The 111,865-nt window shown below is 68.2% G+C and carries 99 protein-coding genes and 10 pseudogenes; 51 read left to right on the top strand and 58 right to left on the bottom strand.

The window, feature by feature from the left end; translation table 11 throughout:
- From tap to ACFVYS_RS26665, 3 genes are all read right to left on the bottom strand, one after another.
- The coding region (gene tap, locus ACFVYS_RS26655; protein WP_389505918.1) for a telomere-associated protein Tap at positions 1-2,132 on the bottom strand (2,132 nt) is incomplete at its 3' end.
- Between the two features lie 138 nt (positions 2,133-2,270).
- A complete protein-coding gene (locus tag ACFVYS_RS26660; RefSeq protein ID WP_389505920.1) occupies positions 2,271-2,525 on the bottom strand; it encodes a hypothetical protein in 255 nt (84 codons plus the stop codon).
- 23 nt (positions 2,526-2,548) lie between these two features.
- Complete coding sequence (locus tag ACFVYS_RS26665; RefSeq protein ID WP_389505922.1) at positions 2,549-2,863, bottom strand: hypothetical protein; 315 nt, start codon at positions 2,861-2,863, stop codon at positions 2,549-2,551.
- Positions 2,864-2,907: 44 nt separating this feature from the next.
- On the opposite strand from ACFVYS_RS26665, the gene ACFVYS_RS26670 reads away from it, so the two are divergent.
- Positions 2,908-3,315: a hypothetical protein gene (locus ACFVYS_RS26670; protein ID WP_389505924.1), complete on the top strand. Its 408-nt coding sequence runs from the start codon at positions 2,908-2,910 to the stop codon at positions 3,313-3,315.
- Positions 3,316-3,444: 129 nt separating this feature from the next.
- Here the strand turns inward: ACFVYS_RS26670 and ACFVYS_RS26675 are convergent, their stop codons facing one another.
- Complete coding sequence (locus ACFVYS_RS26675) at positions 3,445-3,846, bottom strand: DUF6009 family protein (RefSeq protein WP_389505926.1); 402 nt, start codon at positions 3,844-3,846, stop codon at positions 3,445-3,447.
- A gap of 395 nt (positions 3,847-4,241) precedes the next feature.
- Positions 4,242-4,622, bottom strand: coding sequence for a hypothetical protein (locus ACFVYS_RS26680; RefSeq protein WP_389505928.1), 381 nt, complete (start codon positions 4,620-4,622; stop codon positions 4,242-4,244).
- Positions 4,623-4,765: 143 nt separating this feature from the next.
- Between ACFVYS_RS26680 and ACFVYS_RS26685 the strand changes: the two genes are divergently transcribed.
- The 6 genes from ACFVYS_RS26685 (at position 4,766) to ACFVYS_RS26710 (ending at position 9,983) form a co-directional block, all read left to right on the top strand.
- Positions 4,766-5,671 (top strand): NADP-dependent oxidoreductase, encoded by a 906-nt coding sequence (locus ACFVYS_RS26685; RefSeq protein ID WP_389505930.1) that lies wholly within the window; start codon positions 4,766-4,768, stop codon positions 5,669-5,671.
- Positions 5,672-5,735: 64 nt separating this feature from the next.
- Positions 5,736-6,797 (top strand): alkene reductase, encoded by a 1,062-nt coding sequence (locus ACFVYS_RS26690; protein WP_389505932.1) that lies wholly within the window; start codon positions 5,736-5,738, stop codon positions 6,795-6,797.
- A gap of 7 nt (positions 6,798-6,804) precedes the next feature.
- Positions 6,805-7,284, top strand: coding sequence for a MarR family winged helix-turn-helix transcriptional regulator (locus tag ACFVYS_RS26695; protein WP_389505934.1), 480 nt, complete (start codon positions 6,805-6,807; stop codon positions 7,282-7,284).
- 530 nt (positions 7,285-7,814) lie between these two features.
- Complete coding sequence (locus ACFVYS_RS26700) at positions 7,815-8,723, top strand: SDR family oxidoreductase (RefSeq protein ID WP_389505936.1); 909 nt, start codon at positions 7,815-7,817, stop codon at positions 8,721-8,723.
- A 320-nt stretch (positions 8,724-9,043) separates the two neighbouring features.
- A complete protein-coding gene (locus tag ACFVYS_RS26705; RefSeq protein WP_389505938.1) occupies positions 9,044-9,529 on the top strand; it encodes an alcohol dehydrogenase catalytic domain-containing protein in 486 nt (161 codons plus the stop codon).
- Between the two features lie 64 nt (positions 9,530-9,593).
- Positions 9,594-9,983: a hypothetical protein gene (locus tag ACFVYS_RS26710; RefSeq protein ID WP_389505940.1), complete on the top strand. Its 390-nt coding sequence runs from the start codon at positions 9,594-9,596 to the stop codon at positions 9,981-9,983.
- Here the strand turns inward: ACFVYS_RS26710 and ACFVYS_RS26715 are convergent.
- Entirely contained in the window at positions 9,951-10,271 is a 321-nt protein-coding gene (locus ACFVYS_RS26715) for a hypothetical protein (RefSeq protein WP_389505942.1), read from the bottom strand. The genes ACFVYS_RS26710 and ACFVYS_RS26715 overlap by 33 nt on opposite strands.
- Positions 10,272-10,473: 202 nt before the next feature.
- Positions 10,474-11,079 (bottom strand): DUF6417 family protein, encoded by a 606-nt coding sequence (locus ACFVYS_RS26720; protein ID WP_389505944.1) that lies wholly within the window; start codon positions 11,077-11,079, stop codon positions 10,474-10,476.
- A gap of 442 nt (positions 11,080-11,521) precedes the next feature.
- Here ACFVYS_RS26720 and ACFVYS_RS26725 point away from each other — a divergent pair, with 442 nt between their 5' ends.
- Complete coding sequence (locus ACFVYS_RS26725; protein ID WP_389505946.1) at positions 11,522-11,956, top strand: HNH endonuclease family protein; 435 nt, start codon at positions 11,522-11,524, stop codon at positions 11,954-11,956.
- Positions 11,957-12,415: 459 nt separating this feature from the next.
- Here the strand turns inward: ACFVYS_RS26725 and ACFVYS_RS26730 are convergent, their stop codons facing one another.
- Positions 12,416-13,444 (bottom strand): SDR family oxidoreductase, encoded by a 1,029-nt coding sequence (locus ACFVYS_RS26730; RefSeq protein WP_389505947.1) that lies wholly within the window; start codon positions 13,442-13,444, stop codon positions 12,416-12,418.
- Between the two features lie 154 nt (positions 13,445-13,598).
- On the opposite strand from ACFVYS_RS26730, the gene ACFVYS_RS26735 reads away from it, so the two are divergent.
- Positions 13,599-14,666, top strand: a complete 1,068-nt coding sequence (locus tag ACFVYS_RS26735; RefSeq protein WP_389506105.1) for an acyltransferase domain-containing protein — start codon at positions 13,599-13,601, stop codon at positions 14,664-14,666.
- A gap of 123 nt (positions 14,667-14,789) precedes the next feature.
- On the opposite strand, the gene ACFVYS_RS26740 is transcribed toward ACFVYS_RS26735, so the two are convergent.
- From ACFVYS_RS26740 to ACFVYS_RS26750, 3 genes are all read right to left on the bottom strand, one after another.
- Complete coding sequence (locus ACFVYS_RS26740; RefSeq protein WP_389505949.1) at positions 14,790-15,032, bottom strand: hypothetical protein; 243 nt, start codon at positions 15,030-15,032, stop codon at positions 14,790-14,792.
- A 110-nt stretch (positions 15,033-15,142) separates the two neighbouring features.
- Positions 15,143-15,901, bottom strand: a complete 759-nt coding sequence (locus tag ACFVYS_RS26745; RefSeq protein WP_389505950.1) for an SDR family NAD(P)-dependent oxidoreductase — start codon at positions 15,899-15,901, stop codon at positions 15,143-15,145.
- 55 nt (positions 15,902-15,956) lie between these two features.
- Complete coding sequence (locus ACFVYS_RS26750) at positions 15,957-16,223, bottom strand: Atu4866 domain-containing protein (RefSeq protein WP_389505952.1); 267 nt, start codon at positions 16,221-16,223, stop codon at positions 15,957-15,959.
- A gap of 139 nt (positions 16,224-16,362) precedes the next feature.
- Here ACFVYS_RS26750 and ACFVYS_RS26755 point away from each other — a divergent pair, with 139 nt between their 5' ends.
- On the top strand, positions 16,363-17,214 hold the full coding sequence (locus ACFVYS_RS26755) for a helix-turn-helix transcriptional regulator (RefSeq protein ID WP_389505954.1): 852 nt from the start codon (positions 16,363-16,365) through the stop codon (positions 17,212-17,214).
- 296 nt (positions 17,215-17,510) lie between these two features.
- Here the strand turns inward: ACFVYS_RS26755 and ACFVYS_RS26760 are convergent, their stop codons facing one another.
- A complete protein-coding gene (locus ACFVYS_RS26760; RefSeq protein WP_389505956.1) occupies positions 17,511-18,425 on the bottom strand; it encodes a Ku protein in 915 nt (304 codons plus the stop codon).
- Between the two features lie 193 nt (positions 18,426-18,618).
- On the opposite strand from ACFVYS_RS26760, the gene ACFVYS_RS26765 reads away from it, so the two are divergent.
- Positions 18,619-18,792 (top strand): hypothetical protein, encoded by a 174-nt coding sequence (locus tag ACFVYS_RS26765; RefSeq protein ID WP_389505958.1) that lies wholly within the window; start codon positions 18,619-18,621, stop codon positions 18,790-18,792.
- 244 nt (positions 18,793-19,036) lie between these two features.
- On the opposite strand, the gene ACFVYS_RS26770 is transcribed toward ACFVYS_RS26765, so the two are convergent.
- Together ACFVYS_RS26770 and ACFVYS_RS26775 are read right to left on the bottom strand one after the other, a co-directional pair.
- The gene (locus ACFVYS_RS26770; protein ID WP_314223546.1) at positions 19,037-19,318 is read right to left on the bottom strand and encodes a hypothetical protein; all 282 of its coding nucleotides are present in this window, start codon (positions 19,316-19,318) and stop codon (positions 19,037-19,039) included.
- A 60-nt stretch (positions 19,319-19,378) separates the two neighbouring features.
- Positions 19,379-19,594: a hypothetical protein gene (locus ACFVYS_RS26775; RefSeq protein ID WP_389505960.1), complete on the bottom strand. Its 216-nt coding sequence runs from the start codon at positions 19,592-19,594 to the stop codon at positions 19,379-19,381.
- Positions 19,595-19,924: 330 nt separating this feature from the next.
- Here ACFVYS_RS26775 and ACFVYS_RS26780 point away from each other — a divergent pair, with 330 nt between their 5' ends.
- On the top strand, positions 19,925-23,377 hold the full coding sequence (locus tag ACFVYS_RS26780) for a DNA polymerase III subunit alpha (RefSeq protein ID WP_389505962.1): 3,453 nt from the start codon (positions 19,925-19,927) through the stop codon (positions 23,375-23,377).
- A gap of 5 nt (positions 23,378-23,382) precedes the next feature.
- Complete coding sequence (locus ACFVYS_RS26785; protein WP_389505964.1) at positions 23,383-24,393, top strand: hypothetical protein; 1,011 nt, start codon at positions 23,383-23,385, stop codon at positions 24,391-24,393.
- Here the strand turns inward: ACFVYS_RS26785 and ACFVYS_RS26790 are convergent.
- Positions 24,394-25,086: pseudogene (locus tag ACFVYS_RS26790) on the bottom strand (SOS response-associated peptidase); the annotation flags it as partial.
- Between ACFVYS_RS26790 and ACFVYS_RS26795 the strand changes: the two are divergent.
- Positions 25,075-25,358, top strand: a pseudogene (locus tag ACFVYS_RS26795) (transposase family protein); the annotation flags it as partial. The pseudogenes ACFVYS_RS26790 and ACFVYS_RS26795 sit on opposite strands and share 12 nt — an antisense overlap.
- A gap of 15 nt (positions 25,359-25,373) precedes the next feature.
- On the opposite strand, the gene ACFVYS_RS26800 reads toward ACFVYS_RS26795, so the two are convergent.
- The 6 genes and pseudogenes from ACFVYS_RS26800 to ACFVYS_RS26825 form a co-directional block, all read right to left on the bottom strand.
- A complete protein-coding gene (locus ACFVYS_RS26800) occupies positions 25,374-26,228 on the bottom strand; it encodes a hypothetical protein (RefSeq protein WP_389505966.1) in 855 nt (284 codons plus the stop codon).
- Entirely contained in the window at positions 26,215-26,571 is a 357-nt protein-coding gene (locus ACFVYS_RS26805) for a hypothetical protein (protein ID WP_389505968.1), read from the bottom strand. Before ACFVYS_RS26805 ends, ACFVYS_RS26800 begins: the two co-directional genes overlap by 14 nt.
- A 71-nt stretch (positions 26,572-26,642) precedes the next feature.
- Positions 26,643-27,656 (bottom strand): NAD(P)H-dependent glycerol-3-phosphate dehydrogenase, encoded by a 1,014-nt coding sequence (locus tag ACFVYS_RS26810; RefSeq protein ID WP_389505970.1) that lies wholly within the window; start codon positions 27,654-27,656, stop codon positions 26,643-26,645.
- Positions 27,653-28,543 (bottom strand): class I SAM-dependent methyltransferase, encoded by an 891-nt coding sequence (locus tag ACFVYS_RS26815; RefSeq protein ID WP_389505972.1) that lies wholly within the window; start codon positions 28,541-28,543, stop codon positions 27,653-27,655. Before ACFVYS_RS26815 ends, ACFVYS_RS26810 begins: the two co-directional genes overlap by 4 nt.
- A gap of 259 nt (positions 28,544-28,802) precedes the next feature.
- Positions 28,803-29,669 (bottom strand): annotated as a pseudogene (locus ACFVYS_RS26820) (YcaO-like family protein); the annotation flags it as partial.
- Positions 29,656-30,933: a TfuA-like protein gene (locus tag ACFVYS_RS26825; protein WP_389506107.1), complete on the bottom strand. Its 1,278-nt coding sequence runs from the start codon at positions 30,931-30,933 to the stop codon at positions 29,656-29,658. The pseudogene ACFVYS_RS26820 and the gene ACFVYS_RS26825, both read right to left, overlap by 14 nt.
- Positions 30,934-31,265: 332 nt before the next feature.
- On the opposite strand from ACFVYS_RS26825, the gene ACFVYS_RS26830 reads away from it, so the two are divergent.
- Together ACFVYS_RS26830 and ACFVYS_RS26835 are read left to right on the top strand one after the other, a co-directional pair.
- Complete coding sequence (locus ACFVYS_RS26830) at positions 31,266-32,582, top strand: XRE family transcriptional regulator (RefSeq protein ID WP_389505974.1); 1,317 nt, start codon at positions 31,266-31,268, stop codon at positions 32,580-32,582.
- Positions 32,583-32,770: 188 nt separating this feature from the next.
- Positions 32,771-33,556 (top strand): class I SAM-dependent methyltransferase, encoded by a 786-nt coding sequence (locus tag ACFVYS_RS26835; protein WP_389505976.1) that lies wholly within the window; start codon positions 32,771-32,773, stop codon positions 33,554-33,556.
- Positions 33,557-33,606: 50 nt separating this feature from the next.
- On the opposite strand, the gene ACFVYS_RS26840 is transcribed toward ACFVYS_RS26835, so the two are convergent.
- The 3 genes from ACFVYS_RS26840 to ACFVYS_RS26850 form a co-directional block, all read right to left on the bottom strand.
- On the bottom strand, positions 33,607-34,338 hold the full coding sequence (locus ACFVYS_RS26840; protein ID WP_389505978.1) for a prepilin peptidase: 732 nt from the start codon (positions 34,336-34,338) through the stop codon (positions 33,607-33,609).
- Positions 34,339-34,481: 143 nt separating this feature from the next.
- Positions 34,482-34,865, bottom strand: coding sequence for a toxin Doc (locus tag ACFVYS_RS26845; protein ID WP_389505980.1), 384 nt, complete (start codon positions 34,863-34,865; stop codon positions 34,482-34,484).
- A gap of 3 nt (positions 34,866-34,868) precedes the next feature.
- Complete coding sequence (locus ACFVYS_RS26850; protein WP_389505982.1) at positions 34,869-35,117, bottom strand: antitoxin MazE7; 249 nt, start codon at positions 35,115-35,117, stop codon at positions 34,869-34,871.
- Positions 35,118-35,910: 793 nt separating this feature from the next.
- On the opposite strand from ACFVYS_RS26850, the gene ACFVYS_RS26855 reads away from it, so the two are divergent.
- Entirely contained in the window at positions 35,911-37,092 is a 1,182-nt protein-coding gene (locus ACFVYS_RS26855) for a hypothetical protein (protein ID WP_389505984.1), read from the top strand.
- 19 nt (positions 37,093-37,111) lie between these two features.
- On the opposite strand, the gene ACFVYS_RS26860 is transcribed toward ACFVYS_RS26855, so the two are convergent.
- Positions 37,112-37,684, bottom strand: a complete 573-nt coding sequence (locus ACFVYS_RS26860; RefSeq protein WP_389506109.1) for a transposase — start codon at positions 37,682-37,684, stop codon at positions 37,112-37,114.
- 157 nt (positions 37,685-37,841) lie between these two features.
- Here ACFVYS_RS26860 and ACFVYS_RS26865 point away from each other — a divergent pair, with 157 nt between their 5' ends.
- Positions 37,842-38,591: a transposase family protein gene (locus ACFVYS_RS26865; RefSeq protein ID WP_389505986.1), complete on the top strand. Its 750-nt coding sequence runs from the start codon at positions 37,842-37,844 to the stop codon at positions 38,589-38,591.
- Positions 38,592-38,597: 6 nt separating this feature from the next.
- Here the strand turns inward: ACFVYS_RS26865 and ACFVYS_RS26870 are convergent, their stop codons facing one another.
- Positions 38,598-38,810: a winged helix-turn-helix domain-containing protein gene (locus ACFVYS_RS26870; RefSeq protein WP_389506111.1), complete on the bottom strand. Its 213-nt coding sequence runs from the start codon at positions 38,808-38,810 to the stop codon at positions 38,598-38,600.
- 81 nt (positions 38,811-38,891) lie between these two features.
- Positions 38,892-39,068: pseudogene (locus tag ACFVYS_RS26875) on the bottom strand (helix-turn-helix domain-containing protein); the annotation flags it as partial.
- A 182-nt stretch (positions 39,069-39,250) separates the two neighbouring features.
- Here ACFVYS_RS26875 and ACFVYS_RS26880 point away from each other — a divergent pair.
- Entirely contained in the window at positions 39,251-39,649 is a 399-nt protein-coding gene (locus ACFVYS_RS26880; RefSeq protein ID WP_389505988.1) for a hypothetical protein, read from the top strand.
- A 14-nt stretch (positions 39,650-39,663) separates the two neighbouring features.
- Here ACFVYS_RS26880 and ACFVYS_RS26885 read toward each other — a convergent pair whose 3' ends face one another.
- Positions 39,664-40,785 carry an IS630 family transposase gene (locus ACFVYS_RS26885; protein WP_389505990.1) on the bottom strand — a complete coding sequence of 374 codons (1,122 nt, stop codon included), beginning with the start codon at positions 40,783-40,785 and terminating at the stop codon, positions 39,664-39,666.
- 142 nt (positions 40,786-40,927) lie between these two features.
- Here ACFVYS_RS26885 and ACFVYS_RS26890 point away from each other — a divergent pair, with 142 nt between their 5' ends.
- Together ACFVYS_RS26890 and ACFVYS_RS26895 are read left to right on the top strand one after the other, a co-directional pair.
- A complete protein-coding gene (locus tag ACFVYS_RS26890) occupies positions 40,928-41,200 on the top strand; it encodes a hypothetical protein (protein WP_389505992.1) in 273 nt (90 codons plus the stop codon).
- 104 nt (positions 41,201-41,304) lie between these two features.
- Complete coding sequence (locus tag ACFVYS_RS26895) at positions 41,305-41,646, top strand: hypothetical protein (protein WP_389505994.1); 342 nt, start codon at positions 41,305-41,307, stop codon at positions 41,644-41,646.
- Positions 41,647-41,667: 21 nt separating this feature from the next.
- On the opposite strand, the gene ACFVYS_RS26900 is transcribed toward ACFVYS_RS26895, so the two are convergent.
- Positions 41,668-42,210, bottom strand: a complete 543-nt coding sequence (locus tag ACFVYS_RS26900) for a hypothetical protein (protein ID WP_389505996.1) — start codon at positions 42,208-42,210, stop codon at positions 41,668-41,670.
- A gap of 333 nt (positions 42,211-42,543) precedes the next feature.
- Here ACFVYS_RS26900 and ACFVYS_RS26905 point away from each other — a divergent pair, with 333 nt between their 5' ends.
- Positions 42,544-42,804 carry a hypothetical protein gene (locus ACFVYS_RS26905; RefSeq protein WP_389505998.1) on the top strand — a complete coding sequence of 87 codons (261 nt, stop codon included), beginning with the start codon at positions 42,544-42,546 and terminating at the stop codon, positions 42,802-42,804.
- 14 nt (positions 42,805-42,818) lie between these two features.
- Here ACFVYS_RS26905 and ACFVYS_RS26910 read toward each other — a convergent pair whose 3' ends face one another.
- Positions 42,819-43,007 carry a hypothetical protein gene (locus tag ACFVYS_RS26910; protein ID WP_389506000.1) on the bottom strand — a complete coding sequence of 63 codons (189 nt, stop codon included), beginning with the start codon at positions 43,005-43,007 and terminating at the stop codon, positions 42,819-42,821.
- 665 nt (positions 43,008-43,672) lie between these two features.
- On the opposite strand from ACFVYS_RS26910, the gene ACFVYS_RS26915 reads away from it, so the two are divergent.
- The 3 genes from ACFVYS_RS26915 (at position 43,673) to ACFVYS_RS26925 (ending at position 51,232) form a co-directional block, all read left to right on the top strand.
- A complete protein-coding gene (locus ACFVYS_RS26915) occupies positions 43,673-45,052 on the top strand; it encodes an IS1380 family transposase (protein WP_389506001.1) in 1,380 nt (459 codons plus the stop codon).
- Between the two features lie 550 nt (positions 45,053-45,602).
- Positions 45,603-48,968, top strand: coding sequence for a hypothetical protein (locus ACFVYS_RS26920; RefSeq protein WP_389506003.1), 3,366 nt, complete (start codon positions 45,603-45,605; stop codon positions 48,966-48,968).
- The gene (locus ACFVYS_RS26925) at positions 48,965-51,232 is read left to right on the top strand and encodes a hypothetical protein (RefSeq protein ID WP_389506005.1); all 2,268 of its coding nucleotides are present in this window, start codon (positions 48,965-48,967) and stop codon (positions 51,230-51,232) included. The genes ACFVYS_RS26920 and ACFVYS_RS26925 overlap by 4 nt, the downstream gene beginning before the upstream one ends.
- Here ACFVYS_RS26925 and ACFVYS_RS26930 read toward each other — a convergent pair.
- Positions 51,159-51,533 carry an ANTAR domain-containing protein gene (locus ACFVYS_RS26930; RefSeq protein WP_389506007.1) on the bottom strand — a complete coding sequence of 125 codons (375 nt, stop codon included), beginning with the start codon at positions 51,531-51,533 and terminating at the stop codon, positions 51,159-51,161. The genes ACFVYS_RS26925 and ACFVYS_RS26930 overlap by 74 nt on opposite strands.
- Positions 51,534-52,650: 1,117 nt before the next feature.
- A complete protein-coding gene (locus tag ACFVYS_RS26935; RefSeq protein ID WP_389506009.1) occupies positions 52,651-52,941 on the bottom strand; it encodes a hypothetical protein in 291 nt (96 codons plus the stop codon).
- Positions 52,942-53,367: 426 nt separating this feature from the next.
- Between ACFVYS_RS26935 and ACFVYS_RS26940 the strand changes: the two genes are divergently transcribed.
- From ACFVYS_RS26940 to drmB, 6 genes and pseudogenes are all read left to right on the top strand, one after another.
- A complete protein-coding gene (locus tag ACFVYS_RS26940) occupies positions 53,368-53,760 on the top strand; it encodes a hypothetical protein (protein ID WP_389506011.1) in 393 nt (130 codons plus the stop codon).
- A 190-nt stretch (positions 53,761-53,950) separates the two neighbouring features.
- A pseudogene (locus ACFVYS_RS26945) lies at positions 53,951-54,713 on the top strand (IS5 family transposase).
- A gap of 1,268 nt (positions 54,714-55,981) precedes the next feature.
- The gene (locus ACFVYS_RS26950; RefSeq protein WP_389506013.1) at positions 55,982-60,688 is read left to right on the top strand and encodes a DEAD/DEAH box helicase; all 4,707 of its coding nucleotides are present in this window, start codon (positions 55,982-55,984) and stop codon (positions 60,686-60,688) included.
- Entirely contained in the window at positions 60,667-62,592 is a 1,926-nt protein-coding gene (locus ACFVYS_RS26955) for a UvrD-helicase domain-containing protein (RefSeq protein WP_389506015.1), read from the top strand. Before ACFVYS_RS26950 ends, ACFVYS_RS26955 begins: the two co-directional genes overlap by 22 nt.
- The gene (locus ACFVYS_RS26960; RefSeq protein WP_389506017.1) at positions 62,589-65,840 is read left to right on the top strand and encodes a DNA helicase; all 3,252 of its coding nucleotides are present in this window, start codon (positions 62,589-62,591) and stop codon (positions 65,838-65,840) included. Before ACFVYS_RS26955 ends, ACFVYS_RS26960 begins: the two co-directional genes overlap by 4 nt.
- Position 65,841: 1 nt before the next feature.
- Positions 65,842-67,680 (top strand): DrmB family protein, encoded by a 1,839-nt coding sequence (drmB, locus tag ACFVYS_RS26965; RefSeq protein WP_389506019.1) that lies wholly within the window; start codon positions 65,842-65,844, stop codon positions 67,678-67,680.
- Positions 67,681-67,983: 303 nt separating this feature from the next.
- On the opposite strand, the gene ACFVYS_RS26970 is transcribed toward drmB, so the two are convergent.
- From ACFVYS_RS26970 to ACFVYS_RS26980, 3 genes are all read right to left on the bottom strand, one after another.
- Positions 67,984-70,455: a P-loop NTPase fold protein gene (locus ACFVYS_RS26970; protein WP_389506021.1), complete on the bottom strand. Its 2,472-nt coding sequence runs from the start codon at positions 70,453-70,455 to the stop codon at positions 67,984-67,986.
- Between the two features lie 7 nt (positions 70,456-70,462).
- A complete protein-coding gene (locus ACFVYS_RS26975) occupies positions 70,463-70,819 on the bottom strand; it encodes a nucleotide pyrophosphohydrolase (protein WP_389506022.1) in 357 nt (118 codons plus the stop codon).
- Between the two features lie 129 nt (positions 70,820-70,948).
- The gene (locus ACFVYS_RS26980; RefSeq protein ID WP_389506024.1) at positions 70,949-72,832 is read right to left on the bottom strand and encodes a DNA/RNA helicase domain-containing protein; all 1,884 of its coding nucleotides are present in this window, start codon (positions 72,830-72,832) and stop codon (positions 70,949-70,951) included.
- A 177-nt stretch (positions 72,833-73,009) separates the two neighbouring features.
- Between ACFVYS_RS26980 and ACFVYS_RS26985 the strand changes: the two genes are divergently transcribed.
- The gene (locus ACFVYS_RS26985) at positions 73,010-73,201 is read left to right on the top strand and encodes a hypothetical protein (protein ID WP_389506025.1); all 192 of its coding nucleotides are present in this window, start codon (positions 73,010-73,012) and stop codon (positions 73,199-73,201) included.
- 74 nt (positions 73,202-73,275) lie between these two features.
- Positions 73,276-74,280 carry a hypothetical protein gene (locus ACFVYS_RS26990; RefSeq protein ID WP_389506027.1) on the top strand — a complete coding sequence of 335 codons (1,005 nt, stop codon included), beginning with the start codon at positions 73,276-73,278 and terminating at the stop codon, positions 74,278-74,280.
- Between the two features lie 257 nt (positions 74,281-74,537).
- Here the strand turns inward: ACFVYS_RS26990 and ACFVYS_RS26995 are convergent.
- A pseudogene (locus ACFVYS_RS26995) lies at positions 74,538-74,696 on the bottom strand (transposase); the annotation flags it as partial.
- A gap of 137 nt (positions 74,697-74,833) precedes the next feature.
- Positions 74,834-75,274: a DUF6228 family protein gene (locus tag ACFVYS_RS27000; protein ID WP_389506029.1), complete on the bottom strand. Its 441-nt coding sequence runs from the start codon at positions 75,272-75,274 to the stop codon at positions 74,834-74,836.
- 71 nt (positions 75,275-75,345) lie between these two features.
- Between ACFVYS_RS27000 and ACFVYS_RS27005 the strand changes: the two are divergent.
- From ACFVYS_RS27005 to ACFVYS_RS27015, 3 genes and pseudogenes are all read left to right on the top strand, one after another.
- Positions 75,346-75,651, top strand: a pseudogene (locus ACFVYS_RS27005) (transposase); the annotation flags it as partial.
- A 2-nt stretch (positions 75,652-75,653) separates the two neighbouring features.
- The gene (locus tag ACFVYS_RS27010) at positions 75,654-76,268 is read left to right on the top strand and encodes a hypothetical protein (protein WP_389506031.1); all 615 of its coding nucleotides are present in this window, start codon (positions 75,654-75,656) and stop codon (positions 76,266-76,268) included.
- Between the two features lie 51 nt (positions 76,269-76,319).
- Positions 76,320-76,478 carry a hypothetical protein gene (locus ACFVYS_RS27015; protein ID WP_389506032.1) on the top strand — a complete coding sequence of 53 codons (159 nt, stop codon included), beginning with the start codon at positions 76,320-76,322 and terminating at the stop codon, positions 76,476-76,478.
- Between the two features lie 190 nt (positions 76,479-76,668).
- Here ACFVYS_RS27015 and ACFVYS_RS27020 read toward each other — a convergent pair whose 3' ends face one another.
- On the bottom strand, positions 76,669-77,028 hold the full coding sequence (locus tag ACFVYS_RS27020) for an NUDIX domain-containing protein (protein WP_389506034.1): 360 nt from the start codon (positions 77,026-77,028) through the stop codon (positions 76,669-76,671).
- Positions 77,029-77,092: 64 nt separating this feature from the next.
- Here ACFVYS_RS27020 and ACFVYS_RS27025 point away from each other — a divergent pair, with 64 nt between their 5' ends.
- The 6 genes and pseudogenes from ACFVYS_RS27025 (at position 77,093) to ACFVYS_RS27050 (ending at position 80,797) form a co-directional block, all read left to right on the top strand.
- A complete protein-coding gene (locus ACFVYS_RS27025; RefSeq protein ID WP_389506037.1) occupies positions 77,093-77,596 on the top strand; it encodes a hypothetical protein in 504 nt (167 codons plus the stop codon).
- Between the two features lie 774 nt (positions 77,597-78,370).
- Positions 78,371-78,931: pseudogene (locus tag ACFVYS_RS27030) on the top strand (phosphotransferase); the annotation flags it as partial.
- 37 nt (positions 78,932-78,968) lie between these two features.
- Positions 78,969-79,157 carry a hypothetical protein gene (locus ACFVYS_RS27035; RefSeq protein WP_389506117.1) on the top strand — a complete coding sequence of 63 codons (189 nt, stop codon included), beginning with the start codon at positions 78,969-78,971 and terminating at the stop codon, positions 79,155-79,157.
- On the top strand, positions 79,154-79,975 hold the full coding sequence (locus ACFVYS_RS27040; protein ID WP_389506113.1) for an ATP-binding cassette domain-containing protein: 822 nt from the start codon (positions 79,154-79,156) through the stop codon (positions 79,973-79,975). Before ACFVYS_RS27035 ends, ACFVYS_RS27040 begins: the two co-directional genes overlap by 4 nt.
- A gap of 23 nt (positions 79,976-79,998) precedes the next feature.
- Positions 79,999-80,181, top strand: coding sequence for a hypothetical protein (locus ACFVYS_RS27045; RefSeq protein ID WP_389506039.1), 183 nt, complete (start codon positions 79,999-80,001; stop codon positions 80,179-80,181).
- Positions 80,182-80,395: 214 nt separating this feature from the next.
- Entirely contained in the window at positions 80,396-80,797 is a 402-nt protein-coding gene (locus ACFVYS_RS27050) for a hypothetical protein (protein ID WP_389506041.1), read from the top strand.
- A 483-nt stretch (positions 80,798-81,280) separates the two neighbouring features.
- On the opposite strand, the gene ACFVYS_RS27055 is transcribed toward ACFVYS_RS27050, so the two are convergent.
- Complete coding sequence (locus tag ACFVYS_RS27055; RefSeq protein ID WP_389506043.1) at positions 81,281-81,700, bottom strand: hypothetical protein; 420 nt, start codon at positions 81,698-81,700, stop codon at positions 81,281-81,283.
- A gap of 524 nt (positions 81,701-82,224) precedes the next feature.
- Between ACFVYS_RS27055 and ACFVYS_RS27060 the strand changes: the two genes are divergently transcribed.
- Entirely contained in the window at positions 82,225-87,288 is a 5,064-nt protein-coding gene (locus ACFVYS_RS27060) for a hypothetical protein (RefSeq protein WP_389506045.1), read from the top strand.
- Between the two features lie 4 nt (positions 87,289-87,292).
- On the opposite strand, the gene ACFVYS_RS27065 is transcribed toward ACFVYS_RS27060, so the two are convergent.
- Positions 87,293-87,718 carry a hypothetical protein gene (locus ACFVYS_RS27065; protein WP_389506047.1) on the bottom strand — a complete coding sequence of 142 codons (426 nt, stop codon included), beginning with the start codon at positions 87,716-87,718 and terminating at the stop codon, positions 87,293-87,295.
- Between the two features lie 190 nt (positions 87,719-87,908).
- On the opposite strand from ACFVYS_RS27065, the gene ACFVYS_RS27070 reads away from it, so the two are divergent.
- The 3 genes and pseudogenes from ACFVYS_RS27070 to ACFVYS_RS27080 all read left to right on the top strand — a co-directional run.
- Entirely contained in the window at positions 87,909-89,363 is a 1,455-nt protein-coding gene (locus ACFVYS_RS27070; protein WP_389506049.1) for a hypothetical protein, read from the top strand.
- Positions 89,360-90,799, top strand: a complete 1,440-nt coding sequence (locus ACFVYS_RS27075; RefSeq protein ID WP_389506051.1) for a hypothetical protein — start codon at positions 89,360-89,362, stop codon at positions 90,797-90,799. Before ACFVYS_RS27070 ends, ACFVYS_RS27075 begins: the two co-directional genes overlap by 4 nt.
- 133 nt (positions 90,800-90,932) lie before the next feature.
- A pseudogene (locus tag ACFVYS_RS27080) lies at positions 90,933-91,317 on the top strand (transposase); the annotation flags it as partial.
- Between the two features lie 400 nt (positions 91,318-91,717).
- On the opposite strand, the gene ACFVYS_RS27085 reads toward ACFVYS_RS27080, so the two are convergent.
- From ACFVYS_RS27085 to ACFVYS_RS27115, 7 genes are all read right to left on the bottom strand, one after another.
- Positions 91,718-92,101 carry a DUF6009 family protein gene (locus ACFVYS_RS27085; RefSeq protein WP_389506053.1) on the bottom strand — a complete coding sequence of 128 codons (384 nt, stop codon included), beginning with the start codon at positions 92,099-92,101 and terminating at the stop codon, positions 91,718-91,720.
- Between the two features lie 157 nt (positions 92,102-92,258).
- A complete protein-coding gene (locus ACFVYS_RS27090; RefSeq protein WP_389506055.1) occupies positions 92,259-93,791 on the bottom strand; it encodes a phage/plasmid primase, P4 family in 1,533 nt (510 codons plus the stop codon).
- Positions 93,788-94,870 carry a bifunctional DNA primase/polymerase gene (locus ACFVYS_RS27095; RefSeq protein ID WP_389506057.1) on the bottom strand — a complete coding sequence of 361 codons (1,083 nt, stop codon included), beginning with the start codon at positions 94,868-94,870 and terminating at the stop codon, positions 93,788-93,790. Before ACFVYS_RS27095 ends, ACFVYS_RS27090 begins: the two co-directional genes overlap by 4 nt.
- Positions 94,871-95,793: 923 nt before the next feature.
- Positions 95,794-96,234 carry a hypothetical protein gene (locus ACFVYS_RS27100; protein ID WP_389506059.1) on the bottom strand — a complete coding sequence of 147 codons (441 nt, stop codon included), beginning with the start codon at positions 96,232-96,234 and terminating at the stop codon, positions 95,794-95,796.
- Between the two features lie 230 nt (positions 96,235-96,464).
- Complete coding sequence (locus tag ACFVYS_RS27105; RefSeq protein ID WP_389506061.1) at positions 96,465-96,728, bottom strand: hypothetical protein; 264 nt, start codon at positions 96,726-96,728, stop codon at positions 96,465-96,467.
- The gene (locus ACFVYS_RS27110) at positions 96,725-97,021 is read right to left on the bottom strand and encodes a DUF6247 family protein (protein WP_389506063.1); all 297 of its coding nucleotides are present in this window, start codon (positions 97,019-97,021) and stop codon (positions 96,725-96,727) included. Before ACFVYS_RS27110 ends, ACFVYS_RS27105 begins: the two co-directional genes overlap by 4 nt.
- A gap of 405 nt (positions 97,022-97,426) precedes the next feature.
- Positions 97,427-97,765 (bottom strand): hypothetical protein, encoded by a 339-nt coding sequence (locus tag ACFVYS_RS27115; protein ID WP_389506065.1) that lies wholly within the window; start codon positions 97,763-97,765, stop codon positions 97,427-97,429.
- Positions 97,766-98,746: 981 nt separating this feature from the next.
- On the opposite strand from ACFVYS_RS27115, the gene ACFVYS_RS27120 reads away from it, so the two are divergent.
- The 3 genes from ACFVYS_RS27120 to ACFVYS_RS27130 all read left to right on the top strand — a co-directional run bounded on the left by ACFVYS_RS27120 (position 98,747) and on the right by ACFVYS_RS27130 (position 100,366).
- Positions 98,747-99,679: a Ku protein gene (locus ACFVYS_RS27120; RefSeq protein ID WP_389506067.1), complete on the top strand. Its 933-nt coding sequence runs from the start codon at positions 98,747-98,749 to the stop codon at positions 99,677-99,679.
- Between the two features lie 71 nt (positions 99,680-99,750).
- Positions 99,751-100,065, top strand: coding sequence for an STAS domain-containing protein (locus tag ACFVYS_RS27125; protein ID WP_389506069.1), 315 nt, complete (start codon positions 99,751-99,753; stop codon positions 100,063-100,065).
- A 154-nt stretch (positions 100,066-100,219) separates the two neighbouring features.
- The gene (locus ACFVYS_RS27130; RefSeq protein ID WP_389506119.1) at positions 100,220-100,366 is read left to right on the top strand and encodes a hypothetical protein; all 147 of its coding nucleotides are present in this window, start codon (positions 100,220-100,222) and stop codon (positions 100,364-100,366) included.
- Here ACFVYS_RS27130 and ACFVYS_RS27135 read toward each other — a convergent pair.
- The 6 genes and pseudogenes from ACFVYS_RS27135 to ACFVYS_RS27160 form a co-directional block, all read right to left on the bottom strand.
- Positions 100,344-100,618, bottom strand: a pseudogene (locus ACFVYS_RS27135) (lamin tail domain-containing protein); the annotation flags it as partial. The gene ACFVYS_RS27130 and the pseudogene ACFVYS_RS27135 overlap by 23 nt on opposite strands.
- Before the next feature lie 427 nt (positions 100,619-101,045).
- Positions 101,046-101,330: a DUF6417 family protein gene (locus tag ACFVYS_RS27140; RefSeq protein WP_389506071.1), complete on the bottom strand. Its 285-nt coding sequence runs from the start codon at positions 101,328-101,330 to the stop codon at positions 101,046-101,048.
- Between the two features lie 24 nt (positions 101,331-101,354).
- Positions 101,355-101,630 carry a hypothetical protein gene (locus tag ACFVYS_RS27145; protein WP_389506073.1) on the bottom strand — a complete coding sequence of 92 codons (276 nt, stop codon included), beginning with the start codon at positions 101,628-101,630 and terminating at the stop codon, positions 101,355-101,357.
- A gap of 388 nt (positions 101,631-102,018) precedes the next feature.
- A complete protein-coding gene (locus ACFVYS_RS27150) occupies positions 102,019-102,537 on the bottom strand; it encodes a hypothetical protein (protein WP_389506075.1) in 519 nt (172 codons plus the stop codon).
- Between the two features lie 77 nt (positions 102,538-102,614).
- On the bottom strand, positions 102,615-103,382 hold the full coding sequence (locus ACFVYS_RS27155; protein WP_389506077.1) for a Crp/Fnr family transcriptional regulator: 768 nt from the start codon (positions 103,380-103,382) through the stop codon (positions 102,615-102,617).
- 3 nt (positions 103,383-103,385) lie between these two features.
- The gene (locus ACFVYS_RS27160) at positions 103,386-103,529 is read right to left on the bottom strand and encodes a hypothetical protein (protein ID WP_389506079.1); all 144 of its coding nucleotides are present in this window, start codon (positions 103,527-103,529) and stop codon (positions 103,386-103,388) included.
- Positions 103,530-104,817: 1,288 nt separating this feature from the next.
- Between ACFVYS_RS27160 and ACFVYS_RS27165 the strand changes: the two genes are divergently transcribed.
- Positions 104,818-105,405 carry a hypothetical protein gene (locus ACFVYS_RS27165; RefSeq protein WP_389506081.1) on the top strand — a complete coding sequence of 196 codons (588 nt, stop codon included), beginning with the start codon at positions 104,818-104,820 and terminating at the stop codon, positions 105,403-105,405.
- A gap of 185 nt (positions 105,406-105,590) precedes the next feature.
- Positions 105,591-106,082 (top strand): helix-turn-helix domain-containing protein, encoded by a 492-nt coding sequence (locus tag ACFVYS_RS27170; RefSeq protein ID WP_389506083.1) that lies wholly within the window; start codon positions 105,591-105,593, stop codon positions 106,080-106,082.
- A 278-nt stretch (positions 106,083-106,360) separates the two neighbouring features.
- Here the strand turns inward: ACFVYS_RS27170 and ACFVYS_RS27175 are convergent, their stop codons facing one another.
- From ACFVYS_RS27175 to ACFVYS_RS27195, 5 genes are all read right to left on the bottom strand, one after another.
- A complete protein-coding gene (locus ACFVYS_RS27175) occupies positions 106,361-107,284 on the bottom strand; it encodes a hypothetical protein (protein WP_362575040.1) in 924 nt (307 codons plus the stop codon).
- 286 nt (positions 107,285-107,570) lie between these two features.
- Positions 107,571-108,173 (bottom strand): hypothetical protein, encoded by a 603-nt coding sequence (locus tag ACFVYS_RS27180; RefSeq protein WP_389506085.1) that lies wholly within the window; start codon positions 108,171-108,173, stop codon positions 107,571-107,573.
- Positions 108,174-108,694: 521 nt separating this feature from the next.
- The gene (locus ACFVYS_RS27185) at positions 108,695-108,913 is read right to left on the bottom strand and encodes a hypothetical protein (protein ID WP_389506121.1); all 219 of its coding nucleotides are present in this window, start codon (positions 108,911-108,913) and stop codon (positions 108,695-108,697) included.
- 119 nt (positions 108,914-109,032) lie between these two features.
- The gene (locus tag ACFVYS_RS27190; protein WP_389506087.1) at positions 109,033-110,196 is read right to left on the bottom strand and encodes a ParB/RepB/Spo0J family partition protein; all 1,164 of its coding nucleotides are present in this window, start codon (positions 110,194-110,196) and stop codon (positions 109,033-109,035) included.
- Entirely contained in the window at positions 110,193-111,458 is a 1,266-nt protein-coding gene (locus tag ACFVYS_RS27195; RefSeq protein ID WP_389506089.1) for an AAA family ATPase, read from the bottom strand. The genes ACFVYS_RS27190 and ACFVYS_RS27195 overlap by 4 nt, the downstream gene beginning before the upstream one ends.
- Between the last annotated feature and the right edge of the window lie 407 nt (positions 111,459-111,865).

Below are 111,865 nucleotides of genomic sequence, written 5' to 3' on the forward strand. Positions count from 1 at the left end.
TACTCCCCTTCGTCCAGGACGGCGTCGCCGCCCTTGATGTGACGGGCCGGGTTGAGGCCCTGTTCCATCAGGTCGACCGCCCACAGCATCGTCTGGCCACCCTCCAGCTTCGCCAGGCCCGGCGTGGGCCCGAGGCGGAACCCGCCGGGCTGCGGCTTGCCGGACGCGGCGTAGGGAAGGAAGTCGAGCGGGCTCTCCCCCGGTGAGGGGTAGACGACGCAGTCGGACAGCACCGCGAGCGGGAACAGCCCGGTCATCTTCGCCATGTTGGAGAGCTTGCGGTGCATGTTGACCCGCGCCTTGGAGATGACGGCGGCGCGGATGTCGGGGCGCCAGGTCGGGCGCTCCAGCGCCGGCCAGCGCTCCCCCTGCTCGTAGGACTTGCCCTGGGGGCGCTCGCGCAGCTTGCCGACGCCGCCCTTCACCGTCGCCTTGATCGCGGCCAGGACGGCGGCCATCGCCGGGTCGGCCTGCTTGTGCTGCTCCATCGCTGCGAGGAACTGATGGTCGTCCAGGTCTTTGGTGACGCCGAGGTCGGCGAGGGTGTCGACGTAGGCGGTCTTGAGACGGTCGTGCCACGGGTCCAGATACGCGCCGCTCTCGCGCCGCAGGTACGCCTCGAGGGGGTGCACGTTGTAACCGAGTTCCTGGGCGTAGGCGACGCTGTGTGTCTGGTACCAGGCCGGCTCCGTCGGGCGGTTGCCGTCCGGGGTGAACGGGCTGGGCAGGCGCGGGTCCAGTTCAATGTGCGAGAGGTCGACCAGCCAGGAACCGGGGATCTTCGGATTGAAGGCGGGGGCGTGGAAGTGGTCGGGGGCGGACAGGCCGACGACCAGGCGGGCCGCGGCCGCGAGGAATGCGGTGTTCAGGTCCAGGCCGACCGCGAGCGGCAGCGTGCACTCCTCGTCGCTGAGCAGGTCGACGTCGCGCACCCACTGGTAGGCCTCCTCGTTCAGGAAGCCGCCCGTCCAGCCGGAGTTCACGACGACCGGGTGCTCCGCGGTGGCCTCGGGCGGCGCCGGGTCCACCGGATCCGTCCCCAGCGAGCCCGGATTGTGGCCGGACACCCAGTTCCCGGTCGCCCGGTCCTGCACAGCCCGCGTCGGCGGGCGCAGCGCCGTCATCAGCTCGAGCCCGGAGACGGCCGTGGATCCCCGCGGGGTGATGACCCGCTGGGCGTACACCCCGAGCACGCGGGCGATGTCGGCCGGCTCCATGTCCGCAACACCGGGCCAGGACCTCTCGTCCAAGGCGTCCCAGGACAGCACCGCCAGCTGCACGCACTGCCGATCGCGGCCCTGGGCCTTGCGGTAGATCCGCGCCCAGGGGCCGAAACCGCGCTGGGTGAGCTGCCACTTCGCCTTCGCCACCTGCTTGACGACGGGGTGGTCGGCGGGCAGGCGCAGGGAGCGGCGCTGCTCGTGGCCCTCCAGGCGCTCAGGGAGCCCGAGTTCCACGGCCGCCGCGGCGGTGAGCACGATCAGCGGGTCGGAGTCCTTGCCATTGCGGTGCAGCTTCGCCGCACCGAGGCCGGACTCCTTCAGCGTCCACTCCACCAGCTCCGGGACCGTGCGCGCGGGACAGTCGAGCACGATGCCGTCGACTCCGTAGACGGAGCCGTCGCCGTCCAGCACGGCGAGCGGACCGTGCGGGAACCGCGGGTCCAGGGCGGGTCCGGCGGTCCTCTTCGGGGCCGGGCGACGCGACGATGTCGCAGGGCGGGCGGCCGGACTCTCCGGCGCGACCGGCATAGGGGACACCTCCACCTGCGCGGTGGTCTCCGTCGCGGGCGCCGCAGGTGCGGTCGGGCTGGTGGACGTCTTGAGAGCCGTCTCTGAGTGGGGATCGGCAGCCGGGGCGGGTGCGGGAGCGGTGCCGTGCGCGGGGTTCTTCGCCGCCCAGCCGTCCAGCAGCCGCCGATACGCCGACAGACGCGGCTCCTTCGGCTCGCTCCGGCCGTTCTCCCAGTTCTTGATGCTCTGCGTCGACGTCTTCATCGCGGCCGCCAGGCGGGCCTGCGTGATGCCCGCGGCCTCACGCAGCCGCGCACGCTCCGCAGGAGGCGGAAGCTGCGGCTCCTCCTCGAGCAGCGCGTCCACCGACGCGAACAACTCTTCCTCACTGGTTGCCATACACGCCTCCTCCACCTGAACCCTAGCAGTATTTAACCCGATCATTTAACCTATCTACTTATCCCGCTCGGATGCGGCCGACTGTCTGCTCTTCTGTTTCGTCCCTCTGTCGCGCCCGGTGTCCGTCCCAGGAATGTGTCAGCAGGCCTCGTCTTTGACCGGCCGGGTCGGCGGACTGAGCGCCGTCATCAGCTCCAGTCCGGTCGCTGCGGTGGAGCCGCGCGGAGTGAAGCCCCGAGACGCGAACACTCCCAGGACACGGGCCAGATCGGCCGGCTGCAGGCTCGCCACGTCGCCCCAGGCGCGGGTGTCCAGGGCATCCCACGGCGGGACCGCCAGTTGCACGCACTGCCGTCGGCCCGCCTCGGCCGGACGGTAGATCCCCGCTTGCACGGGCGCTGGACAGGCCGCACCAGTCAGCGGCTGCGCAGTTCCTCGGACCAGTTCCGGAGCTGGTCTTCGAGGATGAGGTTGTCGCCGCGGGCCACCGTCTGGAGCAGCTGCGCGCACACGGTCGCTTCAGCGGCGAGGCCGGCCGGGCTGCCCAGGACGGGGAAGGCGTCGCGAACGCGGGCGGCGACGTCCTCCTGGAACAGCGTGTAGGCGTAGAGCGTGGCGGCGTCGCAGCCCTCCGGAGCTCGCCCCCAACCCTCCCAGTCCAGAAGCCGCAGGGGCGCCGCGGTGAGGTTTGCCCAGTGCAGGTCGGAGTGGGCGGCGGTCCAGCGGGCCACGGCCCAGGGCCGGGATGCCCACGGATTCGGGGATCGCCCGGTCCATGTACTGCTGGCGTACGGCGACGCGGTCGGGCAGCCGCACGGTGGCGCTGCTTCAAGTTGTCACTCTGTGGCTGGCGATTCTGGGCGCCGGCTACGGTGCCGTGCTGCAGGCAAAGCTGTACAGCTTGGGCGGCGCGATAGGGGCTGCGGTCGGTCTGGTTGCAGCTGACCGTAAGGCCGCTCGCGTCAGAGCGTCGGCAGGACTGGCGGCTGACGCCGTCGCCGAAGTTGAGGCACGTCTAGCTGACGCCACTGGTGTCCAGGCGCTACGCCTGTATCGGCGCGAACGCGAAAGCAATCCGCCCTCTCGACGTTTCCTGGGCCTCGATCTTGGGCGCTGGGTGGTGCATGTGAGCCTCGCGACTTGCCTTGCAGGGGCCATCTACACCTGGGTGGGGCTGGCCTGACAGGAGTACCGGGGATTTGGGCGAGGGCAGTCAGCATCGGCCGTAGGGCACAAGAAGAATTCCCCCTTACGTGCCGACCACCGCGATGAGGCTGGTCAGGACTTGGGGCATGGCGGTCGGGGCCGGGCGTTACAACGGGAGCTGTATGCCGAGCTCCTGCATGGCGAGAGAAGGCGGGCCCCCTTCTGAGCGTTCGGTCTTGTAGCCCTTGACGCGGGGTTCGAGGGTGCGCGGGTCGACGGCTTCGGCAGGGGCGCTCTTTGCGTACAGGCCGTCGGGCTCGGTGTCGCGGTCATGGGGCAGGACCCAGAAGACGCGGCGACGGAACGTGCCAGAGGCGCGGGAGGCTTTGGCGTCGGGGCCGAGGACGGCGTAGCCGACCATGCGGCCGTCGCGGTGGTAGGCGGGCTTGCCCTTGCGGGTGGGCAGCCGGTCCAGGCTCTGGCGCACGTAGTCGAGCTGGGCAACGTCTTCCAGCCATACGAGGTCGACTTCGTGGCTGGTCTCGTCCGCATCGATCAGGGAACTCATGCGCTGGCTTCCCTCTCTTCGTCCGAACTCGGTCCAACCCGATCGGCCGGCCCGTCCGGCCGGCTTGGTCGGTCTGCCGGTAGGCCGCCATCGCCCCTTCCACGTCGCCGGCCTCCTCCAGCAACCGCGCGAGCTGCCGAACTGCGCACCCCGAGTCGTCAGTCGCCGCCATTGCCCGGAGCTCGTCGAGCCGGCCGTCCCGTGCCAGGACCGCGGCCAGTTGCTCACGGTTGTTGAGCAGGCTGGTGCTGCTGGCGCGCAGCAGGGCGATCGCCTCGTCGGTACGGCCCTGGCGCTCGCGGATCGTGGCCAGGAATCGCTGCCTGTTGAGCCCACCCCTATCAGGGCAGTTGCACGTTCCGGGATCGCGTAGATCGTCGGCGCCCTGACGCCATCTACAGCGTCCATCCCGGCGTCATCGTCAGACCGCCGAGAAGGGCCACGGACTTCAGCTGTTCCTGCTGGTGGATCTCCATGACATCGCCCTGCTGGAGGTCCGCATTGCCCGGCGGGCGGACTCGGCGCGCGTCTAGGCCGGCGGCCTGCAGCAGGCGGGTCAGTACGGGAGCGGAGGTCTCCACGGTCGCCACGGCGTACGCGCCGATCGTCCACGTCACAGGCCGCCGGATGCAGCGCGGGCAGTTCACCCAGGGCGCCCGCAGCGGGTCGCGTGCCGTGCCCCGTCCCAGGCTGGTGGCGTTGATGTTGCGGTCCTCCCGGCTGGCTGCGATTCCTGTCCGTTGCAGGGCGTTGGCGGTGTTTCCGTGGTCGGCCACGCAAGAGGTCGACGCACCAGAAGCGAGCCGAGGTGGCCACCTTCACCCTTGCGTCCGCAAATACTTGGCTAGCCACACGATTGCTGCTACGTTAGTCCATGTGGCCAGCCACACTTTTGGTTGCCAAAGGGAATGGAGTCATCGTGAAAGCCATCGTTTTCGATCAGTTTGGTGGCACGGACGTGCTGCACGAGGCGGACATCGAGGTTCCGCAACCCGGTCCCGGGCAGATCCGCGTCCGCGTCAAGGCGGCCGGGCTGAACGCGCTGGACGGCAAGATCCGCGTCGGGATGATGGAGGCCGTCCGCCCGACGACTTTCCCCTCCGTCCCCGGTGCCGAGCTCGCCGGCGTGGTGGACGCCCTCGGCGAGGGCGTGCAGGACGCGCAGGTCGGCGATGAGGTGCTGGGCTGGTCGGACACCGGCTCGTACGCCGAGTACGCGCTGGCCACCACCGTGGCCCTCAAGCCCGCCGGCCTCGACTGGCAGCACGCGGTCGCGCTGCCGGTGGCGAGCGAGACGGCCGAGCGGGTCCTGAACCTGCTCGGCGTCACCGCCGGGGAGACCGTGCTGATGCACGGCGCGGCCGGAGCGGTCGGCACCCTGGCGGTCCAGCTCGCCACGGCCCGCGGAGCACGCGTCATCGCCACCGCCGGCCCCGCCAACCAGGACTACCTCACCTCGCTCGGCGCCACCGCGACCCTCTACGGCGATGGCCTGGTCGAACGGGTCCGGGCGCTCGCCCCCGACGGCGTGGACGCGGTGTTCGACCTGGCCGGGAAGGGAGCCCTGGAGGACTCCATCACCCTGCGCGGCGGCACCGAGCGCATCGTCACCATCGCCGACTTCCGCGCGCACCAGCTCGGCATCACCTTCTCCAGCGGTGGCCAGGAACGCTCGGCCGCCCGCCTCGCCGCGCTGGCCCAGGACGCCGCGACCGGCAAGCTCGTCACCACCGTCACCGCCTACCCGCTCGCCCAGGCCGCCACCGCCCAGCAGGTCAGCGACGCCGGGCACGGCCGGGGCAAGCTCGTCCTCACCCTCGACTGATCACGCCCGCCCTTCCCTCTTGTTCCGATCATCACCTGGCCATCACCGCACCGAAGGACCACTCATGCTGAACGCCCTCTGGACGCCGACCACCGTCGGCGACATCTCCCTCCCGCACCGCCTGGTCATGGCCCCCATGACCCGTGACCGCTCTACGCCTGAAGGCATACCGACCGAGCTCAACGCCGAGTACTACGCCCAGCGGGCCTCGCACGCGCTCATCATCACCGAGGGCACCCAGCCCAACGCCGACGGCCAGGGCTACCTCCTCACCCCCGGCATCCACGATGACGAGCAGATCGCCGGGTGGCGCAAGGTCACCGACGCCGTGCACGCGGCCGACGGCCGGATCGTCATCCAGCTGATGCACACCGGACGCATCTCCCACCCCGACAACACCCCTCACGGCCGTCAGCCGGTCGCCCCATCGGCGATCCAGCCGCAGGGCACGATGTTCACCGCGTCCGGGCCCCAGGAGATGCCGACGCCCCGTGCGCTGTCGACGCAGGAGGTCGTGGCGACCGTCGACGACTTCCGCCGCGCCGCAGCGGCCGCCGTCGCTGCAGGCGCCGACGGCGTGGAGATCCACGGCGCCAACGGCTACCTGGTGCACCAGTTCCTGTCCGACAACACCAACCAGCGCACCGACCGCTACGGCGGCTCCCTCGACAACCGCATCCGCTTCGCCGTCGAGGTCGCCGCTGCCGTGGCCGACGAGATCGGCGCCGACCGCACCGGCCTGCGCATCTCCCCCGGCAACCCCTACAACGACATCGCCGAGTCCGACACCGCCGAGCTGTATCCGGCGCTCCTGCGAACCCTCAGCCCGCTCGGCCTCGCCTACCTCCACATCCTCCACGCGGGCGACGAGGAGCTGCTGAGCACCCTGCGCGCGCTGTGGCCGACCACGCTGATCCTCAACCGGGCCGGCACCGACCTGCCCACCCGCGCCAAGGACGTCGACAACGGCACGGCCGACCTCGTCTCCGTCGGCGCCCTCGCGCTCGCCAACCCGGACCTGGTCGAGCGGCTACGCTCTGACGCGCCGCTGAACACCCCCGACCCGGCGACCTTCTACGGCGGCGGAGTGGCCGGCTACACCGACTACCCCACCCACACCGTCTGAGGAACCGATGCCCGCCTCCACACACCGCGCCCCCTCCACGGCCGGCGAGGGGCCGATGAGCTACGCGATCTTCCAGCTCGCCCGCGCTCACCGCGCCCGGGCCAGCGCCATGCTCCGCGAGATGGACCTGCATCCCGGACAGGAACTGCTGCTGATGCAACTCCTCGACCGGGACGGCCAGACCCAGTCCGAACTGCTCGAAAGCGTCGGGCTGGACCACTCCACCGTCTCCAAGTCCCTGCGCCGCATGCAGGACGCCGGCCTGCTCGTGCGCGAGCCGGCCGAACACGACCGGCGCGTCATGGTCGTCCACCTCACCGACAAGGGCCGTGCCATGCGCGAGCCCATCGCTGCCATGTGGCGGGCCCTGGAGGAGATCTCCGCGCGGGACCTGTCGGCGCAGCAGGCAGAGTCCTTCGTCCGCACTGCTTACGCCATCACCGACGCGATCAACAGCAGCGCCCTGCCGCAGGAAGAGTCTGAGTAACTCCCCTCGGCTTGCACCGCGGTTCCGGCCTGGAGTGCACATCGCTTCCGGCGTTCCTGTGGACTGGACAGTGCTACAGCGCACTCAGCCGCACGAAGGCCCGTGCTGAACGGAGCTAGGCGCCGCGATTGTCGGAAAAGCCCGGCGAGCCGAGCCGGCAGATGCGCCCCGCCCACCCTGGTACGTCAGGGAGAGCGGGCTGAGTGGGGCCCAAGCGTCCGGGGCAAGCGCGACCTGTCCCGGTGCAGGCAGGCCGTACTCGTCCGGGGAAAAGGCAAGACCTCTCCCACGGGGATGTCGAGCCCTTCCCCGCGGCCGGCCAGGCTGCACATCGAGGACGGCCGCATCACCCGCATCCCGTTCACCGTCGCCTCCCGCAAGTTCCTACAGCCCGGCGGTGACCCGCGCCGCGAATCCGCCCACTACAGGCCCGCCCTGAGTAACCCGGGCCGACGGCACCCACGTACGCGCCACCCCTGCCCCGCCCACCCCATCCCCCCACCACTGACCTGATGGAAAGTGAGACCCCCATGACCACCACCCTCCCCGTCCTCGTCGTCGGCGCGACCGGTTCCCTCGGCGGCAAGGTCGTCGACGAACTGCTGGGGCGCGGTAAGAACGTCCGCGCCCTGGTCCGGCCGACCACCGACGCGAGCAGGCTCGAAAAGCGGGGTGTCGAGATCGCCCGCGGCGACATGCTCGACCTCGACTCGCTCGTCGCCGCCATGAACGGCGCCGATGCCGTCATCACCACTGCTGCCGACTACACCCGCGGCGGCAAGAACGCGAACGACATCGACACCGTCGGCAACACCAACCTCGCCGAAGCCGCCCACCGCACCGGCATCCGGCGGTTCGTCCTGACCAGCATCCTCACCAGCGACCAGACGCCCCAGGTCCCGCACTTCTGGCACAAGAAGATCGCCGAGGACAAGCTCGAACAGCTCGGCGTCCCGTTCGTCGCACTGCGCCCGGGGGCATTCCTCGACCAGATCGCGACCATGGCGGGCGACCCGATCGACAAGGGCCGCCTGATCTGGATGGCCAAGGCCAACGTCCCGCTGACCTTCGTCCACACCTCCGACCTCGCGGCATACCTGGCGGCCGCCGTCGACGCTGAGGCCGCCAACAGTGAGCGCATCGACATCGGCTGGGACCGTCCGGTCAGCATGCGCGAGATGGCAGATCTGATGGGCGGCCGGGCCGGAAAGAAGATCAAGGTGTGGGCCGTCCCCTCCGTCGTCGTCCGCGCCGCAGGAGCCGTCGTCGGCCGCTTCAACCCGGTGGTCAAGGACATGGCCGCGATGTTCGGCTGGTTCGACACAGGCCGTTACGTCGCCGATCCCCGCCGCCAGGAGCAGCTGTTCGGCCCCGTACCCACGGCTGAGGAGGCCCTCGCCCGGTACACCGACGAGCTGACCAAGGCACGGCACCGCTGACCGGCTCGCGTCCCATCCCTCGCCGCCCGGCGGCCTGACCAGGGCGCCTGGGGCCTGTCCCTCCTAGTCGAACCACTCCACACCCGCTCCGGCCGAGCCGAACGGGCAACGGGGCGCATGCTCAGGGCTTCCCCAGCAGGGATGAGGGGGCCCGAAGCGCTGCGATGACGGGGCTTCACCGGGTGTCCCCCATTGACAACCAGATGTCCGCAACTGATGGAGCGATTCGCCGGATTTCGGCAGAGGATCGAGAGGTACCGCGGCGAGAAGCCACAGCGGGGCCACCCCGCAGAACCCTCCCCGACAGGTAAGGAACTGGCATGGAAAGGCGTGCAGCGTCCGCAGGCGCCGCCTCTGCGACGATGCGTGCGGTCGTCGTCACTCAGCCCGGCGGCCCGGATGCCCTTCAGGTCACCACGGTGCCGATGCCCGAGCCGCAGCCCGGATGGGTGCGCACCAAGGTGAAGGCGTTCGGCGTCAACGAGTCCGAGGTCACCACCCGAAAGGGCGAGTCAGACCCGGAGGTCACCTACCCGCGGATCCCCGGCATCGAGGCGTCGGTATGGTCGATCAGGCCGACGAGGACAGCGGGCTGCGCCCGGGGGCAGCAGGTGGCGACCATGATGGGCGGCATGGGCCGGTCCTTCGACGGCTCATACGCCCAGTACGTGACCGTCCCCGCGGGGCAGGTCATCCCGTTCGAGACCGCTCTGCCGTGGGTGGCCGCGCGCTGCCGGAGATGTTCCAGACCGCCTACGGCTCCCTCGCCACGGGCCTCGGTCTCCAGGCGGGGCAGACGCTGCTGATCCGCGGGGGCACCTCCACGTCGGGCTGAGCGCGGCCACGATCGCGAAGGACCTCGGAGCCACATTGCTGTCCACCACCCGCAGCCTGGAGAGGGCCGAGGAACTGCGGGCCGCAGGCGTCGACCACCCCCTCGCCGACCAGGTGCGCGAGCTGATGCCGGGCGGCGTCGACGCCGCCCTGGAACTGGTGGGCTGCTCGGTCCTTGCCGACACCTTCCGCACCGTCCGCCGCCACGGCACCGTCTGCTTCAAGGCACCGGCCAGATCGAACTCGACGTCCAGTTCCTGCCCGACGTCGACATCCTCTGCCCCGACTGCGAAGGCTCCCGCTACGCTCCTGAGGCCGACGCCATCCGCCGCGTGCCGCGCGAAGGCGAGGCGGTCGACGGGCTGCCCCTGCCGCAACTGCTGGCGTGCACCGTCACCCAGGCCATCGAGCACACCGGCGACCTGAACAAGGTCCGCTCCCCGCCTGCAGACTCTCGTCGACCTGGGCCTGGGCTACCTCACTCTCGGCGAGGCCACTCCCGCCCTGTCCGGCGGCGAGGCTCGGCGCCTCAAACTCGACACCGAACTCGACCGCGACCAGCACGACGCCCTGTTCGTCCTGGACGAACCCAGCGTCAGACTGCACCCGCTCGACGTCCGCGTCCTCCTGGGCGTACTGCAGCGGCTGGTCGACCACGGGGCCACCGTCGTCTTCATCGAGCACGACCTCGACATGATCGCCAACGCCGATCACGTGATCGACCTCGGCCCCGGCGGTGATGATGAGTTATCGGATGCCTTCCGGCAGCGGTCAGTCGCAGGACCAGTCCCCACGCCCCGGGCGGATCGCGGAGTGTCTGGCCGGGCGCCGAGCCGTCGGGCATCGGCCAGCGCGAGAACCTGGAGGAGCCGGGTCGCCGCCGACACGCCTCGAGCCCGCGCCGCACCCGTCACCTTCACGAGATGGCAGCCGGACTGTCCTTGCCCGGGGAGTAGAGGACTCCGTAGTCACGGCCGAAGCGGTTGGCCTCCGCCGCGGACCCGGTCAGCCGATGCAGCCAGAATCCGTATGCCGCCGACTCCATCTGCTCCTGCGTCAGATGCAGTTGCCAACGCCTCGTCCCCCGGTCGTACACGGCCGTACGGACTTGCTCGACAAGGCCTGTCGCGGGTGGTGACTTCAGCTCGCCGGCTAGGCCGACGAACACCCGCAGTGCTGTCATCTGCGAGGGCGCCAGCTCCACCAACCGCTCCCCCGGTCCCGGCCCCAGGGACATCGGAGCAGGCCGGACCCCGGCGTAGGCGAGCAGGTCGTGCCCGGTCGCCGACAAGCGGACCGCCCAGCGCACCGGACGGCCCTCCCACGCCGACAGCTCCGCCCGCGTCTCCCGGTCGGCGGTCTCCACCAGCCCCTCCCCCGCCAGAGAGCGTGCGCGTCGCTGGAACGACGGCGCCGCAGCATCCAGCACCCAGCCCTGTTCGGCCTTCTCTTGGTACGCCCACACCGCCCGGAGCGCCTCGAGCGTCCTGTCTCCCTGCACCTCGCCACCCCATACCGTCATCGACAGCGGCCGTACGGCCGACACGAGCGTGTCGCACCATCCGAAGTGCTCGAGGTGTTCGCTGTCGATCTCATGCGATCGTGTGACTTGCCCACCGCGCGGGTGAATCCTGGGCCGAACCCCCGCTACGACGCCGACATGGCCACTATGAAGATCACCAACCGTTTGTGATCTTCGAGAGGACCTGTCTCCGTGCGTCACCCCCGCACTGCCAGCGTGATGGCCGCCGCGCTGTCCGTGCTCGCCGCCCTGTTCGCCCCCACCGCTCACGCTGTCTCTCCCGCTCCGGCATACCCCGGGTGACACCGTCGCTCTCCCCGTCCGCGATGCCCTGGCCGCGCTCACCGTTCAGGACGAGAACCGCACCGGCTACGAACGCATCAAGTTCCGGCATTGGATCGACGCTGACCGTGACGGCTGTAGCACGCGCAACGAGGTCCTCTTGGAGGAAGCCGTCACGCCGCCGGACCAAGGGGCAAACTGCACGCTGAGCGGCGGCTCCTGGTACTCAAGCTACGACGACACCTCCTTCATCCAAGCCCGCGCCCTCGACATCGACCACCTCGTCCCGCTCGCCGAATCATGGGACTCCGGCGCCTCCGGATGGACGCCGGCCGAACGGCAGGCCTACGCCAACGACCTCGACGACCCCCGCGCCCTCATCGCCGTCTCCGCCAGCAGCAACCGATCCAAGGCCGACCAGGACCCGGTCACCTGGCAGCCGCCCGCAGAGGGCTACCGCTGCACGTACGCCACCGACTGGATCGCCGTGAAAATCCGCTGGGGGCTTGCCGTAGACCCTGCCGAACAGGCCGTGCTCACCGAAGTCCTCGATGGCTGCCCGGACACGGTCATCGAGGTCGTCCGAGCCCGCTGACTTCAGCAGACCGCTACCGCAGGGCCGGAGAGCTGGAGCGCGGCGGCCGCGGACGACGCTCTGGATGCGATCGACACCCTCGCCGGGGCGCTGTCCGCCCTCGGGCCGGACGTCGCGGCGGCCCTCGCGCCGGTGGCGGCCGCCACCGCCAATGCACGCCAGCCACTCGGACTTGGCGACGACGAAGGCACGGCGGCCACGTTGGAAATGCCGGGCCAGCGGCGTTCCGCACAGCGTTCCCGGCGGCGGGGACTGGGGCCCGGGTTCAAGGGGATCCGTATGGATGGCTGACCAGAAGCGCTCAAGGTCGTGGGTCGCGTGCATGGGTGCAGCCGGACAAGAGGGTTCGGGTGTGCGTTGGCGGCAGCCGCCAACGCGTCGGCGAGGACGGCCGACCCGCCGGAACGGCCTGATCCGGCCCGGCGCTCACCGACACCCCCCGGCGTGGGCGTTGGGCGCTCAGCCCACCTTGCGCCCGCGCATCGGCTCGGTGGCCTCGCCCTCACCAGCCCGCAGGCCCAGGAGGAACTCCTCCAGCACCTCCGGCGCCGTGTGCTGGGGATGCCAGCCCAGCTCGATGTGGGCACGCGTGCAGTCCATCAGAGGGAGCCTGAGGACGGCGTCGAAGAGGTGTGGGGAGGCCGGGAGGAGGCGCAGACCCCAGGCGGCGGCGATCGCCGAGCGGGCCGCCGTCCGGGGCAGGCGCACCGGGCGGGCGTCGAACATCTCGCCGAGCAGCTCCGCGTCGAGGGCCGGCTCGGCGGCCAGGTTGAAGGGGCCGCGCACCTCGGTACGCAGTGCGAGCCGGTACGCCTCGGCCGCGTCGTCGGTGTGCAGTGCCTGGACGCGCAGTCCCGGAATGTCGGGCAGGAACGGCAGCAGTTCGGGGCGGGCGACCGGGCCGGGCAGGAACCGGCCGCCGAAGATGCGTCGCTGCTCGCTCGCCGACTGCCGCTTGAACAGGAACGCCGGCCGCATCCGCACCACCCGGATCCCGGGATGGTCGCGCTCGAAGGTGTCCAGGGTCCGCTCGAGGTAGGCCTTCTCCCGGCAGTAGGCGGCGTCCGGCCAGCCGTGCGTGGGCCAGGACTCGTCCACCGCGTGGTCCTTCGGCCCCGGCGAGTACGCGCCCACCGAGGACGCGTGCACGAGGACGGGCACCCGCGCGGCGGCCACGGCCTCGAAGACCCGGATGCTGCCCAGGACGTTCGTACGCCAGGTCGCCGCCGGATCGTGTGTGGGCTGGAACGCCCAGGCCAGGTGCACGACCGCGTCCGCGTCGACGAAAGCCGCGGCGAGATCAGTCCGGTCCGAGGCCAGGTCGACGGCCGTCCACTCGGTCTTGCGCGGCGACCAGTCCGGGATCCGCCGGGCCAGACCCCGTACCGAGGCCACGTCCGGGTCCTCCGACAGAAGCCGCACCACGCTCGTGCCGACATTTCCGGTGGCCCCCGTGACGACGACCTTGCTGCCCGTTGCGCTGCTCACCGTCGGCTCCTCTCGCTGGTCCTCGCAGGGACCGGCCGAGTACCCGGCGCCGCCGGGCGCACGCGGGGCCCTCCCGGTGCGCCGGCCTGCGCGGCGAGGAGCTGTCCGGTCGATCATGTGACTTGGAGCGTCACGATCTATGATTATCGTCGTGATGACGATAAAAGGCAGTGTGAACGCGCCCGAGGTCCGGGCGGCGCTGGGTCTGGGCGGGGAACACCGTGAGTGGACGGAGGCGCTGGAGCGCACCCCCGTCGGCGCCGCTGGGGCCGAAATCCCCACAGGGCAGCAACTGGCCTTCCTGCTGGCGCAGTTGAAGGTGCCGGCCGAGGACCAGGCGGAGGTGGCCGAGGCAGCGGAGAAGGCCGCCGAGCCCGGCACGCCCTGGTTCTGGCTCCTGGGGCGCACGGTCGCGGCTCTGCGCGCCGGGATGGGCCTGGACACCCCCATGCCGCCGCGCCCCGTCCTCACCGACCACGGCCCGACCGGCCGATGGCTCACGGTGCTGGCCTGCCTTGCCGTTGTATCGGATGTCCGCGCCCTGCACGCGACGATGGAGGTGCCGGACGAGGTCTCGTGGGCGAGCCTGGGGATCCTCGGAGAGAAGGTGGCCGTGCGGCGAAGGACGCTGGAGGCGGCGGGAGCTGAGGTCGAGCCTGCCTTCCCGTTCGACGACTACGTCCTGCCGGTGTTCCAGGGCCGCCGCTACCGCCTCGACGGCCTCGACTGCCGAGCGTCGAACGTCTCTATCGAGGTAAGGCTGCCCTACGGCACCGAGCCGTTCGCGATTCCCGCCGACAGGGCCTGGGCTCACGAGATCCACCACTTCTTCTGCCGCCTCCCGCGGCGGTACGCGGACGGGGTTCGCTTCGGTTACGACGCCATCCCCTGCTACGTCGGCAGCTGGGTCAACGACCCTGCTGTGGCAGATTTCTTCCCCGAGGACCACGAGATCCGCCGCTTCACCAGCAAGTACCAGTACATCAACCACAACGGCCCCGGCCCGGCAGACAAGACGGGCCTCACTCCGGGCGACCGGGACGCACTGGAACACGCCTTTGGGCAGTCGCCTGCGGATCGCCCGACCGCCCTCTGCCTGACCCCCACCACTCCCGTGCAGCGAGCAGTCCTGGAACACCTGAAAGCCGGCAATCACTGGGCTTTGAACTACAGCGGGCAAGCCATCTGGGACTACTCGCCCTCTCCCCGCAGGACGACATGAACTGAGCGACAGTCGGGGCGGAGCTCACCGACCGCGCAGGACGCAGTGTCAGCGGCTCTCCTCTTCGGTCTCCTGGTGACCATTGGCGGGGCGCCCTGCCCAGGCCCGCCACTGGCGGGCGACTCAGGCGCTCCGGGTTAGCCGTGCGCTCGTCTTCTTCGCCGCACTCTTCTTGGCCAGCTGCTTCTTCGCGGCCGTCTTGCTGAAGGCTGTCTTTTCCTTCGGCTGGGGCAGCTCGTGGACGTCGGCGTCCTCGCCGCGGGATGCCTTCGCCTTGGACACGGACTCCTCGCGCGCGGCCCCGGTGACGAGGGCGACCTTTCCGGCGAACTCGGCGGCTTCGGTGGACGGAGTTGCAGGTGTCATGGTGCGTTCCTTGGAGGAGCTGATTACATGCGCGGTGGAAGCCGTTGACGCGCAGTCGGGGGCGTCGCCTTCACGGCGAGCCGTTGTGGATGTCACACGGGTCCGCCTGCTCAGTGCGCGGTGAGGCCGCCGTCGATCACAAGCTCCGAGCCGGTGACGAACGAGGAGTCGTCGCAGGCGAGGAAGAGGATTGCGGGGGCGATCTCGTCGGCGCGGCCGGCTCGGCGCATAGGGGTGCGTTGGATGTCCGGCTGCTGGTCGCCCTGGTCGTCCAGGAGTTCCTGGATCATCGGAGTGGCTATCACTCCGGGATGGACGGAGTTGACGCGCACTCCCTGCTGCGCGTACTCGACCGCAGCGGTCTTGCTCAACAGGCGCACCGCGCCCTTGGATGCCTGGTAAGCCGCGGCGGCGCCGCTTCCCACGAGCCCGAGGACCGACGACGTATTGATCACCGATGCGTTGCCGCTCGCGCGCAGGAGCGGCATCGCCGCCTTCATGCCGAGCCATGTGCCTTTCTGGTTCACGTCGATGACGCGGTCCCAGGCCTCCTCCCGCGTGTCCTCGATACCCGGCCAGTCCACGATGCCGGCGAGGTTCACGAGCACGTCGAGCGTTTTGAACCGGTCGCGTACGACGGTGACCACATCATCCCACTGCCGCGCCGAGGAGACGTCGAGGCGGATGGAGACGACCTCGGTGCCACCTGCCTCGATCCGGTGGGCCAGGTCCCGCAGGGGGCCTTCGGCGATATCGGTGATCACTATCCGGGCGCCTTCTCGGGCGAAGAGTTCGGCGGTTGCTGTGCCGAGGCCGCCGGTCGCGCCGGTGATCAGCGCGACTTTGCCGTCAAGCCGTTGTCCTGTCATGAAAATGGTCCTTGATACTTGTTGACGCTGACTGGGTGTCTCGGCGCGGACTCTGTCAAGGCGACTTCTGCTCCCGGTAAAGCACGAGGTGCTCGTGGTAGAGCACTCCGTCCCGGATGTCGCCCGTCGCGGTGAACCCGGTGTCGTCGATGTAGTGCAGGTGGCTGCCGGTCACCGTGTACCGGCCCGTGTACGCGTTGCGCCGCTCGCCGCGGGCTTCGTCGTAGCGGCCGTCCGGCAGCAACTGTTGACGGATATGTCCGTCTGCGGTCACCCACATCCCGACAACGTCGGCGTTGTCGTCTCCAGCGGTCCTGGCCATGGCGGCTCCTCTCCTCGGTTGGTGCGGTTCTGTCCTGCTCCACCGAGTCTGGGCAGGTCAGCGGCCATCAACCAGGACGCGTGCTGCCTGGGTGCGGCACACCCAGGCAGCCCACCGGTCCGCCGCCTAGCCTGAACACATGGGCGACAACCACCTGGGAGACTTTCTGTACGCACGCCGCGCCGGCCTGCGGCCGGAGGATGTCGGCATGGCGAGCTACGGGGCCCGCAGAGTCCCCGGACTGCGTCGCGAGGAGGTCGCCGTCCTGGCCGGAGTGAACGCCGACTACTACACCCGCCTGGAACAAGGGCGCGAGCGCCACCCTTCCCCCCAGGTACTCGAAGCGCTCACCAGCGCGCTGCGCCTCGACGCGGATGCCCGTGCGCACCTGTACCGGATGGCCGGGGCCACACCGAGCGACCGGCCTGCCGTACACGCCGCCGAGCGGGTCAGTCCCGCGCTCCGCCAGTTGATGGACGGCTACCCGAACACTCCAGCGTTCGTCATGAGCCGGACCCTGGACCTCCTCGCCGCCAATGTACTGGCCGATGCCCTCTATGCCCCGTTCGAACCGGCGGACAACCTGGCCCGCATGACCTTCATCGACCCCGCGAGTCGTAATTTCTACTCGGACTGGGGTCAGGCGGCCCAGGCGACCGTGGCCAATCTGCGCCAGGCGGCCGGCTTCGACCCGGACAACCCACGGCTCCGCGAACTCGTCAGCACTCTTACCGAGCACAGTGCGGACTTCGCCCGCCTCTGGAACTCCCATACCGTGCGCGGCAAGACTCAGGACGCCAAGCAATTCCTGCACCCGGAGGTCGGCCCCCTCACCCTCACCTACCAGGCTTTCGACGTACGCGACGCGCCCGGCCAGCAGCTCGTCATTTACCACGCCGAACCAGGCAGCCCCAGCGCCCAGGCCCTCAATCTCCTCGGCTCCATCCACGCCACCCGGCGCGAGGCCCAACCCTGGCCTCACCACTACTGAGCCGACGCACACGGAGATCGGCGGCAATGATGCCTCAACCATTGTCACCCTGGCGTGGCTGAGGTCGCAGACAAGAGTCCGGGGCCGATGCGGTCTCTCGAATTTCAGCCTGAGGAAATGACACACCTCTGAGACGGCAGCCAAGCGACGCAGCCTGAGACAGCGATAAGAACCCCAGGCCACAGCGTCGTCACCTGACAGCGAGGCTGACAACTGCGGGGAAGCAGGTCAGGCCGACGCCGGTGGCTGTTAATCCTGGCGAGGCGCCCTGCCCACACTTGCCACCGACGGGCGACTCAGGCGCTCCTGGGCCGCCGTGTGCCCGTCTTCTTCGCCGCGCTCTTCTTGGTCGGCTGCTTCCTTGCCGCGGTCTTCTTCGCAGCCGTCTTCTTTTTCGGCCTCGGCAGCTCGTGCACATCAGCGCTCTCGCCGCGGGATGCCTTTGCTTTGGACACGGATTCCTCGAGCGCGGCCATCAGGTCGAGGACGCGGCCTGGCATTTCCGGCTCGGGCATCTCGGGGAGCGGCTTTTCCTCCCGCTTGGCTTCGATGATCTTCTCCATGGCCTCGGTGTAGGTGTCCTTGAAGTCGTCGCCTTCGAGGTCGTCGCGGGACATGGACTCCATCAGGGCGAGCGCGCCCTTGATCTCCTCCTCGGACACGTCCACTGGCGGCGGGAGGAGCTCGGAGGGGTCGCGGATCTCGTCGGGCCAGTGCATGGCGTGCAGGACGATGGCGTCGCCGCGGACCCGTAGCATGCCGAGCCGCTCGCGCCCGGACCACGCGTATTTGGCGATGGCCACCTTCGACGAGCGGGCCAGCGCCTCGCGGAGCAGCTTGTAGGGCTTGGCCGCGACCTGCCCGTCGGGGGAGAGGTAGTAGCCCTCGCCGATCCGGATCGGGTCGATGTCGTCCGCGGCGACGAAGGCGTCGATCTCGATGGCCTTCGCTGTCGGCAGCGGCAGGTCGCGCAGTTCTTCGTCGCTGATGGCGACGACCTGGTCCTTGGCGTACTCGTAGCCCTTGCCGATCTCGGTGTTCGACACCTCGCGGTCCTCGAGCTCGCAGATTTTGCGGGTGCGGATCCGGCCCATGTCCTCCAGGTGGTACTGGTGGAACTGGATTGAGTGGTTCTCGGTGGCGGACTGGACGTGGATGGGGACGGTGACCAGGCCGAACGAGATGGCGCCGGACCAGATGGTTCGGGGCATGGGAGACCTCCGCAGCAGGCCCCGAGCAGTTCGAGCCTACGAGGGGTGCGCGCGGCCCGCACCAGTTGCACCCGGGCAGCCGTATGCCTCCCGTGGGGAGCCGGGAGGCGCGGCGGGCCCCGCCGCCCACGGGACGGCAGGGCCCAGCAAGGGGGATCTACCCGGGGGTGAAGCGGGATCCCACCGGCACACCATGCAGAACTTCGGACTCACCTGGACCGACACCGACGGCCTGCCCTGCGGCTCCGCCGTCGCCTATGACGAGCCCAGCGCCCAGCGGCAGAAGGCCGCGCTTGAGACGGCTGGCTGCACCGGCGTGGAGATCGTGACCGTCAAGCCCGGGGAACGCCCCGAACCGCGGCGCTAACGCAGGGGACTCAAGCGGCGCGCAGGGCGGTCAGGGGACGTAGGCGTCGCACCATGACCCTCCTCCCGGCGGCGTGCACGCCATGGCCGGACTTCGCCACAAAGACGCGGGCAGTAGACCGGGTAAGGGGCTGCGGAGCGCGCCTTCAGCGGCGCACTTCGTCTTCCCTGCTTCGTGGCAGGGTGGGACTGGTGGCGCGCTCGATCCTCTTCGCACGAGCTGCCCGTGGAGCGGATTTGCCGCTCTAGGCTGCGGCCTGCTCCGGATGCCAGGCTTTGGCCCGTACTGCAGCTTCGATGCCGAAGCGGGGCTTGTCCTGCTCCTTGGCGTGGGCGGTGACGGCGGCCTGGGCCTGCGTGGCCAGATCCCGCCAGTGCTGCCAGGCCGTCTCGTATGTCTCGGTCTGCTGCGCAGTCCACGGCGTCACCGTGGGCCGGCCATAGGTATCTCCCAGTTCCAGGACCCGGCTGTGCGCCTCGTCGGCCAGTCTCTGCATCTCCACCAGTTCTTCGAATGTGTGTGCCACGACGACGGATCCTATGTCGGCCGTGCAGGGGGTTCCGACACCTCGCCGGACGCGCATGTCCTACGGCGTGTTCTCGCGCTGCGCCGTCCACGTCCGAAGCACCCGCTCCCGAGCGCCCGTCTTCTCGATGAGGTGGACCTCGACCTTCGGGTCTTTTGTGTAGAGCCCGACCCACTCCGTGTACCGGTCCTCAGCGGGGCCTGGTAGCGCCCACTCGCCTTCTACGGCCGGCCCGTCAGCTTCGAACCTCAACCGGACGAGGTACGAAGTCGTCATCGTGCCCTTCTCTGAATGTCGCGCCAGTCTGTCGATGATCCTCCTCGCTGTCGCGCGCGACAGCGAGGAGACGTTGGGGGTGGCCTCTCCAGCCCCGACCCCTCGAGCAGTCGGACCTGATGGGTCCGTCCCCGGGACCTGCCTCCCCCGCCTACTGGCGTGTGACGCGCGGCACAGGCGGGGATTGGTCCTCACGGCGAGGCCCCAGCCCTTGGTCCTCTTCCCGGAGGGATGGCATCGATCCCTGCAATCGAACGTTTGCGCGATTAAGCGTTATGGTGGATACCTGGAGAGGTCACAGGTCAGGGAGGGGCAAGCGAAAGGCTGGAGGTGTGGGGCCGTGGATTTACTCATCTGCACGTCGCGTCCGGCTACTCCGCCCGCTACGGCGCCTCTCTTCCCGCGGCCGTGGTCCATCGGGCCGCTGAGCGTGGGATGACGACGCTCGCGCTGACCGACCGGGACACCGTCGCGGGCACCGTCCGCTTCGCCAAAGCCGCCGCGGCCGCCGGCATCCGCCCCGTCTTCGGTGTCGATATCGCCGTCGCCCCGCTGACCCCGCCGGGCCCCTCTGCCGGACGGCCACGTACACCCGCACGTGGTGGCGCCCACGTGATCGAGCCACCGCTGCGGATCACCCTGCTCGCGCAGAACGCGGCTGGGTGGGCGCGGCTGTGCCGCCTGGTGTCCGCCGCGCATGCCGAAGCCGACGGTGCGCTGCCCGTCGTTTCCTGGCCTGCTCTGCGCGCGTACGCCGACGAGGACTTGGTGGTGCTGCTCGGCCCTGCCTCTGAGCCGGTGCGGGCGCTGTCCGCGGGCCGCCCCGATGTCGCCGAGCGGCTGCTCGCGCCGTGGCGGGAGCTGGCCGGGGAGCGGCTGCGGCTGGAGGGCGTGTTTCTGGGAGGTCAGGGCACCGGTGCGGGTTCGCTGCGGCTGGCCGCGCGCACCGTGGGCTTGGCCGATCAGCTCGGGGTGCGGGTGGTGCTGACGAACGCGGTCCGTTACGCCGATCCCGCACAGCACCGGCTGGCCGATGTCCTGGACGCCGCCCGTCTGCTGCGGCCCGTCGACCGTCGATACCTGGACGGCGGCGAGCGGTGGCTGAAGGACCCGGCCGGCATGGCCGCGGTGGCCGAGCGGATCGCCCAGGCTGTGGGCGACGACCGGACCCGGGCCGGGCGGCTGCTGGCGGAGACCGAGGCCACGGGCCAGTCGTGCACGCTCACCCCGGCGGACCTGGGGCTGGGGCGGCCGCACTTTCCCGAACCGTCCGTCGTCGGCGCCACTGGCGAGCGGGGTTCGGCGATGCGGCTGCTGCGCCAGCGGTGCGAGGCCGGCATGGTCGCCCGAGGCCTGGACCGAGATGAGCGCTCGCGACGGCAGCTCGAATACGAGCTGGACGTCATCGGCCGCCTGGGCTTCGAGGGCTACTTCCTAGCCGTGGCCCAGGTGGTGGCGGACACCCGGGCGCTCGGGATCCGGGTCGCCGCGCGCGGCTCCGGCGCCGGGAGCATGGTCAACCATTCGCTGTTCGTCGCCACCGCCAATCCCCTCGAGCACCGGCTCCTCTTCGAGCGCTTCCTCAGTGAGCGTCGTACGTCGCTTCCGGACATCGACCTCGACGTGGAGTCAGAGCGGCGCCTGGAGGTGTACGACGCGATCATCGAGCGGTTCGGGAAGGAGCGGACCGCGGTCACCGGCATGCCCGAGACCTACCGGGCCCGGCACGCCCTGCGCGATACCGGGCTCGCTCTCGGCATCCCGCCGCAGGTCATCGGCGACGTCGCCAAGAGCTTCCCGCACATCCGCGCCCGCGACATCCGCTCCGCCCTGGCCGAACTGCCGGAGCTGCGGCAGCTCTCCGCGCGGGCGGAGAAGTTCGGGCAGCTGTGGGAGCTCGCCGAGGGCCTGGACGCGCTGCCGCGCGGCTACGCCATGCATCCGTGCGGGGTGATCCTGTCGAACGCCTCGCTGCTGGAGCGGCTGCCGGTGCAGCCGACGCCGGCCGGCTACGCGATGGTGCAGGCCGACAAGGAGGACGTCGAAGACCTCGGCCTGCTGAAACTCGACGTGCTCGGGGTGCGGATGCAGTCGGCGATGGCGTACGCGGTCGCCGAGATCCGCCGCACGACCGGCCGCGCGCTCGACTTGGACAATCCCGACCACGTCGACCTCAACGACCAGCGAGCCTTCGAGATGATCCGGGCATCAGACACCATCGGTCTCTTCCAGCTCGAAAGTCCCGGGCAGCAGGATCTGGTGGGCCGCCTCCAGCCCCGGCACATGCAGGACGTCGTCGCCGACATCAGCCTCTTTCGTCCGGGACCGGTGTCCGGGGGCATGCCCGCGCTCTACATCGCCGCCCGGCACGGCGCCGCCCCCAACTACCCGCACCCGGACCTGGAACCAGTACTCAACGACACCTATGGCGTCGTCATCTGGCACGAGCAGATCATCGCAATCCTCGCGAAGATGACCGGCTGCGACCGCGCCGCCGGCGACATCGCCCGCCGCGCCCTGGCCGACCCCAACCGGCTGCCGAAGGTCGAGACCTGGTTCCGCCGCACGGCCGACAAACGCGGCTACACCAAAGACGTGCTGGACGAGGTGTGGGGAATCGTCTCTTCCTTCGGCGCGTACGGCTTCTGCCGCGCACACGCGGTCGCCTTCGCCGTCCCCGCCCTGCAGTCCGCCTATCTGAAGGCGCACTTCCCGGCGTATCTGTACGCGGGACTGCTGGAGCATGATCCGGGGATGTGGCCGCGTCGGGTCATCGTCGCCGACGCCCGCCGCCACGGCGTGCCCGTGCTGCCCGTCGACGTCAACCACTCCCGCGCCCACCACAGCGTGGAGCAAACCGCACAGGGCAGGGGTGTACGCCTGGCGTTCACCACGGTCAAAGGCATCAGCGAAGCCGAGGTAGCCCGTCTGGTGGCGGGCCAGCCCTACACCGGACTTCAGGACCTGTGGCTGCGCGCCCGTCCATCGCTGCCGCTCGCGCAGCGCCTGATCCGCATCGGCGCGCTCGAGGCCCTCTCCCCCGGCCTGACCCGGCGGGACCTGCTGCTGCAGGCCACCGAACTGCACCGGCAGTCCCGCAACCGCACCACCACCGACGGGCAGCTGCCGCTGGGCGGCGAACTGCTGACTGCGGAGCCGAGCGGGCTGCCGGACATGACCAGCCGGGACAAGCTCGGCGCAGAACTAGACGCCCTCTCCATCGACGTGAGCCGGCATCTGATGGAGCACCATCACCGGCTGCTGCGTGAGCTCGGCGCGACCGACGCCGCCCGCCTGCGTCGCATGGTGCCGGGGCAGAAGGTTCTCGTCGCAGGCGTGCGGGCCTCCACGCAGACCCCGCCGATCCCGTCCGGCAAGCGCGTCATCTTCACCACGCTCGAGGACGGCTCCGGCCTGGTCGACATCGCCTTCTTCGAAGACTCCCACGAAGCCTGCGCGCACACCGTGTTCCACTCCGGCCTGCTGCTGGTGCGCGGAACCGTCGAGGCCCGCGGCCCGCGGCGCACCGTCGTTGGCGAGATGGCCTGGGATCTGGATGAGGTGGCCGCGGCCCGCCGCGACCACGGGCCCCAGGCCGCCCTCGACCTCCTCGGCCAGACCGGCCCGGCCCCCACCCCGGCCCAGCCGGCCACGCCCCAGCGCACGCTCGCCGACGGCACGGCCGGGGCTCGGCTCCACCCCTACGCCGACCTCCAGCCCGCCGGCACCCGCTCCGCCGACCTGCGGCGGCTCGGGCACCGCTCCCAGGGAAGCGCAGGGTGATCGATATGAGCGGCCGCTGCATCCTCCACCTGCGCTTCGTCCTCCCGGCCGACCCGGACCCAGAACTCCCCGAGCGCCTGCGCCGTCTGCTGGAGGACTTCACGCCCCGCGTGCAACTGATCGAACCCGACATGGCCGTCCTCGATCTGACCGGCGCACTCCCCTACTGGAAGCGTGACGCCCGCAGCGTGACGGAGCTGGTCCAGCTGCGTGCGCTCGCCTTCTTTGGCCTGCGCAGTTCGGCGGGCGTGGCACCGAACCGGATGCTCGCCGCGATGGCCTGCGCGCTCACCGGTCCCGGTCGGCGCACCGTCATTGACGACTCCCCTGAGACGATCAGCGCCTTCCTGCGTCCCCGTCCGGTCGGGGAACTGCCCGGCGTAGGCGCGAAAGCGGCGGCCACCCTCGCCGAGTACGGCCTGCACACCGTCGGCGACATCGCCGACGTCCCCCAGCTCACCCTTCAGCGCCTCCTCAGCGCCCGGGCCGGACGCGCCCTGCACGAACGCGCCCGCGGCCGCGACACCACGAGCGTCGATCCCACCCCGGCGCCGGCGAGCATCAGCACCGAGCACCGCTTCGCCCGCGACGAACTCGATCCCGCCCAGCACCGGCGGGCCCTGCTCGCTCTCGCCGACCAGCTCGGCGCCCGCCTGCGCGACTCCGGCCAGATCGCCACCGGACTGACCTGCACCGTCCGCTACGCCGACCACAGCGCCACCCGCCGCGGCCGCACCCTGACCGAAGCCACCCACCACACCGTCCTGCTGGCCCGAGCGGCGTATGGGATCTATGACTCCCTCGGGCTCCAGCGCGCCCGGGTCCGCAGCATCGCCCTGCGCGCCGACGCCCTGCGCCCTGACGAGCAGGCCACCCGGCAGCTCACCCTCGACCAGGGCGACGACAAGCCTCTCGCTCTCGAAGCCGTCGCTGACCGCGCCCGATCCCGGTACGGACACAACGTGATCTATCCAGCGGCCCTCGCGGTCCACGCTTCCGGCCGGCGAGGTTCCTAGCTAGCTGGTGGCCTCGTCGACGAGGTGCGGGTTGTTGTTGCGGACGTTGTTGACCTTGGTGGGGACGGGGCGTGCGTGGAGGTGGCCGCCTGCGGGCTGTCCGAGGAGGGCGCGCAGGTCGTGGGGATCCTGGTGGGTGGGGTCGAGCCAGGCGTCGTAGTGGTCGGGGGTGAGGGCGAGCGGCATGCGGGGGTGGACGCGGCCGACTGCGCCGGTGGCTTCGGTGGTGATGATGGTGCAGGTGACCAGCCAGGCGTCCGGGTCGTAGTCGTGGTTGACGGCTGGGTCGCGCCAGTATTCGTAGGGTCCAGCGAGGGCCATCACCTGGTCGTCTTCGGGGTGGATGAAGTAGGGCTGCTTGCGGGTCTTGCCGGTGCCGGGGTCCTTGATCTGTTCCCACTCGTAGAAGCCGTCGGCGGGCAGCAGGCAGCGGCGGCGGGTGAACGCGCGGCGGTAGGCAGGTTTCTCGTGGACGGTCTCCACCCGTGCGTTGATCATGCGGGAGCCGATCTTCACGTCCTTGGCCCACGGCGGCACCAGCCCCCAGCGCAGCGACCGCAGCTCTCGCAGAACGTCGGTGCCGTTGTCGCTGTCGCGGGGTGCTCGCTCGAGGACGGCCCACACGTTGTCGGTGGGGGCAACGTTCCAGTTCGGTGCGAGCGTTTCTTTCGGAGGCGGGTCGGAGACGTGGAAGCCTTGGCCGAGGCCGGCCTGTTTGCTACGGCGACAAGGGCTACCAGGGCGCTGGCGGCACCCTACGGGTGCCCCTCTGGGGCAAACTCCGCAACCTCCCCGTCGGCCAGCAGGCCGTCAATGTCGCCCACGTGCGCATCCGCGCCGTCGGCGAACAGGCCATGGCCACCCTGAAGAGCTGGCGCCTCCTGCAAAAACTGCGGTGCAGCACCACCCGCATCACCGGCCTCGTGCAGGCAGTCCTCACCCTTCACCTGGCCGCGTCACGCTGAGTTGAAATGCCTCAGTCAGACGGCGAAGGCGAGGTAGGTGCCGATCGTGAGCCCGGAGAAGGTGAGGAGCTGGCGGGGCTTGAGGCAGGTGAAGACGGCGTGCATGGTGATGCCGGCGACGATGGCATAGGGCGTTGTCTGCGGTATGAGCAGTGCGGGGGGCAGCGCGATCTCGGCCGTGATGACGCTGGCGGCGACCGCGCGCCACAGGCGGATGTCCCGGTCGGTGAGGTTGCCCGCGTGGCGTCGGACGAGACCTGGGACGGCGTACTGGCGCCGGTAGGGGAGCTGTTCCCGGACCTGGGTGAAGACGTGCACCCACTGGGCGAGGTAGAGGCCGCTGCGGAATTGGGGGGAACGGATTTTCTGCCAGGCGCTGTTCCAGTAGATGTCGGTGGTGATCAGCACGAGGAGGCACTGAGCCCAGGTGTTCGCCGTGCTCCGGCTGTGTTCGATGTGCAGGCCGTGGCCGAGGTTTCCGGCGAGCAGGAGGCAGGCGCCGGTCAGCAGGGTGTAGCGGACGGCGTTGGGACTCTTGAGGTAGAGGAGTTCCATGGCGGCGCCGGCCAGGACCAGCAGGAGCGCCGGACGGGTAAAGGTGCCGGAGCCCAGGGCGAGAGCGGCGGCGGTCCGGACGATCAGCGCGGGACGGTAGCCGGTGATCAGGCAGCGGGCCCTGCCCGGTCCGAAGCGCTGCTCTGCCAGATGGGAGCTGAGCGAGCCGGGGGCGAACCGGTTCCAGCCGCCCTGGCCGAAGGCGAGGGCGAACCGCAGGGTGCACGCGGTCCCGAACACGATCCGGAACCACTGGAGCCGACCGGGGTCGGTGGGGTGCTGGAAGCCGGAGGTGAGGGCGTCAAAGAACCACATGGCTGTCCCTCACCTCGACGGGCTGCTCGCCGGGCGCGGACAGGATGCGGCCGTGTCCGTCGATCCGGTCGTAGCGGCCGCTGCGGGCGAGATGGTCGATGACCGCCTGGAGTTGAGGCGGGCCGAGGATGAAGGAGCCCGGGGAGAGGTAGTCGTAGACGTTCACGGGCTCGGTGCGCCCGTCCTTGGTGGTGCCGGTGAGCGAGATGATCGTGAAGGTGGCGCGGCAGAACATCTTCCAGCGCAGCCAGCGGCCGGGCAGGCGGGTGAAGCCGGTGGCCATCCACGCGGCCAGGGCGGTGGTGACGGTGATCTGGACAGCGGACAGCACGGACACGTGCATGGCGGGAGCCTCCGAGTGGGGAGGGTGAAGGTGTGAGGGGTGGGCGTCCCCGCAGTCCGGGGCGCCGGGGGTCAGCGCTCGGGCTTGGCAGGCCGCTGCATCAGCGCGGCCGCGGCTTGGTCGAGGGTGACCTTCTCGTGCAGCAGGGCGGACATCACTTCCGTGATCGGCATCTCGACGCCGTGTACCTGGGCGAGGGCGAGGATCGCCTCGGCGGACTTGACGCCCTCGGTGGTCTGCCGGGTGGCGACTGTCGCCTGCCCGACGCTCAGGCCGTGGCCGAGGTGGGTGCCGAAGGTGCGGTTACGGGAGAGCGGGGAGGTGCAGGTGGCCACGAGGTCGCCCAGGCCGGCAAGGCCCGCGAGGGTGGCCGGGTGGGCACCCATGGCCACAGCCAGCCGGGTGGTCTCCGCCAGGCCGCGGGTGATGAGCATCGCGCCGGCGTTGTCGCCCAGTCCCCTGCCCGAGGCGATACCGACCGCCAGCGCGATGACGTTCTTCACCGCCCCGCCCAGCTCGCAGCCGATGACGTCGGTGCTGGTGTAGGGCCGGAAGTAGGAGGTGTGGCAGGCCTGCTGGAAGCGCTGGGCGGCGTTCTCGTCGGGGCAGGCGACGGTGGCCGCGGCCGGCTGGCCGGCCATGATCTCAGCGGCGAGGTTCGGGCCGGACAGCACCGCGACCCGGTCCGCGCTCACGCCGGTCACCTCGGTGATGACCTGGCTCGCCCGCAGGCCGCTGCCCAGTTCGATGCCTTTCATCAGCGACACGATCACTGTGGCGGGCCCGATGTGCGGTGCCCACGCGGCGAGGTTGGCCCGCAAGGACTGTGCGGGGATGGACAGCACCAGGTAGTCGGCGCCGTCCAGCGCGGCGGCAGGGTCGGTCGTGGCCGACAGGGAGACGGGCAGCTCCACGTCGGGGAAGTAGCCGGGGTTGCGGTGACGGGCGTTGATCCCGTCGGCGATCTCGTCCCGGCGCGCGTGCACGATGACGTCGGTGCCGGCGTCGGCCAGGACCTTGGCGACGGCGGTGCCCCAGGACCCGGCCGACAACACCGCCGCGCGGGCGATACGGTGCTGGCTCAACTCGGGGTCCTCTCGCTGGACGCGGGCCCGTCACCGGGGCGGCGGGCGAGCCCGCACATCGTATCGGCCCCACCGGCCCCGGCCGGAACGTTCACCGTGCGGCGCAGGGTGAGCAGGACGGCGCGGCGGTCTGGCAGTGTGGGCAGCACCTGGTGCGCTTCGCGGAGCATGTTCTGCGCCGCGACCTCGCCCAGCTCGCGCCGCAGTTCGGCGGAGTGGCCGATCCACAGCCGGTAGAGGCGGTCCCACGTGGCGGGTTCGGCGGGGCGCTCGTCCACGTGTTCCACGGTGAGGCCGGCGGCGCGGGCCTGCCCCTCCCAGGCAGGGGCTATGGCCTGCCGCGAAGCCCGGGTCAGGACCAGCCGGCCACCCGGGGTCAGGACGCGGCCGAGCTCGCGCAGGGCCGCGTCCCGGTCGTGCGCGCGGCCGAGTGCGTCCACGCACACGATGCCGTGGGCGCTGGAGTCGGGCAGGCCGGTGTCTTCCAGGTCGGCGACGCGGAAGGCGGCCCGGTTGGTGCCGGTGCCGAGGAAGTCGGCGCGGCGGCCGGTGGCTTGGGTGACGGCGACCGGGGACAGGTCGAAGCCGGCGAGGCGGACGGCGAGGGCGCGGGCCAGCCACAGGCCGATGCCGCCAGTGCCGCAGCCGGCATCCACCAGGAGCCGGTCTGGGGGCATCCGCAGCCGAACGGTCATCAGCCCCAGCAGCGGCCAGTCGCAGGAGCTGGAGGCGGCGACCTCGGCCGGGTAGTCCTCTCCCATCGCCTCGGCGTACAGGCGGGAGACCAGATCGGTGTGGGTGCGGGCGGTATGGAAGGCGTCGTACTGGGCGGAGCGCCGCTCGCCGGACACGGACGGCGGCACTGCTGTGGTGACGGGGTACGTCATCTCGGCATCGACCTCCTGATACGCGAGCGGGTGCCGGGACAGACGACCTGCACGGCGTGGACCGGACAGTCCGGGCCGGACAGGTCCAGGACGGCTGGCTCGTGGCCGCTGACGCGTGCGACCTGCTGCGCCACAGTTCGGGCTTGTTCGGCGAAGCCGGCGATGGGTGGGTTGAAGCGCTCCGTCGCCTGCGGCCACGGTGTGAGTCCGGCGGGATGCGGCGCGTGGGCGGGGGGTCGCTGGGCAGGTCGTCCCGGGTTCCGGCGATGGCAGTCAGGCGGGACTGCGTGGCCTCGGTCAGGGCCCGGGTCAGCGCGATCGCCGGGTCGCTGTGACAGCCGCCGCCGGCGAAGACGACCGGATAGTCCTCCGACCACAGGTAGGCCACACACACCGGCAGCCCGTACGGTCCGGCCACCAGCGCGACCTCCAGGGCCATGCCCGCGGCCGCCAGCCGGTCGATCACCTCCCGGCCGTGCGGGTCATCGACCGTCCCGGGCGCGATGAGGGTCCGCCGCTGCCCACCTGCCTGCCCGTCCCGGTACAGCACGTCCCGCTCCACCACCTCGAACAGGGCGTGCAGCAGTGCCTCGTTCCGGCTGTTCCCGCACGCCAGGCCGGTGCTGGTGGCGCGCAGTAGGTCGGGGCTCCACTGCGGCCGCTGTACCCGGCGCCGGACGAGATCGACCGGCAGCAGCATGGTTTCGCCGCCCAGCAGACCGGTGGCGGGCGTCCACTCCCACACCATCCGGGACAGGACGCGCGCTGGGTTGGGGACGGTCAGCGGCAGCGCGGCCATGGGGCAGTGGGGGGCGACCTCGGCGGCCGGGCCGCGGGCTACGACGGGCAGCGGCTGCTCGACGTGCCACAGCTCGATCGCCTCCATCACGGCCGACAGTTTCGCCAGCAGCGCGTTGGCGCCCTTGCCCTGGGACGTGCTCAGGGTCAGTGAGGCAGGCCGGATCGCCGTCCAGACAGGCAGTCCGATGCAGTCCAGGCCGGTCAGGTCGGCCACCCGTGTGATACCGAATTCCGGCAGCTGGCCGGCCACCGCCTCCCACGTCTGTTCGGGCGGCCGGGCGCGCACGGTGCCCGGAAGCGCCACTCGCTCGTCAACGCTCACCACAGGTCATCTCCGTCCGCTCCGGCGCCTCATTCATCTCCTCCAGCAGCCCGGGCACGAGCCGCTTGGCCGCCGCGACGGCCCGCGCACCGGACTCCAGACCACGTGCGGACGCCTCCACGTCGAACTGCTGCTCAGTGCACTTCCACACGCGCAGCAGGAGCCGTCGGGTGAGGTCGTCGCGCACCGCCGCGGTCGAGAAGCCGGCCCGGGTGTGGCGGGCCCGCGCGAGAGTGTCTGCATACCGGGCGACCGCCTGGCGGTCCATCTCGGTCTCCCCTGCCAGCAGCAAGGTCACGGTTGCCTCGTCCCGCAGGTCGATCACAGGGTGGAACACGCGGTGAGCGGGCAGGTCCTCGCCGCTGGCCTGGGACAGCCGCTGCGCCAGCGGCAGAGCCGCGGCGCCGTCGGCGGGCTGGAGCGAGCGGTGCTCGAGGTAGGCCGTCCACGTCTCGTGAAACGCCGGGTCGAAGACCTGCTGGTAGACGAGGCGGTCCTCGGTAGACAGTTCCAGCCCGTCGCGACGGGTGCGGGCGAAGGCGTTGGACCAGCGCCGGAAGTACATCGTCTCCCACACCGCAGGAGTCGGCCGGACGCCAGCCTGCGCCGCCCGGCCTGCCAGTGCGCTGCGCACGGCCGCGAGGGCGTCGGCGCGCTTGAGGTCGCCGAAGTGCCGGTCGTGCTCGCGCTGTTCGGCCAGCCAGCCGGCGAACTTCGTCTCGCCCTGGCGGCGACAGACCGCTCGCACTGCGGCCGTGGTGCGCTGCGGGTAGTAGACCCTGCGCAGCCCGGCCAGCAACCCGGCAGCCCGCTCGCCGTCGAAGACTCCGGCCGAGACGGCGAGGTGGAGGACGTGCCGGAGGTTGACCACCGGCCAGCTCAACGCGTCCCACTGCCCGTCCGGGGCCTGCCCGACCGCCACCTCGTCGTCCCCGTCGATCTTCCCCGAGGCGTAGTCGGCATAGATGCTGCCGATGCCTAGCGCCCCGAACGGGGTGAGTTCAGCAGCCCGTAGCGCACCGATACTCGCCGCCCCGATCACCCGGACCCCCCGGCCCATCGCGGCCAGGATCTCCTTGTGGCGCAGCGCCGGAGCCTGGTGATACACCCCGTCGATGATCACCGCTGTGTCGCCGTCCCGGATTGCAGCATCGAACAGGTCCCCGTGCCCCACCGGCGCCCACACCCGCACGCCCGGCGCGGCCAGGAGAGGCTCGGACCGCGCCAGCGTCGGTCCGACGAACACATGAATCACTGCGACCTCCACGGTCAAGGAGGGCGCCCCTCCCCCACACCCCGCGCAACCGGCGAGGAGGGAGGGACGCCCGGGCACGAGCGGGAAGGGACTACTCCTCGTCCTCCACGTCGACGGCGACCACCACAGCCCCCGTGATCTCCGTCGTTTCCTCCGCCGACGCCGTTGCACCGGCCGTTGCGATACCGGACTTGGACTGCTCCATGGGTTCCTCCTCAGGTGGGTGACACAACGAGAATGGGCTCAACTGTTCGACTCCGTCGACCAGTTGGAGGGGGTCCCGCAGGGGTCCCGCCTTCCGCGAACGGTCACCATCCCAGTGCACTGAGTGATTGACTGAAAGGGTGGAAGACACCACCCGTCACCCGCTCGCCGCGGCGCGCATCGCGCTCGGTATGACGATGGATGACCTCGTCCGCGGCATCCGCGCCGCAGCCGCCCGGCGCGGTCTGCGCTCAGGCGCGGACGTGGCCCGGATACGCAAATGGCAGCGCGGCGTCCGGCCCAACGAGGAATCCCAGATCTACATCGCCGAAGCCCTCGGCCAACCCGCGGACATCGTCCGCGCCGACGACTGGCCGAACTGGCTGCCCCTCAGCGCCGACGGCGTCGTCCCACTCGGCCCCCACAGCTTCGTGCCCGCCCTCAGAGAGGCCCTGCGAACAGTGATGGAACGCCGCACCTTCCTGACGATCTCCGGCGCCGCCCTGTCCGCGCTGGCCGCCGACTGGGCAACAGGCCCCGCCACCGCCCTCGCGCCGGACCGCGACGGCAGGCCAATCGGCGAGGACTTCGTCGAACTCCTGGAGAACACCGCCCAGAGCCTCGCCGACCTGCCCACCGAGGAACGCCAGCACACCCCCGCACTCCTGGACGCCTGCCTGTCCACCGTGACCGACCGGCTCGCACACGGCCGCTACACCCCCACCGTCGGACTGCGCCTGCACACCCTGGCCGCCTCCCTGTCCCAGACCATCGCCTGGCACCGCTTCGACCACGGCCGCCACACCCACGCCAGCCAGTACTGGATCGCCGGCCTGCACAACGCCCACGCCGCAGGCAACCACGACATGGGCGCCGGCCTCCTGAGCGACCTCGCCTACCAAGCCGCCTGGCGAGGCGACCACACCACCGCAACCCACATCCTCGAGCACGCCCTGACCCGCGCCGACAACCCGGCCGCACGCTGCCTGCTCCAACTGCGCCTCGCCCGCACCCTCGCCGCACAGGGCGAGAAAGGCGAACCGCGGGCTGTCCTGCGCGCGCTCTCCGCCGCCGAGCAGCACCTCAATGACGCCGGTGACGACCGGCCTGCCTGGTGCGCATGGGTATCCGAAGCCGACCTCGCCGTGGACTCCGGCCAGGCCCTCCTCGATCTCGGCGACACCGGCCGCGCCCACCAGCTCATCACCGAAGGCGAACGCCTGCTGCCCGCCGCCCGGGACAAAACCCGGGGCGTGTTCCTCGCCTACCGCGCCACCAGCTACCTCGACCAGAAGGAACCCGAACCCGCCGCTGCCGCCGCCACCCAGTCGCTGCTCCTGGCCCGCCGCATCGGCGCACCCCGCTGCGTCAGCGTCATCAACGACCTCCTCCCCCGCTTCCAGCCCTACGCCCACGCACAGGGCGTTCCGGAACTCCTCCAGCTTGCATCCGCCTAAGCCTTTGCCTTGAGACCAGGAACATCGCTCACGTCCGCGGATTGAAAGACCGTCGTTGACGGACGAGATGTCGTCGTACCTGCGTCTGCGGGGTCGCTCGGTCACGATCTTGCCCACGCAGTGGGCAGGACGCCGTCTTCGCATCTGCGGGCTGTCATCGGGCCTCTTCCCACCACATGGAGAACAGCATGAGCGAGTTCGCTGACACCGCCCCCTACTACGCCACCTACCGCCCCGGCATCCCCGAGGCTGCCGTCCACCTGCTCAGCCAGACGGTAGCCAGCAAGCAGCACGCGGTCCTCCTCGACCTCGGATCGGGAACAGGACAAGTGCCCGCCGCCCTACACACCGCCTTCGCCGAGATCGACGTTGTCGAACGAGACCCCGGCATGCTCGGGGAAGCCGACAAGGCGCTGGCCGGACTGCCCGCCACAACGGTTCGCCTGCACAACAACCCGGCCGAGGACTTCACCCCGCCCTACGCCCACTGGGCAGCAGACACGGTCACCATCTGCCGAGCCTTCCACTGGATGGACCAGCCGGCCGTGCTGTCGCTGCTGGAGGGCTGCACGGTCAAGGACGCCACTATCGCCGTCATGGGGGACGGCAGCCTCTGGACCGCCCGCTCGGCATGGACGGACGCCCTGCGGTCCCTGATCCAGGAATACACCGGCAGCGAACGCAGGGCGGGCAAGGACAAGACCTACGCGACCCATGACCGCCCCTACCGGGACATCCTGATCGAGTCCGCCTTCGCCGACGTCGAGGAACACACCATCCCCGTCGAACGGCCCTGGACCCCGCAGACGGTCATCGGCTACCTGTACTCGACGTCCTTCGCCGCCCGTCCCCTGTTCGGCAACCAACTGGAGGAGTTCCAGGAGCGCGCTCTCGCCCTGCTGACCGAACACGCCGACGCGGGCGTCCTGATCGAGCACGCGCGCTTCGACGTACTGCTCGCCCGCCGCCCCTGACATCTCCGGGCGAGGCCCTGGCGGGTCCCGCCCGCCTCGTCTCATGGGGATCAACGGGTGCAGGAGCCCAGGAGCACACCGGCGAACGCCCCGGCGAGAAGAAACGGGCCGAACGGGATCCTGGTTCTCCGGCTGACCCGGCCCGTGACGACGAGGACGATGCCGTACAGAGCGCCCAGCACGTACCCGGCGAAGGTCCCGACCACGACGATCGCCCAGCCGTACCAGCCCAGGACAGCGCCCAGGACGAGGGCGAGCTTGACGTCGCCGAACCCGAAGCCCTTGCTGAGCAGGAAGAGCACGAAGTAGCAGGCGCCCAGGATGAGGGAGCCGAGCAGCGCGGAGGTCCAGCTGCCGCCGGCACTGGGCAGCATCGCGGCAACGCCGAGCAGGACGAGCGCGCCCGCAGCGAGCGGCAAGGTGAGCACGTCCGGCAGCCGGTGCGCCGTGAAGTCGACGGCGGCGAGCAGCACGCCGGCCGGGACGAGCAGCAGCCAGACCACCAGTTCGGGGCGGGCAACAGTGGCGGCGGCAAGAAGAACGCACACCACGGCCGTGGCGAAGGCGACGGCGAGGGCGCTCGGCCCGAAAGTGTCCCCCGCGGCGCAGCGAGCACGCCCCAGCCAGCCGCCGCCCGTCCCGGTGAGGGGATGGCCGGCCGGGCATGCCGACCGCCAGGGTTCCTCGGGCGGAACAGAGAACCGGTACGCAGGACGGGGTATGAGCACGCCCGCGCCACCGCCCCACAGGGCGGCAGCCGTGATGATCAGTAACGTCTCCACCGGACGGAGCCTAGGGGCTCGCCGGTGCCGAGCCAGGACCGCGCTACCGAGAAGTCAACTGCGTCGCTCCCTGCCCTGCCCCACGGACGTGGCCACGCCGGGCCGCGGCGCGAGGCACCGGGCGTACGCAGGGCCGGTCAGGGTCAGGCCTGGCGCCAGGATCGCAGCCTCTCGGCGATGCTGTACGAGTCCAGCCGCAGCTCGCGGATGTCGTAGATCAGCTCCCGCCAGAGCTCGAACTTCGTGTCCACGCGGTCTCCGCAGGCCTCTAGGTAGGCGATGGCGACGCCGTATCCATAGACCTCGTTGCGGGCCGGAAGCGGGCGCAGCAGCACGCACTCTTCCAGCATGACGGCAGCCCGCCAGAAGGCGTCGGGACCGTGCTGGTCATGCCGGGGCGGGTCAACCCGGTGGCGCTGAGCCATGCCGACAAGCACAGAGAAGTCGTTGACGGTCAGGTCGTCCCGGAGGATCTCTTCCTGGCGCTCGAGGAACCACCGGTAGTCGACGTACACGACGGGAGGCACAGGTCAGGCCGCCCGGCGGTTGCGGTGTGCGACAGACGGCAGCCCGCCGAACTCGGCATCGAAGGCGTCCATGACGCCGGGCTCGCTGATCACGCGGCGGAAAGCGGCAGTCGCCGTCTGCAAGGCCCGCTCTTGCTCCTTCTCTCCAGCCAGCTTCGCGAGGTAGGCCTTCACGGACAGACCTTCGGCAGCGGCGAGGCCCTGCAGCGTGTCCCTGGTGTTCGTATCGACCTTCACAGTGGTTTCAGCCATACCCGGAGTATCCCGCACGGTATACGCGCCGCGCTACCCACCCGCTTGCGAGCGCTACGCATCGCTTGCCCGCTGACCTCGTGGAGACCGTACGCACGCGGGATCACGCTGTTCCCGCCCCCGCGAGGATGGTCCCGTCGACCAGCAGGCAGGGGAAACGGACTGCGGGCCCCCGCAGGCGTCATAGGCGATTTGCTGGATTCGATGAATGTGCTGAGCGACCGAGGCCTGTCGCGCGAACATTGCAGGTGAAGAAGTGTGCTCTCTGCGCAAGCAGGGACGGTCCGACACCGCCCGCGCCCGAACGAGCCGCGAAGACACACTCCCCGCGGCGGGCAGGGATGGCCTCGTCCCATTCGCTCACTACAAGCGGTTCGACAACTGCTTCCCGCACCACGGAGTGCTCACCGCAGGAAGCGGGTGTCGCGGGCCCTGAGCAGAGGGCGGGGGGTGTTCTGACACCCAGACAGCCGCATCATACGGCGTAGCTCTGATTGCGCCCGCCAAATTTCCCGTCAAGTCTAATCATATGGAGAACGGGCCTGAGGTGACTGTCGAGCCTCCCGATAGTCGCGGGTTGCGTGCGGTTAGCATCGGTGGGAGACCGGTAGGCAGCGCCTGGTCGCTGAAGGGCCTGCGGCGGACTCTTCAGCACCTCGATTACCCGAACGACACGGATCTAGAAAAAGCAAAATTCATACGTTGGTGCGGGGGCGACGGCAAAACGTGGCCAGACCATACCGTCAGAAGGCGCCTCACAATCGCGCTTATGGTGGCGGGACTACTTGGATCTATGACCCTGCTCGTCGTCATCGGAATGCCGGACATGCTGGAAGGCCTGACTTTTGCGGGCCGAGTCACCGGATTCTTATTCGTGTTCGCTGGGGTGGTTCAAGGTGCGGCCGCGCCGGCTGTACTCGATCACTGGGGAAAGCGACGCGTGAGGTATTCAGGCGCCACAGTGCTGCTCGGAACGCTTATAGCCCTGGCTGCCGAAAGTCTTTTTATGCTCCTCTGGCTCCAGGAAAGGGAGTACACACCCTATCTGCTGGCATATTTCCCACTCTGGCTCTGGTCATTGTGGGCCCTCTGGCTACTTATTCTCGAAAAGACATGGATGGGAATACCGCATCCCAAAAGTTTCGCTGCCGGTATCACTACTACGGCCATCATAGCCAGCGCAAATCTGGCCTATTCCAGCATGTACCAACCCGCTTCCCAGCCACTATTGATCAGCCTGGAGGCGAAATTCGGCGAACCAACCGTGGACCCTCGGACCTCATTTATAGAAGTTCCCTTGACCCTGCGCGCGCGAAACAAGGGTAAGGTTCCGGCCTACATCATCAATGATGACTACTCTGTGTGGGGTCATGTAGTTGAGCTTTCGGACAACAGTAGCGGACTGAAAGATACGAAAAAGGCGATGGAGGAAGAAACAGATAGCGCAAGGTACGCAAGACTACCAGACTATAAAACCATAACCGCAGGTCGCTTCGTTGCGCCCGGGAGCACGCTTGATCCGGGCGCCGAGTACACCGCAGAGCGACTGATCCATATCCCCAGAGAGGCGAATTACAACTCTCTGGAGATCTATTTCTCGCTAGGTCTGATGAGGAAAGACAAGGGCAGAATCAATGATTGGGAATTTCCATACCCGCACCGCTCATGGGATAAACGAGAGGGGCGCTTCTACTGCCCTCCCCGAGACTGTGAGGAGAGTCTCATTTATCACAGTAAGGTGCGCCACAATAACAACATAGTCAACGTGACGCGTCGCCCCAGGTATGTAACCACATGGTGGTCGGTCACACCCGAGGATTCCACTACTGATTCATCTATATCCTCCTTTCACTTCCAGAGGAGAAAAGAGGCCGACGAAGAAGAGCGCGAGCGGGAAATGGACAGATACGGCTTCAGACTTTTCTACGCTGAAGCAATGACGCCTTTTGCTGCCTTGACCCAAAAGCGTAACTAGAGATCTTCAATGGCTGAGGTTACGGCGGTTGGAAGTCGAGGCCGGTCTTGGCGATGAGGCCGTCGATGAGGCTGGGTCGGTACTGCATCCGTTTGAGCCGGTTCTTCACCAGCGCGGTGAGCTGGTCGAGGCTGTGTTTGGTGAGGTTGGCCAGGGACCGTTTCAGGTGTGACCAGACGCCCTCGACCGGGTTGAACTCGGGTGCGTACGCCGGCAGTTGGTAGACAGTCAGCCATAATCGGGCGTCTATCAGCTGCCGCATGGTGTGGCTGACGTGCGTGTTCAGATTGTCCCAGACCAGGACGATCGGGCCGCCGAGCTGCTGGTGTGCGGCGTCGAGCAGGCGGGCGTAGTCGGTCTCGTTGAAGCCCTTGCGTCGGCCTTTGGCGGGGCCGCGGTCGAGGTGGATGCGGTAGATCAGCCGGGACCGGTGGCCGGACTTGGTACAGATCAGTGCGGCCATGGAGACACGTCTGGTGCCCGCGGCGGTGACCCGCACGACGGGTGTGTGGCCTCGGCGGCCCCAGGTACGGCCTTTGGGCGGCCTCAGCCCCTGGCCGGCTTCGTCCTCGAAGCAGAGCCAGGCGCCCAGGTCCGCCGCCGTCTTTTATGACAGGCCACTGAGCGTTTTCAGTGCGGCCACTGATCGAGTGACGGGGGCGGTGTGAGGTCGGGATGCGCAACGGACAGGGCTCCCGTGCCGTTGAGGGAGGTGTTCGACGTCTCAACTCCGCAGCACAGGAGCCCTGTTGGTTCCATATCCTGCCGCACTCGACCTGCCTCACGCCTTGGTCGAGTGGGTCACGATGCTCATCGTCACCCGTGAGGGTGACCGGCGGTGCAAACTCCCGCCGCACCGCCGTGCGCTGGTCGCACTCGTGTACCTGCGTCGCCATGACACCCTCGCCCGTATCGCCAGAGCCTTCGGGATATCCGTCGGCACCGCCCACGCCTACGTCACCGCGGTCACCGGTCTGCTCGCCGAGCAGGCGCCGGGCCTGTTGAAGACGCTGCGCGTGCACGACCCGGACTTCGTCCTCCTGGACGGCACGCTCGCCGAGTGCGACCGCGTCGGCGACGGCAGGGCCGACTACTCCTCGAAACACAAGCGGCACGGGGTGAACGTGCAGGTCGTCACGGACCCGGCCGGTGAGATTCTGTGGCTGTCGCCGGAGTTGCCGGGCCGGACCCACGATCTGACGGCCGCCCGCACCCACAAGATCCTCCGGATCTGCGCGCGCCAGGGTGTCCCCATCCTCGCCGACATGGCCTACATCGGTGCGGGCGACTGCGTCACCACCGCCAAGCGCCGTCCGCCTAACGGCGAACTCACCCTGACCGAGCGGACGGAGAACCGGGCCCTGTCCGTGGCCCGGGCACCTGTCGAACGAGGCATGGCACGGCTGAAGTCCTGGCAGATCTTCCGCAGATCCCGCATCAGTCCCAACCGCATAAGCGTCATCACCAAGGCCGTCCTCACCCTGGAGAAGCAACGCTGAAAACGCTCACTGCTCGTCCTTCCAGGCGGCGATCTTCGCCTCGTCGCGCTCGGTCGCCTTGCGGGAGGGGACCTGGACGCTCCAGCCGATGCGGTGCAGCAGCAGGTCCATCCCGGCCAGGGTGTACTCGACGCCGAACCGGCGGCGCACGACCTCGGCGATCCTCGCCAGAGTCCAGCACTGGTCGCTCCAGCCAGCAGCGGCAGGACCGGCGTCCAATACCACTTCCAGAACACGCAGTTGACCCGCATCGAGCTTGCAGCGGGCACCGCCAGGACCCTTGGAGACCAGTGCCTGCCGACCGTCCGCAGCCAACGCACGCCGCCACCGGTTCGCCGACATCCGAGTCACCCTGAACCGCCGGGCCACCTCCCGGTCACTGGCCCCCGCCTCGATCAGATCAGCGGCCGCCAACCGGACCCGCTCACGCCGCACCCGCTCCTCAGCGGTCAGCCCTCCGCCATCGGGATACCTCATCCCTCCGGCATAGCGCAGCCCACGACAACCGTCACGACCCCACGTAACCCGCACCCTTAAAGATCTCTAGTGCTCTGTCCGTGAAGGTTCGCCGGTTTGGGAGAGGGTGGATGGCGTGCGATGACGTCTGACGACAGGGAGCCTAGGATCTTGAGCCCGGGCACGGATGTCGGAGGGCGACGATGGAAGAACCGCGGATACGCCTCGGCAGCGCTGATGTGTGGCTGGAACTGGCTCGGACCGATGGCGACAGCTGGCAGGTCACTGCAGATTGGTGCTCGTGGCTGACAGCTGACTTCACCGCGGATCTCAGCGCTGCGGAGGTCGTGGACTTCGCGGCCCGCATGCTCTCTCACCTGCGCGCGCCGTCGAGTGGACGCTTCTCGGCGGCGGTGACTCCTGGCCGGAACAATCCGCTGAGGTTGAAGGCGGAGCCCGTCGGGGACGGTTTTGCCTTCTTCGTGCGCCTGACTCCCAACGGCGACGACGGCGTGTGTCATCTGCAGATGGAGATCGATCCGATCGCCACGTTGGAACTTCGTGAAGCATTCAGTGCGCTGCACGCGGCGCTGGTGGTCTGACCCAGAACATCTGGTCAGGCCGCCATCGTGAGAGGGCGTCCGCCCCAGCGGATGCCCTTCTCGCATCGGATGCGGGCGCGTTCCTTGCGTTCGGCGGCCAGAATGTCGCGGTGGCGGGCGTTGGCGTTGCGCCACCGCAGGTAGGCGTGCAGTGCCCGGGTCTGCACGGTGTGGTTGGGATGGTTCGAGTTGGCAATGGTGAACTGCCTGAGTGGTCCGAAATGGGCCTCGATCGGGTTCGCCCATGAGGCGTAGGTCGGGGTGAAGCACAACTCGACCTTGTTCTTCCGCGCCCAGCGGCGGATGTCGGCGCCCTTGTGGGCGGACAGATTGTCCATGATCACGTAGATCGGGGCGCCGTCCGGGCGGGCGGCGCGGATCGACTTCAGTGCGGCCAGCGTGTTCCCGGCGCCTTTCCTGCGGCAGTTGACACCCCACAAGCTGTCGTCACCGACCGAGTAGCAGCCGTGGAAATATCGGACTCCGTGGGTGCGGTGGTAGGTGGCCGGCAGCCGGTCGGGGTGTCCTTGTTCGGCCCAGCCCGAGCCCGCGGTGGGCCGGATCCCGAGCGGCCCGAACTCGTCGAAGGCGAAAACCCGGTCCGAGAAGCGGTCCAGCACCTCCTCGATGCGGTCCAGCTTGGTGTCGCGCTCGGGGTCCGGGGACTCCTTCCACGTCTTGGTGCGCTGGAAGGTGATGCCACGGCGGGCGAGCAGGCACCGTAACGCCTCGCGACCAATACGGATCACCCGGCCGTGCACTTTGCGCAGGTAGGCGACGAGTTTCCGCAGCGACCAGCGGGTGAAGGGCTGGCCGAGCTTGACCGGGCGGGTAGCGGCCGTCGCGGTGACGAAATCCTCGTCGTCACCGCTGAGTTGGCGGGGACGGCCTCCCGCCCACTGAGGGTCCAGGCAGGCCAGACCGATCTCGTTGAACCTGTGGATCACGTCCCGGACGGTGTCCTCATCGGCCTGCACCAGCTGCGCGATCACCGGGACCCGGTTCCCGCCGGCCGAGGCCAGCAGCATCATCGCCCGCCGGTAACGCACCGTGCTGGCACTGCCCCGGCGCACGATCTGCTGCAGCTTCTGCCCCTCCTGGTCGGTCAGTCTGCGCACACGGACGGGCTCGGCCACCGCGCCTCCAACGATCGGATCGGACGTCACCGCCCATCCAACCGCCACGACCACCAACCCGGCGAACCAACGCGGTCACAGCACTAGCTGCGGTAGCGGCCCACTCGTATGCATGAGTGCCTTTCGGTGAGCGATGTTCCACGTGGGCCAGGAGATCGGCTTCAACGCCGACTCCGTCAACCGCTCCGACGCGGCAACCGCAAGCACCGGTCCCAGGGGCATCACCGACAGGATCGACACCGCCGTCCGGCCACGCTGGCAGCGACGCAAGGAGGCCGCCACCGCCACCGGCATCACCATCGAAACCCGCGCTCAGTTCGGCTACAGCGCCCCCGCCAGCACCGGACGACGGACGTTTCCACCGCCTCACCGTCTACGTGCTTGGGCCGCTGCCCTGTCTGTTCGTCTCCGCTGACCGACAGCGCTGTTGCTTTGGTGGGGCCGGTCAGGGTCCGCGTCTTACGAGATTTTTGGGTTGGCGTCACGGCGCGCCTTGCTCATGTCTCTCATGATTTGACGTTGTGCTGGCTGAACGTAGATCTCGAAGCAGGCGTCATCAATGAGGGCGGCGGCATCGGCTATCTCGTCGGGCGCGAACTCAACCCCCTGGTGGATGCTCCAGTTTCCCAGCAGTCGCGCCTCATCCAGCTCGGTGACCAGGTCCGGCGCTACGCCTCTGATCTACAAGCCGGTGATCTTCTGCTTCAGGTTAGGCCCCTGCGCTCCCTTATCGGCGCAGAGCTCCTCCACTGTGGCCCGTACATCACGGCAGTGGCATCGAAGGCGACGTACACCTTGCACTTTCCGGTACACCAGCCGGAAGGATTGCCTTTCTGTTGGGAAGTTGCTGTGGCGCCATAGACTATGCATACATGCAGGTGCTCACACTGCGCACGAAGTTTTGCCGTCCGATGCCGGAGGCGGGCTCGGGATGGAGTGAGAGGCGTTCGCCGCCGTCTGCCTGACCGGCAGCTCCAAGATGTTCGTGCCCAAGGAGAAGCTGGCCGCCACCGGACTGGTGCTGCTGTTCGCCGGCGCGCGGGCCACGCGCCTCCGCCGTGGCGAGAGAGCGACGAAGTACGGACCTGCTCGGCAAGCCCCGGCCGGCGGCGACTTCAACTGATCCGCCAGGCCGACGAACAGCCGCAGCGCTGCCATCTGCGACGGCGCCAGCTCGACTAGTTGCTGTCCCGGCCCCGGCGCGCAAGGGGTGGGAGCCGGCAGGACGCCGGCGTAGGCGAGCAGGTCGTGCCCGGCTGCCGTCAGGCGCACCGCCCAGCGCACCGGCCGGCCCTCCCACGCCGACAGCTCCGCACGCGTCTCCCGTCCGGCTGTCTCCACCAGCCCCTCCTCCGCCAGAAGCCGCGCACTGCGCTGCGTCGACGGCGCCGCGACGTCCAACACCCAGCCGTGCTCGGCTTCCACCTCACACGCCCACACCGCTCTGAGGGCCTCGAGCGCCCTGTCTGCCTGCACCCCGCCACCCCCATACCTGAAATCGGCCACCCGGCCGTACGTCCGACAAGAGGCTGCCGTATCAACTGAAGGCGCTGGGGAACGAGCTACCCCCCGCAGGCGCGGGGACGACCGGGCGGTCGGGGCTGACGCTGTACCTCCGTACGCACTGCGCACCTGGCCATCGACCCCATCGACCTTGCGGACGTCATCACCGTCCCGCTCACACCCACCCACCAGCCGCCCGCCCCGGCCACCTACCGCACCCCCGCCGCCGCGCTCCTGGAGCACGCCCACCACCGCATGCAGACCGCCGGATGGTGTGCGGGAGCCCTCACCGACGACGGCGGCGCCGTCTGCCTCATCGGCGCCATCGGTGCTGAAGTCGGCGCCGACCGCGACCGCGACCTCGCCGACGACGCCTCAGCGATCCTCCTGGACGCGGTCCAGCGGAAGTTCCACGACGAATCCGTGCCCGCCTTCAACGACCGGCAGCGATGCGGCGCCGTCCCGGCCCGGATGCTGCTCGAAGCGGCCGGCCTCGCCAATGCCCGCGGCCGGTAGACCGGCCGCCAGGGTCAGCCGTCCAGCTCGATGACGAGCCGCCCATAGTCGTCGACCCGCGCCGGATACACGTACCCGCCGACCACCGCGCGGTTCACCCACACCTCGACATCCGCGTCGACATCGATGACCAGCACCCCGTCATCATCCGTGAACGCCTGCCACGTCACGCCGTCGCGGTCGATCACCGCATCGAACTCCACCGCCCATGTGACACCCCTCCGTCAACTTCCCCAGCGTGACGTACGACCCCCGCGCCGTGCCAGAGCCCGCCCAACCTTGGACGCTCCGGCTCTCGCCTGCCACCGCCCGGCCAGCGAGGACCGGACAGGGCCCCGCAGTCCGGCCCCGGCGGCGAGTGTCTCTGGGAGGTCTTCGACGCTGTCACTGGCCTGCGCCAGCATGCCCCGGCAGTCCCCGTCCCTGACCTCCGGCCAATTGTCTGACCCGCCGGGTTAGCCTCGGGCTTTCACGAACCGGGCGGTCCACGGCTTGATCACAGCTGCGAGAAGTACTCCTGACCAGCGGCATCGGGGCTTGCCGAGGGTCCGGTTGGGTGCGAGGAGAGAAGCACCCCTCAGGTGAAGCGGGCGTACCCCCTTGCCCCCGGGTACTCCCCGGTCGCCGTCGCGTGTCCGTCTATGCTCGCAGTGATGAGGTCGCCCGCACGGTAAAGAACGGGACCCGGGGTGCGGTCAGGGTCGTTTGCCTCATCACCATCGTGTGGTGGAATCCGCGTAGCCAACCTCGCGGAGTTACCCGAGCAGGTTGTCCGACGAGTGGCCCCAAGAGCAGAAAGTGCCCCTGACCAGCGAGAATGAGGATTGTCTGGGCCCTCGTTCCCGCGTCCGTCGGAGGCACTTTCCAGGTGAGTAAGCGTCTCGGGTTGTACCCGCGTGTCCGCGTCGAGGGCAGTGGCAACAGGGCCGTCTCGCAGGCCGGAGTGGTGCTGCTGGTCGAGACCGTCCGCAAGGTGGGGCTGGACACCACGATATCGGCGGCGCTGACGCCGTGGCGCAAGCCGCGGACGGTGCATGATCCGGGCAAGATCCTTCTGGATGTTGCCCTGGCCGTCGCGCTCGGCGGAGACTGCCTGGCCGACATCGGCATGCTGCGGGCCGAGCCGGCCGTGTTCGGCTCGGTGGCCTCCGATCCGACGGTCTCCCGTCTCGTCGACGCGCTCGCCGCGTCCGGTGCGAAGGCTCTTGCGGCGACCCGGGACGCACGCTCCGAAGTGCGGTCGTGGGTCTGGGAGTTGGCCGGTGGAGGCAGTCCGGCCGCCGACGGCCAGGTGATTGTGGACATCGACGGGGTGCTGGTCCTTGCGCACTCCGAGAAGCAGGACGCCACCGCGACCTGGAAAAAGACCTTCGGCCACCATCCGCTCGTCGCGTTCGTCGACCACGGCCCAGCCGGGTCCGGAGAGCCGGTGGCTGCCCTGCTGCGGCCCGGCAACGCCGGCTCCAACACCGCGAGCGATCACATCGCGACCGCCCAACTCGCCCTGGCACAACTGCCGAAACACCTGCGGCGAGGCCGGCAGACCTTGATCCGCACCGACTCCGCCGGCGGCACCCACGCCTTCCTCGACTGGCTCTCCAGGCCGGGCCGGTGGTTGTCGTATTCCGTCGGCATGACCATCACCGATGCCATCCACCAGGCCGTACTGAAGATCCCGAAGAAGGCGTGGACGCCGGCCTACGACGCGGGCGGCACCGAGCGGCCCGGCGCCTGGGTCGCGGAGATCACCGACATGCCCGACCTGAGCACCTGGCCGAAAGGGATGCGGCTGGTCGTCCGCAAGGAACGGCCGCACCCCGGCGCCCAGTTGCGCTTCACCGACCTCGACGGACTACGGCTGACCTGCTTCGCGACCAACACCAAGGGCGGCCAGCTCGCCGACCTCGAACTGCGTCACCGCCGCCGGGCCCGCTGCGAGGACCGCATCCGCAATGCCCGCGACACCGGCCTGCGCAACCTGCCCCTGCACGACACAGCCCAGAACCGGATCTGGCTGGAGATCGTCTCCCTCGCACTCGACCTCCTCGCCTGGATGCCCATGCTCGCCCTGACCGGCACCACTCGCCGCTGGGAACCCAAGAAGCTCCGCCTACAGCTGTTCTCCGCCGCCGCCCAGCTCGTCACCACCGCCCGCCGCCACTGCCTCCGCTTTACCACCCGATGGCCTTGGACCGACGAGATCACCCGGGCAATCGACCGGCTCAATGCCTTGCCGAGCCCCGGCTGACCAGCCACACCGACCACCCCAACGATCCGCACCACCACACCGGGAAAGTGGAACCCGGCGCCCACCCGACGCGACACTCGGGCCCTCAGCCTGCCCACCCTCAGCCACCGAAAGCCAAACGGTCCGCCGACTCCGTCGGCGGACCGTCAAGAAAGATCGAGGCTAACGCCCGAATCCCGTCACCGGACCGCGATGCCGCGGCTCAGCGTTTGCGAACACAGCGGCTCTGCGATACCACAGTGAGTAGGCCCCCCGTAGAGGTGTGCACCGACAGCAACGATGCAGCAGAACCGTGCCGACGGTGAACCGCGGAGCATGCCACTGCTGAGCCCGAGTCGCGGGCGCCCATCGGGTAGGCGATTCCATCCCGTAATCCGGTGGGAAACCGGTGAGGACCAAGCGTGGGATCGCCTCGCCTGCCGGACGAAGGGCCGCATCCTGACACGCTCCGATGATCCGGTGAATGTGAGGAGCCATGGTCACGACCACCACGGCACCCGAACGCAACACTCTACAGAGAGCCGCCGGAGCGCCGGCGACGCCGTTACAGGTGAACATCTCGCAGGTGCTCAGCCACGATCTGGTCACCGCGGACACGATCCCGGTCGACACCACCAGCGCATCTCCGGTGGGGGTCTTCGTCAATCCCACAGGCAGTGGCGTACTGGGCAACAACCGGACCGAGGCACTGGCCGTCGTCGCCGTCCAGGACTCGCAGACACCGCAGTTTGCGCACATCGCCGGCGACCCTTCGACGGACACCGGCTGGACGATGCGGACACCGTTCGGCGGGCTCGAAGCGGCCGAGGTCGCCGCCGGGGTCGCCTACCCGGACAGCCCGCAGGCCGCGGTCTTCGGATTTCTCTCCGACGGCGCCACGCTCCACACCAGCCGACTGCAGTCGGACGGCCTCACCTGGAGCGATCCGCAACCGGTCGGCGGCTCGTCGGTGTCCAACCTGCACACCGCCTACACGCCTGCTGGCCGTCTCGTGCTGTACGGGGCAGACCCGGACGGCAACCTGGCCACCTGCTACCAGCCCACGCCCGGCGGCACGTTCACCACGACCGTGTGCACCCTTCCCAGCAGCCTGGCCGGGGACTTCCAGCTCGTCCTGAGCGACGAGTCCAGTTGGACCCTGGTCGCCGACCTCGGTGGCGAACCCATGCTGGTGGTCGGCGTGCTGGGAGACCCCGAGGCCCGCCAGTCCTCGCTGCCTGAGTACCAGGGCACGCTGAAGCAGGTCGTGGTCGGCTTCTGGAGCGCCGCGGTCAACACCGCCGTCTTCGCCCTCGTCGACACCGACGACACCCTGAACCTGTGGGCCCAGTCCCCGTCCGTCACCGTGGTGCAGCCGCTCGCCGGACCCGCCCTGTCCACCGCCTCGGCCGTCGGGCACGTCTCCACCGACGGCACGCTGCACATCTACGTGCAGGACACCTCGCTCAACCTCTGGGTACTCCACCAAGACCCGGAGGTACCGTGGAACGACGACGGCACGCCCAACTGGTCGCCGCCCATCCCCTTGGACAACGGGATAGCCGGCGTGGCCAGTTCGGGCAGTCCCGCCGACGCACCGAGCCTGTTCGCCATCGACGCGGCCGTCGGGTCGCTGCGGCTGCACATGCAGGATCCGCAGACCCAGATGTGGCGCAGCGGCACGGTGCTGACCTCGTCCCCGAACGCCTACGAGGTCACCCGCTACCGCACCGAGGTCACCGTCATGGACGCCAACGGCGCGCCGGTGCCGCAGTACCCGGTGACCCTCGCGGCGGCGCAGGGCAGTTCGGCGTGCGAGCTGTCCTGTGGGGGCGTCACCGTAACCGTGGGCAGTGACCCGGTGGACCTGACCACCGACGCACTGGGCAAGGTCACCCTCGCCATGCTCACCACGGCCGGACTGGCCGCCCCCAGGTTGTCGCTGGCCGCCGAGGGACTCGCCGAGGCGGCCGTCGTGCAGCCCGGCTCGGGAGCGCTGACCTATCTGTCCGGGCAGGGCACGCTCAATCCGACGAATCCCGGAGGGCCGCTCCCGCAGTTCGACGCCGACGGGGCCACGCTGGCGGCGGCGCAGGTCGACGGTGCGCAACTGGCGCCGGGCGCCACTGACAGCACAGCCGGGGCCGCGGCGGCGGCCATCCGGAACACCGCCATGAGCGGTCTGGGCACCACGCCCTCCGGGGTGGCGGGATACCGGCTGCAGACCACAAGCCCGGGCGGCGGGGAGGCGGGGCCCCGGTTCACCATGCTGCACACCCCGGAGGAACTCGCCCGGGCGCTGGCCGAGGAGGGCGGCAGGCCAGGCAGTTTCTGGAACGACATCGAACGGTGGACCGGAGACGTCTGGGAGGGCATCAAGAACGGCCTGATCAAGATCGCCGACGTCGTGGTGAGCGCCATCGACCAGGTCGCCCGATTCACCCTGCAGATAGGCGAGGAGATCGCCGCGGGCATCACCCTGGCGGTGGCCGGGCTGGAACAGGCCGCGCACTTCATATCCGGCGTGTTCGCCTGGGTGGAGGCCGAGATCGACAAGGTGGTCAAGTGGCTCCGGGCACTGTTCGACTTCGGTGCCATCTGGCGCAGCAAGCTGGCGATCGAGAGCGCCATGAGTCAGATACCGTCCCTGGTGAAGCAGTTCACGGCGCACTACCAGAGCGCCGCCGACACATGGTTCGCCGAACAGAAGGAGGCGGTCGCGCAGGCGTTCGGCGCCGCCAAGGGCGCCGCGGGCCAGACGCCGTACGGCCAACTCCCTGCCTACCAGCAGCCGCCCCCGAGCACCACCACCGTCGTCGCGGGCGGAGCCACACCGGCCGACTTCTCCCAGAACGTCCATCACAACTGGCTCCAGGACAAGGTCGGGGCCCAGGCCCCTGATGACCCCGGCGTGGCCGCCTATCAGCCCGCGCAGGGCCCGTGGCAAGCCTTCGCAACGCAACTGTCGGACGCTCAGGGTGACTTCACCGGCGCGATGGCGGACCTCGCTGGCGCGCTGGAGACCCTGATCGAGCATCCGGAGCAGTTCGCCGGCCAAGGGATCGGCGACCTGCTGGCCGCGGTCGAGGGACTCGCCTTCACCGGGCTGGACCTCGCCGACGCGACGGCGGACGCCTTCGCCGGCCTCTGCGACGCCGCGATGGACGGGCTGAGCGATTTGCTCTCCCAGGAGCTGCGCTGGGGCCCGCTCAACACGCTGTGGCAGTGGATGGCCAAGGCCGCCGGGTACCCCGAGGACGGGCAGCTGACCGTCGGGGCGCTGACCGCGCTGCTCGCGGCGTTCCCCACGACCGTGCTGTACAAGCTGATCGAGGGCGTGGACACCGAACCCTTCCCGAGCGGCACCTTCTCCCCGGACGGCATCCTCGCCGGCACCGTGCCCCAGAGCTACCAGATCGCCGGGGGAATCCTCCAGGCCCTCTTCTTCCTCCCGTCCCTGGTGGCCGATCTGCTGGGACCCGACACCCCCTGGTGGCTCGGCCTGATCAGGATGACCTGGGCCGGCGCGATCTGGGCACTGTTCAACGGGCTGCCGTTCACCCAGATGTTGGAAGGCGGGGCGATCGCACTCGTCGCGCTGGTCCTCGTCATGCGGGCGGTGCCCATGGCCACGATCCAGCTGCTCCAGAAAGAGGTCGGGCCCAACGCCAGGGACATCGGTGCGGTCGTGATGACCCTGGTCGGCCTCGGGCGGCTGTGCGTCGGCGCGTACCAGATCCTCGAGGACGACCTCGACAGCGAGCAGATCGCCATCGTGGACCTCCTGCCGTTGCCCGGCATCTTCTCGTTCCTGAATTTCAGCGCCATTCGCAACAGTGCGATCGGACCGTACTGCGTGACCGCGAAATGCCTCATCGACTACGTGGGATACGTGGGCGGCGGATCACTAGAGCTCCTGGAAGCGACGGGACCATGACTCAGACGGCGAAGCGGAAAGCTGCACGGCCGCGGCAACCCGGCCCGCGGGGCGACGGCGGGCAACCCGATCTGCTGGGCTGGGACGCGGTGTGCGCCATGAACGCGGTGCAGATCTCGGCCGTGTTCCGTCAGCAGTACCTCGCGGAGGGGCCGACGAGCCCCGTACGCCCGATCCGGGTGGCGTTCCCCGACGGCGACGACCTCATGGTCGTCGACACCGTCCTTGGGCCGCCGGACTTCTCCTTCTCCGACGACGGCGACGAGCCGCAGTGCGAGTTGTCGATGTTCCTGGTGACGGGCAGGGTCCTGCGCGTCGACCCCGCCGCAGGAGTGGTGCGCAACGTTCTGCCGCTCGAACCGAGATCCTCGTGGCTGAACGGCCCCGTCACGCTCACCGGCATGCAGGGCACCGTCGACGACTCGCTCGGCCGAGTGGGGATCGACCTCGGCGCGGCCGCCTTCCAGCCCGTCATCGGTGGGATCGATCCCGAATCCGAAGTGCTCACCGCGATGAGTACCGCCCTGCAGACCTACTTCAGGACCCAGAGCACCAGCTACCCCCTCGGCGAGATCCAGAAGGGCCCGGACGGGCTGTCCGGCTGCCTGGCACCGTCCGAGTTCGACTTCGTCGTCCAGCAGAACCCCGACCTGCCCGGCGACGGCGCCGTCCTGCTGCTCATCAGGACCACTGGCAGCGGCGGAACCGTCGGCCCCCTGTCCCCCTACCCCCTTCCCGAGGGCGACACCGCTGCGCTACTGGTGTCCGGAGACCTCCTGTTCACCTCGTTGATCGCCCCCACCCTCACCCAGGAATTCAAGAACATCGGCACGACGTTCACCGCCGAGCAGCAGAGCGACGGCAGCTACCGGATCAACGGCTCGGGAGGCACCCTGGACCTGGGCGGCTTCCCGAATCCCTGGCCCGGCCAGCCCGACATCCCCTACACATCGAACGACAGCGCCGACTACGACGACGTCACCCTCCAGCCGGCAACCTTCACCCTGGTCAGCGACGGCACCGATCTCGTGTCGACCTTCACCTGCTCGTTCGAGCAGTACTTCTCCATGGCCCTGAACCCCCCGGCCCCGCCGAACGGGGACCCGGCCGAAGAGGTCGGCAAGATCGTGCCCGGATTCTCGGTCAACCACTGCGACCTCGACGGGACGGTCACGACGTCATACACCGCGAATGCCGACCCCACCACCGGCATCGTGAGCTTCGTCGGGCAGACCAAGTGCACGCTGACGCCGGACAACACGGGAAGCGGGTGGAGCAGCTTCTGGAGCGGCACCACGGACTTCCTGCCCGACGACATCCAGAGTTCCCTGGGGTCCGCCCTGCAGTCCGTCCTCCAGCAGGTGACCCTGCCCGACGTCGGCACCTTCGCCCTGCAGAACCTGCTCTTCCCCTCCGAGCAGGTCCTGCAGCTCACGGCCGTGGCCGTCCCCGGTGACCTGACCCTGACCGGCCAGGTGGAGTCCGTCCTCACCGTCAGCCCGCCCACCGTCACCCTCACCCCGACCGGGCAGCAGCAGTTCGGCGCCACCGTCGCCGGATCGACCACCGCGGTCGACTGGGAGGTCCAGCCACCGCTCGGCGCGATCGACCCGACCGGCTTGTACCAGGCACCCGACAGCGTGCAGCAGCCCGGCGTGGTGATCGTGACCGCGATCGACCAGGCGGACGGCTCTTGGGTGGGGCGCGCCATGGTGCTGCTGGCCCCGGCGCCGCCCTCATCAGACCGGATCGTCACGCCGACGGCGCTGACCCTCACCGCCGGACAGGGCTACGACTTCGTGGTCGTGGACTCCGACGGCTATCCGGTGGATGGCGTGGTCTGCACGCTCTCCCCGTCGGGCGTGGGCACCCTGGAGCAGGGCTGGGGCACCGGCCAGTGGATCTACACCGCGCCGGATTCCGTGACGCAGTCCCAGACGGTGACCATCAGCCCCGGCCCGTCCGGCGTGGCGGCGACCGTGCAGCTCGCCACCACGCCGACCGTCACGGTCACGGCGTCAAGCACGACGGTGAGCGCCGGCGACACCGTGACCCTCACCGCGGCCTCCGACGATCTCGACCGCTTCACCTGGTGCGTCTACCCCACCGGCATGGGCACGGTCGCCTTCACCGAAGGCACCACCACGGCCGTCTACACCGCACCGGCGACCGTCCAGGACGACCAGTCGGTCACCCTCCTGGCCTGGGGATCGGACAACGCGGTCGGCTGCGGTTGGTGCAGACTGACCCTAACCTCCAGCTGAGTCCGGCGCCGGCTGCAAAGCGTTCAGCCGCCCAGGGCTGCTGGCTGCGACGGGCTAGCCTCGCGCTTTCACGAAAGCGGGCTGTCCGGCAGGGTGATCGGTGCTGGGAGACCTCACGCAGCACCTCGAACCCCGTATGCGGTGGGATCCGGTGAATCGCGATGAGGACACCGATCGCCTGGTCGACCACCGCATGGGAACCGACCGCCTGCCGCAACTGAGCGATCTCCTGTTCCAGACGGGCCACCGCGGCATCACGCGTGCCGTCGGGCAGGGACCACTGGTCGCGGGAGGTTGTCATTCCGGGTCTCCATACAGGGGCGACGTTTCCAGTACGCCTGCCCCGGACCGGAACGGCAAGACACCCCCAGCGCCACGCGAAGATCCATAGGACGTGAAGAGGAACTCTTCGCCGACCATGGATGGCGAAGAGCCCGAGAGGCTGACTGCCCAACCCCTGCTCACGCGAGTCTCCCTCGCGCGGGCACTCACACCTGCCAGCCACCAGGCGGCCATCGCAAAGCGAGTGCTGATGCCGTCACGGGGATACGTACACGGCATCAGCACTACACACAGAGTGCGGCATTCACCCTTCGCGCACGAAAGAAGTCCTCCACCGAGCGTCGTCTGGATCGGCGTGACCGTGATAGATCAGCACTCAAGGCCTCGGGACCAGGCTGATCACCAACGCGGCGTACCGCGCATGGACAGCGATCACCGGGGTAGCCGGACCATCGCTGTGGGAAGGGCCGCCACGCCTGGGGAGGTCGACGCGGCCCTTCCCCATCACCCCGGACCCGCCCTGGACGCCCGCTGACTGACCCGGCCCGGCCGCGCCGCCAGTTCCAGCCGGCCGGCCTTCATGCGCCCCGACTCTGGGCGATGGACGGGTTGCGCGGAGGCGACCACCCACGCGCGCCCACCCACCGTCCCTTCCGTTGGGGTGTGCTGAGGGGGATGTCGGGATGCCGACCACGTAGAGAACGGCGTAGCAACCTGCGGATATGCAGGCGCGGGACCCCAGGTCACCTACCGCTGTCGCGGGGTTGTCGGCGGGGATATCTGCCTGGTCGGGGGCGGTGTTGTCGCACTGTGACCGTCGTCGGGTCCTGGTGGTCGGTGGTGTGGTCGGGGCCGGCTGATGCGCTCGGTCGTACGCGCGGTGGCGTATCAGGGCGGCACCAGACCGTGTGTATGGGAGTTGCTGACGATGACGAGAACGCGGGCGGTTGTGGAGGCTTGTGCCGGGGATCGGCTGGAGCAGCGGCTTGACCTTGCGGTCCGTCGTTTTGGTGTCGGGTGGGATCAGCTCGACGACGAGGAACAGGCCGTCCGCGTCGGCGACGACCAGCTCTGAGGGCAGGGTGACGTTGAGGGTCTTGAGGACCTCCGCTGGGGCGTACGAAGGCTGCTTCTCGCTAGCTGGTCTGGGTATTTTCTGGTTTCTTGTTCCGTTCAGCAGCTGCCTTTTCTCTCAATGCCACGAACTGCGATCCGGCTTCGGTCACACTCACATATTGAGAAAGGTTTTCGCCCTCAGGAGGTACGCTGCTGATTGAATGTACGCGAATGTATCCGATGTCGCGCAGATGTCGGAGCTCGCGTTCCAGCGCCGACCCCATCACGTAATTTCCGAAATTTCCGGAAGTCAATTTCTTTAGGTTTTCATACATTTGTCCGGACATGGTGTGAAGGAATAGCTTGGACACGGCGCCACCCAGCGCATCCACTTAATCCCGGCAGGTCCAGCTTCGAATGATGCACCCGACTCGATTCGCTCCTTCACCGGTTTCATAAATACAATCAGTGCCATTGTGGCGAAAATTACCCACAACCCTGTCTCGATGAGTGGCACGTAATCCTTCATCCGGCACCAATTCCTCTCTACATGATACCTTTCGATACGCCTTCCCTCACATGAATGACAACTAAACGCAATTTACCGATTTTGCCGCGCATGCCGCCAACGGTTACACAACGAAGTGGATCGGTCCTGACTTCCGTGCCCCTCGGGAGTCTGCTGACCACGCATCAGCGGGAACGTCAGCGATTGACCGGCGCGAATATCGTGGTGCCCTGCGGTGATGCCATCTGAGGGGTCACCGCGGGGAAGCCGGAACGGTGGTGAGGGTTCGATGCTGCGGGCGTTCCTCGAAGTCGACCGGGCGACCATGGGCCCCGAACGCCTCGCTGCCAAGCTCCGCGGCTACGCCCGCCTCCACCAGTACGTGCCGACTCCCGTGCGCCGCACAGCGGAGGCGGTCCAGGAGCAATGGCGGCGGCACTATCCGCTCTTCCCACGACTGCTGTTCGTCCTGGACGCCACCGGCCCCGTCGGCATCGACAGCCGGGTGCGTGCCCTGCACGCGGCCGACGTCGACCTCGCGGTAGCCCTGCTCCTGCGCGAGGTGACCGTGCTCGCCGCACCCATGACCGACCTCCTCCAGCACGGACCCGCCGCGGCTGTATGGCGCCCTATACGGGATCCCGAACGCCGGGTCGGATGGATGGACCCACAGACGCCATAGGCGGTGCGCATCAAGCGACTGCGCACCCGGGTTGGTCTACACAATGCCCCCGGCCACAGGCCCGACCACGAGGGACCGGGACCCCGAGCGTGGGGAGGCTGGCTTCTTTAGATGTCATCTCAATTGGTTGGGTAAGCTGCCGATTGTGGCAGGGATCGTTGAGCGGCTGGTGCCGGACGAGTTGTGGGAGATGTTCCAGCGGGTGGTGCCGGAGGCGCCGTCGCGACCTCAGGGCGGCGGCCGGCGCCGACACGGCGACCGCGAAGTTCTGGCCGCAATCGTCTTCGTAGCGACCTCAGGCTGCACGTGGCAGCAGCTGCCATCCGCATCGTTCGGTCCGTCAGGAGCGACGGCCCACCGACGCTTTGCCGAGTGGACGAAGGCCCGCGTGTGGGCAAAACTCCATCGCCTGGTCCTCGACGAACTCGGCTCTCGCGGCGACTTGGATTGGTCCCGCTGCGCGATCGACTCGGTGAACATGCGGGCCCTGAAAAGGGGGAGCTGACAGGCCCGAATCCTGTGGATCGGGGCAAGTACGGCTCGAAAATCCACCTGATCACCGAACGGACCGGTCTGCCCCTGTCCGTCGGAATCTCCGGGCGAACCTGCACGACAGCCAGGCCCTGATCCCCCTGGTGAAGGGCATACCGCCGATTCGCTCCCGGCGCGGACGCCGGCGGCGCAGGCCGGCCAAACTCCACGCCGACAAGGGATACGACTACGACCACCTGCGGCGATGGTTACGCGGACGCGGCATCCGGCACCGCATCGCCCGCAGAGGCATCGAGTCCTCGACTCGTCTGGGCCGCCACCGCTGGACCATAGAACGCACCATGTCCTGGCTCGCCGGATGCCGCAGACTGCACCGCCGCTACGAGCGCAAAGCCGAGCACTTCCTGGCCTTCGCCAGCATCGCCTGCACTCTCATCTGCTACCGCCGAATAACCAAATGAGATGACGTCTTACCGGACGGGGACAGGGTTTCCGTCTCCGTCCGCATACCAACTCCTCCAGGTCCAAGCCTGGCTTCGAAGACCTCGCCGCCGAACTGGCCACAGACGGCTTCGCCTTGCTGTACCGCCAGATGCTCAACCAGCGCGTAGGCCCGGTCCTCACCGCCGTCGTGGACGAGACAGTGGCCGGCGCCATCGGGCCCATCGAAATCCGGCCCGACGCCATCGCCGTCCCCCAGCTCATGCCCCAGCACGTCGGCGTCCGCAAAAAGTACCGGGCGACCCGGGCTCGGCAGACTCCTGTGGCAAGCAGCCATGCACTGGGGCCAGACCCACGGCGCCGCATACCAACTCCTCCAAACCGAAGTCGGCGGCCCATCAGACAACTTCTGCCGCGCCGAAGGCCTCACCACCCTCAGATACACTACAAAGGCACTGCTGACCAGCAGGCCGAGCGCTCACACACTCCCGGCCAGGACAAAAACAGCTCATCCCACGCCACGCACCTTGGTCGCCGACCGAGGTGCTGCGGGTCGGGGCACCCCGCAGGGGCAGGGATACCCCCCGAGGGCACCGGCCTCAGCTGTGCTGACTCGTCGTTCACGTACTCACAACATCACGAACGGCCGAATCGTCAGACCAGCGCACCTCAACAAGATCGTGTTACGAGCTATTAGTCAATCGATCAGAAAATTTCAGGTGGACTGTTTCCGAAACCCGTCACCATGTCGTCAAGGCATGCAATTCAAGGCCCCAAGAATGTTCGGCCGACCGCGGACACCTGCGATCGCAACGAACTCGAATCCGATAAAGCAAATTTTCGACCGAGCGGCAAAATTCATTCCGCCACGAGCGGGCACACCCGCACCCAAGGCGCAGGGCGCGTCACGAAATACGCATTCCGTGCATGTCGCCAGAATTCACCATCAAGACCAAATAATACTCGACCAGGCCCACTGCTGACTTTCCGTCATAATCCTTCCACTCCAGGCTGATTACCCTTCCCGCAGGGCCGCATCGGACTTCTGCAGTCGTTGTCAAGAGTCCTTGCTCGGATCGAATCGCATGGTTAGGGTGTGCTCCGAATGGAGAATCGGCCACTTCGTGGCCGATTGCACAAGCCCGGGGGGGCATCGCAGATATAGAGCCGTGTTGCGCTTTCTGGTCGCCGCGTCGACGACCGGAAACGCTTTCGAGTCGAGTCTTCCGACGGGCGATGACATCCGGTCGAAGGCTTTCTTTCCCATGCGATCGGGGTATTTTTTTTCATGTCTGATTTCGCGCCCGAGGCCAACACCGTCGTAGAGATGGTCGAGGAACTGTCTCGGCGGGTACTCAACGTCTACCGGGCCGATCCCGGCCACGTCCTGGAGCACGCGAACAACGAGCGGCGCATCACCCAGGGCGGCTACGGCGAACGTCAAATCTACGAACTCGTCCAGAACGGCGCGGACGAGAACACGGAGCGACTGTCCGAAGTCACTGGGACGATCCATGTACTTCTCACCGAGGACCACCTGTACTGCGCCAACACCGGCACACCGATGACCTCGGGCGGCGCCGACACGATCCTGCGCATGGCCGTGTCGCGGAAACGGACAGGGAAGATCGGACGCTTCGGGGTCGGTGTCAAATCGGTGCTGAGCGTGTCCGACGCCCCTCGCTTCTACAGCACGTCCGGCTCGTTCGGCTTCGACAAGGACTGGTCGGCCCGTGTCATCCGGGAAGCAGTTCCTGACCTCTCGATACTGGATCCCACCCCGGTGCTGCGGATGGCACAACCGTTGGACCTGGAAGCGGAACGGCAACGCGACAAGCGGCTCGACGAGTTGATGGAGTGGGCGTCGACGACGGTGGTGCTTCCGCTGCAGGACGGTACGAAGGACCGGCTGGGACGGGACGTCATCAACTTCCCGGCGCATTTCATGCTCTTCTCGCCCCACGTAGACCGATTGATCCTGGAGGACACCCGTACCGGCCACGAGTTGCGCCGGGAGATCACACAGGAGACACATGGCGTCGAGCACCGTGTTGTGGAGCAGCGCAACGGGTCTCCACGCAGCAGCGAGCGCTGGTTCGTCTTCAGCGTCGACCACGAGCCCAGTGAGACCGCCGCGCAGACGGCCGGGGAGCTGCACGATCGGCCTGTCGTCACCCTCTCGTGGGCGGTTCCCGACAAGGGTGTCCCGCACCGCGGAAGGCGTGGAACCTTCTGGGCCTATTTCCCGACCCACTACGACACGACGCTGACTGGGCTGCTCAATGCGCCGTGGAAGACCCCCGAGGATCGCCAGAACCTGACCAAGAGCGATTTCAACGAGGAGTTGGTGACCCGGGCTGCGGAGCTCGTGGTCGACTCGATCCCCGATCTGCACGAGCAGAAGGATCCGGGGTCCTTCCTGACCCTGCTCACCGCGCGTGGGCGGGAAGCTTCCCAGTGGGGCGACGAGATGCTCAGCCAGAAGGTGCTGCAGGCGGCCGCCCGTCGCCCCTCCCTGCCGGACCAGGACGGGGCTCTGCGACTCCCCCGGAATCTGCGGCTGCATCCGGAGAATCTCGCGCCGGCCTGGCTCGAACAGTGGGCGTCCCACCCGGGGCGCCCAAAGAACTGGTGCCACCACAGCGTGGAAGGCCGGGACCGGCGATCGAGGGCCAGGGACATCCTCGACCAGGCCGGTGTCGCCGCGTCCCCCCTGCACATCTGGCTGGAGGCACTGGTCTCGGACCGCAGTGTGCAGGGCGCCAAGGCCGCGCTGGCACTGGCTGCGTCCATCGTCGAGACCGGGAACTCGACGCAGGTGGAAGAAGCACGGAACGCGAAGATCCTGCTCACCGACGGCGGCCATTTCCGTTCCCCTTCCGCGGGCACGGTGTTTCGTCGGCACGACGGCGTGCGTCTCGTGCACGAGACGACGGTGTATCTGCACGACGCCATCGCACAGGACCGCGAGCTGGTCGACGCGTTGCGGATCCTGGGGGTGGAGGAGGCCAATGCGGCCGGACGTCTGAGGGCCGCCGTCACAGCGGGCTTCGACCGGTATCGAAACAGCGACTGGGAGGACTTCTGGACGCTGACCCGCACCGTGGAGTGCGACAAGGTGGTCGAGGTCGTCAAGGAGCGCCACCCCGCACCGCACGAGGTGCTCAAGGTGCGCACCGCCGCCGGCCAGTTCCGCTTCGTGCGCAACTGCCTCTTGGCGGGGCCCGTCGTGCCCGGGGACGGACTGCGCGACGCCGCCGTCCTGATCGACCCGGCCTTTCACGCGGCCGACACGAAGACACTCAAGGCCCTCGGGGCGGTGGATCGTCCGGTGCCCCGAATGAACCCTCGCTCGGATCCCTGGTTCAACGACTACAGCGCTGTCATGTACCACCAGTTCTGCGCGTCTCTTCCGCCCGACACTTCGCGTCCTCGGTCGTCCTCCGTGAGCCTGATGGGGCAGGACCCCGCCGGCCCCCTGCACCTCTTGGCGGAGTTGTCCGCTGAAGGGAAGGCGGCCTTCGTGCGCGAGCTGCCCGACCCCGGGCTGGTGCCCGATTGGCGATGCTCCCGAACGACGGGGCAGGGCGGCGAACTGCGCGTCGAGTCGCCGCTGACCTGGGTGCTCCGCGAGCGGGGCATGCTGGCCACCTCGCTGGGCGTGAGGCGATCGCATGGCGCGGTGAGTCCCGAACTAAACGTGGACGCAAGGCTCCTGCCCGTCGCCGAGGTCGCCGTCGCCCACGCACGTGCACTGCGACTGCCCTCCACGGTCCAGAACGTGCCCGCCGCCTTGTGGAACGAACTGGCGCTGCGCGCGGATGCGGGCACCGACATCGCATTCGTCGGAAGCGCCTACGCGTTTCTCGCAGGTTCGGGCCCCTCGGGTGACCTCGTGGACGAGGCACGCCTCTTCCGTTGCAGGGTGGGCGAGGCCTGGGCGTTGAAGCAGCGCGAGAGCATCGCCGTCACGTTCGAGCAGGACCAGTACGAGGTCCTGCTGCGTGAGCGTGTGCCGGCGCTCCTCGTCCCCGCCGAGGCCGACGCCCAACTCCTCGTCGGCCGGTTCGGATTCCGCAACCCGTCCGATCTCCTGGTGGAGGAAATCCACTGCGTGCCGCTGACGGAACCGGTGTCTCTGACGGACGTCTTTCCCCGGCTGCGTCAGGTGCTCGCTCGAGGAGCGGCCTGGAGACTGGCGCATTGTTCCGAGTTGGTCAAGATCGTCCGTGGGCCGGAGGGTAGACGGGAGCAGGCACTGACCGAGACGCTCGACGGGTACACGGTGCTGCTGTGCGGCGAGCGTGACGACGAGTCGACCCTGGAGGCCGTCGATCGGCTCCTGGGGCTGCGGCTGGGGGCCGAGGGGTGTCGAGGACTCCTGCGCCAGCAGGCGCGGGACCGGGACGACAAGAAGTTGGTGATGGTCCGCCAGGAGACCGATCCGACCAAGAAGCTGCTGCTGGCCATCGGTGAGGACCGGCTGACGGCCGAGCTGCCGCCGGGGCTGGCACTGGCCGACGCGCAGCTGCGCGGGATCCCGGTCGACGGCGTGCGAGCGGCCGAACTGCTGATCGCCGCTCACGGGGAGGACGTCCTGCGTTTCCTGGCGTCGGCGCTCGCCGACGCGGGCTTCGATGTGCCGCGGATCTGGACGAGCGGTTCGGCGGCACGACGTTTTGTGCGCGCCTACGGTTTCCCGGAGGCGTGGGCCGGTGACCCGCAGACCCCCAGCAGCCCCGAGCCGTACGAGACGGTCCCGGGCCCGCGAAAGCCGTTGAAGCTGCACCCCTACCAAGAAGCGCTCGTGAAGCGCATGTACGAGCACCTCGCCCAGGGCGAGGAGAAGCGGGCCATGCTGCAGATCCCCACCGGGTCGGGCAAGACGCGGATCGCCGCCGAGGCCGGTGTCCGCGCGCTGCGCGAGGGCTTGCTCGACGGCCCGATCCTGTGGATCTCCCAGAGCCAGGAGCTGGCCGAGCAGGCCATCGAGACCTGGGCCTACGTCTGGCAGACCGTGGGAACGGACAAGCCGCTGCGTATCACCCGCATGTGGGGTGGCATCCCGGACGCCGTCCCTGTCCTCGACGGCCCGCAGGTGGTCGTCGCCATCGACGACACGGCCGTCAAACGGCTCCCGAAGGAGGACTACGCCTGGCTGCGTGAGTGTGCCCTCGTCATCGTCGACGAGGCTCACTTCGCCGTGCCGAAGACCTACACGCAGATCCTGGACGCTCTGGGCATCGACAAGCATCGGACCTCGCGCCACCTGATCGGTCTGACGGCCACCGCCTTCCGCGGGGACAGCGACGACGAGACGGGGACGCTGGTCGCTCGTTTCGGGCACAAGCGCCTCGACTTCGGCGTGTTCGACAACGACGATGCCTACGGGCATCTGCAGGCGTTGAAGGTCCTGGCCAAGGTCGAGCACGAGGAACTCCTGGGCGGCTCCTACACGCTGACGGCCGAGCAGGTGGCGGAGACGCGCAGCACGAACGCGATGGCGCTGCCGGCCGAGGTCGTCACCCGCCTCGCCCAGGACGTCGACCGCACCCGACGGATCGTGGACAGGATCGGGGAACTGCCCGACGACTGGCCGATCCTGGTCTTCGCCACCTCGGTGGAGCACGCCCAGGTGCTTGCCGCACTGCTGCAGGATCGTGGTATCACGGCGGCCTCGATCGACGGGGGGACGCCGCCGAGCATCCGGCGGCGCCGCATCGCCGCGTTCAAGGACAAGAAGATCAGGGTCCTGACCAACTACCGGGTGCTGACGCAGGGGTTCGACGCCCCTGCCGTTCGTGCCGTCGTGGTCGCCCGCCCCACGTTCAGCCCCAACACCTACATTCAGATGATCGGCCGAGGTCTGCGCGGCGAGTTGAACGGCGGCAAGGAGTCCTGTCGGATCCTCAACGTGGCCGACAACATCGAGAACTTCGGTCGTGGACTTGCCTACACGCGCATGGAGCACCTGTGGCGCAGGGCGAGCCGGTGACCGGGTCCATGACCGACACGGTGGAACTCACCCACGCTCAGCGTCGCGTCGTCCAGGAGCCTGCGGACGGCAAGGTGCTGGTCACTGCTGGCGCCGGAACCGGTAAGACCTTCACGCTGGTCCGACGGATCGAACATCTGGTCTCGGGAGGTCTCGCGGGCGGGGACCTGCTCGTGCTGACCTTCTCGCGTGCCGCCTCGACCGAGTTGCGCGACCGTCTGCACGTGTTGGGCGGCAGGTCCCGGTACGTGCGGGTGTCGACGTTCGACGCCTGGGCTCTGAATCTGCTGCGTGAGGCCGCGCACGACGAGAACTGGCACGCCCGCTCCTTCGAGGAACGCATCCGTGCGGCCATCGAGCTCCTCGAGGACGAGAGCCGGGCCCCTCAGTCGCTCGACGAGATCCGACACGTCGTCGTCGACGAGGTCCAGGACCTGGTCGGTGATCGACGACGACTCGTGCAGGCCTTCTTGGAGGCCTACGAGTGCGGATTCACCGTGGTGGGCGATCCTGCCCAGGCCATCTACGGATTCCAGGTCAAGGACCCCGAGGAGCGGGCGGGCGAGACCGGCAGGTTCTTCTCCTGGCTGCGCGGGCGGTTCGCGGGCGAACTCGTGGAGTTCCCCCTCGAGGAGAATTTCAGGGCCGCTTCCGACGAGGCCGCCTGTGCGCGCCCCTTCGAGGCCGCGGTGCGCGCCTGCTCCACGCGTGCGCAGGCCGAGGCGGTGCACGAGCAGCTGCGCACGGAGTTGGATTCGCGACTGGAGTTCGGCGACCTGCAGGTTCCATATGTGCGCGCCTCGCTGTGCGATGCGGACATCAGCACGGCCGTACTGTGCGCCAGCAACGGGGACGCCCTGCTGATCTCACGGTGGTTGGCCGATCTGAGCATCGACCACCGCGTCCGCAGAGGTGCCGGTGATCACGCCGTGCCCGGGTGGGTGGCTCAGGTCGTTTCCCGGCTGCCCGACACCGTCTCGATCTCACAAGAGCGGTTCGTCGAAGCGTGGCAGGCTCTGGGGCAGGGGCCCGATCCCGGTCAGGGCCGCAGCGCGTGGCAGCTGCTCCTGCGGGCGGGGGGCGACCGCAACGGACGCGTCGTCGAGCCGGGGCGGCTGCGTGAAGCCGTCGCCCGCGGGAATCTGCCGGACGCTCTCGTGGCACCGCAGGAGTGCGGTCTGGTCGTCTCCACTTTCCACCGGGCCAAGGGTCTGGAGTTCGATCGGGTGCTCGTCGTCGACCCGGGGCCGTTGGACGAGCACGAGCAGGTGGACGCCGACCGCTGCGACGCCGCCCGGGCCCTGTACGTCGCGATGACCCGTGCCCGCCATGATCTGTACCGCCTCCAGCCGCCCGAGGCACATGTCACCGGTCGTCGCGGATTCCGGCTGGTCCGCAAGGTCAGGGGCATGCAGCGGTGGGGACGCTACGGCTACAAGGCGAGCCAGCGCTTGGGGCTTTCGTTGCTGGGTGGGGATGTCCATCGTGGCCATCCCGCAGGACTCGAACAGCTCGTCTGCGACCCGCGGCAGATTCAGGAGTACCTGGCGGGCAAGGTCCTCCCCGGCGACGAGGTGGTCTGGACGCGGCTGGACGACGTGCCCGCGGCCCACGAGGAGCGCACGGCCCCCGGTTACGCCCTCCTGCACGAGGAACAGATCGTCGGTGTCGCCTCCGAAGCCTTCCGCCGCGACCTCTACCGCTTCATGCAGCAACGGCATGGGCATCGGCCGACGGCCTGGCCCGGCCGCATCACCGGAACGCGGATCGACCTCGTCGAGACCGTCGCCGGCGAGGACGCCGCGGCCGCCCGCGCCGCTCTGGGCCCCTGCGGCCTCTGGCTCGCACCGCGGCCGATCGGGATCGGCCGGTTTCACTACGACCGCAAGGACGACGGCGCATGACGGACAATCACACGCAGCACTACCGGCTGCGTGAACAGTTGACCCAGCAACTGAAGTCGGACCTGCTGGGCCCCCACGGCGAGAACCGCCAGGACGTCGAGACCCTCGACGACTGGCCCGTGACCACCTACTCCACCGGGGTCCTGTTCCCCCGCGTCGTGGACCCGACGCAGCCAGAGCATCGCGAACGGGATCCGGACGCCGCGGTGCAGGACCTCGACGATGCCGACTCCACCGTGGCGGCGGACGAGACCCCCGATGCGGGCGTCGTGCTCGCCAGGGTCGCCCGCCCCTCGGCGACCGGGCTCACCTTCGCCGTCGACCCCACGCTCAGTCGTCACGTACTCGTGCATGCTTTCGCCGCCGTGTACGAGCCGGTGGACGCCGCAGGCGATGCGGCCGTGCCCGAACGTGCCGAACAACGCAGCACCCGGCAACCCGAGGTGCGCTGGCGCCGCCGTCCCCTGGAGCTCTCCGTCACGTCGGTGGATGTCCTGGACCCGCCTGACGAGGACGTAGAACTCGCCAAGGGGCTGTCCCTGCACCTGCGGGTCCGTCCTCCCCGCGGACACCGCGACACGATCTCCGTGACCGCCACCTTGATGAACACCCACACCGTGGAGCAGCAGGAGATCAAGGATCCCAAGTGCTTCTTCCAGGTGGGCCTGCAGGTCACGGTCCCGGACGCGAGCCCGGCGCTCGTCGAGCGTCCCACGGTCCGTGATCTCGACGACGAGAGCCGGCTCGCCCGGCTCCTGCATCGTCATGCCCCGACCTTCGCCGTCGGCCACGGCTGTGCCGCGGACTGGTCCTGGTCCCCTTCACCGGTCGATCGACCCGAGCGGCACACGGCGCCCGCGGGAGTGGCCTCCGTGTGGACGGAGCACGTCCCCGTGAGCGAGGTCCTCCTGTCCGACTCGAACTCCTCCGTGCCCGAGACGCTCCTGGAGATGCAGTATCTCGCCGAAGCCTCGAAGCACGAGCTGATCCGCTCTCTTCGCACGTTCGTCGCCCTGTACGGAGAGTGGATCGTGGCTCGCGCCGCGGACGCGGAGCTCCTTCGCGAGGGAATTTACGGCGATCGCGCCTACCTGCGCCTGGCGCAGGAGCAGCTGGAGCACTGCCGCACCGCGCAACAACGCATGGGCGCGGGGATCGACCTCCTGGATCGTGATCCCGATGCGTTGGAGGCGTTTCGTCTGGCCAACCGTGTCATGGCGGTGCAGCGCGGCAGAGGTCAATGGATCAAACGGGAGCGGGTCGGTGCGCCGTCGCTCGAGGGTGCGTGGAGGCCGTTCCAGCTCGGGTTCGTGCTCCTGTGTCTGAACGGCACCGTGGACGCGACCCACCCCGACCGGGCTGTCGCCGACCTTCTGTGGTTCCCCACCGGTGGCGGCAAGACGGAGGCCTACCTCGGGCTGATCGCCTTCACTGTCTTCCATCGCCGTCTGCGTCACGGAGCGGCCGGCGCCGGCGTGAGCGTGCTCATGCGATACACCCTGCGTCTGTTGACCCTGCAGCAGTTCGAACGGGCGGCCCTGTTGATCTGCGCGATGGAGCGCGTGCGTGCCGAGAAGCCGGAGCGGCTGGGGCAGGAGCAGATCTCCATCGGCATGTGGGTGGGCAAGGCCGCAACGCCCAACAGGCTCAAGGACGCCGACAAGGCGCTGAAGAAGCTGGCAGGGGGTGAGAAGCTTCAGCAGGAGAACCCCGTCCAGCTCAAGAACTGCCCCTGGTGCGGCACTCCTTTGCTGGTTCGCAACCATGTGGTCGACCCGGGCGCGAAGCGCATGGTCATCCGGTGCGACGACCGGGCGTGCGATTTCTCTGCCGGGCTGCCTGTGCACGTCGTGGACACGGAGCTCTACCGGGTGAGGCCCACACTCGTGATCGCCACCGCCGACAAGTTCGCCCGCATCGCCTGGCGTGAGGACGTGGCGGCCCTGTTCAACCGGGACGAGGGCCGGCTTGGCCAAGGCACCCCGCCACCTGAGCTCGTCATCCAGGACGAACTGCACCTGATCTCCGGCCCGCTGGGAACCCTCGCCGGTCTCTACGAAGCGGCCGTGGACATCGCGTGCGCCCGCCCGAAGATCATCGCCTCCACCGCGACGATCCGTCGCGCCCAGGACCAGGGCAAGGCGCTATTCGGCAGGGAGGTGTCGCAGTTCCCGCCGTCCGGCCTGGACGCCCGCGATTCGTGGTTCGCCGTCGAAGCACCCCCGCAGCGCAGACCTTCGCGCCTTTACGTCGGCCTTCTCGCACCCGGTCTCTCCCAGGCGACCCTCCTCATCCGCGCCTACGCGTCCCTGCTCCACAACGCCAAGCACCTCCCGTGCCCGGACGACGACGTACGGGACGCCTACTGGACGCTGCTGGGATACTTCAACAGCCTGCGTCTGCTCGGCGCTGCCGAATTGCAGGTCAACGCCGACGTCAACGAGCGGCTGCGGACACTCGCGGCTCGTGACGGAGTGGAGGCGCGCGAGGTCCTGCCGACCGAGATCACCAGCCGCGTTCCCTCCAGCGACCTTCCTTCACTGCTCGCTGCCCTCGGGCGATCCTTGGCGACCGGGTCGGCGTTGGACGTGCCGCTGGCGACCAACATCATCTCCGTCGGTGTCGACTTCGACCGCCTCGGCCTGATGGCCGTGACAGGGCAACCGCAGACCACGGCCGAATACATCCAGGCCACCAGTCGTGTCGGGCGCGGCCGCCCCGGTCTCGTCGTCACCCTGTTCAACGCGGCACGATCCAGGGACCTCTCCCACTACGAGAACTTCGTCAGCTACCACTCGGCCCTCTACCGGCAGGTCGAGTCGACCAGCGTGACGCCGTTCGCCGCCCGCGCCCGTGACAAGGCCCTGCACGCCGCGTTCCTCGGGCTCGCCCGCCTCCTGCACCCGGAGCTCCGCGACAACACGGACGCCAAGGACGTGAACGACTTCGCTTCCCAACTGGATTCGGTCCGTGCGCAGTTGGTCGAGCGCATCCGCCTCATCTCGCCTGCGGAGGCCGACCACGCAGATGCGGAGATCCGCGCCTTCGTCGACCATTGGCGTCAGCTCGTCGAGACCAACGACAAGTTGGAGTACGAGGCCGCCTTCACGTTCACGGCCAACCCCCGCCGCAGGCCGGACCTCGCCCTGCTGCGCACCCACGAGGACCACGACCTCACCAAGGCCCGTCCCACCCTGTGGAGCCTGCGCGACGTCGATGTCGAGTCCCACCTGTACCTGGAGAGCTGAAATGCCTCGCAGAAGCACCCCCGGCGCCACTCCCACCGGCGACGAGCGCAAGCGCCCCTCCGTGGGCTCCGTCCGGCGTGCCCAACAGATCACGACGTACGGCGTGGGCGGCCTGCTCGCCGTGGCCGACCAGTCCTACATCGTCAGCGGTCTGGACACCTGGGACGTCACGGGCGAACCCGACCTCCGGGACCAGCGCCTGGAACCGATGCTGCACGTCAACGGGTTCAGACGGCCGCCCGCGGCACGCGTCGCCACCGGACGTGGCGTGCGCGTGCGTCGGTTCCCCGACACCTACGCGTGCCCCCAGTGCAAGGCACTCAAAGCGTTCCGCGACCTGAGCGCGGGAGACGGCGACAACCGTTGCGCGCGATGCGCGACCCTGCTGACGCCCTCGCGCTTCATGGTGGCCTGCGAGGACGGGCACCTCGACGAGTTCCCCTACGAGGCCTGGGTCCACGCCGACCCGGACCGCAAGGACACTCACCCCCGTACGTGCTCGCAAGCCACGCGCGAGCTGACTTTGGAGACCGACGGTCGCACCGCCAGTCTCCGCAGCATCGTCATCAGCTGCAGCTGCGGACGGGAGGCCTCGATGGAGGGCGCTTTCGGCAAGACAGCACTGCGCCGCCTGGGCCTTCGCTGCCAGGGCGCCCGCCCGTGGCTGGGCCGCGACGCCACGGAGCGCGGATGCAAGCAGCCCCTGCAAACCCTCCAGCGCGGTTCCTCTGCGGCCTGGTTCGCCGACATGCGCTCGGCCCTGTCGATCCCGCCGTGGCACACAGAACTGATGGAACTCGTCGAGGCGCACCGCAGACACCTCGTCGGCAAGAGCGACGAGCGCATCGCGGAGTTCGCACAGGACGAAGGCTGGCTGACTCCCGGCGGGTATTCCGCCTCCCAGGTACTGCACACCGTCCGCACCCTCGAGAACGCAGCCCACCCCGAACTCACGGAGGACGACGAGGACAAGCTCCGATTCGCCGCCGGCGAGCCACTCCGGCAGGAGGAGTACGAGCAGCTCTCCAAAGTCACCGAGGACACCCCCGAGAACAAGCACTTCGTGTGCGAGTCCCCCGAGGAGGCGGACCGATTCGATGTCCCGGGTGTCGACCGGGTGATGCTGGTCAAGCGGCTTCGCGAGGTTCGGGTCCTCACCGGCTTCACCCGCATCCGTCCTCCGCAAGGCTCGAAGGCCGATCGTGATCGCATCGGTCGCCTGAGCAAAAGCACGGACCTCGGGTGGCTCCCGGCCGTCGACGTGGTCGGCGAAGGAGTCTTCCTCACTCTGGACCAGGGGCGACTCCGTCAGTGGGAGTCGGCCCTGCTCCGCATCGACTCCCAGCGGACCGAACTCATGCGAGCCGCGCACACGGACCTGCTCCGGGAACAGGAGTGGGAAAATCCGCGCTCACCGCTGACGTCACGCTTCGTCCTCCTCCACACCCTGGCGCACGCCCTGATCAACGAGTGGAGCCTGGACTGCGGCTACCCCGCGGCGTCCCTGAGAGAACGGCTCTACGTCGACGACGAGATGTGCGGAGTCCTCCTCTACACCGCGACCAGCGACTCTGCGGGAAGTCTGGGCGGCATCGTCGCACGAGGAGAGGTCGCGGAGCTGTCGAGGAACCTGTCGTCCGCCTTGGAACGTGCCGCCTGGTGTTCGTGCGACCCTCTGTGCATGGAGACCGACGCCAACGGTGTCGGTGGGCTCAACCTGGCTGCCTGCCACGCATGCGTCCTGCTGCCCGAAACGAGCTGCGAAATGAACAACACGTTCCTCGATCGTGCGCATCTCGTCGGAACACCCGCCAACGACTTCCCCGGCTATTTCGCCTGAGCCGGCCACCCACGGCGCGCTCCCGGGCAGACACTGCAGGCCGGGTGCGCGATGTCCCACCGGTCATGGCCTTGGCGAACTCGACGTCGGAGCGGGTCGGGCCGGCCACGGCGCACTGCCCCCGGCGGGCTCCGGGGCGCAGCAGGACGAGGACGTGCGTCGCCCGGGGGGCGCAGTGCCTGCACATGATCGGACAGTACGCGCAGGCCCGGGAAGGCCTGCGCGTACGCCACAGCCCCGGCTCAACCGCCGAGGACAGCCGCAGTCACCGAGCATGGGCGGGGGCTGTGTCACGAGGGTCGGTCAACCGGTGAGGTTGCGGGTGTAGAAGGAGAAGCGGGCCAGTTTGGGGCACCACTGTTGGTACACGGCACTATCCATGATCACGGGTCGGACGGTGGTCATCTGCTCGATCAGATCGGCTGCTTGCGCCCCTGCCGGGACATCGACAGGCAGACCGCGCAACGCTTCTGTGATCTTGCTGGTGGGGGGTGTCTCCAAAATGTGCCGGAAGACGGTGGCAGCCTGGTCCGGGCTGCCCACGAGCAGGGCCAGCAGAATCTGGACAACCTGGTGCTCGCCTGGAGTCGTTTCGGTCCCCACGAAAGCGACAAGATCGCCCGGATCGACGCCGATACGTGCCAGCCGGTAGAGGTTGACCAGCTTCTTGGCCGCCCTGGGAGTACGCGTCAGGCCGCCCATCCAGGACATGAACGCGATCTCCGTCTCCTCGAGCTGCAGTTGGACGGGCGTGTGGTCTGGGCCGCCGGCTTCCGGCGCCAGGCCGTCGGCCGGCTCCGGGCCGGGGGCGGCAGCAGCGGCAGCGACGGCCGACGGTTCTGGTGCTTCGGGCTCCTCCGCATCGGGTAGGCCCCCCGCGTCCGCGGGCTGTGCCGGGCCTTCGGGGTCGGGGGCGGTCAGCAGGGCGCGGATGAGGCGTGCGGCCTTGTCCTGGGTGGTCGGCGGGACCGCAAAGGGGATCTGGAAGATCTTGTCCAAATAGTCGAGCGGGGTGGCGGTGTCCTGCGTGTCGGCCCAACCGGGCGTGCTGTCGCGGGAGGTGAACAGTTCCTGGTAGTGGTGCTTGAGTGAGGCGAGGAGCCAGCGCGGGTCGACCGCCACGACCACGACGAACAGTGGCAGCGCGAGCATCAGGTGCACGGCGGCCAGCACCTCCACCACGCGTGCCGGGGGGCACCGGTCCAGGTCGTCGATGTACAGGACGATGCGTTCCAGGGGCGGCTGCTGCCCGGAGTGGGCGCCGGTCCATTCTGCGCGGGCCTCGCGCAGCTGCTCGTCGAGCCGGACCAGGTCGTGGTGGACCGTGCCCAGCAGTCCCCGGTAGTGCTGGTAGGTCTGAGGGGCGCTGCGTTCGGTGAGGAAGTCGGCCAGCCGGACGGCGGCATCCGCCTCGGCCAGGCGGGCGCGGGCCCCGCTGACGTTCTCGGCCAGGATGCGCTGGTGCTTCTCCAGCAGAGAGCGGAGCCTGCCGGTGAGGGACGTGTGCTGCGCGTGTGAGGCCCTCAGGGCCCGCACCATGGGCAGCGCCGGGGTGGCGAGGACGGCGACGGCGCCGAGGAGCGGGGGCAGCCAGCTCGACAACCACAGCCCGGCGGCGCAGACTCCCGCAAGGACTGCCAGCCAGGCGGCCAGGGCCAGCCAGCCGTACCGGAGGTCGCGCAGCACGAGCCGCGCGGCCGCGTACAGCAGCCGGGGTCCCTCCAGCGGGGAGCCCGCGAAAGACAGGAAGCCGGTCGGCCGGTCTAGGGCGGTGCGCGCGAGTCGGCTGTCGAGCTGCAGCTGATCGCTCTCCAGCCGTGCAAGGTGCGCGGCTCGCCGCCGGCGTTCCTCGGCGGTCGCCTCGGCGGAGGACGTCTGTGGTTCGGGGGTGGGGGCCAAGGCGCGGAAGAGGTGGTCGACCAGGCCCGACCACACCTGCTCGTCGCTGTAGTGCCAAGCGTTGAAGTGGACTTGGCGGACACCTGCGGTGAAGGCACTGCGGGCAGGGCCCTGGGCGGCGAGCGCGGCGAGCTGGTCGATCCGGCCGCTCATCTGGCGGATGAAACTTGACTTGCCGGCTCCCCATTCGCCCAGCAGTGCAACGGCCAGCGGCGGAGTGGTGACCGTGGCGGCCGCCAGCTGCGCGAGCATCTCCACGTCCGCCTCGTTGCTCAGCAGGTCCTCACCGCTGGCGGTGTCGCTGTGCACGCCCGCCAGCACCGGCGGCTGCCCGGCAGGACCGTCGCCGCCGGGGTGTGGCGGGGTGTGAGGTTCCAGCGAGAAATGCCGCTCGAGCAGGTCGGCCTCGGCGGGGTTGACGGCCTGGAAGCGCATGATGTTGCGGGTCGCCTTCCAGCCCAGCAGGTCGCGAAGTTCCTCGACAGGGGTGTCGAAATCGCGCAGGCCGGCCAACGCGTACATGTACTCCCAGGTGCCGCTGTCGGGATCGGCGCCCCACAGCCGTTCCGCGAGCTGCGGGCTGCGCCAGGTCGCGGCGATGGTGGCACCCAGATACAGGTGCTTGTCGCCGCTGAAGAAGACCCAAGATCCGGGCTCGATCTTGCGGATCTCGGGAAGATTGGCGCCGTTCTTGCCCGGCATCACCCCCCACATCGCCGCGCTGCCGCCCGGAAAGAGCCGCCGCAGGCTCTGCAGGGTCGTGGGATCCAGAAGGTCGGCGTGTTCGTCGAAGACGACCGGACGGATGATGGTGTCCTGGTAGTGCCGATCGACGGTACGGTCCGAACGCCGGGCGGGCTGCATAAAGATCCGCATGCTCCGCCTACTTCCCCAGCTTCGTGTACTTCTCGGCGCGCCCGTAGGCCAGGTCGACGGGGTAGCGGTGCCGGTTCAGCTCGATCTTCTCGGCCAGCGCCTCCTCGAGGTCGATGCCGGTGACGTCCGCCAGGCGCAGCAGGTAGGCGAAGACGTCGGCCAGCTCAAGACGCAGAGCCTGAGCCCCGTCGGGCCGCCCGGTGAGGGCGTCGGACTGTTCGGGGGTGAGCCACTGGAAAAGTTCGAGGACTTCACCGGCCTCGCCGGCGAGCGCCATGGCGAGATTTTTCGGGGTGTGGAATTGCTCCCAGTCGCGCTCGCGGGCGAACTGCGCCAGCGCATCCTGGAGATCACGGATCGTCATGCCCCATCCCTATCAGCCGCCTCGGACATCGGCCGGCCGGGGCCGTCCGGCGAACTACCGTGCGATCACTGCTCGTTGGGGCTGCTATAAATCGTCCATGCACCGGCTGGGCGCCGCCGCTGCAGCCGCTTATGCGTGGTGCGGAAAGGCCAGCGTCCGCAGGAAGTCCTGTGTGCGGTCGTCGGTCGAGTACAAGCGCGTCCCTCGGATGCCTCTGGTGGCCAGCACCCGGTAGGTGTTCAACGCGTACTGCAGGTAGCGGTGCGGTGGCAGGTCGCGCAGCAGGGCATCGTGGCTTTCCTCGGGGTGCGCGATCCACTGTTCGCCTCGGCGGACGAGGTCGCCGCCCATGATGACAGCGTTGTAGGCGTATTCCATGCCTTGGGCTGTGTAGATGCAGCCGACCTGGTCGTGGCCGCCGGTATCGGTCGCCCAAAAGGGGCGCGGGGGTACGTGGGGGTGGTCAAATGCGGGCTCGTCGGCGCGGGAGTTCCACGGGCGCTCCCAGGTGCGCCGGCCGTCCGGTCCGTCCCAGGCGATGGCTACTTCCGGCGTGAGTGGTGGGGTCGGTGGGGAGCTCCATGGCCAGCAGAAACCGGCCGTCATCCGTGCGCTGCGGCCGCCGCGGATGTGGCCGGCGATCCAGTGTTCGAGCTGCTCGGGGTCTGCTGCCACTGCCAGGTCGTAGTCGCTGCCCTCGAAGGGCGAGGCGGTGCCGTCGGGCCGGAAGAGGTGGTCGACCCACTGCTGGTAGGCGCGTGAGCCGTTGCAGCGGAACTGGCTGATCAGGTCGATGTGGGCGAAGGAGAATCCGCTGTGCTGTGCGTGGTGTCGGAGTTGGTCGAGGGTGAGGCCTTCTGTCGGACGCACGATCTGTCGCTCGTCGAGGAAGAGCACGGTGACGGCGGCCCGCTCCACAAGCTTGCCCAGGATCACGGGGAACGCGCCCTGCTGGTGATCGGGGTAGGTGCGGGCGCGGTGGGCCTCGTCCAGGAGGATCACACTGTCGTCGGTGATACCGGCCGGGATCTTGTCGAGAAAGGTGGCGATGAGGCCTTTGGCGTCGTCGCCGACGATCCTGCGCAGTTGTCGCGTCAGGGTCCCGGACGGGGACAGCAGTCGTGGGTTGCTGTGGGGTTGTCTGCACAGGTCGCCCAGTAGCCGGCAGGCAATGACGGTCTTTCCGGTGCCCGGTCCGCCGGTCACGACGACGATGCTCTTGGCTCCCCGCTCGCGTGCCCCGTCCACCGCGTGCAGGACTTCCTGCCGGGCCAGGTCCTGCTCGCCGATGAGGGTGAAGGCGTCGCGGCCCTCGATGACGTGGCCAGCCCGCTCCAGGAGCACCGTCGAGGGGCGGTGCTCGGCATGGAGGAAGCTTTCGACGTCGTCGCTGCCGGCAGGGGTCAGCTCGGCGCAGCCGAGCCGCTGGGCCAGGGCCTGCGGGGAGGGGTGCGGGGTGAGATCGTCGCACCCGAGTATCGGGTAGGCGGCCGCGGGTCCGCGGGCGGCCGGTGCACGAAGGGCGGCGACCAGGTCGGCGCCGGCGTCGTGGAGTACGACGGTGCCGCGGGCGGTCAGCGGAAAGTCGGCATGGTTGACCCACTGCTGCAGATAATGCACGTAGCCGCCGACCTGGCGGGCCGGGTGCTGGACGACGCGCTCGCCGATGCGGACCATCCCGGGCCGAGCGAGGCTGAGTTGCGCGCGCGTCCACTGCTTCAGTTCGATCGCAACGGCGCACAGGCCCCCCTCGGCGTCCTTGCCGAAGAGCAGGGCGTCGATGCGTTCTCCCGTGGCGGGCAGCGCATACTCCAGTATCAGGTGCAGGTCGTCCAGGCCGGCAGAATGAAGGATCGCCGAAAGGGACGGCCAGCTGCGGCGCCAGCTGTGCACCTCCTGCGCGCTGGGCGCCCCACCGAACACCTTGGTGAAGTGTCGTTCAGTTGCGGCGATGAACGCCTCGTCGCCCACGCTGCGGGCCGCCTCGGCCACCGTGCCCCCGTAGAGATGCATACGCGATCTATATCAAGGCCAACTGACAAGCGGCCAGGCGGCATTGCCTGGGCGAAGGGGGGTGTCGGTGGCGTCTGATACAGCTGTTGCCATGACACTGACGTCCCCGCAGCGGGCACTGGCCCACTTCGCCGCCGACGCGAGTGGGAGCAGTTCCACACCCCGAAGAATCTGGTGATGGCGCTGGCCGGCGAGAGCGCGCAACTGCTGGAGATTTTCCAGTGGCTGACACCGCAACAGTCCGCCCAGGTGATGCAGGACGACGAGCGCGCCGTACAGGTACGCGAGGAGATGGTGGATGTCCTGGCCTACCTGCTCAGGCTCGCGGACGTCCTGGATGTCGACCTCGAGGCGGCGTTGGCTGAGTAGATCGAGAAGAATCACCGCAAGTACCCGGTGCACTTGGCCCGGGGTAAGGCCGACAAGTACACACAGTTGGGGGGATGATCCACGTCATGCGGATCGTGATGCAGCCGGCCCGCCGGTCGGAGAAGGACGTCGACCAGCACTACCAGGACACCATCGTCAAACCCGTGGTCTTCGACGACCACGCGGACATCCTCGACGCATCGACCATCGACCAGCTCAAGCAACTCTTCCCCGACGGACAGGCCCAGATGTGGGGCGTCGTGCCGGGCAAGAAGAACGTCAACGTCTCCCGGATCAACAAGATGCGCCCCGGCAACTGGGTGTTCTTCAGCGGCGACAAGCGCGTCTACTTCGGCGGCACCATCGCCCTGATGTGGCACAACAAGGAACTGGCCACGCGGCTGTGGGGCACCGACCACGCAGGCAGTACCTGGGAGTACATGTACGCCCTCTCCGGCACCCGCGGCTTCGACATTGCCGTCGAGGAGATCCGCACCCTGCTCGGCTGGAACCCCAACCGCAACATCATGGGCATCTCCGTCCTGAGCGAGGAGGAGAGCGACACGCTCCAGACCCTGCTGACGCTCGATCCCGCAACGGCGGCCCTGGAACCGGTCGACACGGCCGAGGAAGAGGCCGCTGTGACGGCCTTCGACGGGGACCTCGAGCGCACGGTCCAGCGCGCCCAGCGCGGCGAGCAGGCAGCGCTGAAGAGACGCCTACTGCAGGGCTCGACGGGTCAGTGCGCCCTGTGCGGACGTACCCTGCCAGGTTCCTTCCTGATCGCCGCTCATATCAAGAAGCGCGCGATGTGCAGCGACGACGAGAAGCGGGACCTGGCCAACATCGCCATGCTGGCCTGCACCCTGGGATGCGACGCGGTGTACGAGCACGGCTACGTCGCCATCACGCCTGAAGGCAGCGTCCAGGTAAGCCCGCTGGCCGCCGAGATACCCGAGGTCGAGGCGTACATCCAGGAGAAGTTGGCGGGGCGCAGCGTCAGCTGGTGGACGCCGAGCCGTGAGACGTACTACCTGTGGCACCGCACGCACACGTTCAAAGCCGCACCACCACTGTGACGCGCAGCCGCTCACGCCTATTCGCCGTGGACCACCCGAGCCAGGCAGAGCCCTTGTGGCTGCAACCGGCTCGGCCGAGCCCGCAACGGCTGAGGATCACGGCGCACAGACGGGAGCCGCCGTGCCCGAGCAGACGGCGGGGGCTTGTAGCCGCCGCCGGGGCCCGATGGCCCGACGGAATCGGCTGCTCGGGTACACCGACGGCGGAAGCGCAGGTCAGAGGCCGCTCCGTCTCAGATTCCGAGCCGAACCCACCTCCTCAACAGGCACTCCCACTGGATGCCGGTGTGCAGCACGTACGGGATCCCGCACAGCACCTCCCGGTCCTGCAGCGGTTTACGCCCTGAGGGCCGAAATCGCCTCGCGTGCTGCGGCAGCAGCGGCTCAAGGCGGTCCCACGGCTCCTCCGACACGATTCACGGCGACGTCACCACGCCGGACCGAACGCTCAACTGCCGGGCTGGACACGGCCATCAGGGCAATCCGCCTCATTGTGTTGGCCGTTGTAAGGCGTCATCTCATGTGGTGGGGCTCGGCACCGGGGCTCGTTCGGCTACTCCGCGACGCTCGCGATGAACGTGTGGATCTCGGCGGTGAGGTTGCGCATGTCTTCCCCGGCCGCGTGCACCGTGATGGTCTCGAACTGCCATTCCTCGGAGGGTGCCCGGTCGCGGATTCCCCAGGTCAGTCGGACGTGGCCACCAGCGTGGTGTTTCGCTGAGAGGGTCAGGTCGTAGCAAAGGGAGTGCCAGGTGCGCACTCCTTCCCAGCCCCGGAAATCTTCGGCAAGTGAGGCGAGGAAGGTGTCGAGACCGTCGCCGTCCCAGGTCTCCACCGAGGTCTCGACGCTTCCCCAGGGTCCGCGGGCCCTGACGAGGAAGTCCAGTGTTGGTTCGTCCTCGTACCGCCGGGTCGGCTCCGAGAGCAGTAGGCGTGCGGGCCCGGAGTCTCCCACCTGGACCGTAGGGCGGCCGGAATCGTCGTAGTCGATCACGCGATCAGGTTAGAAGACCGGGCCGGGCAGCCGTCGCGCTCTCGGACGGGCCAACACCGGGCGTAGCCGCTTTGAGGCATGATCGCCAGTTATGGCTGTGGATCTTGAGCGGGCGCGATCTCGTTGCTGACGGACTGTGGGAGATTGCGGCGCCGCTGATACCGCCGTTCAAGCCGCGTCGGCAGGGTGGTGGAACGGCTCCGGTGGCGGACCGGAAGATGTTCTGCGCGATCGTGTACGCGCTGACCACGTCGTGTGCTTGGCGTCGCTTGCCGCCCTGTTTCGGCGTGAGCCCGGCCACTGCGCACCGTCGGTTTGCTGCCTGGACAAGGGCCGGCTTGTTGCGGCACCTCCACAACGAAGTCCTTGACCGGCTGAGATGAAAGCTTTCCTGCGCAGGCCGTGGAGTCCCCACACGCCCTGGTGGCTGCTGCTGTGTCTGATGCCTTTTGTGTTCATAGCGCTCGTCCCGATCAGCGCGGTCCTCGAAAGGTTCTTCAGTCCCTTGACGGAACATGCGGGCAGCGTATGGTCCACCATTGACCAGCCCGTCACCCGCTTCCTCATCACTCATACCGACGGCCTGCCTTTGACCGCGCAGACCGCTCACGCTCTGTGGCTCGCGGGCGGCATCGCCATCGCCTTGTTGTCCGCCGCTACCGGTACCTTCTCAGCGCGTCTGACCTGGATCCTGTGGGGAGCCGCAACAGTCTGGATGACGTGGGCAGCCACACCCGCGATCGCGCGCCCGACAGCCGCAGGCCTGACTGCCATCGCCTGGGGAATCACATCGGTGTTCGCTCTCAACGGCGTCGGTACCCGCCCCCGTGTCACCACCATCAACCTCATCGGCGACGTCCCCGCCGCCCTACAAGACCACCACGCCAACGACACGCCTGACAGCGAACAGCAGCCGACCACGACCTATGAGGGCAGACCGCATGGCACCGGTCCAGAGGGGTCGTCTTCTGCCTCTCAGCCTGAGCCGAGCTGATGTCCCTGTCCGATGCAGTGCGCTGGATCCGGATGGGGGTTGAGGTACCAGATGTGGAGGTTGCGGCGCTACTTCCTCACCGTGGACTGCCAGCCTCGCGCCGACCGCCTCGAGTGGGCGCTGGACTTGTGCGAGCGCGTCGAAGCGCACGACCTTGAGCTCGTCACCCTGCCCTCGGCCGACCTTCACCGGATCGAGGCCCTCCTGTGAACGGCGGCCAGCGGCCTACCTCAGCGGGAGCCGACCGCCCGGCCGGCCGCAAGGCGGCGAGCGTGCGCACGGATCCGCTCGCGGTCTTCGGGGAAGACGCTGTCCCAGCCTGTGTCCAGAGGGAACCATGCCGCCGGCTGGTTCTGCTCCCCGGCGAGCGGTACGTCACGTCCGACGACCGCGGCGTAGGTCAGGCCCAGCGTCGGAGACCAGTCGGCCCGGTAGGAACGCACCGCCACGGCTGCGGGCTCGGGCAGCAGTCGCTGCGCAGGCCGGTCTCCTCCAGCAGCTCTCGTGCCGCCGCCGCACGCGGTGTCTCGCCCGGCTCCACTTTGCCACCGGGCGGCACCCATCCGCGCACGGGGTGCTTGACCAGCAGGACGTGCTCGAAAGCAGGGTCGGTGACCCACACCTCGGCCGCCAGCGGCTCCATGGGATGCCGGCGGGCTTCCTCCAGCCAGGCCCGTGCACCGTCGAACTCCCATGCGGCGAGGCGGGCATCCGCAACAGCCTCGTCCAAGGTCACCTGACCGATTTCACCATGACTCATCGGCCCCACCCTAGGCCGACGAACCGGCCGGACGTCGCAGCGACGAGCAGGCAGCCATCCGGGGATGTCCGGCCGACCCGGTGGCCCCTTCGGGCCGCAGAGCGATCACCCGTGGCACCCTCTTCAGCGGAAGTGGTTCACCGAGGACGCCTTCGCCCGCCGCGAGGAACTCACCCCTGGCCTCGACATCGCCCCCGACCGCTTCGAGAGATTCCTGCGCGAAGACCTGGGCCTCCAGGTCCGGGCGATGCCGCCCTTCCAGCGCGTCCGCTACGACATCCAGTGCGAATCGCTGCGCACCGGACACGTCTGCGGCATCTTCCTCGACCGCTGCGCCCTCCTGGCGGCCCCCGACGGGATGCTCTCCCAGTGCGAGCTGGAATACATCCGCTCGCGCAGCATCCTCGACCACGACCAGGACGAGGTCCTCATCGAGATGAAGCGGATCGACAGCTGGCTCTGCGAGTACCTCTCCAGTCACGGCTGGGCGGCCGAGCACACCTTCTACTCCAAGCGCAGCTTCCTTCGCGACGCCATCGCCCTCCACTCGGATCTCGCCACGCCATGACCGACCAGGCGGCCCCCGGCAATCCCCCACAGGAGGTACCGCAACCCGCACGAGTGATCGAACACAGCATCACAGCCAGCCCCACCCGACCGCAGAAGGAAAGGGTTCGGTATTCGAAATCTGGTTCTAGATTTCGCCCGCCTCGACCCGTTACGGCGACAGCAGACCCGCCGTTACCCGATCACCTGTCCGCATCTCGCCCCGAGGAGCCCTCATGCATCCGGTACGCCGCCCTGCGCTCGTTCATCCTGCGTTCGAAAACACCGCTGCCTCCTCGGACGCCAGCCTTCACCTCGCCTCCGGCCGCGCCGCCCTGCTCGCCGACGGATCACGACCGGATACGAGGTACCTGGCATGACGGACTCCACTCGCCTTCCCTCCCCCCTCCACGCCTGGAGCGTGCTGGGTCCCCTGGACGGTGTGTGGGACTCCTCGCATGACCGCGACAACTCCCAGGTGTGGAGGGTGACCGGCCCCACCGGCGCCCACTACGTGAAAGTGGTGCCCAAGCCGATCCGGTACACGCGGGTGACCCGCGCCTACCGGAAGGCCGTTGCTCACCTCGGTCACGGCAATGTCCCGCAGCTGCGGGACAGTTCCGCGGAGCTGCTCGCCCGCGTCCTGACCGCCGTGGACGGCGAGCCGTTGACGGAAGAGGAGTCACCCGCGCGCCGCCGCACGGCCCACCGGCAAGCCGGCCAGCTCCTGCGCCGCTTCCACGACGCGATGGCCGGCATCCCGGTCCAGCCGGAAGCAGCCAGAGTCGTCGAGAACATGGTGGCCAGCCTGAACAAGCACTTCGCCGAGGCCGGCGACTGCTTGTCCGCTCCGGAGGCCGACGTTGTACGGCGCCTGGTGAGCGCGCTGCCCGGCAGTGGACCGTTACCGGCCGGGTGGCGGTACGGGGACTCCTGGGAGCGCAACCTTCTCTGGAACGGCCAGCGCTGCGCATTGATCGACGTCGAACGCAGCGAACCGGGCCCCCGCGTCACCGACTTCGTCAAGCTCGCCACCTCGCTGTGGCCAGATCATCCCGAACTGCGGACCACCCTGTTCGAGGGATACGGCCGGCCTCTGTCCGAGACAGAGGAATACGCGCTCGCTCGTGACCGCGCGCGGCCGGCGCACCGTCGAACGCCTGCTGCACGAGGGCCGTCTGTGAGCGACGCGCCTCACCTGCTGATCGCTGACGTCGCCCAGGTCCTGCTCCGTGCGAACGGCGCCGCCCTGTGCGTTCGCCGCAAGCCGGACGCGACCCTCACGCCGGGAAAACTCACCATCGTGGGAGGTCTCCTGGAAGCCGGCGAACCGCTCGATCGCGCCGCACGGCGCGAAGCGGAACAGGAAGCGGGGGTCCGCATCAGCGCGGAGCATGAGTCTCGCCGTCGCCGGCACCGCCGTGATCGCGGTACGGACCGGGTCAGCAAGCCTGGGCGCCCTGGTGATGAACATCAACCAGCTACACGAAGAGTCCCTCTACGTCCGGGACCACGGACAGTTCCTGGTCGAGGCCGCTCAACGCGCCATCCCGCAGACGGCGCTCCCGTCCCCGCTCGGGTGAGGCAGGTCTCTCTGGAACACGTCACCTACCGGTATCCCGACCGCGACGCACCGGCCCTGGACGACGTGACGCTCACCTTCCCCATGGGGTCGGTCATCGCCGTGGTGGGCGAGAACGGCTCCGGTAAAAGCACCTTGATGAAGATCCTCTCCGGTCTGCTCCTTCCTCACGACGGATCGGTGAGGTGGGGCGAGTTCGATGTCTCCGGGCTGGAGCGCTCCCAGGTCTTCGACCGCGTCTCGCTCCTCACCCAGGACTTCCAGCGGTGGCCCGTGACCGCCGCGATGAACATCCGCATCGGCCGCCCCGGCCACATCGCCTCGATGCATGACCTACAGGCGTCCGTCGACTACGCCGGAGCCCGATCCGTCACCGCCAAACTCCCCAACGGTCTGGACAGCATGCTCGGCCGCATGTTCCGCGGAGCCATCGAACTCTCCGGCGGCGAATGGCAGAAGGTGGGCCTGGCCCGCACCCACTGGCGCAGCTCAACATCGCAGGAGGACAGCGTCCTCATCGTCGACGAGCCGACCTCCGCCCTCGACCCCGAAGCCGAGATCGCCGCCTTCGACCGCATCCGCCGCCTCGCCGCCCCGCACCGAGCCGTCGTCCTGGTCACCCACCGCATGTCCGGCGTCCGCCATGCCGACCACATCTACGTCCTCAACCAAGGGCGCCTCGCCGAACACGGCACGCACGACGACCTCATCGCCGCACGTGGCCGATATGCCGCCATGTTCGACACACAGGCCGCCCAGTACGCCCCAACCCCACACGTCCCAAAGCCTGCTTCGCTCAGCGTCGTAGACAAGGCATGACCGCCCCACCGAAAGGCAGAGCCGTGTCCTCCTCCCTCCCCCCGCCAGCACGAGTTGCCTCGCAGTCCGTCCTGTCAGCAGCGCAGTACGCCGCAACCCGGCACGCGGTGTGGCTCGGCGCCGCCGCGATCATCACCGCCCAGATCGGCCGCGCCCTGCTGGTCCACCCCACCTACCGTGCGGACGGCCGGTGGCTACTGCCCTGAGGAGTCTGGCGGACCTGTCCCTCACGGGCGTGCTCGCCGTCCACTCCCTCTCGTCGCCCCACGCCGACATCCGGCCCGGCACGCCCTGCCCCGGAGAGATCCGATACGTCTTCGATGGCGGAACCCTCACCCCCGACCAGGTGGAGGCGATCCACCTGCGCACGAGGAGCTGTCCGAGTTCGCCTTCCTGGAGACCCGGGATGCGGTCCAGCAAATGCGCCCCGTGGACGGGCAGATCATGCTCGCCGCCTATCGTGCACGGCTCGGGAACATCGCTACCGCCCACCTCGCCGACGGCCGGCACATCCTCGACGTCCCGCCCCTGGACCGCCACTACGTGCACGTCCGCTACCGACCTCTGTGGGACAGCCCCCTCAACCGCGGCCTGTCCCCAAGCGGCTCCCCGTCCAGCAAGCGTGGGGGTGGTGCTTCATCCCCGACGGCCGGGGTCGTCCTCGTGGCCGACCCCGGCCTCCGGGGCGCCCTGCCAATGCTGCCCGGCGGCACCGTGGAGAACACCGACCCAACGCCCGAGGACACCCTGCACCACGAAGCCGCCGAGGAAGCCCAGCTCACCCAGACCGGCATGGTGCGACTGGACTCTAGACGAGCCTGACGAGGTCTACGGCGGCGTGGGGCCCAACGCCCGGCTCCGCCTTGCCGCCCGGGTCACCACGTCGGGCCAGCGGCCGTCGACCCCGCCACAGGCCACCCCTTCGCACGCCTGCTTGCCATGCCGGCCCAGGCAGCGGCCCTGCTGGGGGTGGGGCCCGCCCGGAGCGCGGCAAGCCGCACTCGCTGCGGAGACCGCTCGGGAGCGCTGGGCCCTGCCTGTCGCTTCTGGTGCCGCAATCAAGCCCCTGGAGGAACACTCACCCTGCGCGCAGCACGGCCGCTACGGAGAGCGCAACCCGTTCAGGACCTTCGAGAAGATCCGTCCCTACGCCTTGTCCGCCCCGCCAGCGACGACTGTCACAGCTCTGTCCGCGATCGCCGCTCTACTCGCCTCTTCCCGCTGCCCGGCGTCACTTCGGCACGCCCCCGGTGGTGATGGGGCTCGTCGAAAACGGCTCTGACCGGAGTTCCGTGAAGCCAGTGATCAGGAAGGCTGTGGAGAGGGCCACGGCTGGCCGTTAGGTGCCGCAGCGGGGCGGTCGGCCAGCACGTAGTCGTGGTACTCGTCACCGGCCATGGTCTGATTGACCCAACGTTCGCGTACGGCTCCGGTGCTGGTTTCGGCAGCGTCCAAGGCGGCAAGCGGATCGTTCGCGGTTGCCAGAAGCAGGCCGAAGTCCTCTTCCTCACTGTCGAACAGGGGTGGCAGCGAAGCCAGGTCCCCGGTCAAGGGTTCGCGGTCGAGCGCGGAGTGCAGGTAGACCTCACAAGTGCCGTGGCTTGGGCGTATCTCGACCCAGGCGACTCCCGGCCGCTCGGTGCTTCCGGCCGGTCCTAGGAACTGCTCGACGGCACGCCCCCGCTTGAGGGCACCGAGGATGAATGGTTCTGCCAGGTAGCGCACGCGGGAAGACTACGGCTTGATGAGAATGCGGGTCCGCCGGGGATCGATACAAGCCTCTCCGCTGCGCACACTCGCGCGAAGTCGGTAGAACAGAGCTTCCCAGAAGCGTTCGAGGCGTCGACGGCTCACAGCGGCGCTGCATTCGCCTCCGAAGCAAACAGCACCGATCGCCGTCGGGTACAGCGGCCTGTTGAACCACGCGCGCGCCGGCAACTGGACCCGCGTGAGCAGGTGCGCGTCCGGCGGCCCGCCGCACCAGCAGCGGAATCGCTGCGCGTCGCCCGGCAGGGGAGGCGGTCAACCCGCCTCGGCCGCTTTACGGCCCCGCGAGGATGACCGTTCGAGCGTCGTTCGCTCGCTTGAGTGAACTGGCAGCTTATTGGACCGTTCAGCAGACGTTACCGAATGACGGCCCCTATAATGCGGTGATTCATAGGGTGATGGGGACATCGCATCTGAGTGCAAGGGTGTCGGGGGGCATCATGACGGAACCTCTGGATATTCGCTGGGCTGAGGAATGCGATGTGGCCGACAACTACCGAGCCTCCATCGAGGACGTCCTCCGGGGCATCGTGCGCCACTCTGATCCTTCAGCAGGCGAGACCACATGCCGTGAACTGGGCAAGTGGCCAGCGACCGTAGCCAGCGTCGAAGTTCGCCGGGGCCTCACTGAAGGACGAAGCGGTGCACGGGTCTTGGAGATCGTCACCCGGCGGGTAGGGAAACGGCAGCCGGCGCTGCAGGTAGCCAAGCTGATGGACGTGGCAGCTGCGGTCGAAGAATGGAAAGGATATCGCCGCCTGCGTGATACCTGCGACAGCAATCTCTTTGTCGCCATCACCGCAGTCAGCCAGGGTGTGCTGGACGAGCGCACCGACGACACGCGCCACAATGTCGTGGTCTATCGACACGTCACGGAATGGGATCCCCGTAGCAATGCGCCAATGGTGTCCCTGGAAGACGTGATCGCCACGACACTCGACGGCAACGCCCCCGTCGAGGGGTGCGTCGACCTGGTGAGAGAGGTCTTGTCGTCTCTGGCCGGCAGTATGTACGAGGCGGGAGAGCTCCAGGAGAAAGGGCTGCAGTCGTTCAACGGCTCCCTGGGTTTCGACGTCTCCTTATCGGTGGGTCAGGTCAAGGGAACTCCGGATGACCTCCTACTGATGGACGGCAACGCAGACGACGACGGCTCGGAACGGCGTCTGCACTCCAGCGACATGGGTGTCGAATCCACCTCCCCGCCCGGCCCTAGTCGGACTCTGCTGGTCGGGGACATGGTGCGCCTGACGCTGAGCAGACTCGAAGTCGGCGAGGAGGTCGTCACAGGGACTTTACGGGAAAGCGCAGTCACCGTGCGTGTCCAGTTGCTGGGATCCTCCAAGTCCGCCGAGAACATCAGCCTGATTCGCAAGGCGCAGTCGGACGGCAAGGACGTCGAGATCCTCGGCAAAGTCACCGCTGTGCGGGCACAGACCTGGTCTGCCACGATGGCTCGGGCTTTCGAGCCCACAGGGTTCGACGAGAGTCCAAAGACGATCGCCTTCGAAGGGTCGCGGATCGCGCACCCCGCCAGACATCTGCATTCCGTGTTGTGGAAGAGCACCGCGAAGAGATCTTTCTCCCCGGTCCACCGCGATCTCAACCCTCGCAACATCATCATCCTCGGCTCCACCCCCTATCTGATCGACTTCGCGACGTTCGCGGAGTCGGGGGCGACCCTGCAGGATCCGGCATGGCTGGAAACCTGCCTGGTCCGCGACTGTTTCGCCGAGCGGCTGGGCTGGAGGGAGCTCGTGCGGCTGCAGCGCTTCCTAGGCTTCCTCTCCCGAATGTCGGCCTTCTGGGACAACGATCAAACCCGCACCGCAGTCGCCGATATCGCAGAAGCCCTGGCCGAGGACCACAGCCAACTCGGTCCGAGTCTGCGCATCCTGTGGCAGGTACGCAGCGCGCTGGCGGAAACGATGCCGGAATCGGCCCTCGAAGACTGGCGCACCCACTATCCTCAGCATCTGGTTCTGGCCGCCTGCCGCACGTTGAAATGGGCTGACAACGAGGACGAACTCGCAAACCCTCACCGTCTGAGAGCCTCCTGCGCGGTGGCTGGTGTGGCGAACGAAAGCCTCGGGCCGCTGGATGAGCTGTTCACCGACTGGTCACCCACCGACGCGGCCCTCGCCTGCCAGATCCTGCTCAATGCCGGAACTACAGATACCCCCGGCGCGGGAGATCTGCTGTTGGTCGCATCGTCGGCTGTCAAGGACGCTGCGGTGCTGCAGCAGGTAGTCCAGGGACTGCGCCGCCTACCATCACCCAGACTCCAGTCAGCTCGCAGCGAACTCCTCGCACGCCACCTCGCGGGCGTGGACGCCTCGCCGGGAAAAGCGAAGAGGCCTGACCCCACCGCGGGTCAGGCCGCTGACTCCTCGTTCACCTACATCGCGTTGGAAGGACACCGGCTACCGCCCGGGGCCCCGTGTGTGCAGCAGGGCTTGGGCGCGTTATCGGCCGGGTCCGACGATTGTGTGATGCTCATCGAAAAAGAGATGCGCGTCGTGCTGCTCTCCGATCCCTCGGCGGGCAAGACGACGGTGGCTCGAGAGTTGTATCTGCGCCGACTCTCCGAAGACATCCCTGCAGCTCAGAGCCCGCTGTTGCCGCTGTGGGTGTCGGCCGTCGACATAGTGGAATTCCTGCACAACCCGGCCGCGCCCAAGACCGTGCACCGGTTCTTGCGTGTCGCCAACGGCGTGCAGGAACACTTGTGCGACGCGACCTTGGCGGCGTTGATCGCCATGGGAGCCGTACACGTCACCGTGGACAAGCTTCATCTGGTCGATGGCCGCGAGCGCGGCCAGATCATGGTCTATCTGGCCCAGATTGCCCGCCGAGCCCCGCGTCTGGGCCTGCTCGTGTGCGACCGCATTCGGGACTACGACCCAGCGGTGTTGGGGTGGCCGTCCGTGGCCGTGCACAAGGTCCGCGAGGGAGCCGCTCGGGACTTCTTGCGCACCGTGCTACGTAAACGGGATGAACACAGCTGGAACAAACGGTTCAAAAGTCTCGAGGATCGCTTGTTCCGCGACGTCGGCGCGGTGGCACTACGGGACCTCGCGGGCAAACCACAGTTCCTGCGCATGCTCGTGGATCACTATGCCGGCACGGATGTACTCCCCTCCGGACCAGGCGAATTGTTGCGGCACTACCTGACACGCCTGCTGAAGGACACAGCGTCGACGGTCAACGTCGATGACGTGATCCGGCGCCTGGGTGAGATCGCGAAGAAGCTCGATGCATCCGGGGCCCTACGCAAGGCGGAGGCTGTAGACGCCTTGGACACTGTAGAGCCAGGCACCGGAGAGAAGTCGCTTGAGGATCTGCTGCAGACACCATGCCTGGACGAGGTCGCCAAGCGCATCAGCTTCCGCGATCCGTTAGTACAGTCCTACTGTGGTGCGGTCGCCCTGCAGCAGACTCCGCAGACAGAACTCGACACTGTCACCGATCACGTACTGCGCTACGGCTGGAGAGAAGCGGCAGTGCTACTGGTCACCGATCCGGATACACCGGAGGAAACGACCGAAGCGGTTGTAAGAGCCGGCGTGACCGCCAGTCCCTGGTACGGGGCCCTGCTCCTGCAAGCCGCTCCCTCAAGCTCCGTCATCGACTGCATCCGTGACGGCTTCCTGCGCGAGCACAAGGACGTCTTGCGCGCGGTGGACAGCAGCGTGCCTGCCTGGAAACGATCGGCCTACGCTCTCGCCAAATACGGGGACGGCAGCGCCTTAGACATTCTGCGCGAGATAGCGTTGAAGGCCGGAGTGGCCACCGAGGCGGCCGAGGCAGCGCTTGACGGGCTGGTAATGATGCACCGCTGGTTCGCTCCCGGCGCCACCGACTGCCTGACGAAAGTACTGACGACTTTCCTCGACCCTCCAGAAGCACCGGCCCGACAAGACGCCCGGCTTGTCACGCGCGCCTTACGCAGCATTCAAGTCGCGCGTCTCCACAGTCGCGTGGGATTGGCCTGGGACAGGATCGCCGCCGATCAGCCCTGGGAGGTGCTCTCTCAAGCCTGGGAGACCGTCACACACCTAGAGGTGCAGCCAGACCGGGCTCGAACTCGCCTCTACTCCGGCGCCTGCCGTCGTCGCCTGCAGGAACTGGACGCGCTGCTGCGCGCAACAGCGGCTACGGACACGGTGGAGCAGCTGAATGTGGAACGCATTCGCCTTCTCAACCAGCTCGCATCCTGCGGCCAGCTCGAAACGCTCTTGGCTCACCGTTTCCGGGTGGGACTGGCTGACTACCGCGACTGGCCGCAGCTGATCGACCGAGCAGTCGCCGCGCAGGACGCCTTCCAGTGGGACGGATCGGCGGCCCCGACCCTCATGTTGGCCTCCGAGGTCCTCAAGAGCATCGGCGTCGGCGCCGATCACTGGACGCAGATGCTCGCGCTGGAGAGCGACTCCCTCAAAGCACTGGCTGCTCACTATCTGCTCGCAGGCAACGTCGACGTAGACGAAGCATGCCTTCAGCGGCTGGTCGCGTCAGGTACACCCAAATCCCTGATGATTGCTTCAGCCTTCGTTCACAGTCTCCCGCAAGAGATGCACGAGACGCTGGCACGCATGCTTGACCCCTATCTCGACGATCTGGACGGCGAGTCCTTGGAGGCTGTAGCGGCCCTGGTCGGTGCTGCCGAGCACCTCGATGCCGACACAGGCCGGCGGCTGGCCTGGCGTGTCCACCGCGCTCTGCTCGCGCAGAGCCTGGATCAGGCAGCGCTTCACTGGCCGTGGGCCACCACCTGGCGGCGCGCGCTGCTTCCTCGTGCGGAAACAGGCGATTTCCTCACAGCGCACGAGGAAAGCATCGCCGAAACGGTCCACGACCGGCGCATGCTGACGCTGCTGGGCAGCGCTGATGTCCTGTTGGACGCGCCGGCTGTCAAACCCGTCGCGCTGCCGCTCAAGGCACGGCGCCAGCTGCTCACTCTGGCCGCTCGCACGAACCCCAGCGGAGTGGCCGGACACCGATTCGTGCTCCTGGCCGCCAGTACGGGCCTTTATCAAGAGCTCGCCTTTGTGCAACAAGCGGCCTTCGATCCGTACAACCTCTCAACAGTCATCTGCCACTCGCACGGGGTGCACGGCTCCACTGAAGTCCGGCTTGCCGCCCATGCGATCACGGCGATCGGCTACTTGACGCGGCTGAAGGCGAAGGACGACCCGGGCTACAAGGCCAAGGAGGACATGGATGAGGTGGCGCAGATGGACCCAACGGTGATCGGCTCTCATCCCAGCCTCGCCAGGGCGCGCATCATCTCCCTGGGGTACTGGAGCGTTGAACCACTGCTGGATGCCCTTCCCAGCGAAGACCCGATCCTGCTAGCTGCTTTGAAGAACATCGTGCACCATTGGCTGCCCGGCTCCCCGGGAGAAGCCGACGCCCGGCGCAGAGACATCGCCAGCCGACTGCTCAGAGTCACCACGGAAATGCCTCTCACGCCGCAGGCCCGTGGCGTTCTGACAGAACTGAGGCTGAGCATCGAAGACAGGCTAGGCCGCTATGTCAGCTGCTGACCCTCTATGGCAGTCCCATCTCCGACTTCGCCGCTGCTACCACTGCGCGGCGTGCCTGCGACGCGTCCGCGAGCGCACCCTGCCGTGCCGTCCCCGGTGTGGTCCGACCTATCTTCTTCTGACAGCGCAGCAGCTCCTCGCACGCTCCGAGAGCATGCCCGGAAGCCAGCAGACGCAGCCGCGTCAGCTGGCTACGCATCTCCTCGTATGCCTCGGCCGCACCGATTGGCGAAGGGCCGCCTTCCACCTGTTCACGGAAGAGGTCCGAATGGCGCCAACTGGCTTCCAGGAAGGCTACGAAGGCGTCGGTAAGAGCGTCCCGGGCCCAGCGCCGCTGATCCCGGCGCCCCCCTACCACCGTGGTCACGATCAACGTCGCCGCACTCGTCACCGCAGCAGCCCACGCCGCCCACACGCTCAGGTCCACCACAAGCTTATTGTCACTCCTCGCCCCACCCCCACACGGGTGGATTACCGCGCAAACGCTGTCCGGATTCACACACCGTCGTTAATCCCAATGCGCTCTGGCACGGTCGGCCGTCATGCGGGACAGTTCACGTACGCATGCGAGTCACGCTCCGACGCATCACAGCCCGCGCGCCGGACTGGGGGGACACTCCATGGGCACATCTAGAGACCTGGGCATCTCCGCCGCCAAGCTTTTGGGCGCGGTAGCGTCCACCGTTCTGCTCGAACAAGCCATGGTCCGTCTCCTGGAGCATTCAGAGAGATTGGTCATGCCGGCGGCACGCCGGGCGCTCCTGCGCCACCTCACCTTCAACCTGTCCGTTCCGCCTCCTGATCCTCGCGAGGCATCAGGCAACGACGAACTGGCGGTCATCGTCCACGGGTGTGCCCAAAACGACGAGACCGGCGAGAAGACGGACTCGCTAACCCGCGCTGTCCTCGCCGTGACCGGTGACAGGGAGATGGTCTCTCAACTGCGCCTCCTCAGCGATCTGAATCTCGCGCACGCGCGCCTTCCCCAGCAGGAACTCAGCGCACTGCACGCGCTGCTGGGGGACTGTGCACTTGACGTTAATGACGTCGCACGATCGGCGCTCGCCCCGTTCCCTCCCAGGATTCCCGATCACTGCACGAACGCTTGGAGCGTCACGCTGCACCTGATGCGTCGCAACACACGGCCCGACGGCCTGCCTCCGTTCCTGGCTTTTCTCGAGCACGCGGCCGTTTCCTTGACCGACCCTGCCGCTCGGCAGCAGCTTCAGCAGTGGAATCTGGCGTATGCGCAGGCCCGCGGTCTTGAAGAGCCGCTCAAAGCCTGCCGCTCCTCAGCTGGTCCCGCCCCCCGTCACACCCGCTCCGCTCCAGAGCACCGCATCATGGTGGTGCTTCTCCCGGACGGCCTGGACGAGGATTACTGCACCTTGCGTGTGTGGCACCAGCACGATGAGATGTTCAAAGACGACGATGTCCTCGTCCGCCAGAGCGATTTACAGCGCGTCGTGCGCCAGCGTCTCGCCCATTGGACCGCGCAGAAGACGCCCCGTCAGATCTTGGTCGAGTTCTGGCTCGGGCTGTCGCTGATCAACCTTCCCGTCATGCACTGGTGTGTGCCTGAGGACCTGCATGACGGACAGACGCGCCTGCGGGTGGTGGTCCGCAGCATGGGCTTGCGTCCCGATAACAGCCACGACGGGTGGCGTGCACACTGGTCCGGCCTCATTGGCCAGGAGCCGACCGCCCGACGCGCCCTGTGCCCCGCTGGCAAATCCGCCGGTCGCCCGTCCAGGCACCCCCTGATCCTGGCCGAGTCGCCAGCCAGCGAAGCCGGCCGCGCGCAACTGCTGGAGGCACTCCATCAGGGAGTGGCCGCCGTGATGTGGGACCGCAGCAACACAGATGTCCAGCAGTTCCGCACGTACGCTGAAATGCTCTTCGACGAAGAGCCTCTGGCGGAACTGCCCATGAGGCTCAGTCAAGTCCAGTCAGCTCGAGACGGGAGCCCGCAAGCAGAGGCTCTGCATGACGCCGTCCTCATCTGGGACGACCCGGACCGAGATCTGCCCGAGCCCAGCCCTCTGAGGTCCCCAGACGAGGTCTCGGCACGGTGACCCTCCCTGAAGACCGCTGGTTGATCACCGCCTCGCCGCTGCAGAACGCCTTGCCGACCTGGCGCAACTCCTCATCCTTCGAGGCCGAGTTCACCGAGCCGCCACGTAGCTGGGGCATAACGTCACAAGCCCCTGCCATGGAAACCGCGATGGCGCCTCTGAACCTTCTGGCCAAGCTGGAAGGCCCCCGTGAGCCCTCGAGTGACGGCATTTACGAGAGCCCTCTGGACCCTTTCGCTCTGGCCTTCTCACCGGGCTGGGAACTCGTCCTCGTCGTAGACACTGCTCTGTCCATGCAGCCCTGGTTCCCCACCGCCAACGCAATCGCAGCCTGCGCACACGACCTCGCGCTCTTTCACAGCGTGCGCGTCATCCGCATGAAGAACCGGCAAGGCAAGCCACTGACGTTCACCCCCGACGCAAGCTCCCTCTCTCACGCCCCGGCGGACACCACCCGCCGGTGCATGATCCTTCTGCTTACCGACGGAGTCGGCCCTCACTGGCACCGGTCCGAAGTTCTCGAGTGCCTTCGCGCATGGGCCAGCCATCACGTCGTAGCCATCCTGCAGACGCTCCCCGAGATCGAGTGGGAACTCACCGGCTTGCCCACCCGCCAAGCCCGCCTGCGCGCCCCCACCCCTGGCTGCACCAACAGCGACCTGGTGCTTCACGAAACCGAAGAGCCGCAGGCACACACAGCCCAGAACGCTGACCCCCCACCCACGCTCATCCCTGTGCTGGAACTTCGCAAACGATGGATCGATCAGTGGGTTCGCATGCTTTTGACCAATTCACGCGTTCACCAACCGGTCGCAGTCATTCCCGCAGGCCCCTTGGCGGAGAGGCTCTTCGTTCCACAGCAGAGCGAACCGTCCACAGCTGCCAGCAAGCGGGTCGCGGCCTTCGAATCCTCGGTGCCTGAAAGCACATACGCTCTCGCCAAAAGCCTCGCCATGGCTCCGCTGAACCGGTACGTGATGGACCTCATCGCCGACAAGTCAAAGCCAACAGCCACCCCCAGTGACCTGTCGCGCATCCTCACCAGTAATCTTCTCGTCGCTTACGAAAAGCCCGCCGGAGAGACGAGCAGCTTCGGCCAGGTGACCTTCGACTTCGCCGACGACGTACGCCAGTGTCTCCTCGCCCAGAGCGACTCCATCCACACCTACCAGACCGCGGAGCTGCTCGACAGCCACCTGGCACGCCACATGCCAGCCCTGTCAGGACTCAGCAACCGCCTTCGAAACCCAACACCACAAGCCATCCCCACCCTCACCTCACAGGCACTGCCCTACCTGCGCGTAGAAGCAAGCCTGCTCACTGCACTGTCCGCACAGTCGCAAGAGCACCGCAACACCGCCCAACACCTTCGCACGGCCCTTGCCGCTCACGCGCAGCCCTCGGACGCACCCGGTCTCACAGGACTCGACACTTAAGAAATCACAGGTCGGGCAGAACGGCAGCAACCACAGGTGCACGAACGCCTCACGCTGCCACCGGCGGCACTTGCTTCCCGGACGCGGGACTGTAAAACGTTCGGTGTAACTCCCGATCATGGAAGATGCATCGATGACCAGCGCCAACATGGCCGAGGCCGAACCGGTCGGCCCGTCTGAGCCGGCACCGACGAAGTCTGTGGACGACCGGCTGATTGACGAGTTGGTGGGTCGGGCTCAGGCCGAGGGACTTCAGCTGACCGGCGAGGGCCGACTGCTCCAGCGCTGACCAAGCGGGTCCTGGAGTCCGCTCTCGAGGGCGAGATCACCGACTATCTCGGCTATGACAAGCACGATCCGGCCGGGAAGAACGGCGGCAACTCGCGTAGCGGCACCCGCGCCAAGACCGTGCTGACCGATGTCAGCCCTGTCGAGATAGCCGTGCCCGCGACTGGGAGGGCAGCTTTGAGCCGAGGATCGTCAAGAAGCGGCAGAAGCGTTTGTCCGGCGTGGACGAGAGCTCTCCTGGCCCGGCAGGTCATCTTCCACTGGAACCGCATGGGCTTCAGCACCAAGCAGCAAGCAATCTGGTCCCGCGCTGCACGTGAGGCGATTTTGGGTCGATGACTTGCTGGCTCCAGTTGACGTCACGGTTCGTCCGCTGCCGCGTCTCCCGGAGTAACCACGGTCTTGGGGCCCGGATCCGTTGTCCAACAGCGCAGTACCCCCACCCGGAGCTCGGGGTGTTGTCCTCGAGCGCCGAGCAGGCCTTGCACCTGCATCTGCCCGCAGGAAGCAGGGCGTCTTTCCATGGACCACCAACGCGCAGGGCTTCGCTTGACGCTCGGAAGCGCATGCAAGATTAAGAATGAACCCGACAGATCATCGAGCGCCGCGGCGTTTACCCGTGAGGGCTCGTCAGGTGCGGGTGCCCGTTATGGCGGCGGGGCCCCTTTGTGAGCGGGGTGTCTTCTCCCCGACCTTCCTGACGTCGATGGTGCGGGGGTCGACGGCTTCGCCGGGGGCGCCCTCTTGATAGAGGCCTTCGGGCTGAGTGTCGCGGTCGTGCGGGAGGAGGAAGAAGACACGGCGGCGGTAGAGACCGCTGTCGGGGTCGGCTTCGGCGTGGTCGTCGAGTTCGGCGTAGCCGACCATGCGGCCGTCGCGGGCGTAGCGGGGTTTGTTGCGGCGGCGTGGGGTTTTGTCGAGGGCTTGGCGGACGTAGTCGAGGTTGCCGGGGTCTTCAAGCCACACCACGTGTGCTTCGTGGGTGAGATCGCCCTCGGTCAGTAGCGAGCTCATGGCTGCTGCCCCTCCTCTGTGTGCCGGGCCAGACGGCGGTCCGTCTCATGGTGTGGTGTGCTGCCCGTTGGCGAGCCCGGCCCCGCAGGTTCATGGTAGGCCGTGCGGGCGGGGGTATGCAGGGGCATCCTGGTGGCGGGGCGGTGCGGGAGTCGGTTCATCTCGGTGTGTCCAGCAGTGCGAGGCCGGGGTAGTACTTGCGGCCGTTGGATTTGATCATGTCGGCAGGTGAGGCGAGGCCGACTTCCTGCCGGACGCGAGTGGCGAAGGCGCGGGCCCCGGCAGGGCGGATGCCTTCGCCGACGCTGCACCAGGAGGCGTAGGCGGTGTAGAGGTGGCCTTGTTCGACGCGGAGGTCGGGTTGGGCCTCGAGGTCGCGGGTGCAGCATTCGGTGAGAAAGCGGCCGATGTGGTCTTCGGTGTTGGCATAGGCGGTGGTGGCGATGCGGACGCGGTCGGGGCCTTCGAGGTTGTCGCGGGTGGCGAGGTAGCGCCGGGCGCCTTCAATGAGCCACTGCAGGATGCCGGGGCCTTCGTCGCGGACGAGTTCGAAGGCCAGGTTGTCGATCTTGCGGTGGTCGGGGACGGTGCGCTCGAAGGGAAGCAGGCGGATGCGGCGCCAGAAGGCGAAGCCGCCGGTGGAGACTTCGGGGCGGTGGTTGCCGAGCAGCCACAGGTGGTGGGTGGGGGTGAAGGAGAAGTAGTCCTGCCGCATTCGGCGAGCTTTGATCTTGTCTCCGCCGGTCAGAAGGCGGACGCGGGCTTCGTCGAATTTGTCGTTGGGCTTGAGTTCGCTGCAGACGATCAGCCGGCGGCCGTGGAGTTCGGTGAGTTCGGTGGAGTGCTCGGAGAACGCCCCGCGGTCCATGAGGAATCCGGGTGGTGCGGCGTCCGCGTAGTCGCCAAGGATCTGGATCATGGTGTCAAGCAGGACGCTCTTGCCATTTTTGCCGTGGCCATGGAGGAAGGGCAGGACTTGGGCGCCGACGTCGCCGGTGATCGAGTAGCCCAGCAACAGGTGCAGGAAGTTGATCATTTCCTGGCCTTCGGCGTCGTCGCCGAAGGTGTCGTGCAGGAAGCGGTGCCAGCGCGGTGTCTCGATCGTCTGTGGGGCAACGCTGGTTGCGCGGGAGTGGAAGTCGCGGGTGGGGTCGGGCTTGCGCAGCTGCCCAGTGTTCAGGTCGACGACGCCGGCAGGAGTGCACAGGGCATAGGGGTCGCCGTCGAGAGTGTCGGGGTCAACGGAAAGGTCCGGGGAGGCCTTCGCCTGGGTGAGGAGGGCTTTCATCCCGGTCGTCGACAATGTGCGCTTCTTGTGCAGGTGGAGCTCTCGGTCGCTGAACAAGCCGCGCGGGTCGGTGTCGGGCATGTCCTCGGCCATCTCGCCCGCGGCCCACAGGGCTGCCTTTTCACCGCCAGTGCGCTTCCAGCGGTAGCCGTCCCAGGCGAACCAGCCCAGCCCTTCCACGTGGCGGAACTGATCACGGAAAAGCTTCACGAAGAGCTTGGCGTTGCCACGGTCGGTGAGCGTGCCGGGCAGGGGTGCCGGCTGCGCCCACGAGGGCGCGGCCATCGGAGAGGTGTTGGCCTGGACGGGGACCGCAGCCGGGAGATGGACTGCCTGTTCGAGATCCAACATCTGCTGAGCGGCGGCGCTGGCGTCGAAGCGCGGCATTTCGGCGCTGCTCATGAGCGTCCTTCGAGGTGGAGCGGGTGTGCGGATCCAGCGGCGAGGGCATCATCGATGATGCGTTCGTTGCGGGTGCTCTGCCAGGGACGGGCAGCCGCGGCTGTTTCGAGCAGCAGGGCACGCACGGTGTGTTCGTCAAGATGCCCGGCCGCCGCGAGTCCTCCGGCAGTGTAGGCGGCCTTGTTGAGCTTCTCGGTGAAGGCCGCGCCTTCAGATGTTGCCGCGCACTCGGCGACGTCCGTGAGCAAGGGGGCAAGGACGCGCTGCCCGCCGACCGGGGTGCCGTGGCGGCGTCTGCGAGGGACCACAGGCCGGGAGCGGGCCGCAGGGCGCTGGATCATGTGGCCGGTCCTCACGAGTTCTTCGCCGAGCCATTCGGGCAGGGGAGCCGGCAGGCGGGAGGCGCCCTCGGGCAGGTAGATCCCCTGGGTGGTGCGGGTGGTGGGAGCAACGATGTAGCCGCCATCGGCCCGTACGTCGACCTGCCAGGCCAGGGCGACCTTGGCGCTGGATCCGGTCGAGCAGCGAAACCGTACAGCCGGATGGGGGTTGAGGTACCAGACGTGAAGGCCACCGGAAGGCGTTCGAACGCGCAAGGTGCTGTCGTCTTCGGCTGGGTTGGGCTGCCGGCGCAGCGCTGCGAGGAGCGCGAGCGTGTCGAAACCCAACGCCAGGCCCTGGAGGTTGACGGAGTCGTGAATGGGGATGCCGGGAAGCAGCCGGTTGCGGTCAGGGACCGGCGCGGAGTGTGCGTCGATGTCGATAACGATCAGGTTGGCTCCCCCGCAGGCAACCCCGACGCCCCAGGGCGAATCACCGGACCACCAGCTGTTGATGCGCTCGAGGTCGGTGGTCGCCGCGTGAAAACCGTGGCACGGCCGGCCAGCGGGAAGGCAGGAGCAGTCGGTCGGTGCGTGGCGACGCTCTCGGCAGGACTGGCAGTTCGCGGCGGGGGTCTTGCGGCCTGCAGCAAGCGGGTGGACCGGCCATCCCTGGTCGGCGCACCAGCGGGCTACGGCATGGGCAGTGGCAGGCCTCGCAGTTGCTGCGGGCGCTCGCTTCACACCGGGGCCGGGCACGCGTCTGTTCCTTCTGCTGAGGTCTCGTTCCCTCAGCCCCTGACGGGCCCGCTGGGGCAGGCCCCATGTGCTGGAGCAGGGACCGGAGGGACTGTAGGGACTGTGTTTCCGAAGAGAGTCTAGGGCCGGGAACGGGTGGAAGTGGGCAGCTTCCTCGCGTGGCGGTCTATCAGCTTCCGGGTCCCTACGGTCCCTTCGATCTCTGCACACAGGGGACCAAGTCAACGTATGTGGGGAATGCCGCGAAGTAAGAGTGTCTGGAGGGACCGTATCCGCACCTCTGCTGCGTGCTGTCCAGGATGGAGCGGGAGTACCGAGCGCGAGTTCCGTGAGGGACGAACGCAGGAGGGGGGACTCAAAACGGGTCGCACTCTTCGGTCCCTCACCTCGGTCCCTGAACATTGTTGCAGGTCAGAGCAGGGATACACCATCCCTAAGGGACTGTAGGGACTGAAAGCTCTAATTATGGGCTAGCTCCATACCTGTAGCTGGTGTGTACGCCCGCGCGTACGCACACACAGAACTCGCTCATAATTCCAGACTAGAGTCCCTTCAGTCCCTGATCGAGTATCTCCATGCCTGTGACCTGCACGTTTACCGAGGGACTGAACCGAGGGTCCGAAGGAGCCCAAGCCCTGGTCCCCCGCCGGCATGCTGCCCAATGGAGCCGGCACGAGAGTCCGGCGTGAGGATGCTGCCCGGATGCCATAGTCCGTGCGGCCAAGAGGGGCGCGACCGCTTGGACGTCAATCACGACGAGCAGTGCTCAGCCGCGGTCCGGGGCCCGCCACCCCAGACCGCCGGTCCAGGTGAGCCGAAGGCCTTCCTCGACCACGGCGCTCAACTCCGCGAGGGCTTACGCCGGAGTGACAGAGCGACCGAAGCGACTGAGCACTCGACATGAGCCATGCAGCTACCGGCTGTCACTGAGAACGCCGACATTGAGTCGCTTCAGTCGCTACCTCCAACTGTCGACGACGGCTGAAAAATGGTTCTGGATCACTTTCAGTGCCGGGGCCGCGTGGGAGCGTCACCGAATCCGCCGCCATGAACGGCCTCGCGGGCCAAGGAGAACTGTTGGCGGAAACCTCGACCTCATCCGCGCCCTCATCCGCGACCTCGACGTCGTTCGCGCCCGTGACTTCGCCCTCACCCTCCACAGCGACCGCGATGTCGACCTCGGCGTCATCGTCGATGTTCGTAGCTCCGAGGTCCGCCGGGCCATCGGCATGGCGCTCCACCGGGAGCCACCCCTGCTTGGTAAGGACTCGCTGCGCACGCTCCTGGACGACGTCACCACCGCCGATCTCAGCAACACCGACCTGACCGGGGTCGACCTCAGCGGGATCCACTGGTTGGAACACGGCACACTATGGCCACCTACCACCGACGTCGAACATCTCAAGAATCGCTCGGACGATGCCCCGCCCGGCAGCGGAACGTGGGTCGTCCGATCCGGCACCGCAACCGTCCGCGACCACGCCGAGCCAAGAACACACCCAGTGAACGGGCCCCGCCATCACCTCCATGCTGCGCAGCTCGCCCGGTGGGGCCGGCCTCCGGCGGTAGTCGGGACCACTGCGGGCGTCGGCTGTCAGCCGATCCAGATGATGTCGACGACGTACAGACGTGCGGCCGGGCGGTTGATCCAGTACACGACGCTGAGTGGTCCGACCGCAGCGGAGCGCACGTCCTCGCCCTCGGGATCACGGGGGTCGAAGGGCGGAAAGGACCACGGGTCACGGGCGGCGATGTTCAGTACGTCCCGCAGGATCGCGCGGGCATGGTCGGGCAGCTCGCGGGCGGTGGTTGCGGTCTGAGGGGACAGGCGCGCGGACCAGGGCGGCCCGTCGCTCATGGGCGGGCCCCAAGGACTTGGTCGACGTCGATGCCGTCGGAGTCGTCGCAGCCGCCCGCAAGGAACGCGTCGACGGTCGGCGCGGCGGCGAGCCGGGCCGTCCAGGTGCGTACGACGTCGTGGAGCGGGGCGAGGCTGTAGCAGTGCCGGGCGTCGTCCAGGGCGCGTGCCCAGTCCTGCTCGAACGCGGGCACCCAGGTGCCGGCGCGGCGGTCGGCCCGCAGTTCGGCGAGCAACTGCGCGGCGGCGCCCGGGGCGGATACGGCGGGGATGTGGTCGGGCTGCGCGCTCACGGCACCTCCAAGCGAGTCTCACCGCCACGCTACGCGCAAGACAGGCCCGTAGTGCAGGGGTTGGCGGACTCCCTGCCCTTGTCCCCCGTATCGCTGGAGACCGTGCCCATGCCCGGACAAGTTGCCGCTGCCGTCTACCACACTCGCCGGGGACGGCAGCGACCAGCTGTCCCGGCTCCGGGAAGAGCGGGTCTTGGCCCTTGCTGTCTCCACTGCCACCCGCACTGGACCCAAAATGGAGCGGGGGACACCCCAAGACGATCCGACTCACCGATCCGATCATGGACCGATTACCCGGCCACGGCTGCGCAAAAGCACCTCAGGGAGCCAACCGACGCACAAGTCACGAACCCCGGGAGACGACCCGTCCACTGTCGAAGACGATGCTCGAGCAGGGCTTTACGATCACTGGGCAGGAGTTCCACAGCTCACCCCGGCCCTGACCAGTTCCAGTACCGCCCGTTTCTCCGCGGGAGTCCATGCGGCGTACTCGCCTCCGAGCAGCTTCTCGTAGGCGCTGTTATGCACCGCGCTTTGCTGGGGCAGCCGACGGACCTCACCGAGTCCTCTGGCCAGGTCCTCGAAGAAGTTCCACGCCTCCAGCACCGCACCCGAGGGGACGTGCCGGCGCACCGGGTCCTCCAGCCAATGCTGAACACGGGCGAGCTCCAAAGTATTGGCCTCAGAAGTGGCCAGCCTGCGCCCCCGTCGGCTCGCATACATCCGTGCCTGCCGAACGGTCATAAACACCGGCACCTGACAGCGATCAGCTTCTGGCAACGCCACCACCTGATCAGGTTCGCCCCGCCACCGACCCACAGAACTACCGCGCTGCGGCCGAGCTCGCGCACCCGATATGCGTAGAGACTCCCACGCCTACCGCGGCGTCCGGCCGCAAACACGTCTGCCATCTCGATCTTTGCCACGCCCTCACACTGGCACGACCCACGAGAACCGTCGCGGATTTGCTCCGCAGCGACTGTCACGATCGGAAACCCTGCAGAGTCCCGCTACCCGGCCAACGATTCGAGCAGAGCCACTAGCGGTGCCATGAGGTAGAGCGCGTCCGTCCCTCCTGGCCGCCAGGCAGGTCACCGGCTCATTAACTCACGACGGAGCACGGATTCAAGGCTGCGGGTGGAGTCGCAGCTCACAGGCCTCGAATACGCCCAGTGGCAGGCGAGAGTGCTGCCCGTCCAGCGGGGTTGCGCCGCTAACCGCCACCCCCGTCAACCTGCCTGCACACCCCCGCCGCTGTCCCTGCCGGCGGCTCCGCACACAAGGGGTGACACACCAGCGACCACCGCACCCTGACCGGGAGCCGACCATGAACACCCCCACCCTCCCCTGCCACGCCCTCTCTGGCCTCGCCGCCGGCACCTCGGCCCTCGCCCACGCCTCCTGGTGGATCGTGCTCCCTCTCCTGCTCCCGACCACCGCCGCAGCCATCACCACTCTCGTCACCACCTGCGCCACCGCCCGCACGGAAGCCATGCGACGACGCCACGAAGATGCCTTCCTTGGCAAGGCCGCCGAAGCCGAGGACTACACCGTGGGCCTGGACCACATCACCGCATCCGGCAGGCCACCGCTCCCCCACCACCAGAACAGACGCAGACACAGCGGCCGTCCGAACCCCTCACTCCCCCGCCATGACCAGCTGGTGCGGGCAGCGCGCGCCCTTCGTAGGCTGTTGCTGCTCGGGGCCTGCTGCGGAGGTGTGCCATGCCCCGAACCATCTGGTCCGGCGCCATCTCGTTCGGCCTGGTCACCGTCCCGATCCATGTCCAGTCCGCCACCGAGAACCACTCGATCCAGTTCCACCAGTACCACTTGGAAGACATGGGCCGGATCCGCACCCGCAAGGTCTGCGAGCTCGAGGACCGCGAGGTGTCGAACACCGAGATCGGCAAGGGCTACGAGTACGCCAAGGACCAGGTCGTTGCCATCAGCGACGAGGAACTTCGTGACCTGCCGCTGCCGACGGCGAAGGCGATCGAGATCGACGCCTTCGTCGCGGCGGACGACATCGACCCGATCCGGATCGGCGAGGGCTACTACCTTTCCCCGGACGGGCAGGTCGCGGCGAAGCCCTACAAGCTGCTCCGCGAGGCGCTGGCGCGCTCGTCGAAGGTGGCCATCGCCAAGTACGCGTGGTCCGGGCGTGAGCGGCTCGGCATGCTGCGAGTCCGCGGCGACGCCATCGTCCTGCACGCCATGCACTGGCCCGACGAGATCCGCGACCCCTCCGAGCTCCTCCCGCCGCCGGTGGACGTGTCCGAGGAGGAGATCAAGGGCGCCCTTGCCCTGATGGAGTCCATGTCCCGCGACGACCTCGAAGGCGACGACTTCAAGGACACCTACACCGAGGCCATGGAGAAGATCATCGAAGCCAAGCGGGAGGAGAAGCCGCTCCCCGAGATGCCCGAGCCGGAGAAGCCGGGCCGGGTCCTGGACCTGATGGCTGCGCTCGAGGAATCCGTGTCCAAGGCGAAGGCCTCCCGCGGCGAGGACGCCGACATCCACGAACTGCCGAAGAAGAGAACGGCCGCGAAGAAGGCCACGGCCAAGAAATCGGCGGGGAAGAAGCAGCCGGCCAAGAAGACCGCCTCGGCAAAGAAGACGACCGGACACGGACGGCGGCCGCGCAGCGCCTGACCCCTCGCCTCTCCCGGCCACCGTGCACGGCGCCCTACCACCCTCACCGGGAGCCGGGGCATGATCTCGACATGAGCCACGGACCCGACGGCAAAGGAACGACGGTGCAGTACGAGCAGGACGGGGCATGGGTCGTCGTCGCACACGGCGACTACGACACCAAGGAAGCACTCGACACCGCCGCCCGCAAACACCCCCGCCTGGTGTTCGACGTCTCCGGCGTCTCCTTCGCCGACTCGACCTTCCTGAACCTGCTGCTGCGCATCCACCACATGACCTCGCTGCGCATCGCAGGGCCGCCCCGCCAGCTACGGCACCTCCTGGAAATCACCGGTACCGACACCGTGCTCGACACCCGCGCAAACATCCAGGACGCCCTGCCCTAGCCAGCAGCCCGGCCCCGCGGAAGCCGACGCGTGACCCCGCCAGCCCGCGAGGACGCACCAGGGCGCCCCGGCCTCCGCAGCATGGGCGACGGACCCGCCGCCCGGTGGTAGCCCTCAGTCGAACCGGCAAGCCCGTACACCTAGAATCAAATATGTGTTCGATGACCTGCCGGAGGACCTGCCGCGTCTAGAGACGCTGCGGGTGTGGCACACGCTGTGGCTGGGCCGCATCGATGCGAAGATCGCCGCCGTGCAGCAGCGGCAGGCAGAGACCGGCGCAGGATCCAGCCGTCCAGGTTGACCGACTGGCGGGTGGTGTTGGTCAGCTCCACCCACTCCTTGTTCAGCGAGCGGTTGGAGCGGTCGTCGCGTCCCGGGGAGTCGTACTGCACCGCCGAGATCTCCACCTGCGGGTGGTGCGGGCGGCGTGGTCGGCCGCGGTCGCCGGCAGCGCCGCCACCGAGACGAGAGCGCCGGCGGCAAGTGTGGCGACGGCCAGACGGCGCGCGGTGATGGAAGCAGTCAAGGAGTCCCCTGATGGTGCGAGCACCATCCCCGTTCAGCAGCCGTCACGGCTACTACGGGGTCCGGTGCGGTGTGCGAGTGGCGGCCGGCCGCGCTCACACAGCTTGCACACCCTCAGGGACGACTTGGGAGGGAAACATGGACTACGTTAACCGTTGCCCATATTTCCGTGACTCTCGCCTGCATGCTCCATGTATGCGGCCCGTGCACCGTGTTGACGCTCGGCCAGACCCAGCGTCCTTGCAGGCACTGGCCGGGAACCGTCTGCTGCCCGGTCACGCCGATGCGGCCGGCCCGGGCCGTCACCCGAAAGTGAGTAACACCTCCGCCGGGGGTCCCGGTGACCGCGTCCGGTGATCCGGGCACACCGTGACGGTGATCCGCACAGACCCATGCAACACCGGAACCGTCGGAACAACGTGTGGCGTTCCGGCCGGGACCCGGCGGCGAAGCGGTCATGGGCCGACGACACGACAGAAAGGGGACGGCGCGGCACCGGAGCCGGGTTTGTGGGTGATGCCGTAGTCCCGGGTAAAGCGGTTGGCCTCGAGCGCGGAGCGGGACATCCGGTGCAGCCAGAACGCATAGGCCACGCACTCCATCTGCTCCGCCGAGAGGTGGAGCACGTACCGCTTCACCACGGGGTCGCGCCGGGCCGTGTGCACCCATTCCGCCAGCCCGTCGGTCGGCGGCACCCGGAGCCGGTCGGCGAGCGCGACGAACAGGCGCAGCGCCGTCATCTGCGATGGGATCAGCTCCACCCGCTAAAAACCGGGCCCGGGAGCGTCCTCGGCGGATTGAGGGCGGAAGCGGCTGTAGAGGAGGAGATCGTGGCCGGCCCCGGTCAGGCGGGCCGCCCAGCGAACGGCCCGGCCCTCGCAAGCCGACAGCGCCGCACGGTCCTCCCGGCCCGCGAACTCCGTCAGGCCCCGTTCGGCGAGGTTGAACACGCGCTGTCTGACCGGGCGCAGGTCCCAGTCCAGTGCCCATCCGTGCTCCGCCACATCCTCCTGCTCGGCCACCGCCTCCAGCGCGGTCACAGTCCTGTCCTCGTACGGCATCCCGAACCCCCACGGGACCGTCTGCCCGGATGGCCGGTCCCTGGCGGAGCAACAGGCGACACGATGCTCAGGTCACGGTGCCCACGCCCAGGAAGGACTGAACCAGTATCGGATCGGCCCAGAGGGGCATAGAGGGGGCCGTCCATCGGCCGGCGAACCGGCCGGCGACAGGTGTGTCAGGCGCGGTCTCGCCCAAACTCTGCAACGGTCGGGCCTAATGACGGCGGAGCAGCGTCGCTCGCCCTGCGTCAGTCCGGTGGGTTTGCGGGAAAACGTCCGGGCTGCGGCCCTACGCTCGTACAGTGCTGAGTGCGCGAGGAGGGCCCGCCCTCCTGAACGGGGCGGGCCCTCCTGTGGTGCGGCGACGTCAGCTGTTGCGCAAGGCCTTGATCTTCTTCTGGGTGGCGTTGATGGCCCGTTCCAGTTCCCAGCGGGCGGCTTCCTGCTTCATTGCCCGTACCAGCAGGATGTGGTGCTCCACGAGGGACACCTTCAGGCTGGGCCCCGGGTCCGGCAGAGCCGTGCCGGTGTAGATCCCGACGCACTTGACGACCTCGGACAGCTCGACGCGGATGGCGTCGGTGTCCTCGGCGATGCCCTTGATCATGTTGCCGATCCGGGTGACCTCGTCGAAGTCGGCGGCGCGGCAGGGTTTCTGGGCGAGTCCGCACTGGGCCTTGTACAGGTCGTCGATCCACTCGGCGGGTTTGTTGAGTTCGGCGCTCTCCTCGTCTTTCTTGCGGATCTTCCTCATCCAGGCGAAGACCTGGCGGTGGTGCAGGAGGGTGTACATGGCCAGGGCGCCCATGATGAGGGCGGAGCAGGCGGTCACCGCAAGGGTGCCGGCGCTGGTGCCGAGCGCCAGCGTGGTGGAGCTGGTCGTCATTGTGCTGTCCGTTCGCGGGTACGCCAGCACTCGGGGACGGGCGTACGGGTGGTGGTGGGTGCAGGGACCGGGCGGTACTACGCTCCGGTGGCGAACTGGCGGAGAGCCTCGAGGTCGTGGACGAGGAACTTGCGGTATCGGGCCTCGACAACGCCGTGGTAGCGCAGGGTGCGGATCGCGTTTTCCACGGTGGAGGTGCTGAGCTGGAGGGCGGCGGCCATGTCCTTCTGGCTCGGGCCGGTGATGACGGTGTGCTGGGAGGTCCTGGGGTCGGGAACGCCGGCGATGTCGGCGAGGTGGGTGAAGAGCCGGCTGACGCGCTCGAACGGAGGCCTGGTGGCCATGGCGTAGACGAGTTCGTCGCAGCGGCTGCGGTCTTCGAGGCTGCGCAGGAGGGCAAGCTGGACCTCGGGCTGACGGCGCAGCAGTTGGTTCATGTAGCGGGCGCGCCAGGGGATGACGACCGTCTGGGACAGGCACCGGGTGGGGACGTGCGAGCGGCCCTCGCGCGAGCGGGAGTAGAGGAGTTTGGACTCGCCGATGAGTTTCGCCTCGCCGACGAGCTGCCCGATGCCCCGGAACCGGGTGATCGTGGGCATGCCTTCTGCGGTGCCCAGGGGGAAGCGGTCCTGGCGTACGCATCCTTCGATGACGATGTACACGTAGCGGTCGTCGGCGCCCAGGGGCAGGAGCTCGTCCCGGGCGAAGACGCGAGTGCGGGGCTGTGCCTGGAGCATCGCCTGCCATGTCCTGGTCGACAGGCGCTGCAGGAAGCTTCCGTCAGGCATCGCCCGGTGGCCGAGGAGAAGGTCGGTCAGCCGGGACGTCTCGGTGGTGGAGGACATGCGTCACTCCCCCGTTCCGGCCGGGCCATAGGCGTGGGCGCCGGTGTACGCGTCCTGGGGTGCGCCGTGGTGACGACACGTCATGGGCGTGGTGCGGAGCCCTCGAGGGGACGGCGGAACGGCGCCGTCGGCGTTGGCGGTGCGCATGGAGTGGTGTTCCTTGGTCTGTTGAAGTCAGGGGGCCCGTCGTGCGACGGGCCCCCAGGTGGTGGGTCCAGGGCCCTCTCCGGGAGGTTCAGCCCCGCGCGGGTGGTAGACCGAGCGGGTGGAGAAGACCTGAGCGGGGATAACGCTACATCTCGGCGGGAGCGAAGAGCCAGTCGTGTTTTCGAGCGTCACGCAAGGAGGGAACGGGTTCCCGTAACTCCCCCACGTGCGGGGTTTTGTTACACGGGATAGGCGTACGCACTCCCGGCATTTAGCAGCCCTGACACGGAGAATTAACGGTCAGTAATTCGCGGATGCCTATGGATGGCGCTCGAGGGGTTTCCACAGGTGAGCGGCGGGAGGCGTGGACGTAAACACACAGCAAAAATAGGGAGGCCCCGGCCTACCACAGCCGAGACCTCCCGGAGAGCCTGGACCCACCAAGGAACAGACCGATGTCCAGTAAACACCACTGACAGGGTTAAGGTCACTCCAGATCCGGTGTTAAGGGCTCTCTACCACCCAACTGACCAGTCAAAACCCCTTCCCGTGGGGTCTTGTTACAGTCCGCCTACCCGCCCTGGACATGCCAACGAGACGCCTCGCCTCGAATGCCCTTTTGCTCCTTTTGCGCACGCATGGGTACGGGGATCCCTGCGACATGCAGCCGCGAAAGTGCTACTAGATGACTAGTCTCGTTCAAGAGTCAACAGAATCTGTCATCCGGGACGGTGCCGACCGACCCCACCCGTCGACTACGCGTACGGACGCGGGCACAGAAAAAAGGATCTTCCACCTCTTCTTGATTCACTCCGGACACACTCTGTAAATCTTCTCCACTAGCATTTCATGGCATATTCGAAGCCGCTTTATCGCACTGCCGAACCCGAATATCGGGCGGCAATCCGCAGGCGCACCGGACACGGGTTCGCCGCTAAGTCGACAGATGCACAATCCCGCCGCCCGCGGCCGCCGGCTCCCCCTCTCCGTGACGGAACCCCGGCCCCGGTGAACCCGAAACTTGTTCTCCGTCAGATCCGTTACACAGCAAGCGAGTTGCTCCCCGAGGCGCACACCGGCGCACGGAAGCACGCCGGAAGCGGTCACTCAGGCACCGCCTGTAACGTTCGTCACTCTCGGACATCTCCTCCTCACGAACAGCGACTCACCAGCAGGGCGCACATTGGCCCGAGGCGGGCGCGCCACCTCATCAAGAGGCACGGCTCACGGCGCTGGTCGCCCGCCTCGGCTCCGCATCGTGGCCATCGCGTCGCGCATACTCTCTGTCGTGGACACGAAGATGACCAAGAGCGCCGGCGAACACTGGGTCTGCTCGGTGCTCGCAAGCGCCGGATGGGGTGCCGCGCTCACTCGCGACGGGCTGGAGCGCACCGATATTCTCGCCGTCCGCGCTGATGGCACCCGGCGCATGATCGAGGTACAGGTCAAGGCGGCAAGCCCTATGTTGCGGCCGAACTGGCGCTGCGGGACCAAGACTCAGCTGCCGTCCCTGAGCGACCGCGAGTGGTTCGTTTTCGTCGCTCTGGACCCGATGCCTGGGCGGGCGCCGGCGTCGTACGTCGTCCCGCGCGACCATGTGTGGGCTGCGGCGTGGATGGAGCACCAGGCCTGGCTGACCGAGCCGGGTGTCCCGCCCGGTAAGAGGAACACCGGCTTCGATCAGGCCCGCGTGTACGCGCCAACATGGGAGGGCTACCGCGACGCGTGGGACCTGCTGGAGCAGCCGACGTCGCACTGCCCGGTCCGGCTGCCGCAAGCCTGGAGAGCGTGGGTGGACGATCCGCGCGTCGGCTTGCCGCCGGGACACCCATGGGGTGATCTCCTGCCCGACTGGCAGGCAGTGGAAGGCTCGTAGCTCTCACGGCGGGCAAGCCCTGGGCAGGACCCAGCCGTGGACCCTCTGTGCCCCGAGGTCTGCAGTGGCCCTGGACAGGCCGGTAGGACAGTGATCCGTTTCCACTCTCAGCATGACGCAGGAGCTCACCGCTGACGCTCCAGGCGCTCCCACGTTCAGTCGGATCTCGAGTCCGAGGTGCGGGCATGCCACCTGAGGAAGAGCTGTTCGCGTCCGTGGATGCTCTGTTGAACGAGGAGCCGCACCTGCCCCTGCCTCCGGCGGAGCGTGCCCGACTGCGTGAGGCCGTCGGCATCACCCAGGCCCGCCTGGCCACCGCGCTGAAGACGACGACCGAGTCGGCGAGGAACTGGGAGAACGGCCGAAGCGAGCCGAAGTCGCCGCGCCTGAACGCCTACCAGCGGCTACTCAACGGGTGGGCGGCGAAGCACCCCGCCCCCGGTGCAGCCCTCGGCAGCCTCGTTTCGCGCGTCGGCACCGGCGCCGTCTGGCGAGCCGGCTTCGTCCGCGGTGGCGGAAGCCGTCCGGGTCTGGCCCTTGTACGTCACGGCTGCATCCGCTGTACCCGGCGAGCCGACCTGGGAGGGCGCCTGGGAAGCGGAGGACTTCCCAGGCACAAAAGAACCCGCACCGACTGGCGTGCTGGATGCCACGTGAAGCGGGCCGCCCACTTGTGATCCTCGGGATCCTCCTCAGGGCGAATACGACCGCCCGCTCGCCTCGTCCGGGCGCCGCGAACCTGTCCGTGCGATTCCATCCCCGTCCCGTCGAGAGCGCGGGACTGTGAGCCGCAGTCGATATCCAGGTACATGGAATCCGGCCCTCCGACTCGCTGAGGAGGGAGTCAAGCTGGCAACACCCTGGAATGGGCCCAGGCGTGATCGACTGCCGGGATGCCGTTGGCCTTGCCTCGTCAAGGAGTACATCGAGGTCCCTGTTTAGAAGCAAAGAGGCCCTACTGAACGATGTTATTGCGGTGCCAGGCGAAGTAGGGGGCCCGGTGTTCGCTGTAGCCGCCGACGGGGTTGCCAGCGAGCTGGTCGGCTGCTTCCTTGAGTGCGGGGTGCTCGCCAGCCTTGCCGCTGACAGCTACGTGGCCGGTGTCGGTGACGTGGATGTAGCCGTGCTCGAAGAGCTCGTCGCAGCCCAGGAGGCAGGCAGGCATGATGTTCGCCAACTGGAGGCGCTCTGCGCGAGAGGCCTGGCTGCGGCGCTTGATATGAGCGGCCCGAATGAAGCGGACCGGGAGGTGGCGCCCGCACAGGGCGCAGGTGAAGGTGTCAGCGCCGTTGAGCATCTTCTTGCGGAGCTTGCTCTGCTCACGGCGGACCAGTACTGCAACGAGTGCGCTGTCGGCGCCGGCGTGCGTCACGGCTTCCGGTTCGTTGGGAAGCTGCGGCTGCTGCTCGTCTTCGTCTTCGGTTGGCAACTCGGTGACGAACTGGGCGAGGGCGGCGGTGCCGGGGTAGACGAGCGCCGAGCCCTGCTTGTTGGCGGACAGCCGGAGTGCTTCGGCGGCCTGGTCACCGAGGGTCTGGCCGGTGACGTTGACTTCGTCGGCAAGGAGATCGATGCCGATGCGCTCCGGATAGGTGTCGTCGGGCCAGACCTGGGCGGTGTCCTGGAAGTAGGGCTGGGTGATCTGGGTGACGATGACGCGCTTGAGAGTGGCGTTGGCCCAGCCGCCGGCAGGTACGCGCGCCTGCGGGCCGATGTGGGCGAGGACGAGGTAGTCGCCTACTTCGAGGCTCTGGACGTCGGCGCGGCCGGATGCGCGGTTGAGGGTGGGGCTCTTCCATCCCCACAGTCCGCGGTCAAGGCCGATCTCGAGGTTCTTCTTCGAGGGCGCGGGGACGTAGATGTACGCGGTCTTCGGCATGCTGCTCCTGCACTCGGCCTCCCTGGTGGGAGGGTTCAGTGGCGGTTGGTTCTTCTGGTCCGGTGTCCGGCTCGCGCCGGCGGAGAGGAAGTTCCGTCCGTGACCCCGTAGTTGAGGTGCCGGTAATCATACGCGCGCCCTGGTGCTCGCGGCTTGCGGACACCGCCGGCACTCTGGAGACGATGCGCGACGAGCGCCTGCTGTTGGCCCACGCGGTGTACCCCCGCACCCCGTGCGCACCGGTAGCCGCACCGGCCGGTGCGCGTCATCCAGTTTGGCCTGCTCGTTAGTCCCCCAGGTTTTCTGGCGGCACGGCCGCTGTCACCGCTGCGGGCAGCCGGTCATTCAGGATTTCCTGGCGCGGCAGTGACAGCCCGAAGTGGTGCTGCAAGGCAGTCAGTGTCGCACTCAACGAGTCGAACTCCTCGCTCACGGCATCATCGAGGAGTCCGGCTTCTTCGAACGCCGGGAGCAGGAACGCCATGCCCTCGTCCGGTGTGTCGCCGATGTCGAAGCGACCGACCGTTTGTCCGTCGCGGTAGTACCAGCACTCCCTGGGCGGGTCGTCCGGCTTCGGGGTCAGGTGCAAGATTTCGACCCCGCCTGCGGAGACGTCGGGGTGAGCCCACCAGGCCTTGGAGGGCCAGCCCTGCTCCACCGCGTATGACCAGTCGGCGCATTCACCGAAGCGGGCTACGCGGGCTGATTCGCGGTCGTTGAACGTCAGCCGCTCGGCTTCGGCGAAGGTGATCGGGTCGAGCACTTCTCCGGGCCGGGCGCCAAGCCGGACAACGAGGTCGTGTGGGCTGATGCCGCGTGCGAAGGTGACGAACAGGATGGGGGCGTCTCCGCGCCAGGCGTCGGCCAGCCACGTGATGCCATCGTTCAATGTCTTCTCCTGGTTTTAGAGGTGCGACTGGGGCGGGAGCGTTCGGCCCTCTCGCCCCAGTCTGCGTCGTGTCCTACCAGCCGGTCACGGCTTCGGAACGGTGCATGACACGGTCGCCTTGGACGCGTCGCAGTGCGCGAACTCAGGGAATGCCACCCAGCGGTCCGCGGCCCATAGGTTGGATGGGGTGTGGAGAATGTCCGGGTGGTCGAAGAGGGACTGGGCGTCACCCAGGCTGCACCGATTACGACCTCTGGGCGACCAAAGTCTGCGGCCCCCGCCCGCTTGATGAAGCTGCTCGCGGACCTCGAGATCGAAGCCATCCGCCTGCCCTGGACCATCTAGAGACGTGCCGGGCGCCGCGATGGATGAACCATTCCGGTCACGGCACTAGCCACCCCGGCCACCCCCGAGTTCCCGAGGGAGTGGCCCGCTCCGGACCCGAGTGCCGGCGCACGTTCGGCCGCCCTGTTCCGCGGGCTGAGTACCCGTACCCGAGGGCGGCTCGTCCCACCGGTTTTTTAGGCGTCTGCGAGGAGGGGGTCATACGGGGTGTTCGTGCGGCGGCCTCGTCGGGCAGCGTCCCGGCCTTCGACAGGGCCCTTCTCGAGGGTCAGTTCCCGGACGGCCGCGTACGAACCGGCGAAGCCGATTCCGGCGATGATCACGGGGCCGGCCACGACCACGCCGATGAGAACGCGGTGCGTCCGGGTCAGCTGAGGTATGTCGCCGTCAGCCACGCACCGCTCCCCTGCCGCATGGGACCTCCTGAACAACCATCACGCTTTCATGTGCCTGGCGGCCCTGCGACACCATTGGCGCCTCCCGTCGCGGATTCACGGGAGGCGCCTGCGGCGGCTCAACTCGCCGGCTCAACGGTGAACTGCGCCATGGCCTCTGCGAACTTCGCGGGGTCGCGCTCTTGGCCAACCTGGGCCAGTTGGCGCAGCAATTCGAAGAACGCCGGCTCTTCCATTTTCCGCTTGAGGTGCATCGCGATGAACCACGGATCGTCGTAGGGCAGCGAGCGGGGCTGGCTGCCCTCCTTGTCCACCGCCTTCTTGGCCGGGTCCGCTTGAGCGTTGCGCGGTTCCGGTACGCCCTGTTCAAGCTCCGGTCCGGGTTCGGGCTCGTCGTCCCTCTGCTCCGCTTCGGCCGGTGTGGCCGGGGAGTTGTCGCTTGGACGGTCATTGATTACGCCGTCATCGCCGTCGTCACCCTCCGGCGCACCTTCCGCCTGCTCGTCTGCCTCTGCCTCTGCCGCGTGCACTGCCTCCTTTCGTACTGGCTGGGAGACGGCTGCCCGCAGCTGTTGTTCCTTGCGCGCCCGTTCCGCCTTCAGCTCCGCCAGAGCGGCCTCCTGCTGGTCGGCGGGCTTGTTGCCGACGGCGCGCAGCAGGTCGATGGGCTCCTGCCCGATCCGGGACTGCAGTTCGGGGGTGAGGTTGAGGAGAGCAACGCGCTGTGACACCCAGCCCTGCGAGCGGTGCAGGCGCTTGGCGAGAGCGCGCTGGCTGCCGTGGATGGCCAGGAGACGTTGCAGTGCGCGCGCTTCGTCGAGCTCTTCAAGGTCTTGGCGGTGGATGTTGGCAACGAGGGCGGACTCCAGGAGCTCCTCACTGGTGCCGCCTTGCTCGTCACTGACCATGACCTTGAGGGTGGTGAGCCCGGCTTCGCGGGCTGCCGCGAGCCGGCTGCTGCCGTCGATGACCACGTGCGTGATGTCGTGCTCAAGGTCGGCTGCGCGGTCAGGGTTGGCCTTGATGTAAGCGTCCCGGTTCATGACCGTGATGGCCTGCTTCTGGCCGTGAGTCTTGAGGCTGCCGGCGAGGTCGGTCAGGTCACCGAGGCTGGAGCGGGGGTTGTCGGGGTTCGGGCTGATGCGGTGGACGGGGAGTTCCGTCGGCGGGGCGACTCCGTCGGTCGGGACCCCTGTGGCGGCGGCGACGGCCTGCCGGCGCGCGCTGACGTTGCGCACCGACCCGCCGAACCTGCCGCTGCCCAGCTGATCGGCCTTGCTCACAGCACCTCCCTGGCGAGCGCGCGCATGCCGACGGCCTGCTGCGACTTGGGCGCGTAAGACAGCAAGGGCTTCTTCACGCGGACTGCTTCTTTCTGTTCCTTCAGGTCGCCGATGAGCCCGACCACCCTCGGATCCTTTATGTCGACCCACCCTTGGAGAGAAGACGTCGCGATGTAGCCGCGCCGGGAGTCGTAGAGGTTGACGACGATGCCGAGGTAGTCGATGTCGATCTGGAGGTCGTTGCGCAGGTCTTCGATCTGGGTGGTCAGGAGCTCGTAGGCATCGGCGGAACTGTCCTCGGCCTGGACGACGATGAGGGCTCCGGACTGTCCGGGATTCTCGGCGTCGCGGCGGCGGCCGTAGTAGGCGGCGGCATCCATGCTCAGGCCGAGGCTTGGCGGGCAGTCGACGATGATTACGTCGTAATCACTCTCCAGCGGAGCGAGGGCCCGCTCGAGAGCGGCTTCACGGGCGCGGACGGCGGACAGGCGCACGTCGAGGAGAAAGGCGTCGTTGCACGCGGGCAGCAGGTGAAGACGCCCGTCGAAGCTTTCGTCGTCGACGGCGACGATCAGGTCGCGCAGATCACCCTTGGGGTCGCCGGCCATGTGATTGGTGAGGCTGTCGCCGTTGAGCGGCAGCGGGCTGGCGCCAAGCTGGTTGGTGAGGTGGCACTGCGGGTCGAAGTCGACGAGCAGGACGCGTTGTCCGGGCCCGGGCAGGTTCTCGATGTCGAGGGCGCCGTCTTCCAAAGTGGCCTCGCCGGCTTCGGTCTCGCTGGCGCGAAGGGCCTTGGTGAGGGCCTTGGCTACCCGCACGGGATGCAGGGAGTCGGCGTCCTCGGCGAGCGCCTCACCCAGTCCCGCCGTGATGGCGGTCTTGCCGACGCCGCCCTTCTGGTTACAGACCACGATGCGGCGGGTGATGGCGGGACGCCGGACACCCGGGGCGGGGTTGGTGTCGAGCCAGAGCTGGACGGCCTGAGCCAGCCCCTGGATGAGGGAGACGCCCCGGTCCCCGGCGCTTTCGCGGAACTCTTTCCATTGGGCGGCCGGAATCCAGGTGGAGAAGGAGTCCGCGCCTGCGGTGTCGACGGTCGTGGGCGTCGAGGCCAGAGTGCACCAGTCTTTGATGCCCTGTTCGACGGCGCTCTGGATCTCGACGCCGAGCTGCGCGGCTCTGATTTTGAGCTTCTGCCGAAGCTGTCCCGGCAGTTTGGAGACGACCTTCTCGCGGTCGCTGGAGGTGGCTGGGGTGCTCATGGTGACACCATACTAACGTCGTAGATCATCTGCCTCAGCGACACGTTACCTAGACCAAGTTGATGCATGGACGGCTGTACCCGCAGGTGATTACGGCGTAATCACCCGGCGGCTCCTCGCCCTCACGCCGCAGGCTCCTCAACCAGGCCAGCGGACCACGCACCCCTGGCTCGCCGCTGGCCCCCTCGTGCCGCAGCACCCAGGGCCACGGCAGGAACTACGCCGCAGGTGATTACGGCGTAATCACTCCCCTGTCACCACTCCCCCGCCCGCAGGCGATTACGGCGTAATCACCCGGCGGCTCCTCGCCACCACGCCGCAGGCTCCTCAACCAGGCCAGCGGACCACGCACCCCTGGCTCGCCGCTGGCCCCCTCGTGCCGCAGCACCCAGGGCCACGGCAGGAAC

This window comes from Streptomyces sp. NPDC058295, from assembly GCF_042880655.1.
Taxonomy (GTDB): Bacteria; Actinomycetota; Actinomycetes; order Streptomycetales; family Streptomycetaceae; genus Streptomyces; species Streptomyces coriariae.

Bases quoted from the DNA above. Each gene is read 5' to 3' on its own strand.
- ACFVYS_RS26670 (WP_389505924.1), top strand. From the start codon at position 2,908: ATGTACTGCTGGCGTACGGCGACGCGGTCGGGCAGCCGCACGGTGGCG.
- ACFVYS_RS26675 (WP_389505926.1), bottom strand. From the start codon at position 3,846: ATGAGTTCCCTGATCGATGCGGACGAGACCAGCCACGAAGTCGACCTC.
- ACFVYS_RS26690 (WP_389505932.1), top strand. From the start codon at position 5,736: ATGCTGAACGCCCTCTGGACGCCGACCACCGTCGGCGACATCTCCCTC.
- ACFVYS_RS26695 (WP_389505934.1), top strand. From the start codon at position 6,805: ATGCCCGCCTCCACACACCGCGCCCCCTCCACGGCCGGCGAGGGGCCG.
- ACFVYS_RS26700 (WP_389505936.1), top strand. From the start codon at position 7,815: ATGACCACCACCCTCCCCGTCCTCGTCGTCGGCGCGACCGGTTCCCTC.
- ACFVYS_RS26705 (WP_389505938.1), top strand. From the start codon at position 9,044: ATGGAAAGGCGTGCAGCGTCCGCAGGCGCCGCCTCTGCGACGATGCGT.
- ACFVYS_RS26720 (WP_389505944.1), bottom strand. From the start codon at position 11,079: ATGACGGTATGGGGTGGCGAGGTGCAGGGAGACAGGACGCTCGAGGCG.
- ACFVYS_RS26735 (WP_389506105.1), top strand. From the start codon at position 13,599: ATGACGATAAAAGGCAGTGTGAACGCGCCCGAGGTCCGGGCGGCGCTG.
- ACFVYS_RS26740 (WP_389505949.1), bottom strand. From the start codon at position 15,032: ATGACACCTGCAACTCCGTCCACCGAAGCCGCCGAGTTCGCCGGAAAG.
- ACFVYS_RS26745 (WP_389505950.1), bottom strand. From the start codon at position 15,901: ATGACAGGACAACGGCTTGACGGCAAAGTCGCGCTGATCACCGGCGCG.
- ACFVYS_RS26750 (WP_389505952.1), bottom strand. From the start codon at position 16,223: ATGGCCAGGACCGCTGGAGACGACAACGCCGACGTTGTCGGGATGTGG.
- ACFVYS_RS26755 (WP_389505954.1), top strand. From the start codon at position 16,363: ATGGGCGACAACCACCTGGGAGACTTTCTGTACGCACGCCGCGCCGGC.
- ACFVYS_RS26760 (WP_389505956.1), bottom strand. From the start codon at position 18,425: ATGCCCCGAACCATCTGGTCCGGCGCCATCTCGTTCGGCCTGGTCACC.
- ACFVYS_RS26765 (WP_389505958.1), top strand. From the start codon at position 18,619: ATGCAGAACTTCGGACTCACCTGGACCGACACCGACGGCCTGCCCTGC.
- ACFVYS_RS26775 (WP_389505960.1), bottom strand. From the start codon at position 19,594: ATGACGACTTCGTACCTCGTCCGGTTGAGGTTCGAAGCTGACGGGCCG.
- ACFVYS_RS26785 (WP_389505964.1), top strand. From the start codon at position 23,383: ATGAGCGGCCGCTGCATCCTCCACCTGCGCTTCGTCCTCCCGGCCGAC.
- ACFVYS_RS26800 (WP_389505966.1), bottom strand. From the start codon at position 26,228: ATGTGGTTCTTTGACGCCCTCACCTCCGGCTTCCAGCACCCCACCGAC.
- ACFVYS_RS26805 (WP_389505968.1), bottom strand. From the start codon at position 26,571: ATGCACGTGTCCGTGCTGTCCGCTGTCCAGATCACCGTCACCACCGCC.
- ACFVYS_RS26815 (WP_389505972.1), bottom strand. From the start codon at position 28,543: ATGACGTACCCCGTCACCACAGCAGTGCCGCCGTCCGTGTCCGGCGAG.
- ACFVYS_RS26835 (WP_389505976.1), top strand. From the start codon at position 32,771: ATGAGCGAGTTCGCTGACACCGCCCCCTACTACGCCACCTACCGCCCC.
- ACFVYS_RS26850 (WP_389505982.1), bottom strand. From the start codon at position 35,117: ATGGCTGAAACCACTGTGAAGGTCGATACGAACACCAGGGACACGCTG.
- ACFVYS_RS26855 (WP_389505984.1), top strand. From the start codon at position 35,911: ATGACCCTGCTCGTCGTCATCGGAATGCCGGACATGCTGGAAGGCCTG.
- ACFVYS_RS26880 (WP_389505988.1), top strand. From the start codon at position 39,251: ATGGAAGAACCGCGGATACGCCTCGGCAGCGCTGATGTGTGGCTGGAA.
- ACFVYS_RS26905 (WP_389505998.1), top strand. From the start codon at position 42,544: ATGCAGACCGCCGGATGGTGTGCGGGAGCCCTCACCGACGACGGCGGC.
- ACFVYS_RS26925 (WP_389506005.1), top strand. From the start codon at position 48,965: ATGACTCAGACGGCGAAGCGGAAAGCTGCACGGCCGCGGCAACCCGGC.
- ACFVYS_RS26930 (WP_389506007.1), bottom strand. From the start codon at position 51,533: ATGACAACCTCCCGCGACCAGTGGTCCCTGCCCGACGGCACGCGTGAT.
- ACFVYS_RS26940 (WP_389506011.1), top strand. From the start codon at position 53,368: ATGCTGCGGGCGTTCCTCGAAGTCGACCGGGCGACCATGGGCCCCGAA.
- ACFVYS_RS26950 (WP_389506013.1), top strand. From the start codon at position 55,982: ATGTCTGATTTCGCGCCCGAGGCCAACACCGTCGTAGAGATGGTCGAG.
- ACFVYS_RS26960 (WP_389506017.1), top strand. From the start codon at position 62,589: ATGACGGACAATCACACGCAGCACTACCGGCTGCGTGAACAGTTGACC.
- drmB (WP_389506019.1), top strand. From the start codon at position 65,842: ATGCCTCGCAGAAGCACCCCCGGCGCCACTCCCACCGGCGACGAGCGC.
- ACFVYS_RS26970 (WP_389506021.1), bottom strand. From the start codon at position 70,455: ATGCGGATCTTTATGCAGCCCGCCCGGCGTTCGGACCGTACCGTCGAT.
- ACFVYS_RS26975 (WP_389506022.1), bottom strand. From the start codon at position 70,819: ATGACGATCCGTGATCTCCAGGATGCGCTGGCGCAGTTCGCCCGCGAG.
- ACFVYS_RS26980 (WP_389506024.1), bottom strand. From the start codon at position 72,832: ATGCATCTCTACGGGGGCACGGTGGCCGAGGCGGCCCGCAGCGTGGGC.
- ACFVYS_RS26985 (WP_389506025.1), top strand. From the start codon at position 73,010: ATGGCGCTGGCCGGCGAGAGCGCGCAACTGCTGGAGATTTTCCAGTGG.
- ACFVYS_RS26990 (WP_389506027.1), top strand. From the start codon at position 73,276: ATGATCCACGTCATGCGGATCGTGATGCAGCCGGCCCGCCGGTCGGAG.
- ACFVYS_RS27010 (WP_389506031.1), top strand. From the start codon at position 75,654: ATGAAAGCTTTCCTGCGCAGGCCGTGGAGTCCCCACACGCCCTGGTGG.
- ACFVYS_RS27015 (WP_389506032.1), top strand. From the start codon at position 76,320: ATGTGGAGGTTGCGGCGCTACTTCCTCACCGTGGACTGCCAGCCTCGC.
- ACFVYS_RS27020 (WP_389506034.1), bottom strand. From the start codon at position 77,028: ATGAGTCATGGTGAAATCGGTCAGGTGACCTTGGACGAGGCTGTTGCG.
- ACFVYS_RS27025 (WP_389506037.1), top strand. From the start codon at position 77,093: ATGTCCGGCCGACCCGGTGGCCCCTTCGGGCCGCAGAGCGATCACCCG.
- ACFVYS_RS27035 (WP_389506117.1), top strand. From the start codon at position 78,969: ATGAGTCTCGCCGTCGCCGGCACCGCCGTGATCGCGGTACGGACCGGG.
- ACFVYS_RS27050 (WP_389506041.1), top strand. From the start codon at position 80,396: ATGCGCCCCGTGGACGGGCAGATCATGCTCGCCGCCTATCGTGCACGG.
- ACFVYS_RS27070 (WP_389506049.1), top strand. From the start codon at position 87,909: ATGGGCACATCTAGAGACCTGGGCATCTCCGCCGCCAAGCTTTTGGGC.
- ACFVYS_RS27085 (WP_389506053.1), bottom strand. From the start codon at position 92,101: ATGAGCTCGCTACTGACCGAGGGCGATCTCACCCACGAAGCACACGTG.
- ACFVYS_RS27090 (WP_389506055.1), bottom strand. From the start codon at position 93,791: ATGAGCAGCGCCGAAATGCCGCGCTTCGACGCCAGCGCCGCCGCTCAG.
- ACFVYS_RS27105 (WP_389506061.1), bottom strand. From the start codon at position 96,728: ATGAGCGACGGGCCGCCCTGGTCCGCGCGCCTGTCCCCTCAGACCGCA.
- ACFVYS_RS27115 (WP_389506065.1), bottom strand. From the start codon at position 97,765: ATGACCGTTCGGCAGGCACGGATGTATGCGAGCCGACGGGGGCGCAGG.
- ACFVYS_RS27120 (WP_389506067.1), top strand. From the start codon at position 98,747: ATGCCCCGAACCATCTGGTCCGGCGCCATCTCGTTCGGCCTGGTCACC.
- ACFVYS_RS27125 (WP_389506069.1), top strand. From the start codon at position 99,751: ATGAGCCACGGACCCGACGGCAAAGGAACGACGGTGCAGTACGAGCAG.
- ACFVYS_RS27140 (WP_389506071.1), bottom strand. From the start codon at position 101,330: ATGACGGCGCTGCGCCTGTTCGTCGCGCTCGCCGACCGGCTCCGGGTG.
- ACFVYS_RS27150 (WP_389506075.1), bottom strand. From the start codon at position 102,537: ATGACGACCAGCTCCACCACGCTGGCGCTCGGCACCAGCGCCGGCACC.
- ACFVYS_RS27155 (WP_389506077.1), bottom strand. From the start codon at position 103,382: ATGTCCTCCACCACCGAGACGTCCCGGCTGACCGACCTTCTCCTCGGC.
- ACFVYS_RS27160 (WP_389506079.1), bottom strand. From the start codon at position 103,529: ATGCGCACCGCCAACGCCGACGGCGCCGTTCCGCCGTCCCCTCGAGGG.
- ACFVYS_RS27170 (WP_389506083.1), top strand. From the start codon at position 105,591: ATGCCACCTGAGGAAGAGCTGTTCGCGTCCGTGGATGCTCTGTTGAAC.
- ACFVYS_RS27175 (WP_362575040.1), bottom strand. From the start codon at position 107,284: ATGCCGAAGACCGCGTACATCTACGTCCCCGCGCCCTCGAAGAAGAAC.
- ACFVYS_RS27195 (WP_389506089.1), bottom strand. From the start codon at position 111,458: ATGAGCACCCCAGCCACCTCCAGCGACCGCGAGAAGGTCGTCTCCAAA.